Annotated in this window: 81 protein-coding genes, 4 tRNA genes and 2 pseudogenes; 34 read left to right on the forward strand and 53 right to left on the reverse strand. The window is 67.6% G+C overall.

Annotated features, from left to right (window positions below):
- From BN2503_RS07605 to BN2503_RS07630, 6 genes are all read right to left on the reverse strand, one after another.
- Window positions 1–564 (reverse strand): GTP-binding protein (locus BN2503_RS07605; RefSeq protein WP_148639738.1); only part of this gene is annotated, 564 nt, incomplete at its 3' end.
- Between the two features lie 76 nt (window positions 565–640).
- A tRNA-Thr gene (locus tag BN2503_RS07610) sits at window positions 641–715 on the reverse strand.
- Between the two features lie 46 nt (window positions 716–761).
- Window positions 762–835, reverse strand: a tRNA-Gly gene (locus BN2503_RS07615).
- A 51-nt stretch (window positions 836–886) separates the two neighbouring features.
- A tRNA-Tyr gene (locus BN2503_RS07620) sits at window positions 887–972 on the reverse strand.
- Between the two features lie 68 nt (window positions 973–1040).
- Window positions 1041–1116 (reverse strand) — tRNA-Arg (locus BN2503_RS07625).
- 56 nt (window positions 1117–1172) lie between these two features.
- On the reverse strand, window positions 1173–1805 hold the full coding sequence (locus BN2503_RS07630) for a TetR family transcriptional regulator (protein ID WP_054256059.1): 633 nt from the start codon (window positions 1803–1805) through the stop codon (window positions 1173–1175).
- 203 nt (window positions 1806–2008) lie between these two features.
- On the opposite strand from BN2503_RS07630, the gene BN2503_RS07635 reads away from it, so the two are divergent.
- The 4 genes and pseudogenes from BN2503_RS07635 to BN2503_RS07650 all read left to right on the forward strand — a co-directional run.
- On the forward strand, window positions 2009–3235 hold the full coding sequence (locus BN2503_RS07635; protein ID WP_054256131.1) for an efflux RND transporter periplasmic adaptor subunit: 1227 nt from the start codon (window positions 2009–2011) through the stop codon (window positions 3233–3235).
- A gap of 15 nt (window positions 3236–3250) precedes the next feature.
- Window positions 3251–6406, forward strand: a complete 3156-nt coding sequence (locus BN2503_RS07640; protein WP_054256060.1) for an efflux RND transporter permease subunit — start codon at window positions 3251–3253, stop codon at window positions 6404–6406.
- Window positions 6399–7811 (forward strand): efflux transporter outer membrane subunit, encoded by a 1413-nt coding sequence (locus tag BN2503_RS07645; protein WP_082366526.1) that lies wholly within the window; start codon window positions 6399–6401, stop codon window positions 7809–7811. The genes BN2503_RS07640 and BN2503_RS07645 overlap by 8 nt, the downstream gene beginning before the upstream one ends.
- A gap of 84 nt (window positions 7812–7895) precedes the next feature.
- A pseudogene (locus BN2503_RS07650) lies at window positions 7896–8411 on the forward strand (c-type cytochrome); the annotation flags it as partial.
- 54 nt (window positions 8412–8465) lie between these two features.
- Here the strand turns inward: BN2503_RS07650 and BN2503_RS07655 are convergent.
- The 10 genes from BN2503_RS07655 to BN2503_RS07700 all read right to left on the reverse strand — a co-directional run bounded on the left by BN2503_RS07655 (window position 8466) and on the right by BN2503_RS07700 (window position 16300).
- A complete protein-coding gene (locus tag BN2503_RS07655) occupies window positions 8466–8996 on the reverse strand; it encodes a DUF2946 family protein (RefSeq protein ID WP_054256063.1) in 531 nt (176 codons plus the stop codon).
- A gap of 155 nt (window positions 8997–9151) precedes the next feature.
- Window positions 9152–9568 carry a F0F1 ATP synthase subunit epsilon gene (locus tag BN2503_RS07660; protein ID WP_054256064.1) on the reverse strand — a complete coding sequence of 139 codons (417 nt, stop codon included), beginning with the start codon at window positions 9566–9568 and terminating at the stop codon, window positions 9152–9154.
- 72 nt (window positions 9569–9640) lie between these two features.
- Window positions 9641–11050, reverse strand: a complete 1410-nt coding sequence (gene atpD, locus BN2503_RS07665) for a F0F1 ATP synthase subunit beta (protein ID WP_054256065.1) — start codon at window positions 11048–11050, stop codon at window positions 9641–9643.
- A 41-nt stretch (window positions 11051–11091) separates the two neighbouring features.
- Complete coding sequence (gene atpG / locus BN2503_RS07670) at window positions 11092–11958, reverse strand: F0F1 ATP synthase subunit gamma (protein WP_054256066.1); 867 nt, start codon at window positions 11956–11958, stop codon at window positions 11092–11094.
- Between the two features lie 18 nt (window positions 11959–11976).
- Entirely contained in the window at window positions 11977–13536 is a 1560-nt protein-coding gene (atpA, locus tag BN2503_RS07675) for a F0F1 ATP synthase subunit alpha (protein WP_054256067.1), read from the reverse strand.
- A gap of 43 nt (window positions 13537–13579) precedes the next feature.
- A complete protein-coding gene (locus BN2503_RS07680) occupies window positions 13580–14122 on the reverse strand; it encodes a F0F1 ATP synthase subunit delta (protein ID WP_054256068.1) in 543 nt (180 codons plus the stop codon).
- Window positions 14123–14132: 10 nt separating this feature from the next.
- Window positions 14133–14603, reverse strand: coding sequence for a F0F1 ATP synthase subunit B (locus tag BN2503_RS07685; protein WP_054256069.1), 471 nt, complete (start codon window positions 14601–14603; stop codon window positions 14133–14135).
- A gap of 37 nt (window positions 14604–14640) precedes the next feature.
- The gene (atpE, locus tag BN2503_RS07690) at window positions 14641–14892 is read right to left on the reverse strand and encodes a F0F1 ATP synthase subunit C (RefSeq protein WP_054256070.1); all 252 of its coding nucleotides are present in this window, start codon (window positions 14890–14892) and stop codon (window positions 14641–14643) included.
- Between the two features lie 48 nt (window positions 14893–14940).
- On the reverse strand, window positions 14941–15804 hold the full coding sequence (atpB, locus tag BN2503_RS07695; RefSeq protein ID WP_054256071.1) for a F0F1 ATP synthase subunit A: 864 nt from the start codon (window positions 15802–15804) through the stop codon (window positions 14941–14943).
- Between the two features lie 22 nt (window positions 15805–15826).
- Window positions 15827–16300, reverse strand: coding sequence for an ATP synthase subunit I (locus BN2503_RS07700; protein ID WP_054256132.1), 474 nt, complete (start codon window positions 16298–16300; stop codon window positions 15827–15829).
- 239 nt (window positions 16301–16539) lie between these two features.
- On the opposite strand from BN2503_RS07700, the gene BN2503_RS07705 reads away from it, so the two are divergent.
- The 3 genes from BN2503_RS07705 to lipA are packed head-to-tail and all read left to right on the forward strand — an operon-like array spanning window position 16540 to window position 18532.
- Window positions 16540–16845 (forward strand): YbeD family protein, encoded by a 306-nt coding sequence (locus BN2503_RS07705; protein WP_054256072.1) that lies wholly within the window; start codon window positions 16540–16542, stop codon window positions 16843–16845.
- A gap of 1 nt (window position 16846) precedes the next feature.
- Window positions 16847–17539 carry a lipoyl(octanoyl) transferase LipB gene (gene lipB / locus BN2503_RS07710; RefSeq protein ID WP_054256073.1) on the forward strand — a complete coding sequence of 231 codons (693 nt, stop codon included), beginning with the start codon at window positions 16847–16849 and terminating at the stop codon, window positions 17537–17539.
- A gap of 12 nt (window positions 17540–17551) precedes the next feature.
- Complete coding sequence (gene lipA, locus BN2503_RS07715) at window positions 17552–18532, forward strand: lipoyl synthase (RefSeq protein ID WP_054256074.1); 981 nt, start codon at window positions 17552–17554, stop codon at window positions 18530–18532.
- Window positions 18533–18619: 87 nt separating this feature from the next.
- Here lipA and BN2503_RS07720 read toward each other — a convergent pair whose 3' ends face one another.
- The 4 genes from BN2503_RS07720 to BN2503_RS07735 all read right to left on the reverse strand — a co-directional run bounded on the left by BN2503_RS07720 (window position 18620) and on the right by BN2503_RS07735 (window position 22337).
- Window positions 18620–19282 (reverse strand): ABC-type transport auxiliary lipoprotein family protein, encoded by a 663-nt coding sequence (locus tag BN2503_RS07720; RefSeq protein WP_054256075.1) that lies wholly within the window; start codon window positions 19280–19282, stop codon window positions 18620–18622.
- Between the two features lie 163 nt (window positions 19283–19445).
- Window positions 19446–20405: an MlaD family protein gene (locus BN2503_RS07725; protein ID WP_054256076.1), complete on the reverse strand. Its 960-nt coding sequence runs from the start codon at window positions 20403–20405 to the stop codon at window positions 19446–19448.
- Between the two features lie 3 nt (window positions 20406–20408).
- Window positions 20409–21209, reverse strand: a complete 801-nt coding sequence (locus BN2503_RS07730) for an ABC transporter ATP-binding protein (RefSeq protein WP_054256077.1) — start codon at window positions 21207–21209, stop codon at window positions 20409–20411.
- Window positions 21210–22337, reverse strand: a complete 1128-nt coding sequence (locus tag BN2503_RS07735; protein ID WP_054256078.1) for an MlaE family ABC transporter permease — start codon at window positions 22335–22337, stop codon at window positions 21210–21212. It lies immediately after the preceding gene.
- A gap of 221 nt (window positions 22338–22558) precedes the next feature.
- On the opposite strand from BN2503_RS07735, the gene BN2503_RS07740 reads away from it, so the two are divergent.
- The gene (locus BN2503_RS07740; protein ID WP_054256079.1) at window positions 22559–24238 is read left to right on the forward strand and encodes a GMC family oxidoreductase; all 1680 of its coding nucleotides are present in this window, start codon (window positions 22559–22561) and stop codon (window positions 24236–24238) included.
- A gap of 19 nt (window positions 24239–24257) precedes the next feature.
- Here BN2503_RS07740 and BN2503_RS07745 read toward each other — a convergent pair whose 3' ends face one another.
- Both BN2503_RS07745 and BN2503_RS07750 read right to left on the reverse strand, forming a co-directional pair.
- On the reverse strand, window positions 24258–24575 hold the full coding sequence (locus BN2503_RS07745) for a hypothetical protein (protein WP_054256080.1): 318 nt from the start codon (window positions 24573–24575) through the stop codon (window positions 24258–24260).
- A gap of 19 nt (window positions 24576–24594) precedes the next feature.
- On the reverse strand, window positions 24595–25938 hold the full coding sequence (locus BN2503_RS07750; RefSeq protein ID WP_082366527.1) for an ammonium transporter: 1344 nt from the start codon (window positions 25936–25938) through the stop codon (window positions 24595–24597).
- A 342-nt stretch (window positions 25939–26280) separates the two neighbouring features.
- On the opposite strand from BN2503_RS07750, the gene BN2503_RS07755 reads away from it, so the two are divergent.
- Window positions 26281–27039 (forward strand): TSUP family transporter, encoded by a 759-nt coding sequence (locus tag BN2503_RS07755; RefSeq protein ID WP_054256082.1) that lies wholly within the window; start codon window positions 26281–26283, stop codon window positions 27037–27039.
- A 1-nt stretch (window position 27040) separates the two neighbouring features.
- Window positions 27041–27946 carry an arginase gene (rocF, locus tag BN2503_RS07760; protein ID WP_054256083.1) on the forward strand — a complete coding sequence of 302 codons (906 nt, stop codon included), beginning with the start codon at window positions 27041–27043 and terminating at the stop codon, window positions 27944–27946.
- Between the two features lie 62 nt (window positions 27947–28008).
- Here rocF and mrdA read toward each other — a convergent pair whose 3' ends face one another.
- The 4 genes from mrdA to BN2503_RS07780 are packed head-to-tail and all read right to left on the reverse strand — an operon-like array spanning window position 28009 to window position 32506.
- Window positions 28009–29973 (reverse strand): penicillin-binding protein 2, encoded by a 1965-nt coding sequence (gene mrdA, locus BN2503_RS07765; RefSeq protein ID WP_054256084.1) that lies wholly within the window; start codon window positions 29971–29973, stop codon window positions 28009–28011.
- 4 nt (window positions 29974–29977) lie between these two features.
- Complete coding sequence (gene mreD / locus BN2503_RS07770; protein ID WP_054256085.1) at window positions 29978–30496, reverse strand: rod shape-determining protein MreD; 519 nt, start codon at window positions 30494–30496, stop codon at window positions 29978–29980.
- Between the two features lie 22 nt (window positions 30497–30518).
- Window positions 30519–31442: a rod shape-determining protein MreC gene (mreC, locus tag BN2503_RS07775; protein ID WP_054256086.1), complete on the reverse strand. Its 924-nt coding sequence runs from the start codon at window positions 31440–31442 to the stop codon at window positions 30519–30521.
- A gap of 20 nt (window positions 31443–31462) precedes the next feature.
- Complete coding sequence (locus tag BN2503_RS07780) at window positions 31463–32506, reverse strand: rod shape-determining protein (protein ID WP_054256087.1); 1044 nt, start codon at window positions 32504–32506, stop codon at window positions 31463–31465.
- 214 nt (window positions 32507–32720) lie between these two features.
- Here BN2503_RS07780 and gatC point away from each other — a divergent pair, with 214 nt between their 5' ends.
- The 4 genes from gatC (at window position 32721) to pdxY (ending at window position 36983) form a co-directional block, all read left to right on the forward strand.
- Window positions 32721–33020 (forward strand): Asp-tRNA(Asn)/Glu-tRNA(Gln) amidotransferase subunit GatC, encoded by a 300-nt coding sequence (gene gatC, locus BN2503_RS07785; RefSeq protein WP_054256088.1) that lies wholly within the window; start codon window positions 32721–32723, stop codon window positions 33018–33020.
- Between the two features lie 2 nt (window positions 33021–33022).
- Window positions 33023–34507, forward strand: a complete 1485-nt coding sequence (gatA, locus tag BN2503_RS07790) for an Asp-tRNA(Asn)/Glu-tRNA(Gln) amidotransferase subunit GatA (protein ID WP_054256089.1) — start codon at window positions 33023–33025, stop codon at window positions 34505–34507.
- 110 nt (window positions 34508–34617) lie between these two features.
- Entirely contained in the window at window positions 34618–36063 is a 1446-nt protein-coding gene (gene gatB, locus BN2503_RS07795) for an Asp-tRNA(Asn)/Glu-tRNA(Gln) amidotransferase subunit GatB (protein ID WP_054256090.1), read from the forward strand.
- Between the two features lie 68 nt (window positions 36064–36131).
- Window positions 36132–36983, forward strand: a complete 852-nt coding sequence (pdxY, locus tag BN2503_RS07800) for a pyridoxal kinase PdxY (RefSeq protein ID WP_054256091.1) — start codon at window positions 36132–36134, stop codon at window positions 36981–36983.
- A gap of 12 nt (window positions 36984–36995) precedes the next feature.
- On the opposite strand, the gene BN2503_RS07805 is transcribed toward pdxY, so the two are convergent.
- Complete coding sequence (locus BN2503_RS07805; protein ID WP_054256092.1) at window positions 36996–37685, reverse strand: hypothetical protein; 690 nt, start codon at window positions 37683–37685, stop codon at window positions 36996–36998.
- A gap of 1 nt (window position 37686) precedes the next feature.
- Window positions 37687–38388: an orotate phosphoribosyltransferase gene (gene pyrE, locus BN2503_RS07810; RefSeq protein ID WP_054256133.1), complete on the reverse strand. Its 702-nt coding sequence runs from the start codon at window positions 38386–38388 to the stop codon at window positions 37687–37689.
- A 10-nt stretch (window positions 38389–38398) separates the two neighbouring features.
- Between pyrE and BN2503_RS07815 the strand changes: the two genes are divergently transcribed.
- The 3 genes from BN2503_RS07815 to BN2503_RS07825 all read left to right on the forward strand — a co-directional run bounded on the left by BN2503_RS07815 (window position 38399) and on the right by BN2503_RS07825 (window position 41902).
- Window positions 38399–39202 (forward strand): exodeoxyribonuclease III, encoded by an 804-nt coding sequence (locus tag BN2503_RS07815; RefSeq protein ID WP_054256093.1) that lies wholly within the window; start codon window positions 38399–38401, stop codon window positions 39200–39202.
- A 114-nt stretch (window positions 39203–39316) separates the two neighbouring features.
- Window positions 39317–41215: a GspE/PulE family protein gene (locus BN2503_RS07820; RefSeq protein ID WP_054256094.1), complete on the forward strand. Its 1899-nt coding sequence runs from the start codon at window positions 39317–39319 to the stop codon at window positions 41213–41215.
- A gap of 48 nt (window positions 41216–41263) precedes the next feature.
- The gene (locus BN2503_RS07825; protein ID WP_054256095.1) at window positions 41264–41902 is read left to right on the forward strand and encodes an MBL fold metallo-hydrolase; all 639 of its coding nucleotides are present in this window, start codon (window positions 41264–41266) and stop codon (window positions 41900–41902) included.
- A 72-nt stretch (window positions 41903–41974) separates the two neighbouring features.
- Here the strand turns inward: BN2503_RS07825 and thmT are convergent, their stop codons facing one another.
- Window positions 41975–42166, reverse strand: a complete 192-nt coding sequence (thmT, locus tag BN2503_RS07830; protein ID WP_054256096.1) for a 2-hydroxymuconate tautomerase — start codon at window positions 42164–42166, stop codon at window positions 41975–41977.
- 27 nt (window positions 42167–42193) lie between these two features.
- On the opposite strand from thmT, the gene BN2503_RS07835 reads away from it, so the two are divergent.
- Complete coding sequence (locus tag BN2503_RS07835; protein ID WP_267887045.1) at window positions 42194–42529, forward strand: FCD domain-containing protein; 336 nt, start codon at window positions 42194–42196, stop codon at window positions 42527–42529.
- Window positions 42530–42580: 51 nt separating this feature from the next.
- Here the strand turns inward: BN2503_RS07835 and BN2503_RS07840 are convergent, their stop codons facing one another.
- The 3 genes from BN2503_RS07840 to BN2503_RS07850 all read right to left on the reverse strand — a co-directional run bounded on the left by BN2503_RS07840 (window position 42581) and on the right by BN2503_RS07850 (window position 45263).
- Window positions 42581–43441: a M48 family metallopeptidase gene (locus BN2503_RS07840; protein ID WP_054256097.1), complete on the reverse strand. Its 861-nt coding sequence runs from the start codon at window positions 43439–43441 to the stop codon at window positions 42581–42583.
- A 65-nt stretch (window positions 43442–43506) separates the two neighbouring features.
- Window positions 43507–44445 (reverse strand): DMT family transporter, encoded by a 939-nt coding sequence (locus BN2503_RS07845; protein WP_233495027.1) that lies wholly within the window; start codon window positions 44443–44445, stop codon window positions 43507–43509.
- Between the two features lie 128 nt (window positions 44446–44573).
- Window positions 44574–45263 (reverse strand): helix-turn-helix domain-containing protein, encoded by a 690-nt coding sequence (locus tag BN2503_RS07850; RefSeq protein WP_054256099.1) that lies wholly within the window; start codon window positions 45261–45263, stop codon window positions 44574–44576.
- A 73-nt stretch (window positions 45264–45336) separates the two neighbouring features.
- On the opposite strand from BN2503_RS07850, the gene BN2503_RS07855 reads away from it, so the two are divergent.
- From BN2503_RS07855 to BN2503_RS07865, 3 genes are all read left to right on the forward strand, one after another.
- The gene (locus BN2503_RS07855; protein ID WP_082366528.1) at window positions 45337–46671 is read left to right on the forward strand and encodes an AmpG family muropeptide MFS transporter; all 1335 of its coding nucleotides are present in this window, start codon (window positions 45337–45339) and stop codon (window positions 46669–46671) included.
- A 96-nt stretch (window positions 46672–46767) separates the two neighbouring features.
- A complete protein-coding gene (locus BN2503_RS07860; protein WP_054256101.1) occupies window positions 46768–47487 on the forward strand; it encodes a response regulator in 720 nt (239 codons plus the stop codon).
- A gap of 14 nt (window positions 47488–47501) precedes the next feature.
- Window positions 47502–48749 (forward strand): HAMP domain-containing sensor histidine kinase, encoded by a 1248-nt coding sequence (locus tag BN2503_RS07865; protein WP_054256134.1) that lies wholly within the window; start codon window positions 47502–47504, stop codon window positions 48747–48749.
- Window positions 48750–48799: 50 nt separating this feature from the next.
- Here the strand turns inward: BN2503_RS07865 and BN2503_RS07870 are convergent, their stop codons facing one another.
- The gene (locus BN2503_RS07870) at window positions 48800–50047 is read right to left on the reverse strand and encodes a YbfB/YjiJ family MFS transporter (RefSeq protein ID WP_054256102.1); all 1248 of its coding nucleotides are present in this window, start codon (window positions 50045–50047) and stop codon (window positions 48800–48802) included.
- Between the two features lie 107 nt (window positions 50048–50154).
- Here BN2503_RS07870 and BN2503_RS07875 point away from each other — a divergent pair, with 107 nt between their 5' ends.
- Genes BN2503_RS07875 through BN2503_RS07885 form a run of 3 tightly spaced genes read left to right on the forward strand, consistent with a single transcriptional unit; the run spans window position 50155 to window position 53104 of the window.
- Window positions 50155–51003, forward strand: a complete 849-nt coding sequence (locus tag BN2503_RS07875; RefSeq protein ID WP_054256103.1) for a LysR substrate-binding domain-containing protein — start codon at window positions 50155–50157, stop codon at window positions 51001–51003.
- A gap of 27 nt (window positions 51004–51030) precedes the next feature.
- Window positions 51031–52104, forward strand: a complete 1074-nt coding sequence (locus tag BN2503_RS07880; RefSeq protein ID WP_054256104.1) for an NAD(P)H-dependent flavin oxidoreductase — start codon at window positions 51031–51033, stop codon at window positions 52102–52104.
- 40 nt (window positions 52105–52144) lie between these two features.
- Entirely contained in the window at window positions 52145–53104 is a 960-nt protein-coding gene (locus BN2503_RS07885; protein ID WP_054256105.1) for a WaaS/CpsH family glycosyltransferase, read from the forward strand.
- 7 nt (window positions 53105–53111) lie between these two features.
- On the opposite strand, the gene BN2503_RS07890 is transcribed toward BN2503_RS07885, so the two are convergent.
- Entirely contained in the window at window positions 53112–54341 is a 1230-nt protein-coding gene (locus BN2503_RS07890; protein WP_139235397.1) for an O-antigen ligase family protein, read from the reverse strand.
- Window positions 54342–54421: 80 nt separating this feature from the next.
- On the opposite strand from BN2503_RS07890, the gene BN2503_RS20880 reads away from it, so the two are divergent.
- Together BN2503_RS20880 and BN2503_RS07900 are read left to right on the forward strand one after the other, a co-directional pair.
- The gene (locus tag BN2503_RS20880) at window positions 54422–55126 is read left to right on the forward strand and encodes a hypothetical protein (RefSeq protein WP_233495028.1); all 705 of its coding nucleotides are present in this window, start codon (window positions 54422–54424) and stop codon (window positions 55124–55126) included.
- The gene (locus BN2503_RS07900; protein WP_054256107.1) at window positions 55127–55864 is read left to right on the forward strand and encodes a glycosyltransferase family 25 protein; all 738 of its coding nucleotides are present in this window, start codon (window positions 55127–55129) and stop codon (window positions 55862–55864) included.
- Window positions 55865–55969: 105 nt separating this feature from the next.
- On the opposite strand, the gene BN2503_RS07905 is transcribed toward BN2503_RS07900, so the two are convergent.
- The 9 genes from BN2503_RS07905 to alr form a co-directional block, all read right to left on the reverse strand.
- Window positions 55970–56176, reverse strand: a complete 207-nt coding sequence (locus tag BN2503_RS07905; RefSeq protein WP_054256108.1) for a zinc-finger domain-containing protein — start codon at window positions 56174–56176, stop codon at window positions 55970–55972.
- A 5-nt stretch (window positions 56177–56181) separates the two neighbouring features.
- Window positions 56182–57120: a branched-chain amino acid transaminase gene (locus BN2503_RS07910; protein WP_054256109.1), complete on the reverse strand. Its 939-nt coding sequence runs from the start codon at window positions 57118–57120 to the stop codon at window positions 56182–56184.
- 67 nt (window positions 57121–57187) lie between these two features.
- Entirely contained in the window at window positions 57188–57574 is a 387-nt protein-coding gene (locus BN2503_RS07915) for a hypothetical protein (protein ID WP_054256136.1), read from the reverse strand.
- Between the two features lie 13 nt (window positions 57575–57587).
- Entirely contained in the window at window positions 57588–58262 is a 675-nt protein-coding gene (locus BN2503_RS07920; RefSeq protein ID WP_054256110.1) for an amino acid ABC transporter permease, read from the reverse strand.
- Window positions 58262–58954 (reverse strand): amino acid ABC transporter permease, encoded by a 693-nt coding sequence (locus tag BN2503_RS07925; protein ID WP_054256137.1) that lies wholly within the window; start codon window positions 58952–58954, stop codon window positions 58262–58264. Before BN2503_RS07925 ends, BN2503_RS07920 begins: the two co-directional genes overlap by 1 nt.
- A gap of 101 nt (window positions 58955–59055) precedes the next feature.
- Entirely contained in the window at window positions 59056–59868 is an 813-nt protein-coding gene (locus BN2503_RS07930; protein WP_054256111.1) for an ABC transporter substrate-binding protein, read from the reverse strand.
- Between the two features lie 105 nt (window positions 59869–59973).
- Window positions 59974–61362, reverse strand: a complete 1389-nt coding sequence (gene radA, locus BN2503_RS07935; protein ID WP_054256112.1) for a DNA repair protein RadA — start codon at window positions 61360–61362, stop codon at window positions 59974–59976.
- A gap of 157 nt (window positions 61363–61519) precedes the next feature.
- Window positions 61520–62530 (reverse strand): cytochrome-c peroxidase, encoded by a 1011-nt coding sequence (locus tag BN2503_RS07940; protein WP_054256113.1) that lies wholly within the window; start codon window positions 62528–62530, stop codon window positions 61520–61522.
- Window positions 62531–62672: 142 nt separating this feature from the next.
- On the reverse strand, window positions 62673–63782 hold the full coding sequence (alr, locus tag BN2503_RS07945; protein ID WP_054256114.1) for an alanine racemase: 1110 nt from the start codon (window positions 63780–63782) through the stop codon (window positions 62673–62675).
- Window positions 63783–63940: 158 nt separating this feature from the next.
- Between alr and lplT the strand changes: the two genes are divergently transcribed.
- Genes lplT through BN2503_RS07960 form a run of 3 tightly spaced genes read left to right on the forward strand, consistent with a single transcriptional unit; the run spans window position 63941 to window position 66674 of the window.
- A complete protein-coding gene (gene lplT / locus BN2503_RS07950; RefSeq protein ID WP_054256115.1) occupies window positions 63941–65218 on the forward strand; it encodes a lysophospholipid transporter LplT in 1278 nt (425 codons plus the stop codon).
- A gap of 55 nt (window positions 65219–65273) precedes the next feature.
- A complete protein-coding gene (locus tag BN2503_RS07955) occupies window positions 65274–66146 on the forward strand; it encodes a DMT family transporter (protein ID WP_054256138.1) in 873 nt (290 codons plus the stop codon).
- A 42-nt stretch (window positions 66147–66188) separates the two neighbouring features.
- The gene (locus tag BN2503_RS07960) at window positions 66189–66674 is read left to right on the forward strand and encodes a glutathione peroxidase (protein ID WP_054256116.1); all 486 of its coding nucleotides are present in this window, start codon (window positions 66189–66191) and stop codon (window positions 66672–66674) included.
- An 81-nt stretch (window positions 66675–66755) separates the two neighbouring features.
- On the opposite strand, the gene BN2503_RS07965 is transcribed toward BN2503_RS07960, so the two are convergent.
- Window positions 66756–67523 (reverse strand): ProQ/FinO family protein, encoded by a 768-nt coding sequence (locus BN2503_RS07965; protein ID WP_054256117.1) that lies wholly within the window; start codon window positions 67521–67523, stop codon window positions 66756–66758.
- Between the two features lie 168 nt (window positions 67524–67691).
- On the opposite strand from BN2503_RS07965, the gene BN2503_RS07970 reads away from it, so the two are divergent.
- Together BN2503_RS07970 and BN2503_RS07975 are read left to right on the forward strand one after the other, a co-directional pair.
- Window positions 67692–68690, forward strand: coding sequence for an ABC transporter substrate-binding protein (locus BN2503_RS07970; RefSeq protein ID WP_054256118.1), 999 nt, complete (start codon window positions 67692–67694; stop codon window positions 68688–68690).
- Window positions 68687–71188 (forward strand): putative bifunctional diguanylate cyclase/phosphodiesterase, encoded by a 2502-nt coding sequence (locus tag BN2503_RS07975; protein ID WP_054256119.1) that lies wholly within the window; start codon window positions 68687–68689, stop codon window positions 71186–71188. The genes BN2503_RS07970 and BN2503_RS07975 overlap by 4 nt, the downstream gene beginning before the upstream one ends.
- Before the next feature lie 50 nt (window positions 71189–71238).
- Here the strand turns inward: BN2503_RS07975 and glcF are convergent, their stop codons facing one another.
- From glcF to glcE, 3 genes are read right to left on the reverse strand one after another with little or no spacing between them, the layout of a single operon-like run.
- Window positions 71239–72480: a glycolate oxidase subunit GlcF gene (gene glcF / locus BN2503_RS07980; protein WP_054256120.1), complete on the reverse strand. Its 1242-nt coding sequence runs from the start codon at window positions 72478–72480 to the stop codon at window positions 71239–71241.
- A gap of 10 nt (window positions 72481–72490) precedes the next feature.
- Window positions 72491–73303: a YoaK family protein gene (locus tag BN2503_RS07985; RefSeq protein WP_054256121.1), complete on the reverse strand. Its 813-nt coding sequence runs from the start codon at window positions 73301–73303 to the stop codon at window positions 72491–72493.
- A gap of 1 nt (window position 73304) precedes the next feature.
- Entirely contained in the window at window positions 73305–74390 is a 1086-nt protein-coding gene (gene glcE, locus BN2503_RS07990; RefSeq protein WP_054256122.1) for a glycolate oxidase subunit GlcE, read from the reverse strand.
- Window positions 74391–74611: 221 nt separating this feature from the next.
- Between glcE and BN2503_RS07995 the strand changes: the two genes are divergently transcribed.
- Window positions 74612–75736 (forward strand): GGDEF domain-containing protein, encoded by a 1125-nt coding sequence (locus BN2503_RS07995; RefSeq protein WP_074930210.1) that lies wholly within the window; start codon window positions 74612–74614, stop codon window positions 75734–75736.
- Between the two features lie 138 nt (window positions 75737–75874).
- Here BN2503_RS07995 and BN2503_RS08000 read toward each other — a convergent pair whose 3' ends face one another.
- From BN2503_RS08000 to BN2503_RS08010, 3 genes are read right to left on the reverse strand one after another with little or no spacing between them, the layout of a single operon-like run.
- Window positions 75875–77308, reverse strand: a complete 1434-nt coding sequence (locus tag BN2503_RS08000) for an ammonium transporter (protein WP_054256124.1) — start codon at window positions 77306–77308, stop codon at window positions 75875–75877.
- Between the two features lie 40 nt (window positions 77309–77348).
- Window positions 77349–77687 carry a P-II family nitrogen regulator gene (locus BN2503_RS08005; RefSeq protein WP_054256125.1) on the reverse strand — a complete coding sequence of 113 codons (339 nt, stop codon included), beginning with the start codon at window positions 77685–77687 and terminating at the stop codon, window positions 77349–77351.
- Window positions 77688–77700: 13 nt separating this feature from the next.
- Window positions 77701–78420: a TorF family putative porin gene (locus BN2503_RS08010; RefSeq protein ID WP_054256126.1), complete on the reverse strand. Its 720-nt coding sequence runs from the start codon at window positions 78418–78420 to the stop codon at window positions 77701–77703.
- 269 nt (window positions 78421–78689) lie between these two features.
- Between BN2503_RS08010 and BN2503_RS08015 the strand changes: the two genes are divergently transcribed.
- Both BN2503_RS08015 and BN2503_RS08020 read left to right on the forward strand, forming a co-directional pair.
- The gene (locus tag BN2503_RS08015; protein WP_054256127.1) at window positions 78690–80231 is read left to right on the forward strand and encodes a YifB family Mg chelatase-like AAA ATPase; all 1542 of its coding nucleotides are present in this window, start codon (window positions 78690–78692) and stop codon (window positions 80229–80231) included.
- Between the two features lie 52 nt (window positions 80232–80283).
- Window positions 80284–82013 (forward strand): annotated as a pseudogene (locus BN2503_RS08020) (methyl-accepting chemotaxis protein).
- 169 nt (window positions 82014–82182) lie between these two features.
- Here the strand turns inward: BN2503_RS08020 and BN2503_RS08025 are convergent.
- The 3 genes from BN2503_RS08025 to BN2503_RS08035 all read right to left on the reverse strand — a co-directional run.
- On the reverse strand, window positions 82183–82962 hold the full coding sequence (locus BN2503_RS08025; protein WP_054256128.1) for an ABC transporter ATP-binding protein: 780 nt from the start codon (window positions 82960–82962) through the stop codon (window positions 82183–82185).
- A complete protein-coding gene (locus BN2503_RS08030; RefSeq protein WP_054256129.1) occupies window positions 82959–83717 on the reverse strand; it encodes an ABC transporter ATP-binding protein in 759 nt (252 codons plus the stop codon). Before BN2503_RS08030 ends, BN2503_RS08025 begins: the two co-directional genes overlap by 4 nt.
- A partial coding sequence (locus tag BN2503_RS08035; RefSeq protein WP_054256130.1) for an ABC transporter permease occupies window positions 83714–85430 on the reverse strand: 1717 nt, incomplete at its 5' end. The genes BN2503_RS08030 and BN2503_RS08035, both read right to left, overlap by 4 nt.

Genomic DNA, 85430 nt, shown 5'->3' on the forward strand with positions numbered 1-85430 from the left:
CTCGCCCAGGGGGCCCTTGTCGCCTTCCAGGGCCAGCTTGGCCGAACCACGGATGATGGGGGTGTCGTCGCCAGGGAAGCTGTACTTGGACAGCAGCTCGCGCACTTCCATTTCGACGAGTTCCAGCAGTTCTTCGTCGTCCACCATGTCGCACTTGTTCAGGAACACGATGATGTAGGGCACGCCCACTTGGCGGGCCAGCAGGATGTGCTCACGGGTCTGGGGCATCGGGCCGTCAGCGGCCGAGCACACCAGGATAGCGCCGTCCATCTGGGCAGCGCCGGTGATCATGTTCTTCACGTAGTCAGCGTGGCCGGGGCAGTCCACGTGGGCGTAGTGGCGGTTGGCCGTTTCGTATTCGACGTGGGCGGTGTTGATGGTGATGCCGCGGGCCTTTTCTTCGGGCGCCGCATCGATTTCGTCGTACTTCTTGGCTTCGCCGCCGAACTTAGCGGACAGCACGGTGGCGATTGCCGCCGTCAGGGTGGTCTTGCCATGGTCCACGTGGCCGATAGTGCCAACGTTGACGTGCGGCTTGGTCCGCTCGAACTTACCTTTTGCCATTTTTTCGACTCCGAAAAAAACTACTAACCCAACTCGACAATATGGGCGCACTCCAACATGGAGTGCGCCCAAATTCTGGTGCCCTTGGCGGGAATCGGACCCGCGACCTCTCCCTTACCAAGGGAGTGCTCTACCACTGAGCCACAAGGGCATACCCAACCCACATATGCAGACTGGAAAATTTACTCAAGCAAACCTGGAGCGGGAGACGGGAATCGAACCCGCGTCATCAGCTTGGAAGGCTGGGGTTCTACCATTGAACTACTCCCGCACAGATTGTGCTCACCTCAAGAAAACCCTGAGAACTTCTCCACACCATTTCTGGTGGAGGGAGCTGGATTCGAACCAGCGTAGGCGTAAGCCAACAGATTTACAGTCTGCCCCCTTTAGCCACTCGGGCATCCCTCCGGAGAAACTCTGAGTATAGCAGGTTTTTTACCCTGCACAAGCTTGCAGCCTCTAGCAGGAACCACATGTGGCGCGGCTGGCGGGGATCGAACCCACGACCCTTGGCTTCGGAGGCCAATACTCTATCCACTGAGCTACAGCCGCAAACCCCAATATGGAGTAAACCGATCGATTATCGCATGGACCAAGGCGCCCAAGGATCAGTCCGCACCCAACTCAAAGCCCAGCCCCTTGAGGTAGGCATCCACCGTAGCCCGCCCCACCTCCAGCAGATTGAACCCGCCACGATTGAGCATCCAGCCCTGCAACAGCCCATCAAAAAGCGCCCAGAGCCCCATCGCAGCAACATCCGCAGACATAGGCAAAACCAAGCCTTGCGCCTTGACAGCCGAAACAACATCCTCACGAAGCTTCGCGCGAAACCCCTCACAAGCCATCACATGGCGATCACGCACCGCATCCAACTCCTGCACATACTCAACTTTATACATCGCGATCTCAAACACACGACGAACCCACTCATCCGTCGCCACCGCGTGCAGGGCCGCACGCATCGCCCCCCGCAAGCGCCACAGCGACGCCTCCTCCTCCGCACCCGCGCCGCGAAACCCACAAGCGAACTCCAACGGCAGCGTGACACGATCCATCATGGCGTTGAACAAGTCCGCCTTGTCCTTGAAGTGCCAGTAGATCGCCCCCCTGGTCGCACCAGCCGCCTGCGCAATATCACCAAGCGACGCACGGGAAACCCCCTTGTCATAAAAGACACGCTCCGCGGCATCCAGTAGGCTATTGCGCGTAGCCACCGCATCCTCCTTGGTTCTACGCACCATCAATCACCCCCTTGCCACACTTAGAACACACCACAAACCCCGAGCACCCTCGTATTATACATTCATGAATGTATGTATAATGCCAGACTTTTTTGCGGCACCATTTCTCGTCAGGCGAAGGCCGCATCTTGGCCCACCTGTCGACACCCCGCCTTATAGAAGGACCCTCTATGCACCGCACGCGCACCCCTTCAGACAAAGACATGACGCAAGCCCACCATCTGAGGCACACCCTTCTTGCGCTGGCGTGCACCATCGCCCTGGGGGCGTGTGGTGACAAGAGCGCCGCCCCCACGGGTGGGAGTGCGCCTAAGATGCCCCCCGTTCAGGTTGGCGTCGTCAAAGCCACGCCAGGTGATGTGGGATTGGTGACGGAACTGCCCGGCCGCGTCGAGGCCGTGCGGACAGCGCAAATCCGCGCAAGAAGCGCAGGCATCCTGCAAGAGCGCCTCTTTCGCGAGGGCAGCGAAGTCAAAGCGGGCCAGCTGCTGTTCAAGATAGATGGCGCCCCTTATGCCGCAGCGCTGGAAAGTGCTCGCGCTACCCTGGCACGTGCCGAGGCCAATTGGACCCAGGCCTCAGCCCAGCTCGAACGCCTGCGCCCTCTGGTAGCGGCGAATGCCGTCAGCAAACAAGATTTTGTCAACGCCGAAGCGTCGCAGAAAGCCGCCTTGGCCGACGTAGCGGCAGGCAAGGCGGCCGTGCGGCAAGCGGAGATCAATCTCAGCTACACCACAGTAACGTCCCCGATCAGCGGGCGCATTGGTCGCGCGATGGTGACGGAGGGTGCTTTGGTAGGACAGGGCGAAGCTACCCAGTTGGCGCTGGTGCAGCAGATCAACCCGGTATACGTGAATTTCACCCAGTCCTCCACCGACGTTTTGAACCTGCGGCGCGCCATGGAATCGGGACAGCTCAAGCGTGCCGCAGGCGCCCAGGCTGCCAGCGTGCGTGTGATGCTCGCCGACGGCAGCGAATACCCGCTGCCTGGCAAGCTGCTGTTCACCGACCTGTCCGTGGATCCGAGCACGGGCCAGGTGACGCTGCGCGCCGAGGTCCCCAACCCGAAGGGCGAATTGCTGCCTGGCTTGTATGTGCGTGTACGCGTTGAGCAAGCTCAGGCGTCGAATGCCATCACCTTGCCACAGCAGGCCGTGACACGCACGCAGCAAGGCGACAGCGTCAACGTGGTCGGCGACGACGGCAAAGTCACGCCACGCAAGGTGAAGGTCACCATGGCCCAAAACAACCGCTGGCTCGTCCAGGAAGGGCTGCAGGCTGGCGAGCAGGTGATGGTTGATGGTTTCCAGAAGCTGATGATGCTGCCACCAGGTACCCCGGTACAAGCCGTGCCTTGGCAGCCACCGGGCGCTGCCGCACCAGCCACTGCAGCATCCCCCGCCGCAGCCGCGTCGGCTGCAGCCCAATAAGCAGAGGCCCACTCCATGGCCAAGTTCTTTATTGACCGCCCCATCTTTGCATGGGTGATTGCATTGTTCGTCATCGTGCTCGGCGTTGTGTCCATCAAACAGCTGCCAATCGCACAGTACCCTCCAGTCGCCCCGCCAACCATCGTCGTCAGCGCCGCCTACCCGGGTGCTTCGGCCCAGACGCTGGAAGACAGCGTGCTGTCCGTCATTGAGCGCGAGATGAATGGCTCGCCCGGGCTCATTTACATGGAATCGGTCGCCCAGGCCGACGGCTCCGGCAGCATCACCTTGAGCTTCCAGCCCGGCACCAACGCCGACTTGGCGCAGGTGGATGTGCAGAACCGGCTCTCGCGGGCCACACCGCGCCTGCCGTCGGTGGTTACGCAGCAAGGGGTCCGCGTAGACAAGTCACGCTCGAACTTTCTGCTGTTTGCCATGTTGTCCTCGAAGGACCCGGCGTTTGATACCGTCGCACTGGGCGACTACGGTGCGCGCAACGTCGTGCCCGAGCTCCAGCGCTTGCCGGGCATCGGGCAAGCACAGCTGTTCGGCGCCGAACGTGCCATGCGCATCTGGATTGAGCCCACACGGCTGACGGGTTACCAGCTCACGCCAGCAGATGTCACGGCCGCCATCCGCGCTCAGAACGCGCAGGTCGCCAGCGGCACCATTGGCGATCTGCCCAACGTGGCGGGGCAAGGCATCTCCGCCACCGTGGTGGTCAATGGCCAACTCACCTCCGTGGAGCAGTTTGGTGACATCGTGCTGCGAGCCAACCCCGATGGCTCCACCGTCCGTCTGAAAGACGTGGCGCGCATCGAACTGGGTGGCCAGGCCTATGCCACATCGGCCCGCCTGAATGGCGAACCTGCCGTGGGTATTGGCGTCCAGCTCTCCCCTACCGGCAACGCTTTGCAAGCCGCGAAGGATGTGCGCGCCAAGATGAAAGAGCTGGAGCGCTATTTCCCCAAGGGCGTGGAATGGTCCATCCCCTACGACAGCTCCAACTTCGTTGACATCTCCATCACACAAGTGGTGCACACCCTGCTGGAAGCCGTGGTTTTGGTGTTCCTCGTGATGTTCCTCTTCCTGCAGAACTGGCGCTACACGGTCATTCCCACCATCGTCGTGCCGATTGCGCTGCTCGGAACCTTTGCTGTTCTGCTGGCACTCGGTTTCTCGATCAACGTGCTGACCATGTTTGGCATGGTGCTGGTAATCGGCATCGTCGTGGACGATGCCATTGTGGTGGTCGAAAACGTGGAACGGATCATGAGCGAGGAAGGCCTCCCTCCGCTGGAAGCCACACGCAAGGCCATGCGCCAGATCTCCGGTGCCATCGTCGGCGTGACCGTGGTGCTGATCTCCGTATTCGTTCCACTGGCCTTCTTCGCCGGCTCCACCGGCAACATTTACCGCCAGTTTTCGACGGTGATGGTGGCCTCCATCGGCTTCTCGGCGTTCATGGCGCTATCACTCACACCGGCGCTGTGCGCAACCCTGCTGAAGCCCGTAGAGGCAGGGCACCACCATGAGAAGAAAGGGTTTTTCGGCTGGTTCAACCGAGGCTTCAGCCGTACCGCAAAAACCTACGAGGGCATGGTCAGCCGCATCCTGCAAAAAGCCATGCGCTACCTCGTGATCTACGCTGCCATCGTGGGCGCGGTGGCTGTGGTGTACACGCGCCTGCCGACTTCGTTCCTGCCCAATGAAGACCAAGGCTACATCATCGTCAACGTGCAGCTGCCACCCGGCGCCACTCAGGAGCGCACGCTCGCCGTAATGCAGCAAGTCGAAGGCTTCATCCTCAAGCAGCCGGAAGTTAAGAGCATGGTGGGCGTGCTGGGCTTCAGTTTTTCTGGCCAAGGCCAGAATGCCGCCCTGGCATTCGTGACACTCAAGGACTGGGCCGACCGCAAAGGCCCCGGGCAATCGGCCGAAGCGGTGGCGGGCCGCGCCATGGGTGCCTTGATGGGGGTGCGGGATGCCTTCATCTTCGCGTTGAGCCCGCCTCCCATTCCGGAACTGGGCGCGGCTTCGGGCTTCACCTTCCGCCTGCAGGACCGCAGCGGTGCCGGACACGAGGCCTTGGTTAACGCGCGCAACCAGCTCCTTGGCATGGCCTCCCAGAGCAAGATCCTCGCCCAAGTCCGCCCGGATGGACTGGAGGACGCGCCGCAGCTGCAGATCGACGTCGACCGTGACAAAGCCAATGCCTTGGGCGTGCCTTTCGACTCCATCAATTCGGCGCTCTCCACGGCATTGGGTTCGAGCTACGTGAACGACTTCCCGAACCAGGGACGCCTGCAACGCGTCGTGGTACAGGCCGACGCCCCCGCACGCATGCAAGAGGGGGATCTGCTGCAGATCAACGTGCGCAACAGCCAAGGCCAGCTCGTACCGCTGTCCTCGTTCGCCAGCGTCCGCTGGATCAAGGGCGCGCAGCAGACCGTGCGCTACAACGGCTATCCGGCAATGCGCATTGCTGGCGCCCCCGCTCCCGGCTACAGCACCGGCGCCGCCATGGCGGAAATGGAAAAGCTGGCGTCCCAGCTCCCTGCCGGTTTTGGTTTCGAGTGGTCCGGGCAGTCGCGTGAGGAAAAGCTCGCCGGCGCGCAAGCACTGATTCTGTATGGTTTCGCCGTGCTCGCCGTATTCCTGTGCCTGGCAGCGCTCTACGAGAGCTGGTCGATTCCGCTCGCCGTGATCCTGGTCGTGCCCCTGGGCGTGCTCGGGGTGCTGCTGGCAACGCTGCTGCGTGGCTATTCGAACGACGTGTACTTCCAGGTGGGGCTGATCACCGTGATTGGTCTCTCCGCGAAGAACGCCATTCTGATCATTGAGTTCGCCAAAGATCTGCAAGCGCAAGGCAAGAGCGTCATCGCCTCGGCGCTCGAAGCGGCGCATTTGCGGTTCCGGCCCATCATCATGACCTCGCTGGCCTTCGGCCTGGGCGTGCTCCCGCTGGTGCTTGCCTCCGGCGCCGGCTCGGCAAGCCAGCGCGCGATCGGCACTGGGGTGCTGGGTGGCGTGTTCACGGGGACGGTGCTGGCCGTTGCTTTCGTGCCTGTGTTCTTCGTCGTCGTGCGCTCGCTCTTCAGGGGCAGCAAACGCCAGCAGGAACTGAACCGGCGTCATGCCGAAGAAGTGGGGATTTCCGCCCATGAATAAAACCGTCATTTCCCCGATCGCCTTGGCAGTTCTCCTGCTGGGTGGCTGCTCCTTTATTCCGACGTACGAACGCCCGGAAGCCCCGGTGCCGGCGTCCTACGCCCAGGGTGGCACGGCCAGCGCCGCTGCCGCCAGCGCGGATTGGCAGGACTACTTCACCGACCCGCGCCTGCAGCGGCTGATTGAAACCGCCTTGGCCAACAACCGCGACCTGCGCGTGGCCGCACTGGCCATTGAGCAGGCGCGCGCGCAGTTCCAGATTCAGCGGGCTGCGCAGTGGCCATCGGTGGGCGTGGGCGCCACGGCTTCCCGGGCGCCCAGTGCCAGCACAGGCTCGCTCACCAATACCTACAGCGTTGGAGGGGTCCTGTCGGCTTGGGAGCTGGACTTTTTCGGCCGCCTGGGCAGTCTCAAGGAGCAGGCCCTTGCGCAGTACCTCGCCAGCGAAGAGGGGCGCAAGGCCGTGCAGGTCAGCCTCGTCGCCGGGGTGGCAAATGGCTGGCTCACGCTGCAGGCAGACGAAGAACTGCTCGACATCTCGCGGCGCACGCTGGCGACACGCGAGGACTCCCTGGCGCTGGCCAAGATGCGCCGCGAAGTCGGTCTGGCCTCGGACCTCGACTACCGCCAGGCCGAGTCGTTGGCCGAAGCTGCGCGTGCCACGCTGGCGCAGCAGCAGCGGCAGCGCGCACTGGACGAAAACGCCCTGGCTCTGTTGCTGGGGCAGCCGTTGCCCGACGACATTCGTGCCAGCCTCGCTGGCAGCCGCCTGGCCTCCGTGCCCGCCATGGCCGACTTGCCTGCGGGCTTGCCGTCGGACTTGCTGACCCAGCGGCCAGACATCCGGCAGGCCGAGCAACAGTTGATCGCGGCCAATGCCAGCATCGGCGCAGCGCGCGCGGCCTTCTTCCCCAGCATCACACTCACCGCGCAAGCAGGCACGGCCAGTACTGAGCTATCGGATCTGTTCAAGAGCGGAAGCTGGGCGTTCACGCCGACGGTGTCGGCATTGCTTCCCGTGTTCAATGCCGGACGCAACCAAGCTGCACTGGATGCTGCGAAGGCGGGCCGCGCGATCGCGGTCGCCCAGTACGAAAAAGCGATCCAGAGCGCCTTCCGTGAAGTGTCCGATGCCTTGGCCAGTCAAAGCCTGCTGGCCGAGCAATCGCGCGCCCAGCAAGCCCAGGCCGCGGCCGAGGCAGAGCGGTTGCGCCTGTCGGACCTGCGCTACCAGAATGGCGTCGCCAGCTACCTCGATCTGCTTGATGCGCAGCGTTCTCTGTTCGCCCTGGAACAAGCCGTGGTTCAGGTCCGGCTGGCACAGCTGCAGAACCAAGTGCAACTCTACAAAGCCCTGGGGGGCGGCTGGCGCGAGGTCTCGCCCAGCGGTAAAGACGCGTCGTGATCCCACGCGGCCCCAGCGGGGCTGCGTGAGGCAAAGATATAATTTAAGGTTGTTACAAAACGCCCCCGATCACCAGAGTAAACCATGACAAACCCACAGCAAGAAGGTGCGCACACAGGCCCCATCAAGTCGCCACAACAAGTCCTGCTGGCAGGTTTCTTCTCTTTCGTGGTACCTATCTTCGTCATCATCGCCTTGGTGACGTTCGTCGTCTCCGGTGACAAGCCCGCGCCGAGCGGTGCAAATGCAGAAAAGGCCAAAGCAGAGCGCCTGCAAAAAGTCGGCATGGTAGAAATCCGCAACGCCAACCGGCCCCTGCGCACGGGCGAAGAAGTATTCAAGGGCCAGTGCGCCGCATGCCACGCAACTGGCGCAGCCGGTGCCCCGAAGTTTGGCGACGCCGCTGCCTGGGCACCGCGCATCGCCACCGGATTCGACGCGCTGGTGCACTCGGCGCTCAAGGGCAAGGGCGCCATGGCCCCTCAGGGTGGTGGTGACTTCAACGACACCGAAATTGCCCGGGGCGTAGCCTATATGGCGAACGCCGCAGGAGGCAACTTCACGGAGCCAGCCCCTCCCGCCGCGGGTGATGCGGCTGCGAAATAATCGCTGCCACGCGCGAAGAGCTCCCAAGCCGGCCAAGCGCCGGCTTTTTTACATTCGCTGTAACGCCTCGGGACTTAGCACAAAGCCGTAATGGCCCGGTAAATCTGCTGCATTCACATCAATGGGGTCTGGCCAGCGCCCTTGCTCCAGCGCCTGCGCGAAGACAGGTACGTCCAGGGAGTGCACCAAGCCGACCCCCAGTGGTGAAACCAGGTAGACCCGCCCTTCTTCATCCAGCAAACAGCGCTCTGACACCACCTCTTGGCCAGTCTGGGTACGCACCGCGCCGTCGCAACCGATGCGGTAGATAAAGGGGGTCGCCTCCAGCTCGACATACACGCGCTGCGGGCCGTTCTGAAAGAACCAGCAGCCGCGTCCATCGACTGCGTAGTTGCGTCCAATGAAAGCGATCAGTTTCTCATGCGCCAGCTTCTGGCCTTTGGCCTGGGCAAATGGGCCGCTGGCTTGGGTCGCTGTATCGCGCAAGTACCAATGCCCGCGCGCATCCAGTCCGAGCCAGCCATAGCAATCTGGCACATTCGGCCACTTGGCCAGCGCTTGTTTCACGATGTCATCCATGGATGCTATTGTGCACAAGGCTGCATTACGCTTCTCATTTGATAGCTGCTAGCGCTTGCCCACATTGGCTCAGAAGCTGATTTGGCATAAAAAAACCCAGCCTAGGCTGGGTTCCTTTTCTGACGACGGTGCACCTGCGCGGCGCAACAGCCGTTTCAGCGCTTCTGGCGGAATTTGCGCAGGGCAGCAATCTGGGCGGCCATGATCGCAAGCTCGGACTGGGCACGCGCCAGATCGATTTCGCTCTTGGCGTTCTTGAGTGCTTCCTCGGCTGCGGCCTTGGCTTCACGGGCTTTCTGGTCGTCCAGATCCTTGCCGCGGATGGCGGTGTCGGACAGCACGGTCACGCAGTCAGGCTGCACTTCCAGAATGCCACCGGCCACAAAGACGAATTCTTCGCTGCCGTCGGCCATCTCGATGCGCACCGAGCCGGGCTTGATGCGCGTGATCAGGGGCGTGTGCTTGGGCAAAATGCCCAACTCGCCAGCTTCACCCGGCAGGGCGACAAAGCGCGCCTGGCCGGAGAAGATGGACTCTTCCGCGCTGACCACATCGACGTGGAGGGTATTCATCGTTGCTCCTCAGAAAAAGCGGGGACTGGGTTCGATGCCAGCCGCCAGGAACCAACCCGGCGGCCTGCTGCATCAGGACGCCAGCTTCTTGGCCTTTTCGAAGGCTTCGTCGATGGTGCCGACCATGTAGAAGGCCTGCTCGGGCAGGTGGTCGCACTCGCCGTTGACGATCATCTTGAAGCCACGGATGGTTTCCGACAGCGGCACGTACTTGCCAGGCGAACCCGTAAACACTTCGGCCACGTGGAACGGCTGCGACAGGAAACGCTGGATCTTACGGGCGCGGGCCACCACGAGCTTGTCCTCAGGTGCCAGTTCGTCCATACCCAGAATGGCGATGATGTCGCGCAGTTCCTTGTAGCGCTGCAGCGTGCCTTGCACGTCGCGTGCCACCTTGTAGTGCTCTTCGCCAACGACTTGCGGGTCGAGCTGGCGGCTGGTGGAGTCCAGCGGGTCCACGGCGGGGTAGATACCCAGTGCAGCGATGTCACGCGACAGCACCACGGTGGAGTCCAAGTGGGCGAACGTCGTGGCTGGCGAGGGGTCGGTCAAGTCGTCCGCTGGCACGTACACGGCCTGGATGGAGGTGATCGAGCCCACCTTGGTGGAGGTAATACGCTCTTGCAGACGGCCCATTTCCTCGGCCAGCGTCGGCTGGTAGCCCACGGCGGAAGGCATACGGCCCAGCAGAGCGGACACTTCGGTACCGGCCAGCGTGTAACGGTAGATGTTGTCCACGAAGAACAGCACGTCACGGCCTTCGTCGCGGAACGACTCGGCGATGGTCAGGCCGGTCAGGGCCACGCGCAGACGGTTGCCCGGGGGCTCGTTCATCTGACCGTAGACCATGGACACCTTGGACTCGCCCAGGTTCTCCAGGTTCACCACGCCGGAATCGGCCATTTCGTGATAAAAGTCATTCCCTTCACGGGTACGCTCACCCACGCCAGCGAACACGGACAGACCCGAGTGCGCCTTGGCGATGTTGTTGATGAGTTCCATCATGTTCACGGTCTTGCCCACACCGGCGCCACCGAACAGACCCACCTTACCGCCCTTGGCGAACGGGCAGACCAAGTCAATCACCTTGATGCCGGTTTCGAGCAGCTCTTGCGAGGGCGACAGCTCGTCATAAGCGGGTGCCTTGCGGTGGATGGAAGCCGTGAGGGCCTGGTCCACGGGGCCGCGTTCATCGATAGGGTTGCCCAGCACGTCCATGATGCGGCCCAGGGTGGCCTTGCCCACGGGCACGGTGATGGGGTTAGCGGTGTTGGTCACCATCAGACCACGCTTCAAGCCGTCAGACGACCCCAGGGCGATGGTACGCACCACGCCGTCGCCGAGCTGCTGCTGCACTTCCAGCGTCAGGGCCGAGCCTTCGAGCTTGAGGGCGTCATACACCTTGGGCATCTGGTCGCGCGGGAACTCGACGTCCACCACGGCGCCGATACATTGAACAATCTTGCCTTGCACTTGAGCCATGTGATTTGCTCCAAAAATTTAAACCGAGACCGCGAGGCGGCCTAGACGGCTGCGGCACCCGCGACGATCTCCGAAAGTTCTTTCGTGATCGCGGCCTGGCGCGTCTTGTTGTAGACCAGCTTGAGCTCGTTGATGACGTTGCCAGCATTGTCGGTGGCAGCCTTCATGGCCACCATGCGGGCAGACTGCTCAGAGGCCATGTTCTCCGCCACTGCCTGGTAGATCAGTGACTCGACATAACGCACCAGCAACTCGTCGATCACGGCCTGCGCATCGGGCTCGTAGATGTAGTCCCAGCTCGGGCCAGACTTGTCGGCCTGCATCTGCTCGGAGGACAGCGGCAGCAGTTGCTCCACCACCGACTCCTGCTTCATGGTGTTGATGAACTTGGTGTAGCTCAGGTACACCGCGTTGATCTTGCCTTCAGCGTAAGCATCGAGCAGCACCTTGACAGGGCCGATGAGCTTTTCCAGATGCGGCGTATCGCCCAGGTTGGTGACGTGGGCCACCACCTTCGCGCCAACCCGGTTCAGGAAGCCCAGGCCCTTGTTGCCAATGGCAACGGCCTGCGTTTCGACGCCCTGGGACTGCAGTTCGCGCAGCTTGGTTGTCACCGCGCGCAGCACGTTGGTGTTCATGCCACCGCACAGCCCCTTGTCGGTCGTCACCACGATGACGCCCGCCACCTTGGCGTCGTTCGTCTTCATGAAGGGATGCACGTACTCGGGGTTGGCTTCACCGAGATGGGCGGCAATGTTGCGCACCTTCTCGGCAAAGGGACGAGCAGCGCGCATGCGGTCTTGCGCTTTGCGCATTTTGGACGCGGCCACCATTTCCATGGCCTTGGTGATCTTCTTGGTGTTTTCCACCGATTTGATCTTGCCGCGTATTTCCTTGCCTGCTGCCATGAGGGCTCCTCGTCCGGTTTAAGCGAACGTCTTCTTGAACGCCGTGATGGCTTGCGTCAGCTCGGCCTCGTCCTTGCCTTCCTTGTCGAAGGCGCGGTTGCTTTCCAGGCGCTCCAGCAGACCGGCATGGCTGGTCTTCAGGAACTGGTGCAGGCCGGATTCGAAGGCAAGCACCTTCTTCACGTCCACATCGTCCAGGAAGCCCTTGTTCACGGCGAACAGCGTGGCCCCCATCAGGCTGATGGGCAGCGGGCTGTACTGCGGCTGCTTGAGCAGTTCGGTCACGCGGGCACCACGGTCCAGCTGCTTGCGCGTCGCATCGTCCAGATCGGAAGCGAACTGCGCGAACGCAGCCAGCTCACGGTACTGCGCCAAGTCGGTACGGATACCGCCGGACAGGCCCTTGATCAGCTTGGTCTGTGCTGCACCACCAACGCGGGACACCGAGATACCGGCGTTGATAGCGGGGCGGATACCGGCATTGAACAGGCTGGTTTCCAGGAAGATCTGGCCGTCAGTGATCGAGATCACGTTGGTCGGCACGAATGCGGACACGTCGCCGGCCTGCGTTTCGATCACGGGCAGTGCGGTCAGCGAGCCGGTCTTGCCCTTGACTTCACCCTTGGTGAAGGCTTCCACGTAATCAGCGTTCACACGGGCAGCACGCTCCAGCAGACGGCTGTGGAGATAGAACACGTCGCCAGGGTAGGCTTCGCGGCCCGGGGGACGGCGCAGCAGCAGCGAAACCTGACGGTAGGCCACAGCCTGCTTGGACAGATCGTCATAAACAATCAGTGCGTCCTGGCCACGGTCACGGAAGTATTCGCCCATCGTGCAGCCGGAGTAAGCCGACACATACTGCATTGCGGCAGATTCCGATGCCGAAGCGGCGACGACGATGGTGTAGTCCATGGCACCTGCCTGCTCCAGGGCACGCACCACGTTCTTGATCGACGACGCCTTCTGGCCGATGGCGACGTAGATACACGTCACGCCCTGGCCCTTCTGGTTGATGATGGCGTCGATGGCCACGGCGGTCTTGCCGGTCTGGCGGTCACCGATGATCAGTTCGCGCTGACCGCGGCCGATCGGCACCATGGAGTCGATCGACTTCAAGCCAGTGGCCAGCGGCTGGTCCACGGACTGGCGCGCGATCACGCCAGGAGCGACCTTCTCGATCACGTCCGTCATCTTGGCGTTGATCGGGCCCTTGCCGTCGATCGGCTGACCCAGGGCGTTCACCACGCGGCCCACCAGTTCGGGGCCCACGGGCACTTCCAGAATACGGCCCGTGCACTTCACGGTGTCGCCTTCGGAGATGTGCTCGTACTCGCCCAAAATCACCGCACCCACGGAGTCGCGCTCCAGGTTCAGCGCCAGACCGAAGCTCGGCTGACCGTCGCTGCCGGCGGGGAATTCGAGCATTTCGCCCTGCATCACGTCCGACAGGCCATGCACGCGCACGATACCGTCCGTCACGGACACCACGGTGCCCTGGTTACGGATGTCGCTGCTGGCTGCCAGCCCTTCGATGCGGCTCTTGATGAGTTCAGAAATTTCTGCGGGATTGAGTTGCATGACTCTTTCCTTCTTTCTTTAATTAGCCCAGACCTCCAGCCGCTCAGGCCGTGAGGGCCGCTTTCATTTGTTCCAGACGGGCCTTGACCGAAGTGTCGAGCACCTCGTCGCCCACCACCACGCGGACACCGCCGATCAGCGCCTCATCCGTTTGAACAGTGAGGTTGAGCTTGCGGCCAAAACGCTTGTCCAGCGTGGCGCCCAGCTCGGCCAGGGCATTGGCATCCAGCGGGAAAGCGCTGTAGACCACGGCATCGGAACTGCCATTGCTCTGGTTCACCAGCGCGCGGAATTGGGCTGCGATTTCAGGCAGCGCCTGCACGCGGCCGTTGTCGACCACGGTGCGCAGGAAATTTTTGGCCATCTCCGGCAGAGCCGTGCGGGCCACGCCCGTGATGACACCGAGCACCTGCTCGGGAGTCACCTTGGGGTTGTCTGCCAGTTGGCGCAATTGAGGGTTGGCGGCAATCGCCGCCAGCTCGTCCACCCAGGCGGCGGCGCCGTTCAGGTCGGCACCGGCGGCGCCAGTGCAAGCCTTGTACAGCGCCTCGGCGTAAGGGCGTGCAATGGTGGCGAGTTCAGCCATGTTGCGTTCCTTACAGCTCGGTCTTGAGGCGGTTCAGCAGATCGGCGTGGACACCCGCGTTGATTTCCTTGCGGAGAATCTGCTCGGCGCCCTTGACAGCCAGCACCGCCACCTGCTCGCGCAGGGCTTCGCGGGCGGCAATCGCTTGCTGCTCAGCTTCGGCGCGGGCCGCGGCGACAATCTTGTTGCCTTCGTCGGTGGCGCGGGCCTTGGCCTCTTCGATGATGGCCTGTGCGCGGCGCTCGGCATCGGCCAGGCGCGTTGCGGTTTCGTTGCTGGCGGCCGCCAGTTCCTTCTTCACACGCTGGTCGGCAGCGGCGAGTTCGGACTTGGCCTTGTCGGCAGCAGCGAGACCATCGGCGATTTTCTGGGCTCGCTCATCCAGCGCCTTCGCGATCGGGGGCCACACGAAGCTCATCGTGAACCACACCAGGATCAGGAAAACGATGGCCTGAACGAACAGGGTCGCGTTGATACTCACGGCAACACCTTTCTATCGTTGGCGTTGATCGGAGTGCTTAGGCAGCCAGTTGGAAGGGGTTGGCAAACGCGAACAGCAGGGCGATGGCCACGCCGATCAGGAAAGCAGCGTCGATCAGACCGGCCAAGATGAACATCTTGGTTTGCAGTTCGTTGATCAGCTCGGGTTGGCGAGCAGAGGACTCGAGGAACTTGCCGCCCATCAGAGCGATACCGATCGAAGCGCCGATAGCGCCCAGACCCACGATCAGACCACAAGCCAGAGCGACGAGACCGAGAATGTTTTCCATGATGACTCCTAGGGATGAAAAGAAAGGTTGAAAAAAGGAAAGGAAGGATCAGTGAGCTTCATGCGCCTGGCCGAGGTAAATCAGCGCAAGCATCATGAAAATGAAGGCTTGGAGGGTGATCACCAGAATGTGGAAGATCGCCCAGATCGAGCCCGCAATGATGTGCCCCACAGGGAGCAACACACCGGAAAGCGACATGGCAGCCGCGCCACCCATCAGGGCGATCAGCATGAACACCAACTCACCAGCGTACATGTTGCCAAACAGTCGCATGCCATGCGATACGGTCTTGGCAACGTATTCAATGATCTGCATGAGCAGATTGACCACACCCAGAATCAGGGCGAAGACAGGATTCTTGCTGGTGCCGAACGGCGCGGTCACCAGTTCGTGCGCCCAGCCACCCACGCCCTTGATCTTCAGGCTGTAGTAGAAGCACAGAATCAGCACGGCAAAGGACAGGCCCAACGTGGTCGAAAGGTCGGCCGTGGGCACCACACGCAGGTAGGCGTGGTGGTCACCCTGCACGCCTTGCCACAGCACGGGCAGCAGATCGACGGGCAACATGTCCATGGCATTCATCAAAAAGATCCAGACGAACACCGTCAAAGCCAGGGGCGCAATGAACTTGCGGCTCTCGGCGTTGTGGATATTGGCCTTGGCCTGGTTGTCCACCATTTCGACGAGGATTTCGACGGCAGCCTGGAAGCGCCCCGGCACACCGGAAGTAGCGCTCTTGGCGGCACGCCAGAATACAAACAAGGCCAGCACACCAAGAATCAAGCCAACGACGATGGAGTCGTAATTAATGACCGAGAAATCCACGATGGACTTCTGCTTGATGTTCTGGAGGTGCTGCAAGTGGTGAACGATGTATTCACTGGCAGTCGGTCCGTGCGCTTCTGCGGCCATTGCTTACTCTTCTCTCAAAAAATCAATCGGTTTTTCGGACACCGGGCTGCACCTTCAATGCCACCCAGTAAGTTTTCATCGTCACGACCATGCCGACCAGCAAGGCCAGCCAACTCAAATCCTTCACCAGCCGGGCTGCCGCCGCCAGCATGGCGATGGTGAGCACGAGCTTGGCCAGCTCCCACACGAAGAACCTTGCCATGGCGCCCCCCGCGTTGGCGGAGCCGCTTGGGCGCGCAACACCACGCGCAAAAAGGGCAGCGGGAACCACCACCGAGAGTGCGCCATAGCCAGCGGACCATGCCACAGAAGGCTTGCCAGAGAACAACCACGCCAAGACGGCGACGACCATCCCCACCAGCGCCTGACCTGCAACGATGCGCCAAACGGAGACCGGCGGGTTGCGGCGGCGCCATTCCTGTGCCTCTTGGGCCGTCAGGGGCTTGAAGTCAGGTTCTTCGTCCTCAGCTTCAGTCTCATGGGCAAGGTTGTTCATCTTCTTGGTGCCCACGCTTGTATCAGACCGAAACGACAAAACCGCGCGATTATAAGTAAAAACCCGAGACGCTCGGCAAGGTTTTGCCTTCCCCGCACAACGCCGGTGCGCAGCTTGCCTGCGCATGAGGCCTGCGGAGCCTGCGACCGCACACCTGCGCAGTACCGCACCACATGCAGCCCAATCGCCTGTTAGCGCACAATCCACGGGCGCCAGCAGCTATTGATTTGAAAGCACGTATGACCTCCTCCACCTCCACCGCCAATGGCTCCACCCCCGATCCGCGCAAGGATTCGCTGATCGAATATCCCTCGCAGTTCCCGATCAAGGTGATGGGCCTAAAGCAGGACGGCTTCGTGCACGCCGTGACCGACATCGCCCACCGCTTCGATCCCGCGTTCGACGCCAGCCGCATTGAGCTGCGCCCCAGCAGCGGCGGCAAGTACCTGGGCGTCACCATCACGGTGACCGCCACCAGCCGCGAGCAGCTCGACGACCTGTACCGCGCGCTCACCGCGCATCCGCTGGTCAAGGTCGTCCTCTGACATGGACATCCGCATCCTGGGCCGCACCGACTACCGTGCCACGGTGCAGGCCATGCAAGACTTCACCGCGGAACGCACCGACAGCACGCCCGATGCGCTCTGGATTTGCGAGCACGCACCGCACTACACACAAGGCCTTGCCGGCAAAAGCGACCACATCCTGAACCCGGGCACCATTCCCGTCGTGCCCACCAACCGTGGCGGCCAGGTCACCTTCCACGGCCCGGGCCAGGTGGTGGCCTACCCACTCGTTGACCTGCGCCGTGCCGGCTACTACGTGAAGGAATACGTCTACCGCATCGAGGAAGCCGTGATTCGCACCCTGGCCGCCTACGGCGTCACCGGCCACCGCGTGGCGGGCGCACCTGGCATCTACGTGCGCCTGGACGACCCGGGCAGCCACGCCCTGCTGCCCCAGCGCCCGCAGCACAGGGATGCGGCTGGCGCGGCGCCGTCCCCCGACTTCACCGGCCTGGGCAAGATCGCCGCGCTGGGCATCAAGGTCAGCCAGCACTGCACTTACCACGGCGTGGCCCTGAACGTCGCCATGGACCTGGAGCCCTATGCCCGCATCAACCCTTGCGGCTACGCGGGTCTGGCGACGGTCGATCTTTCTACAATCGGCGTCCACACCACCTGGGATGAAGTCGCCGCACGGCTGGGCCACCAGCTCGCCACGCGCCTGTCCCCCTGAACCGCCAAGGCCATGAGCACCTCCGACGTCGTGCGCGAAGCGCAATCCACCGCTGACTACAACCCGCTGGCCAAGCAAAAAGCCGCCGCCAAGCTCTCACGCATTCCGATCAAAGTCGAACCCGGCGAGGTACTCAAGAAGCCCGAGTGGATCCGCGTCAAAGCCGGCTCGCCCACCACGCGCTTCTACGAGATCAAGGACATCCTGCGCGCCAACAAGCTGCACACCGTCTGCGAAGAAGCCTCGTGCCCCAACATTGGCGAATGTTTCGGCAGCGGCACCGCCACCTTCATGATCATGGGCGACAAGTGCACGCGCCGCTGCCCGTTCTGCGATGTGGGCCACGGCCGCCCTGACCCGCTGGACCAGGACGAGCCCGCCAACCTGGCGCGCACCATTGCCCAGATGCGGCTGAAGTACGCCGTCATTACCAGCGTGGACCGCGACGACCTGCGCGACGGCGGCGCAGGCCACTTTGCCGCCTGCATCCAGCAGATTCGTGAGCAATCGCCACGCACGCAGATCGAGGTGCTGGTGCCCGACTTCCGCGGCCGCGACGACCGCGCGCTGGCCATCCTCAAGGACACCCCGCCCGACGTGATGAACCACAACCTGGAAACCGTGCCGCGCCTGTACAAGGAAGCACGCCCGGGCGCCGACTACCAGTTCTCGCTCAGCCTGTTGCAGAAGTTCAAGGCCCTGGTGCCGCAGGTGCCGACCAAGAGCGGTTTGATGGTCGGCCTGGGCGAGACGGACGAAGAAATCCTGCAGGTGATGCGCGACATGCGCGCGCACGGCATCGAGATGCTGACCATCGGCCAGTACCTTGCGCCCAGCAACAGCCACCTGCCGGTGCGCCGCTACGTGCACCCCGACACCTTCAAGATGTTCGAGGCCGAGGCCCTGAAGATGGGCTTCTCGCACGCCGCCGTAGGCGCCATGGTGCGCTCCAGCTACCACGCTGACCAGCAGGCGCACGCCGCCGGGGTGTAACCGCCCCGGGGGCCGTTCCCTCAGCGCACCACAAAAAAGGCCGCATCAGCGGCCTTTTTTATGCCCCACGGCCAGCACACAAGCGGCTCAGCGCCCCATGCCCTGCAGCCACTGCGCCAACTCCTCGGCCGCCTGGTCGGCCGCTTCGGCCAGCGCGCGCACGCCTCCGGCCGCATCGGCGCTGGGCGCGGGGCGCTGCACCACGAACACGCGCTGGCCCAGCAGGCGCTCGCCCCCAGGCAGCGGTTCAGCCAGCGTGGCACGCAGGCGCAGCAGGCCGCTGCTGCGCTCGGGGCTGGCGAACACTTGGCTGAACTCCTCCAGGTCCAGGCGCAGCACCACCGGCGGCTTGTCCGAGCCCGGGGCCAGCGGGCGGTCCAGCGGCTGCACGATGGCGCGCTGCTCTCCCAGGCGCTCGCGCAGGCGCTGCAGCACCAGGGCAGTGGGCGGCTGGCTCCAGCGGGCCAGTTGGTAGGGGCGCAGTTGCTGCGCGTCGGCATAGGCCAGGCGGTACACCACCGCGGTGCCGCTGCCTGCACCGCCGGGCGCGTCCATGTCGGCCAGGGCCAGCGCCGGCAAGGCCGTGGCAGGCGCTGCGGCCGCCGTGGCGGGGCCAGGCCCCAGGTCATACAGCTGGGGCCGCGCCGGCGGCTGAGGCAGCGCACCACAACCCGTCACAAAAATGGCACAAAAAATGGCCGTAGCGCTTATGCAGCAAGCGCGAGCAGCTATCAAAAAATGAGTTTTCATGGAGCGACTCCTTCGATGTCAGTGTTCCACGGCGCAGGAAACTAGCGCGTCCCAGGCCAGGGTAGCCGCGCAAGGGCTGCCCCGCCGCGCGGGCTGCGGCGCCCACCCAGAGCGCGAAGCGCGTAGAGAGAGGGGGAAGGCACGAAGCGCCTCAGGGGGTGCTTCATTTCCAGCCGGGTTCACCCGGTCCCGGCTGCGGCGCGCCGGCGCCGTAGAGGAGGGATTGCGGGTTCTCGGCCATCCCCTCGGCCACGCGCCCGAACTGGCGCGCGGCACGCGCGGCCTCGTCGCTGGCACGGTTCACGCGCGGCAGCGTGGCGTCGCTGAACTTGTCGGCCGCGCGCGCCAGGGCGCGGGTACTTTGCTCGATCTGTTCGAGCGAACCGCCAGGGGCGTACAGGCGGCGCGTGGTCTGGCCCAGGCCGTCCGCCGCGGCCGATGCACTGTGGCCCGCTTGCTGCAGCACCTGCAGTGTGGCGCGCGCGTCCTGCGCCAGCGCCGGCACGGCGGCCAAGGCCGGATCCAGGCGCAGGCGCACAGTGGCATCCAGCCGTTGGCCAAGCTGCGCGATCTGCCCGGCGGCGCTGCCGATGTTGTCCAGCGCCAGGCTGAAGCGCTCCTGGTTCTCGTCACCAAGCAGGCGGTTGATGCGTTCGGCGGCAGCCTGCATCTGCGCCACCACGCCCAGCCCCTGCTCGGCCAGCTTGGTCAGCGATGAAGCCTGCAACGGCAGGCGTGGCACGCCGCTGGGGCCGGTGGGCTGCACCGGCAGGGGCTGCCCGGCATCGTCGAGCAGCACGTGGGCCAGGCCCGTCACGCCCTGGTAACCAAGCACGGCGAAGGTGGTCGGGCGGATGGGCGCGTCGGCGTTGACGGCGATGCGGATCAGCACATTGCCGTGCACCAGTGGATCGAACCCGATGTCCACCACCTTGCCGACGGCCACGCCCTTGTAGCGCACGCTGGCCTGGGGCTGCAGGCCGCTGACGCTTTCCTTGCTCGACAGCTCGTACAGGGTGTAGCGCGTGTTGTCGCGCGTGAGCCAGAGGGCGAGCGCAGCGAGCAGCGCCGTGACCACGATGAGAAAGATGCCTGCGGCCAGGGCATGGGCCTTGTTTTCCATGGTTCAAGCCTCCGGCGGCACGGCGCCATGCACGGGCGCCATGGCCCGGCGGCCGCGCTCGCCCTGGAAAAAATGGTGGATGAAGGGGTGGTCGAACTGCGCCACGTCCAGCGGTGCGCCATCGACGATAACGCGCTTGTCGGCCAGCACGGCCACGCGCGTGGACAGGGCGAACAGCGTGTCCAGGTCGTGCGTGACCATGACCACGGTGAGGCCGAGCTGCGCGTGCAGCTCGCGCAACAGCGCACAGAAGTCGTCGGAGCTGTTGGGGTCGAGCCCCGCCGTGGGCTCGTCAAGCAGCAGCAGCGGCGGGTCCATGATGAGCGCGCGCGCCAGTGCCACGCGCTTGACCATGCCGCCCGACAGGTCGGCCGGCATGCGTGTGGCGTGCTCGGGCTTGAGGCCCACGAGCTGCAATTTCGCCATGGCAGCGTCGCGCACCAGCGCGTCGGGCAGGGTGCCCAGCTCGCGCAGCGCGAAGGCGATGTTGTCGAGCACGTTGAAGGCCGAGAACAGCGCGCCGTGCTGGAACAGCATGCCCACGCGGGCGGCAGCGCCCTCGCCGCTCATCTCGGCCGCCGGGCGGCCCAGCACCGTGACGCTGCCACGCGAGGGCTGCAGCAGGCCCAGCATCTGGCGCAGCAGCACCGTCTTGCCAGTGCCCGAGCCGCCCACGAGCGAGAGCATTTCGCCGCGTTGCACCGTGAGCATCAGGTCCTGGTGTACGGCGAAGGCCGATTCACCTTGGCCAAAGACGGACCACAGGCCGTCGATACGCACCACGGGTTCGGAGGACGCCTGCATTCAGACCCCCACGTTCTTGAAAAGAATGGCGAACAGCGCATCGACCAGGATGACCACGGTGATGGCGTTGACCACCGAGGCCGTCGTGCCCTCGCCCAGGCTCTGCGTGTTGGGCTTGACGCGCAGCCCCCAGTGGCAGCCGATGAGGGCAATCATGACGCCGAACACGGCCGACTTGCCCAGCGCCAGGTACAGGTTGGACACCTGCACCGCACGTGGCAGCGCCTGGGCGAAGTAGGCCGGGGTAATGCCCATGGTCAGGTCGGCCGCCAGCATGCCGCCGGCCAGTGCGGCCAGCGTGGTCCACACGCTGATGAGCGGCATGGCCAGCATCAGCGCCAGCGCGCGCGGCAGCACCAGGCGAAAGCCCTGCGGGATGCCCATGACGCGCATGGCGTCCAGCTCCTCGGTCACGCGCATCACGCCGATCTGCGCCGTGATGGCAGAGCCCGAGCGCCCCGCCACCAGGATGGCCGCAAGCATAGGCCCCAGCTCGCGGATCAGCGAGATGCCCAGGATGTTGACGATGAACGATTCGGCACCGAACTGGCGCAGCTGCAGCGCCATGAGGTAGGCCAGCACCACACCGATGAGGAAGCCCACCAGCGCGGTGATGGGCAGCGCCGTCGTCCCCATGCGGTACAGGTGGCCCGAAAGATCGCGCCAGGGCCCACGCCGCGGCGCGCGCGCCAGGCGCAGCACGTCGAGCCCCAGCTGGCCGACGAGCTGCACGAAAAAGCGCACGTGCTCCATGGCGTGCAGTACCAGCTCGCCCAGGCGGTGCACCTGGTTCATCAGGCGCCAGGGCGGCGGCGGCGGCGCGGGGGCCACGCTCAGGCGCGCTACGCGCTCGAGCATGGTGCGGTGCGCGTCACCGGCCACCAGGCGCGCAGGCCAGGCACGGCCCCAGTGGTTCCACAGCAGTTGCGCGCCCACGTGGTCCAGCCACTGCAGGCCGCTCAAGTCCCAGGCCAGGTCGGGCGCGGGTGGCAACGCGGCCAGTTGGCGGCGCAGCACGCGCCACTGCGCACGCTGGCCCAGGTCGGCCGCACCCCAGCGCCCCCGCAGCACAGCGCACGGCCCGTCGGGCGTGTCGGTGCGCAGCAGTTGGGGGGGGGAAATACTCATGCCGGTCAGGGTTCCAAAGTTACGCAGGATAACGCCCCGGCCGCCAGGCTGGCAAGCAAGACAGTGCACGCCGGGCATGAAATTAATATCAAAAAGGGCTGTAGCGCTTACCAATAAAGCGCTAGCAGCTATGCAAACAATAGCATCCTGGGATTACCCGCTCGACAGTCGCACGCTGCTTTGCACAATGGTGCAGCACTTCCATTCCCCTTTGGCACCCCATGAGCGACACCCACTTCGACTACATCATCATCGGCGGCGGCACCGCCGGCGCCCTGCTGGCCAACCGGCTCAGCGCCGACGCGCGCAACCGCGTGCTGCTCATCGAAGCCGGGCGCAAGGACGACTACCACTGGATCCACATCCCCGTGGGCTACCTGTATTGCATTGGCAACCCGCGCACCGATTGGCTCTACCAGACCGAGCCCGACGCCGGCCTGAACGGGCGGCGCCTGCGCTACCCGCGCGGCAAGGTGCTGGGCGGCTGCAGCAGCATCAACGGCATGATCTACATGCGCGGCCAGGCGCGCGACTACGACCAGTGGGCCCAGCTCACCGGCGACGACACCTGGCGCTGGGACAACGTGCTGCCCGCTTTTCGCCGCCACGAGGACCACTGGCGCCTGGACCAGCCCGGCACGGCGGACGAGGCTTTCAAGCGCCTGCACGGCAACCGCGCGACCGGCAGCACGGGCGAGTGGCGCGTGGAGCGCCAGCGCCTGCGCTGGGACGTGCTCGACGCCTTCGCCCTGGCGGCGCAGCAGGCGGGCATTCCGGCCACCCCAGACTTCAACAGCGGCACCAACGAAGGCGTGGGCTACTTCGAAGTCAACCAGAAAAGCGGCTGGCGCTGGAACAGCGCCAAGGCCTTCCTGCGCCCCGCCTGCTACGGCCGCCCCAACTTCGAGATGTGGACCACGGCGCAGGCCACGCGCCTGGTGGTCGAGACGCAGGCCGACGGCAGCCGCCGCTGCACCGGCGTGCATGTCTGGACCGGGCAGGAACTGGTGCATGCGCGGGCCGCGCGCGAGGTCATCCTGAGCGCGGGCGCGGTGAACTCGCCGCAGCTGCTGCAGCTCTCGGGCATCGGTCCGGCGGCGCTGCTGCGCCAGCACGGCATCGACGTCGTGCACGACCTGCCCGGCGTGGGCGCCAACCTGCAGGACCACCTGCAGATTCGCTCGGTCTACAAGGTCAGCGGCGTGCCCACACTCAACACCATGGCCAATTCGCTCTGGGGCAAGGCGCGCATCGGGCTGCAGTACCTGCTCTCGCGCAGCGGGCCCATGAGCATGGCGCCCTCGCAGCTCGGCGCGTTCACGCGCTCCGACCCGAGCCAGCCCTACCCCAACATCGAGTACCACGTGCAGCCACTGTCGCTGGACGCCTTCGGCGAGCCGCTGCACAGCTTCCCGGCCTTCACGGCCAGCGTGTGCAACCTCAACCCGACAAGCCGCGGCACGGTTCAAGTGCGCAGCCCGCGCTTCGAGGACGCGCCGGCCATCGCACCGCAGTACCTCTCCACCGAAGAAGACCGCAAGGTGGCCGCCGACAGCCTGCGCGTGACGCGCCGCATCGTCGCGCAAGGCGCCATGGCCAAATACCAGCCGGAGGAATGGAAGCCCGGCGTGCAGTACCAGAGCGACGAGGACCTGGCACGCCTGGCGGGCGACATCGCCACCACCATCTTCCACCCCGTGGGCACCACCAAGATGGGGCGTGACGACGACCCCATGGCCGTGCTCGACAGCCGCCTGCGCGTGCGCGGCATCGCCGGCCTGCGCGTGGTGGACGCGGGCGCCATGCCCACCATCACCAGTGGCAACACCAATTCCCCCACGCTGATGCTGGCGGAAAAAGCCGCCGAGTGGATCCGCACCGACCAGCAGGCGGGCGCCTAGCCGCCAGTGCCTCGGCGCCTCAGCGAAGGCCGCCCACGTAGCGCACGCCCGGGGACTCGGGGCGCGCAGGCCGCGAAGCCAGCGCAGGCTGGGGCTGCGGCTGCGCTGGCGCGGCCCCTTCGCCCATGGCGTGGGCCAGCTTGTCGGCCCACTCGACCAGCTCTGGCGCGCCGTCCGTATGCCCGCGCTGGCGCGCAAAGCGCACGATGGCCTGCGCGTATTCAGCGTTCGCCGCCATCCACTCGATATCGGTCACGCGCGCCGTCTTGCGGCGCAGCAGCACGTGCAGGTGGGCCGCAATGGCCAGCCTGCCTTCGCCCGGTGCCTGGTTGTCCATGGCAATCTACCTCCTTCGCTCAACTACCCAGATGCTCGCGGTGCTCAGCGATGTCCAGCCCCTCCAGCTCGCTGGTTTCATCCACCCGCAGCGGCACCACCTTCCCGGTCAGCCACAGCAACACCGCCGTGCCCACCAGGCTGAAAATCATCACCGTCCCCACGCCCACGGCCTGGGTCAGCACGCTGCCGTCCACGCCCGACACGGTGCGGCTGGCGAACACGCCCGTGAGCAGCGAGCCCACCACGCCGCCAATGCCGTGCACGCCGAACACATCGAGCGAGTCGTCGGTGTGCAGCCAGCGCTTGAGGCCGGTCGCCCCCCAGTAGCACACCAGCCCGGCCACCACGCCAATGGCCAGCGCGGCGCGCGGCGTCACGTAGCCGGCACCGGGCGTGATGGCCACCAGCCCCGCCACCAGGCCAGAGCACAACCCCAGCAGCGAGGCCCGGCCGCGCACCACCCATTCACCGGCCATCCACCCCAGCGCCCCCGCAGCTGCGGCGATGTGCGTCACGGCCAGCGCCAGGCCCGCGCGCCCGTCAGCGGCCAGCGCCGACCCCGCGTTGAAGCCAAACCAGCCGACCCAGAGCAGCGCTGCGCCCACCATGGTCCAGCCCAGGTTGTAGGGTGCGAAAGCCTCCTTGCCATAGCCACGCCGCTTGCCCAGCAGCCACGCACAGGCCAGCCCCGCCATGCCCGCATTCACGTGCACCACGGCGCCACCGGCGAAGTCCAGCGCCCCCAGGCGCGCCAGCCAGCCCCCAGGCTCCCACACCCAGTGCGCGACGGGCGCGTAGATACATAGCGTCCACAGGCTGATGAAAACCAGCATCGCGGAAAAGCGCATGCGCTCCACAAAGGCACCCACCACCAGCGCCGCCGTGATGACCGCGAAGCAGAGCTGAAACATGGCGTACACCGCCTCCGGCACGTGCGGTGCGATGTGGCTTACGGCCACCAGGCCCGCGCCCAGGTCGTAGTCCAAACCCGCGAGCCCCATGCGCTCGATGCCGCCAATCCAGGCCGTGCCGGGAGTGAAGGCCCAGGAGTAGCCGGCCACGAACCACCACACGCTCACCACAGCCGCGATGGCCAGCACGCTGGCCATGGTGTTGAGCACATTCTTGCGCCGCACCATGCCGGCATAAAACAGCGCCACGCCTGGCAGCGTCATCAACAGCACCAGCACGGTGGCCGTCATGAGCCAGGCCGTGTCGGCAGCGCTGATCGCATCGAACGGCACCAGCGCGGGCGCCGTGGGCACGGCCTTGGCGCCCTGTGGCGTCTGCGCCCACCCCGGCGCTAACACGCCCAGCCACATAGCCCCTGCTGTCCCAATCCTGCATGGCACCTCCCGCATGGTGCGTTCTCCTGTTCTGGTTGCTGACAGACGGGATTCCGCAAGAGGCATGCCAGCCGTTTCCAAGGCCCAGCGCCCCCATCCGGGGGGCGGGAAACCCCCAATGCACCAAGCAAGTGCGAACCGTTACAGTCACGCCACTCGATAGCGCACTACGGTGCGCATGAGAGGAGCCCGAGGAGACATCTCGACAACCACAACCAATCCATAAAAACAGCATCCGTCACGAGATGCCTCTTTGTACAAGGCGCCGGCACCCCCGGCGCCTTTTTGTTGTGCCGTCTTGTCTGGCATTGAGGCGGGGTGTCCCAAGGTTTTCGCGCACAGGCGAGAATCGCGCCAATGGAATGGATGCTCGTCTCGCTGGCCTCGCTGCTGGCCGGTTTCGTGGATGCGATCGTGGGCGGAGGCGGGCTGATCCTGCTGCCCGCGCTGTTCGCCACCTTCGCCCACGCCCCGCCCGCTACCCTGCTGGGCACCAACAAGAGCGCCTCGGTCTGGGGTACGGCCATGGCCACCTGGCAGTTCAGCCGCCGCGTGCGCATTCCTTGGCGCACCATGCTGCCGGCGGCGGGCGCCGGGTTCGCCGGGGCCTTTTTCGGCGCCTGGGCGGTCACGCTGGCCTCGCCCGACTTCCTGCGCAAGCTGCTGCCACTGGTCATGGTGGCCGTGCTGGCCTACACGCTGCTCAAGAAAGACCTGGGGCTGCACCACCAGCCGCGCTGGCGCGGCCGCACCGAAGCACTGGCGGCCTGCGCGATTGGCGCGGTGATCGGCTTCTACGACGGCTTTTTCGGCCCCGGCACCGGCAGCTTTTTCGTTTTCGCCTTCGTGCGCCTGCTGGGCTACGATTTCCTCAACGCCTCGGTTTCGGCCAAGCTGCTGAACCTGGCGACCAACCTGGCCGCGCTGATCCTGTTTGCCGCCAAGGGGCACATCTGGTGGCACTTCACCCTGCCGCTGGCTGCGGCCAACGTGGTCGGCAGCGTGCTGGGCACCTACATGGCCCTGCGCCATGGCACGGGCTTCGTGCGCGCCATCTTTATCCTGGTCGTCAGCGTGCTCATCCTCAAGACGGGCTATGACGCCTTTCTGAAGTGACATGGCCCTTTGGCACCTCACGCTGCTGGGAGCCCCGACCGACGCCGGTGCGGGCGTGGCCGGGGCCCACCTGGGGCCGGACGCGCTGCGTGGCGCGGGCCTGGCCCGGGCGCTGCGTGGGCAAGGCCACGACGTGCAGGACCTGGGCAACCTCGCCGGCCCGCCAACGCCCGCGCATGAGGCCCGCCATGGCCCACACCACCTGGCCTGCGTAAGCGCCTGGAACCAGGCCGTGCACGACGCCGTGGCCAGCATCCTGGCCGCACAGCGCGTGCCCGTGCTGCTGGGCGGTGACCACAGCCTGGCGGTGGGCTCCATCAGCGCCGTGGCCCGGCACTGTCGCCAGGCCGGCAAGGCACTGTGCGTGCTCTGGCTCGACGCCCATGCCGACGCCAACACCCCCGCCACCAGCCCCAGCGGCAACCTGCACGGCATGCCCGTGGCCTGTCTGCTGGGTGATGGGCCCGCGGCGCTCACGGCACTGGCCGGCGGGCCACCCGCGCTGCAGCCGGCACAGTTGCGCCTGGTCGGCCTGCGCAGCGTGGATGCAGGCGAGCAGTGCTACCTGCGCCAGCGCGGCCTGCCCGTGTGGCGTATGCCCGAGGTACGGGCGCTGGGCATGGCGCAGACCATGGCGCAGGTGCTGCGCGGCATCCAGGCTGGCACCCACCACCTGCACGTCAGCCTCGACCTTGACTGTATGGATCCAGCCCTGGCTCCGGGCGTGAGCACGCCCGCGCCCGGTGGCATCGGCCACCACGCCATGCAGCAGTGCATGGACCTGCTGGCCGCCAGCGGCGCGGTGGGCTCGGTCGATCTGGTGGAGCTGAACCCCTTGCGCGACCGGCAGGGGCAGACGGCGCAGCTGGCCGTCGATCTCCTGCAGCGCCTGGCAGGATCAGCATGAAAAATGCCTCTAGCCCTTTATCAGCAAGCGCCAGAAGCTACTAAAAGAGGAGCGTAAGCGACTCAGTTGGCGTCAGGCCCGGGCCGGTCGCGCATGCGCAACGGCACATCGGCAGCCTGGCGCATCGTGCCGATCGGTGCGGCGGTCTGGCCCTTGCTCGTGGCGGCGATGTCTTCCTCGCTCGGATACAGGCCTTGCAACCAGTAGTCGAACACGCGCCGCGCGATGGGGGCGGCACTGGCCGCGCCGAAGCCGGCGTTCTCCACGATCAGCGCCACTGCGATGCGCGGGTTCTCAGCCGGCGCGAACGCGGCGAACAACGAGTGATCGCGCTTGTGCTCCTCCAGCGCCTTGGCGTTGTACTTGACGTTCTGGCCCAGGCTCACGGCCTGCGCTGTACCAGTTTTGCCGCCCGAGGTGTAGGCCGCCCCGGCGAACACGCGCCGCCCGGTGCCCGCCTCGTTCACCGCCACCAGGGCGCGGCGCACCACGTCAACGTTCTTGGGCAGGTAGCCCAGTTTCTCGCCCGGCGGCTGCGCCAATTCGGTGACGGCGCCGGTGACCGCGTCGCGCACCGCCTTGGCCACGTGCGGGCGGTAGCGCGTGCCGCCATTGGCCAGCGTGGCCTCGGCCAGTGCCAGCTGCAGCATGGTGAAGTTGTTGTAGCCCTGGCCGATGCCCAGCGACACAGTTTCGCCCGGGAACCAGCGCTTGGCCTCGGGGCGCTTGTTGACCTGGCGCTTCCACTGCGTGCTGGGCAGCACGCCGCGCAGCTCGCCGCCCAGGTCGATGCCGGTGATCTGGCCAAAGCCCAGCGGCGCCATGAAGTCGTGGATGGTGTCCACGCCCATCTCCACGCCCAGCGAGTAGAAATAGGTGTTGCTGGAGAACTGGATGGCACGCACCATGTCCACCCCACCCAGGCCGCCCTCGTGGCTGCGGAAGGTGCGCCCACCGAAGTTGTAGTAGCCCGGGTCGTTCACCACCAGGGTGGGCGAGCGCTTGTTCAACTGCAGCGCCGCCAGCGCCATGAAGGGCTTGTAGGTGGAGCCCGGCGGATAGGTGCCGCGCAGCGCGCGGTTGAGCAGCGGCTTGTTGATGGATTCGTTGAGCACCTGCCAGTTTTCCTGGTCGATGCCCTCGACAAACAGGTTCGGATCGAAGGTCGGCTTGGACACGAGCGCCAAAATTTCGCCGTTGCGCGGGTCGATGGCCACCAGCGCGCCGCGCCGCTCGCCGTACAGGTCTTCGACCAACTTCTGCAGCTTGATGTCGATCGACAGCATGACGCTGTGCCCCGGTGTGGCCGGGCGGCTGTGCAGCTTGCGCACCACGCGGCCGCCGGCCGAGGTCTCCATCAGCTCCACGCCGGTGGTGCCGTGCAGCTGCTGCTCGTAGGACTGTTCCACGCCAAGCTTGCCGATGTATTCGGTGCCACGGTAGTTGGCCGCGTCGTCGGAGTCGTCGATGCGCTCCTTCTCGCGCTGGTTGATACGGCCGATGTAGCCGATGGCGTGCCCCCCCACCTCGCCCAGCGGGTAGGTGCGAAACAGCCGCGCCTTGATGTCCACGCCCGGAAAGCGATAGCGCTGGGCCGCGAAGCGTGCCACCTCCTCGTCGGTCAGGCGCGTGCGGATGGGCAGCGACTCGAAGCTGCGCGCATCCTCCATCAGCCGCTTGAAGCGGCGCTTGTCGCGCGGCTGGATGTCCACCACCTTGGACAGCTCCTCGATGGTTTCGTCCAGGTCACCCAGCTTGGAGCGCGTGATCTCCAGCGTGTAGGCCGAATAGTTGGTGGCCAGTACCACGCCGTTGCGGTCAAGGATCTGCCCGCGGTTGGGCACGATCGGCACAACCGCCGTGCGGTTGCTCTCCGCCTGGTCGGCCAAGTCCTCATGGCGCTGCACCTGCAGCACCAGCAGGCGCGCCACGATCAGGGCGAAGGCCAGGAACACCACCAGCCCCATGGCCAGCACGCGCACACGAAAGCGCCAGGCGTCCCGCTCGCTGTTGCGCAGTTCGGTCATGGCTTCACAAGGGACGGTTCTCGTCGCGGTCAGGCGGGCGGCGCTGTGGCGCCAGCAGAATCCAGCTGGCCAGCGGCCACAGCAGTGTCTCGATCAGCGGCGCGGCCAGCAGCGCCAGCCCCGGAAAGATGCCGCCCGAGGCCATACGCACCAGCAGCTCCACAGCATGGGCCGCCGCCAGCAGCGGCAACATCTGCAGCGCTTGCTCCCACAGGCCCAGCCAAGGCAGGCGACGGTGAATCATGCTGGTGCCGAGCATGAGCGTGGCATAGGCCAGCGCATGCTGGCCCAGCAGGGCCGACTGGTGCACATCCATGCACAGCCCGAGCACGAAGGCGATGCCCATGCCCACACGCAGCGGCTGGTGCACACCCCAGAAGGCGAGCAGCAGCAACACCATGTCGGGCAGCCACACCACGCGCCCCAGCGGCAGCAGGTTGATGGCCAGCGCCACCACCAGGCTGACGACGATGAACGCCGGGTTGACCGGCTGCAGCAGCTCCTGGCCGCGCGGCATCATCATGCGGACCGCTCCTTCATGGCCTTCATTTGCGCGCGCCCTTGCGCGTGGGTGCCGGCGCTGGCGCGGGCTCGGGGCGCTCGGGCAGTTGCCCCGCCAGAGGCTGCAGCAGCAGCACGTGGCGCGCACCATGCACCTGTGCCACGGGGTCGCAATAGATGCGGGTGAATGCCGAGTCAGCGCGCCGTTCCACACGGCGCACGCGCGCCACGGGTAGCCCCGGCGGGTACACGCCATCGACGCCGCTGGTGGTGAGCAGATCGCCCTCCTGCACGTCGGCGTTGCTGGGCATGAAGCGCAGCTCCATGCTGCCGCCATGGCCCGCCACCGGGTCGCCATAGGCCACGCTGCGCGCGCCGGTGCGCGGGTTGAGCACGGGGATGGCCTGGTCGCGGTCCACCAGCAACGTGACCTCGCTCACGAAGGGCAGGACGCGCGTGACCTGGCCCAGCACACCGAGCTCGTCGAGCACCGGCGAACCCAGCTCGACGCCCGCCACCTGGCCCTTATCAACCACCACGCGGCGCGTGTACGGGTCGGTGGCGTCGTACAGCACCTGCGCGGCCTGCGAGGGCGGTGACAGGCGCTCGCGCAGCGCCAACAGCTGGCGCAGCTGGGTGTTCTCCTGCAGCAGATCCGCAGCCTGGTTGGCGCGCTGTGCCAGCTGCACCATGTGCTCACGCGCCTGCTGGGCCTCCTGCTGGGCACGCTGCAGCGCTTCGAAGTAGCCCGCGCCCTGGCCCAGCAGCTCCACGGGCTGCAGCATCAGCCACTGCACTGGATAGAGCACCGCACCAACGGCTTTGCGCAGCGGGTCGGTCAGGTGAAAGCGCGCATCCGCCACCATGAGGAACAACGCCAGCGCGCCGTACACGGCCCAGCGCGACAGCGCCGACGGGCCCTGCCTGAAGAACGAGGGCGCACTGCGCTCCAAGGTGCCAAGGGCCATGGGCGAACGCGCTCAGAGACTCAGTCGCTGGTGAAGATGCTGCCCTGGCGGTCCAGGCTGTCCAGCGCCATGCCGCAGCCGCGCACCACGCAGGTCAGCGGCTCCTCGGCCACCAGCACCGGCAGGCCGGTTTCCTCGGCCAGCAGGCGGTCCAGGTCGCGCAAGAGCGCGCCGCCGCCCGTGAGCATCATGCCGCGCTCGGCAATGTCGGCGCCCAGCTCGGGGGGGGTCTGCTCCAGCGCGTTCTTCACGGCGGAAACGATCTGGTTCAGCGGCTCGGTCAGCGCCTCCAGCACTTCGTTGCTGGAAATGGTGAAGCTGCGCGGCACGCCTTCGGACAGGTTGCGGCCCTTGACTTCCATCTCCTTGACCTCGGAGCCGGGAAAGGCCGAGCCGATGTTCTTCTTGATGGATTCGGCCGTGGGCTCGCCGATCAGCATGCCGTAGTTGCGGCGGATGTAATTGATGATGCTTTCGTCGAACTTGTCGCCGCCCACGCGCACGCTGCCCTTGTAGACCATGCCGCCCAGCGAGATCACGCCGACCTCGGTGGTGCCGCCGCCAATGTCCACCACCATCGAGCCCGAGGCCTCGCTCACTGGCAGGCCGGCACCGATGCCGGCGGCCATGGGTTCCTCGATCAGGTACACAGCGGTGGCGCCCGCGGCCTCGGCCGCGTCCTTGATGGCGCGGCGCTCGACCTGGGTGGAGCCGCAGGGCACGCAGATGATGATGCGCGGGCTGGGCGTGAGCAGCGAACGCGGGTGCACCATCTTGATGAACTGCTTGATCATCTGCTCGGTGATGACGAAGTCGGCGATCACGCCGTCCTTCATCGGGCGGATGGCCTCGATGTTGCCCGGCACCTTGCCAAGCATGGCTTTGGCCTCGTGGCCCACGGCCTGGATGACCTTCTTGCCGTGCGGGCCGCCCTCGTGGCGGATGGCGACGACCGATGGCTCGTCGAGCACGATGCCCTTGTCGCGGGCGAAGATCAGGGTGTTGGCGGTGCCAAGGTCAATGGCGAGGTCGGTAGAGAAGTACCGACGAAAGGAACCGAACATGCAAAAAGTCCTCTGGGGCACGGCTCGCGCACCGGCTGGCCGTCGCCGGGGTTAGGAATAGGGGGTGTTTTGGGGGCTTCTTCCGCGCAAATGCCGACGCATGCAGGGGCAATGCGGCAAAGCCGGGATAATACCGCATCCCCTGTGAATAACTCCCGCTCCCCCAGGCCGGAACACAGCTTTTACATCTAGACTTTCTCCCCCATTTCATCCTATGGCACTGACTCCCCAGGACATCGCGCGCATCGCCCACCTGGCGCGGCTGGAGCTGTCCGAGGCTGAAGGTGAGCGCATGCTCACGCAGCTCAACGGCTTTTTTGGCATCGTGGAAAAAATGCGGGCTGTCGACACCACCGGCATCAAGCCCCTGCCGCACCCCGTGGCGGCCATCGAGCCCGTGCAGCTGCGCCTGCGCGACGATGTGGCCAGCGAGCCCAACCAGCGCGAAGCCAACCAGCAAAGCGCCCCCGCCGTCGAGCGCGGGCTGTTCCTTGTGCCCAAGGTGATTGAATGAGCATGACATCTCCCGCATTGCATGACCTGGGCGTGGCCCAGCTCGCGGCCGCGCTGCGCGCCAAGCAGGTAAGCGCCGTCGAGGCCGCCCAGCACTTTCTGGCCCGCGCCCGCGACCACCAAAACCTTGGCGCTTATGTAGCTATTGACGAAGCCGCCACGCTGGCCCAGGCCCGCGCCCAAGACGAAAAAATTGCCGCGGGCAGCGCCGCGCCGCTGGCGGGCGTGCCGATTGCGCACAAAGACATCTTCGTCACGCGCGACTTTCCCACCACCGCCGCCAGCCGCATGTTGGCGGGCTACCGCTCGCCGTTTGACGCCACCGTGGTGAGCAAGCTGGCCGACGCGGGCTGCGTGACGCTGGGCAAGCTCAACTGCGACGAATTCGCCATGGGCGGCACCAACGAAAACTCCGCCATCCCCGCCGTGGGCTGCGACAGCGTGCAGCCCGTGCGCAACCCCTGGGACACCACGCGCGTGCCCGGCGGCTCCTCGGGCGGCTCGGCCGTGGCCGTGGCCGCGCGCCTGGCGCCCGCCGTCACCGGCACCGACACCGGCGGCTCCATCCGCCAGCCCGCCAGCTTCTGCGGCATCACCGGCATCAAGCCCACCTACGGGCGCGCCAGCCGCTACGGCATGATCGCCTTCGCCTCGTCGCTCGACCAGGCAGGCCCCATGGCGCGCAGCGCCGAAGACTGCGCGCTGCTGCTCTCGGCCATGTGCGGCCCCGACCCGGACCGCGACTCCACCAGCCTCGACCGCCCAGCCGAAGACTTCAGCCGCAACCTCACCGACAGCCTGGACGGCCTGCGCATTGGCGTGCCCGCTGAATTTTTTGGCGAGGGCCTGGCCGACGACGTGCGCGCCGCCGTTGATGCCGCGCTGAAGGAATACGAAAAGCTCGGCGCCACGCTGGTGCCGATTGCGCTGCCGCGCACCGAACTGTCGGTGCCGGTGTACTACATCCTGGCGCCTGCCGAGGCCTCGTCCAACCTGTCGCGCTTTGATGGCGTGCGCTACGGCCACCGCGCCCAGCAGTATTCCGACCTGCTCGACATGTACAAAAAGACCCGCGCCGAAGGCTTTGGCGACGAGGTCAAACGCCGCATCATGATCGGCACCTACGTGCTGAGCGAGGGCTACTACGACGCCTACTACCTGCAGGCGCAAAAAATCCGCCGCATGATTGCCGACGACTTCCAGGCCGCCTTCCAGCAATGCGACCTGATTGCCGGCCCCGTGGCCCCCACCACCGCCTGGCCACTGGGCAGCCAGACCGACCCGGTGAGCAGCTACCTGGCCGACATCTACACCCTGCCCGCCTCGCTCGCTGGCCTGCCCGGCATGAGCGTGCCCGTGGGCTTTGGCAACGGCAACCTGCCCGTGGGCCTGCAGCTGATTGGCAACTACTTCAGCGAAGCGCGGTTGCTCAATGCCGCCCACCGCCTGCAGCAAGCCACGGACTGGCACCAGCGCAGCCCGCTCTAAAACTTATAGCTGCTTGCGCTTGATGTGCAATGCTTTCAGCATCAAATCAAGCTGAAATCCTTTATTAGCAAGCGCAAGCAGCTCACAAATTGATAGTCAAGGACTGCCCCATGTCTGCGAAACTGATCCAGGGCTACGAAGTCGTCATCGGCTTTGAAACACACGCCCAGCTCGCCACCCAGAGCAAAATTTTCAGCCGCGCCAGCACCGCCTTTGGCGCCGAGCCCAACACCCAGGCCTGCGCCGTCGATCTGGCCCTGCCCGGCGCGCTGCCGGTGATGAACCGCGAGGCCGTGGCCTGCGCCATCAAGCTCGGACTGGCGCTGGGCAGCCACATTGCGCCCGAGAGCATCTTTGCGCGCAAAAACTACTTCTACCCCGACCTGCCCAAGGGTTACCAGATCAGCCAGTTTGAAATCCCCGTGGTGCAAGGCGGCGAAGTGTCGTTCTACCTGGGCGACGAGAAGAAAACCGTGCGCTTGGTGCGCGCCCACCTGGAAGAAGACGCGGGCAAAAGCCTGCACGACGAGTTCCACGGCATGAGCGGCATCGACCTGAACCGCGCGGGCACGCCGCTGCTGGAAATCGTCACCGAGCCCGACATCCGCTCCAGCGAAGAAGCCGTGGCCTACGCCAAGGCGCTGCACCAGATCGTCACCTGGATTGGCATTTGCGACGGCAACATGCAAGAGGGGTCATTTCGCTGCGACGCCAACGTCTCGGTGCGCAAGCCCGGCCAGCCGCTGGGCACGCGGCGCGAAATCAAGAACCTGAACTCGTTCAGGAACATGCAAATTGCCATCGACTACGAAATCCGCTGGCAAATCGAGCAAATTGAAGACGGCCACGCCATCCAGCAGGCCACCGTACTGTTCGACCCCGACACGGGCGAAACCCGCGCCATGCGTACCAAGGAAGACGCGGCCGACTACCGCTACTTCCCCGACCCCGACCTGCCGCCGCTGGTGATTGGCGCCGACTGGGTGGAACGCGTGAAAGCCGAGATGCCCGAGCTGCCGCGCGCCATGGCCGCGCGCTTCGTGGCGCAATACGGCCTGCCCGAGTACGACGCCACCACGCTGACGCAAAGCCAGGCCATGGCGGCCTACTTTGAAGACACCGCCAAAGCCTGCGGCCAGCCCAAACTGGCAAGCAACTGGGTGATGGGCGAAATCTCGCGCCGCCTGAACAACGAAGAAATCGGCATGGACGCCGTGAAGGTCAGCAGCCAGCAACTGGCCGCGCTGATTGGCCGAATCCAAGATGCCACCATCAGCAACAACGCCGCCAAGCAGGTGTTTGAGGCGCTGTGGACGGGCGAAGGCCAGGACGTGGACGCCGTAATTGAAGCCAAGGGCCTCAAGCAGATGAACGACACCGGCGCGCTGGAAAAAATCATCGACGAGGTGATTGCCGCCAACCCCGCCAACGTGGAGCAATACAAAGCCGGGAAAGACAAGGCGTTTAACGCGCTGGTCGGGCAGGTGATGAAGGCCTCTAAGGGCAAGGCCAATCCTGGCCAAGTCAACGAGCTGCTCAAGGCAAAACTGGGCTGATCGCTTTCCCCTCCAGCGCCAGCAGCTACGCATTCAATAGCAAACCCTCCCCCAAGCAAGGCCCCGGCGTGAACATCCTCTCGATTCAATCCCACGTGTCCTATGGACACGTCGGCAACTCGGCCGCCGTGTTTCCGCTGCAGCGCCTGGGGCACGAGGTGTGGCCGGTGCACACCGTCAACTTCTCCAACCACACGGGCTACGGCGCATGGGGCGGCTCCGCCATTGCAGCCAGCGAGGTGACGGCGATCATCGATGCTATGCAAGCGCGTGGCGCGCTGGCGCAGGTCGACGTGGTGCTCAGCGGCTACCAGGGCGGCACCGACATTGCTGGCGCCATCCTCGACGCGGTGGCGCGCGTCAAGGCGCTGAACCCGCGCGCCAGCTACACCTGCGACCCGGTGATGGGCAACGCCCGGTCCGGCTGCTTCGTCAACCCGGCCATTCCGGCGCTGCTGCGTGAGCGCGTGGTGCCCGCTGCCGACCTGGTGACGCCGAACCAGTTCGAGCTGGGCACCCTGGCCGGGTGCGAGGCCACCACACTCGCCTCCACCCTGCAGGCCGTGGATGCCGTGATGGCCATGGGCCCGCAGACCGTGCTGGTGACCAGTGTGGAGCGGCCAGAACGTGCGCCCGGCACGCTGGAGATGCTGGCGGCCGATGCCAACGGCGCCTGGCTGGTGGCCACGCCCCACCTGCCGTTCAAGGCCAATGGCTCGGGCGACGTGACGGCGGCGCTGTTCACCGCACACTACCGCAGCAGCGGCAGTGCCGCCGCGGCGCTGGCACGCACCACCGCCAGCGTGTTCGAGCTTCTACAGATGACGCTGCAGTCGGGCGCGCGCGAGCTGCAACTCGTTCAGGCGCAAGAGGCCTACGTACACCCGCGCCAAACCTTCGAGGTACGGCAGGTACGCTGAAAAATCCAGGGGTCAGGGCTTGCCGGTGCTGTCCGCCGACTCCGGCAGTGGCGCCGCGTGTGCCGCGCGCGCTGCCCACAGTTTGCGCAACTGCGCCAGCTCGGCGTCGAAGCGCTGGTGCACGTTGCGCTTCTCCTGCGCCTGCCCGGCCACGAAGCGCTGCTGCTCGGCCATGGCGTCGTCGTTCTCGGCGATGGCGCGGCGCAGGTGCATGGGCGCCTTGTTCGGCTCGCGCGCGTAGAACTCCATCTCGGTGTCAAACTTCTTGCGCTGCACCTGCAGCTCAACCATGCGCTTCTCGGCCACGGCCGTGAGCTGGTCCACCTGCTCCAGCGCGGCGGCACGCTCGGCATCGTGCGCGGCCTGGTTCGGGTAGCGCGCCACCAGGGCACGCTCGCGGCGGCGCTCCTCGTTCGCGCGGGCCTGTTCCTCGACCTCCTTGCGGCGCTGGGCCTCACGCGCGGCGCGCTCCTGGTCGGTCAGTACCGGTCCAAGGCGCTCACGCACCATGCCCGAGGGGCTGAGCACGCGCTGCTCGCGGTCGGCACACTCGGGAATCGGGCGATCCGCCGTAATGCGGCGGCCGCTGGCATCAATGCAGCTGTAAATGCTGGAAGGGCCCGCCGCTTTCTGCGCCTGCGCCCCCACGCCCAGGCTGGCCAGCCAGAGCCCCACTGCGATGATGCGCGCCGCTTGTGTCAAGTCATGTCCCTTCGTCTACTCCGTAGCGCTGGCGGTAGGCTAGCACACGCCCATGGTGGGCCTGCATGGCATCGCCCCCGCTGGCTTGCAAGTAAAGCAATAAATCAGCCAGCTTGGCAATCGCACAAACCTGCATGCCGAGCTGGCCGCGCACGTACTGCACTGCACTGTATGCCACGTCCTGGCCATTCTCGGTGGCCATCTCCTGGCGGTCCAGCGCGATGGCCACGGCATGCGGCGTGGCCCCTGCGGCGCGGATCAGCGCGATCGACTCGCGCGCTGCGGTGCCTGCGCTCATCACGTCGTCCACGATCAGCACACGTCCGCGCAGCGGTGCGCCCACCAGCGTGCCACCCTCCCCGTGGTCCTTGGCCTCCTTGCGGTTGTAGGCGAAAGGCACGTTGCGCCCCAGCCGCGCCAGTTCCACGGCCACCGTAGCGGCCAGCGGAATGCCCTTGTACGCCGGGCCGAAAACCATGTCGAACTCGATGCCACTGGCCACAATGGCTTGTGCATAGAATTGCGCCAAACGGCCCATCTTGGCGCCGTCGTCGAAGAGTCCTGCGTTAAAGAAGTACGGGCTCATACGCCCGGCCTTGGTCTTGAACTCCCCAAACCGCAGCACGCCGGACTCCACCGCGAACCGCACGAACTCCTGCGCCAGACGGGCCTGCTCCGGGCTCTGCGCACCAACATCCACCATGGGAAATTCCTTGTTCAAGTTAACCAGCCTCAATCTCAACGGCATCCGTTCCGCCACCAGCAAAGGCCTGCACGACTGGGTGGCTGCCGAGCGGCCCGATTGTATTTGCGTGCAGGAAATCAAGGCCCAGGCCGCCGACATGGCGGGCCGCTTCGAGGAGCTCGCGGGCATGCACGGGCACTTTCACTTTGCCGAAAAGAAAGGCTACTCCGGCGTCGGCATCTACACGCGCCACCAGCCCAGCGACGTCATCACCGGCTTCGGCCCCGCCGAATTCGACGCCGAGGGCCGCTACGTGGAGCTGCGCTTTGACACCCCCGCGCGCAAGCTCTCGCTCATCAGCGCTTACTTTCCCAGCGGCAGCTCAGGGGAGGAGCGCCAGCAGGCCAAGTACCGCTTCCTCGGCGCCATCCACCCGCACCTGATGCGCCTGAAGGCCGAGCGTGAGTTCATCCTGTGCGGCGACATCAACATCGCACACCAGGCCATCGACCTGAAAAACTGGCGCGGCAACCAGAAAAACAGCGGCTTCCTGCCCGAGGAGCGCGCCTGGATGACAAAGTTGTTAGACAACAATGCGCCCGACGGCGGCATGGTGGACGTCTACCGCCAGCTCCAGCCCACCGCGACCGACGCCTGCTACACATGGTGGAGCAACCGCGGCCAGGCCTATGTCAACAACGTGGGGTGGCGCCTGGACTACCACCTGGCCACCCCGGCACTGGCCCAGCTGGCGCGCACCGAGGCCATCTACAAAGGCCAGAAGTTCAGCGACCACGCACCCATCACCATCGGCTACGAGTTGGCGCTGTAGCGCCCAACGGACAAACGGGCCGCGCAGCAATCGCCCGTGGGCCCACCGATAGCCAAGCGTGGCCACGGCAAGCACAATGCAGCGCTGAGCCCCCCATAAGCCGCTGCCGCGCCCATGACCACCAACACCCCCCTGCCCATCGAACGCCCCACCAACCCGCAGGCGCTGTGGGATCTGGTGAGCGCCAACGACGCAGCGCCGCGCCATACGCTGCGCCACCTGGGCCAGGCGCTGGTGAGCCACGGGCTGGTGACGCAGGAACAATTGCAGGCCGCGCTGCAAACCCAGCAAGCGCAGGAGCAAAGTGGCCAGCGGCACTTGCTGGGGCGATTGCTGGTGGAATCCGGCGTGCTAAACGAGGAGCAGCTGCGCGGCGTCATCAGTGCGTGGCTGGGCCAGCATACGGTCGATCCGGCGCTGCTGCCCGCTGACTCGGGTGCGCTGGTGCTGGTGCCGCGCGCCACGGCAGAGCAGGCGCAGGTGCTGCCGCTGATGCTGCGCGACGATGCCGTGGTGGTGCTGATGAACGACCCCTGGGACAAGCGGGTGCTGGACCAGCTGCGCTTCATGACGCAGCGGCGCGTGATCCCGGCACTGGCGGCGCCGGGCACGCTGATGCCCGCCATCCAGCGCGCTTACCGGGCACTGCAAGGCAACGGCCAGGGCGGCCAGCGCGCCTCGGCACGCGATCTGGCCGTCGATCTGGGCAGCTCCAGCGACGCCCCGCAGGCCGAGCGCAACGACATCGTCAGCGAGTCCGACAACACGCTGGTGCGCCTGGTCAACTCGGTGATCGAGGAGGCCATTGCCCAGGGCGCATCGGACATCCACATCGAAACCGAACCCGCGCCGCGCAACGTGCGCATTCGCCTGCGCGTCGATGGCGACCTGCGCCCCTACCTGGATTTGCAGGCGCGCTTTCGCTTCGCACTGGTGGCGCGCATCAAGATCATGGCCGGGCTGGACATTTCGGAGCACCGCAAACCGCAGGACGGCAAGATCGACTTCAGCCGCTTCGGCGGCTCGAAGGTGGAGCTGCGCGTGGTCACCGTGCCCACGCACCAGGGGCTGGAAGACGTGGTGCTGCGCGTGCTGGCCAGCCACAAGCCGCTGCCGCTGGAGCAGATCGGGCTGAGCACGGACAACCTGGCCCAGTTGCGCGCGGCGGTGCACAAAAGCTACGGCCTGATCCTGGTCTGCGGCCCTACCGGCAGCGGCAAAACGACCACGCTGCACTCGGTGGTCCGTGAGATCAACACGCCCGAACGCAAGATCTGGACAGCGGAAAACCCCATCGAAATTACCCAGGAGGGCCTGCGCCAGGTGGAGGTGAACCCACGCATCGGCTGGACCTTCGCGGCGGCGATGCGCTCGTTCCTGCGTGCCGACCCCGACGTGGTCATGATCGGCGAGATGCGCGACGAAGAGACGGCTGGCATTGCCATCGAGGCCTCATTGACCGGCCACCTGGTGCTCTCCACGCTGCACACCAACTCCGCCCCCGAAAGCGTGGCGCGGCTGCTGGAGATCGGCATGGACCCGTTCACCTTCTCCGACGCGCTCGTCGCCATCCTGGCCCAGCGCCTGGTGCGCAAGCTGTGCACCCACTGCCGCGAGCGCGCGCCGCTGACCGCCGACGCCCTGAACCAACTGGCCGAGCAGTACCTGGAGAGCGGCACCACGGTCAGCGCCGAGGATGCCGCGCACGCCCGCGCGGCACTGGTCAGCACCTGGGTGCGCGGGCTGCAGGCGCAGGGCACGCCACCCGCGCTGTGGCGGCGCGTGGGCTGTGCGCAGTGCGACGGCACGGGCTACAAAGGGCGCATGGGCATCCATGAACTGATGTGCAGCGACGACGCCATCCGCGGCCATATCCGCCGGCGCGAGTCGGCCCACGACATTCGCCGCTCGGCGCTGCGCGCGGGCATGAAGACGCTGCGCCAGGACGGCATCGACAAGGTGCTGCAGGGCCTGACCGACATACAGGAAGTGCTCGCCGCGTCAAACCAGTGACGCGCGCCTTCGGCCCGCCCTGCGCTGGTGGGCCCACAATCGGGGGCCATGCTGCACTACCACACCATCCCCGTCACGGCCTTCCAGCAGAACTGCTCGCTCGTCTGGTGCGACCAGACCCTGGAGGCGGCCGTCATCGACCCGGGCGGCGACCTCGACCACATCCTGGCGCAGGCGCAGCACCTGGGCGTCACGCTCAAGGCCATCTGGCTCACCCACGCGCACATCGACCACGCGGGTGGCACGGGTGAACTGGCGCGCCGGCTCGATCTGCCCATCGTCGGCCCCCAAGAGGGCGACCAGTTCTGGATCGACGGCCTGCCGCAGCAAAGCACGATGTTCGGCTTTCCGCCCGCCCTGCCCTTCACGCCCACGCGCTGGCTGCAGGACGGCGACACGGTGACCATCGGCCAGGAGACCGTGCACGTGCGCCACTGCCCCGGGCACACGCCAGGCCACGTGGTGTTCCACGCGCCGCAGATCCAGCGCTGCTTCGTCGGCGACGTGCTGTTCGCGGGCAGCATCGGGCGCACCGACTTCCCGCAGGGCAACCACATGCAGCTGATCGACAGCATCACGCAGCGCCTGTGGCCCATGGGCGATGAGACCGTGTTCATCCCCGGCCACGGCCCGGAAAGCACCTTCGGGCGCGAGCGCCGCAGCAACCCCTACGTGGGCGGGACCTGAAACCCACCAAATTGCTGCATTATTTATAGCTGCCAGCGCTTACCCAGTAAGCGCTGGCAGCCCTTTTGATGCCTAACGCCCGAGTTCCTTGGCGCTGACCCCGGCGATCCCCCAGTTCTCCTTGGGCACCTCCTGAATCCACACGCGCACGTTGGCGATGGGCGCACCGGTGGCATCGACCAGGGCCTGGCTGACTTTTTCGATCACGGCCTTCTTCTGCTCTTCGGTGCGGCCTTCAATGAGGTAAATCTGTGCGAATGGCATGGCGCTTGGCTCCTTTCACGCCGGGGCATCGCGCCCGGGCGCCGCAGCCATTGGGAGCGGCTCAACACGCGCTTTCATGAAGCGCTGCTGTCCGGCCACGACTCGCCCTGGACGCTGCGCGTGCTGCGCCAGCTCTCGCGCCACACCGAGCGCTACCGCAGCTTCGCCATGGCACTGCCCGGCGCCGTGCGCGACGTGCACGCCGAGCACACCGAAATCTTCCACTACGCCCTGGCCGGGCAAGACGCGCGCGCCGCGCTGGCGCTGGAGGCGCACATCCGCACCACGCCCGACCTGCTCATCCAGGCGCTGCGCGCCGGGCGCGTGTCGCTACCCGGCAGCGGTGAACGGGCAAGCTCCTGAATCAATAGCTGTTAGCGCTTGACTGGAAAGGGCTAGCAGCCAATTTGGCGCTCAATGCCGCGACTGCTGGTACAGCCCCTGCACCTTGGGCACGTTCTGCTGCAGCTCGCGGATGCGCTCCGGCCCCGACGGGTGGGTGGACAAGAAGGCGATGCCACCGCTGCCCCCGGTGGCCTGGCCCATCTTCTGCCACAGGCGCACCGCGGCCTGCGGGTCGAAGCCGGCGCGCGCGGCCAGTTCCAGGCCGACGAGGTCGGCCTCGGTTTCATCGGATCGGCTGAACTTCAGCGACAGCAGCTGCGTACCCAGGTTGGCCGCCGTGTTCCCCAGCTCTCCCAGGCCCAGCAGCTTGGCCCCCAGCGACAGGCCGATGCCCGTGGCCTGTGTCTTGGCCAGGCGCTCGCGCGCGTGCTCGCGCAGCGCGTGGGCCATCTCGTGGCCCATGACCATGGCGGTTTCGTCATCGGTCAAGCGGAGCTGGTCCAGGATGCCGGTGAAGAACGCAATCTTGCCGCCAGGCATGCAGAAGGCATTGATCTGCTTGCTGCCAATCAGGTTGACCTCCCAGCGCCACGCGCGCGCACGCTCGTTCCACGGCGCAGCGAACGGAATGAGGCGCTTTGCAATGGCGCGTAACCGCGTCAGCTGTGGGTTGCCGTCGGCCGCCAGCGCCCCCTGGGCGCGCGCCTGCGCCAGCATCTGACCGTACTGCTGCACGGCAGAGCGCTCCAGCGACTCGGCCGGCACCAGGCGGCGCATACTGGAGGCGCTGCCCACCTCCACCTGCGCCAGCGCGGGGCCGGCCACGGCCGCGCCCGCGGCCAGCAGAAAGCCGCGCCGCGCGTTCCAGGGCGACGCCTTGGCCGCGCACAGCGCGCAGCCGCTATGGGAGGGAAAGGAGAGCTCGTGCATGGCAGGCCAGATGGGGGCAAAAGCGCATTCTTACAGGCCCCGCGCCGGCGCGCCCTGCAGGCGGCTCAGGCAGCGGCGCTTTCACGCGGCGCACGAAACGCCGTGGGCCGCAGCTCCGCGCGAATCACCCCCATCAGCCCCAGCATGACCAGGCCCAGGCCGCACCAGGCCACCAGCGGCTGCTGCTCACCCACGATCAACACCGCCAACACGAACGCCGCCACCGGCTCGATGAGGGTCAGCGTCACCCCGGTGGCGCCCGAGATGCTGCGCAGCCCATGCGAGAAAGCGACGTAGGCCAGCCCCGACACGACGATGCCCAGGTACACCACCACGGCCAGCGCCGCCGGGCTCCACTGCGGCGCCCCGGCCAGCGCCCACGCCAGCGGACAGGCCAGCAGCGCCGCCCCGGTGAACACGCGCTGGTTCACCTGGCCGGGTGCGTAGGCGGCCACCAGGCGCTTGTTCACCAGCGCGTAGCTGGCGTACCACAGCCCGGCGGCCAGGCACAGGGCCAGCCCGGTCCATGAAAGCGCCACGGCCGCGCCTTTGCTCAGCACCATGGCCACGCCCCCTGCCACGCTCACCGCCGTGCCCAGCCACCACAGGGGCGACGGCGCCGCACGCAGCAGCAGCGCCTGGATGAGCCCGGCCCAGATCGGGCTGCTGCCAATGGCCACGGCCGTGCCCACGCCCACGCCCGTCAGGCGCACCCCGGCATAGAACGTGATGCTGTAGCCCGCCACGCCCGCCGAGGCCAGCAGCCACAGCCCCGGCGGCACATGCGGCCGGGGCGTTGCGGCGGGCTGGGGCGCGGCCGCGCCGCGCGCCACGGCCTGCACCAGGGCGAAGAACAGGCTGGCCACGGCCAGCTGGGCCGCCCCGACCCAGAAGGGCGACAGGGCACCAGCGCCCAGGCTCTGGGCCGTGCCGGTGGTGCCCCACAAAATGGACGCGAGGGCCACCAGGGCCACGCCGCGACCGGAGTGCGATGCGAATGTCATGGCGCCCATGGTGCCTGCCAACGCGCGCAGAAATGTCGAGCAACGCGCAAAGTCATCGCCCGGATATTTGGTGTGGAAAATGCCTCTAGCGCTTATCCAGCAAGCGCTGGCAGCTCTCATAAAAGGAGCTACTCAGCGCGCTGTTTGCGCAGCGCCCGTGCGCCCACACCGCGCTCGCGCCTGAGCGCATAGGCCAGGGCGCTGGCGCTGGCGTAGCCGCACTGCAGCGCCGCGGTCTCCAGCGGCAGGCCGCGCGCCAGCAGGGCCTCGGCCCGGTCCAGGCGCAGGCCGCGCAACCATTCCTGGGGCGTGCGCCCGGCCAGCTCACGCAGCCGCGCGTGAAAGCGCTGCGGGCTCAGGTGGCATAGCGCTGCCAGCCGCGCCGTGGGCCAGTCCTCGTGCAGCGCTGCCTGCACCGCCTGTGCCAGCCGGGCCACGTCCACACCCCGGCGAGCAATCACCCCGGGGGCCTGCAGCACCTGGGCCACGCGCGCGGCGGCATCCGGCGCCAGCGCCGCGCCCGCACGCCAGCCCGGCGGCACGGCAAAGCGGCGCACCCGCGCCAGACCGGCCTGGTCGGGCGCGTCAATGACGAACAGGCGCGAGGCCGGGGCGGCCAGGTAGCCATGCGCGGCCCCGGCCGGAATGACGATGCCGCAGGCCGTGTCGACGAAGGCCGCGCGCCCGGCAATCTCCAGCTCCATGCGCCCGTGCAGCGCGTACAGGATCTGCGCATAGCCATGCGCGTGCGCGGCATGCTCGCCGCTGTAGCGGCGCACCGAGCAACTGGGCTCCAGGAGCGAACGAACCTCTGACATAGGCCAAATAGTAGTAGGAGTGGCCCGGGCCCGACGGGATAATGCCCCGGCCTTCTCTGCCCTGCCCCGCCCCATGCCCGAACAAGCCACCGCATCCCCTACACCGCGCCGCAGCTGGCTGGACACGCTGCGCGTCTACACCGAACCGGCCAGCCTGCGCATGCTGGCGCTGGGCTTTTCCGCCGGGCTGCCGCTGCTGCTGGTGCTGGGCACGCTGTCGTTCTGGCTGCGCGAGGCGGGCATTGACCGCACCACCATCGGCTACCTGAGCTGGGTGGGGCTGGCCTACGCCTTCAAGTGGGTGTGGTCCCCGCTGGTGGACCGCATGCCGCTGCCGCTGCTCACGCGCTGGCTGGGGCGGCGGCGCAGCTGGCTGCTGCTGGCGCAGGGCATGGTGGTGGCCGGGCTGGTGGGCATGGCCTTCAACGACCCGCAGCAGGCGCTGAGCCCGCTGGTGTGGTGCGCGCTGGCGGTGGCCTTTGGCTCGGCCACGCAGGACATTGCCCTCGACGCCTTCCGCATCGAGTCGGCCGACGCCGACCGCCAGGCGGCCCTGGCCGCCACCTACCAAACGGGCTACCGCCTGGCCATGATCTGGGCCGGCGCGGGCGTGCTGTGGCTGGCCGCGCGCTCCGAAGCCAGTGGCGTGACCGGCTACCAGGCCGGCGCCTGGCACATGGCCTACCTGGCCATGGCGGCATCGATGGCGGTGGGCGTGCTCACCGTGCTGCTCTCGCCCGAGCCCAAGGCGCGCCCGCTGCCGCCTGCACGCGGCCTGGCCGAGTGGCTGCGCGGCGCGCTGGTCGATCCGTTTGCCGACTTCATTGGCCGCTACCGCTGGCACGCGCTGCTGGTGCTGGGGCTGATCGCGGTGTACCGCATCGCCGACGTGGTGATGGGCATCATGGCCAACCCGTTCTACGTGGACATGGGCTTCACCAAGGACGAAGTGGCCGCCGTGACCAAGGTCTACGGCGTGGTGATGACGCTGGGCGGCGCCTTCGTGGGTGGTGCCATGGCCATGCGCTGGGGCGTGATGCGCGTGCTCATGCTCGGCGCACTGCTGTCGGCGGGCAGCAACCTGCTGTTCGCCTGGCTGGCCACACGCGGGCACGACCTGTACGGGCTGATCTTCGTCGTCAGCGCCGACAACCTGGCCGGCGGCATTGCCTCGGCGGCGTTCATCGCCTACCTGTCGAGCCTGACCAACGTGCAGTACTCGGCCACGCAGTACGCGCTGTTCAGCTCCATGATGCTGCTGTTTCCGAAATGGCTGGCGGGCTTTTCCGGGCGCTTCGTCGATGCGCACGGCTATGCCGACTTCTTCACGGCCACGGCCTTCCTGGGCCTGCCGGTGCTGGTGCTGGTGGCACTGGCATCACGGGTCAAAAGCACCTCTAGCCCTTGATGGACAAGCGCTAGCAGCTATCGAAACGAAAGCATCTTTACCCGCGCTTTACACCCGCTTCAACACCGCGAGATACCGACCTTGCAGGATGGCCGCATGAACACACACCTGTTGATGATCGAAGACGACCATCGCCTGGCGCAGATGGTTGCCGAATACCTGGGGCACAACGGGCTGCAGGTGGCGCACCAGGCCGATGGCACCAGCGGGCTGGCGCAACTGCAAAGCCCCGACACGGGCAGCCTGCCGGACCTGGTGATCCTCGACCTGATGCTGCCCGACATGGACGGACTGGAAGTGTGCCGCCGTATCCGCGCCCTGCCCGGCCCGGCGGCGCAGGTGCCGGTGCTGATGCTCACCGCCAAGGGCGACCCGATGGACCGCATCATCGGCCTGGAACTGGGCGCCGACGACTACCTGCCCAAGCCCTTCGAGCCGCGCGAGCTGCTGGCGCGCATCCGCGCCATCCTGCGCCGGCGCGGCGATGGCGGCACGCCGGCTGCGGGCCAGTCGCTGCGCTTCGGCTCGCTGGAGATCGACCGCGACGCGCGCACCGTCACCGTGGGCGGGCAGGTGGCCGACCTGACCTCGTACCAGTTCGACCTGCTCGTGACCCTGGCCGAACGCGCCGGCCGCGTGCTGACACGCGACCAGATCATGGAAGCCGTGCGCGGGCGCGAGCTGGAGGCGTTCGACCGCTCCATCGACGTGCACATGGGCCGCATCCGCGCGGCCATCGAGGCCGACCCGAAAAGCCCCAAACGCATCCTGACCGTGCGCGGCGTGGGCTACGTCTTCGCCAAGCAGCAAGAGTGAGCCCCGGCAGCAACATGTCGTTGTTCCGCGCCTTCTCCCAGCGCCTGTACCTGCGCATCTGGCTCGCCGTGGTGGGTGGCGTGGCCGTGCTCACGCTGCTCGTGGGCTGGGCCTGGCGCATCGCGGCGGAGCAGAACAGCCAGGCCATGGCGCCACCGCCGCGCGAGATCGTGCTGCGCAACGCCACCGGTGAGCCGCTGCTGGCGGGCCAGGCCATGCGCCTGCCCGGGCCGCCGGAAGAAGGCATCACCATGCGCATCGAGGCGGCGGACGGCAACGTCTACCACCTGCAGATGTCGCCGCGCCGCGAGCGCGGCGGCCCGGGCGGCCCGCACCGCAGCCCCGAGGCCGCTTTCTGGCTGCGCCCGCCGTTCGGGTTCCTGTGGATGCTCGGACTGGTGAGTCTGGCCGTGGTGGTGGGCGTGTTCCCCATCATCCGCCGCCTGCTGCAGCGCCTGGAAATGCTGCAGCGCAGCGTGCAGCGCTTTGGCGAGGGCGACCTCTCCGTGCGCGTGCCCGAGGGCGGGCAGGACGAAGTGGCCGACCTGGCGCGCCAGTTCAACGCCTCGGCCGCGCGCATCGAGGCGCTGATGACGGCCCACAAATCCCTGCTGGCCAACGCCTCGCACGAACTGCGCTCACCGCTCACGCGCATCCGCATGGGGCTGGAGCTGATGGGGGCGGGCAACGCCCCCTCGCCCGCATTCCGCGAGGAGATCGAGCGCAACATCACCGAGCTGGACCAGCTCATCGACGAAATCCTGCTCGCCAGCCGCCTGGACGCGCGCGAGGCCGACATGGGCACGCTCGAAGCCATCGACCTGGTCGGCCTGGCCGCCGAGGAATGCGCGCGCGTGGGCGCCGAGCTGGACATCGCCCCCGATGCCGTCACGCTGGAAGCGCGGGGCGTGGCCAAACTGCTGCGCCGCGCCGTGCGCAACCTGCTGGAGAACGCGCGCCGCTACAGCCAGGGCGCCATCGAACTGCAGCTGTCGCGCGAAGGCCAGGGCCCCGACGCACGCGCCGTGCTGCGCGTGTGCGACCACGGCCCCGGCGTGCCGCCAGCGCAGCGCGAACGCATCTTCGAGCCCTTCTACCGCCTGCCCGGCGCCAGCGAGCGCGAAGGCGGCGTGGGCCTGGGCCTGGCCCTGGTGCGCTCCATCGCCCAGCGCCACGGCGGCAGCGCGCACTGCACCCACCGGACGGACGGCCAGCCGGGGGCGTGCTTCGTGCTGGCGCTGCCGCTCACACTCTCAAAGTAGGAGCTGCTGGCGCTTTCCCAGCAAGCGATAAGGCCCGATTTGGCTACGTTTCAGCGCACGGGGCGCCAGCGCCAGACCATGAGCCCATACAGCACCGCCCCCAGCACCAAGGCCCCCGCCGCCACGCTCAGCGCCCAGTTAAAGCCCTGCGCCTGCGATGGCGCGCGCACCAGCAGCCAGGCCACCAGGGGCGGCCCCACGATCTGGCCGATGCCGTAGAGCGCGGTGAGCAGCCCGGTGAACCCGGCGCCGGCCTGCGGCCACTGGTGGCGCGCCTCTTGCAGCGCAAAGAAAGTGATGGCCGTGAACGGCAGGCCCAGCAGCAGGCTGCCCAGCGCAAACCCCGCGCGCCCCGGCCACAGCAGCCCCAGGGCAATCGCCGCAGCCTGCACAACATAGGCCCAGGCCAGCAGCACGCGCCGGTCGCGCGCCGGTGAGATGCGCGTGGACAACAGCGCCCCCAGGGCCACGCCCGCGCCAAAAATCGGCCAGAACAGATCCGGCCAGGCCGAGCCTGCGGGCAGCACAGCGCGGGCGATCACCGGCAGGAAAGTCGCCGTCACGATGTAGCCAAAGCCCGCCAGGCCATAGGCCACGGCCAGCAGTGCGCGCTCGGGTGCGCTGCGGGGCGGCGGCACCGCGGCCTGCGCAGCCACCGTCGGCCCCGCGCCGTGCAGCCCCGGCTGCGGTGAGAACGTGCGCCACACACCGGCGCAGAGCATGCACGCCAACAGCGCAAACACGGCCCACCCTTGCGCTGCGGTCCACTGCGCCGCCACCATGGCACTGGCCGACAGGCCGGTGAGCGCAATGCCCAGCCCGGGGCCACAGAACACCATCCCCCCGACGGCAGGTGCATGCAGCTGCGCCAGACGCGCCATGCACCAGTTGACGGTACCTAAAAACACCAGCGCGCTGGTGATGCCCGCCAGCAGCCGCAGCGCAGGCCAGCTGGCGGGCCAGGGCAGCGCCAGGCCCGCTGTGAGCAGCGCCGTGGCGACCAGGCCGGCACGCACCAGCCAGGCGTTCAACGTGGTGATATCGAGCCGGCTGCCCAAGCGACGCAGCAGCCACGGCAAGGCCATGTAGAGCAGCGCACCGGCCAGGTAGCCCGCGTAATTGGCCGTAGCCAGCCAACTGCCCTGGGGAATGTCCACCACGCCATCGTGCAGCATCATGGGCAGCAGCGGGGTGAAGGCAAAGCGGCCGATGCCCATGGCCGAGGCCAGGGCCGCCATGCCGGCGAATGCGATGGTCAGCGGCGTGACGCCGCGGGAAGAAGAAGGGGCGAAGGCCATTGAAAGGACGTGGCGCCGAGCTTGCCAGGCGGTATGGAGAGAGTTAGCATCTTAACAAGAGATTGAATTTCAAATATTCATATTTTAAAAAGATGAATTCCCTTCCGATGGACCTGACCGCGCTGGACATCTTCCGCACCGTGGCGGCCGAGGGCAGCGTCACACGGGCGGCCGAGCGGCTGCAGCGCGCGCAATCCAATGTGACGACGCGCGTGCGCCAGCTCGAAGCCGAGCTGGGCGTGGCGCTGTTCCTGCGCGAAGGCAAGCGCATGGCGCTGACCCCCGAGGGCCTGGTGCTGCTGGACTACGCCCAGCGCCTGCTGGCCTTGGCCGAAGAAGCACGCCAAGCACTGCACCCGGGCCAACCCGCAGGGCGACTGCGCCTGGGCTCGATGGAGAGCACAGCGGCCAGCCGCCTGCCCGCCCCCCTGGCGCGCCTGCATGGGCAGTGGCCTGACATTGCGCTGGAGCTGTGCACGGGCGCCAGCCAGGTGCTGCTGGACAAACTGCGCGCCCACGCACTCGACGCCGTCCTGGTGGCCTGGGCGCCCGGGCAGCCGCCCGATGCGGCGCTGGACAGCGTACCCGTCTTCACCGAAGAGTTGCTGCTGGTGCTACCGGCAGGCCACCCGCCAGTGCAGGGGCCGCAAGACGTGCAGCCCGGCACGCTCGCCGCCTTTGAGCCCGGCTGCACCTACCGGCGCATGGCCGAGGAATGGCTGGCCCCCCGCGCTCAGCCGCTGCGCTTGCTGGAGCTGGGTTCGTACCACGCCATCCTGGCATGCGTGGCGGCGGGCACCTGCGTGGGCGTGGTGCCGCGCTCGGTGCTGGCGCTCGCGCCGCTGCCGCAGCCCCTGGGCCAGCACCTGCTGGCACGTATCGACACGCTGCTGGTCTGGCGCCGCGGCTACCGTTCGGCGGCACTCGATGCACTGCGCCAAGCCCTTGTTTCCTGACCTTTCTTCTCCCCTGTAGGCCCTGCCATGTCTGAATCCTCTGTGCTCGCGGCGCGCGGTGTGCGCCTGCCCCTCGTCCAAGGCCCCATGGCGGGTGCCGACACGGCGCGCCTGGCCGCCGCTGTCTCCCAGGCTGGCGGCCTGGGCATGCTGGGCTGCGGCATGCGCTCGCCCAGCGCCATGCGCGAGGCGGCGGCCGAGGTGCGGCGCCTCACGGCGCAGCCGTTCGGCATCAACCTGTTCGTGCAGGAAACGCCCACGCCCGACCCGGCCACCGTGGCCCAGGCGCTGGAGCAGCTGGTACCGCTGTACGCGCAATGGGGACTGCAACCCAGCGTGCCTGCCCGCTGGTGTGAGGATTTCGGCGCGCAGTTCGAGACGCTGCTGGAACTGCGTCCGGCCTTCGCCAGCTTCACCTTCGGCATCCTGGATGCTGCGCAGGTGCAGCGCCTGCACTCGGCGGGCTGTACCGTGATCGGCACCGCCACCACGGTGCAGGAGGCCCTGGCCTGGGCCGAGGTGGGCGCCGATGCGGTGTGCGCCTCGGGCCTGGAGGCCGGCGGACACCGGGGCACCTTCCTGGGCGACTTCACGGCCGCGCAGGTGGGCACCCTGGCGCTGGTGCCGCAGTGCGTCGATGCACTGGCGCCCCAGGGCGTGGCGGTGATCGCGGCGGGCGGCATCATGGATGGGCGCGGCATGGCCGCCGCGCAGGCCCTGGGCGCCCAGGCGGTACAGATGGGCACGGCCTTCCTGGCCTGCCCCGAGTCGGGCATCGGCCCGGCCTACCGCGCCGCCCTGGCACGGGCCGACGCCACGCAAACACGCATCACCCGTTCCTTCTCGGGCCGCCCGGCGCGGGGCATCACCAACGCGATGATGGCGCGGCTGCAGCCGCTGGAGCACACCTGGCCCGCCTACCCAGTGCACAACGCGCTGATGGGCCCGGTGCGCCGCGCCGCCGCCGAAGCGGACGACAGTGATTACCTGGCCCTGTGGGCGGGCCAGGGCGTGGCAGCCGCACGCGCCCTGCCGGCAGCCGCGCTGGTGCAGGAACTGGTCCGCGAATGGCACGCGGCACGCAAGCAAATGCAGAGCTGAGACACACGAGGCACATGCGCAGGCCCTATAGTTGGCGCCCATGCTGCATGTGATAGCAAACACCCGCTTCTTTCTCACGGCCTTCGTGATGGAGCGCCTACGGGGCGTCGAGGGCGTGCGGGTGCTGCCGCATGGCAACCACGACCGGGGGCTGACCCATTCGCTGGCCAAGTTTGCCGAAGCCAGCCTGCCCTGGGTGGGGCTGGGCTCCCGCGCGTTCTCCGCGGGCTACCTGGCCCAGTTGCGCGCCATTGAGCCGTCGGACAGCGTGCTGGTCTTCGGCGTAGAGAACGTCAAGGAACTGCGCATCCTGCGCCGCCACATCCGGGCACAGCGGCGCACCCTGTTCACCTGGAACCCCGTGCGGGACTACCAGCAGAACCCGCTGCTGCGCCTGGTGCACATCCGCGCCTTGAAAGGGCTCGGCATGGAGGTCGTCACCTTCGACCCGGAGGACGCGCAGCGCCACGGGCTGCGCCTGGTGGATCAGGTGTACCGGGACGTTTCACCATACCTGGAGGGCGACGTGGCGCAGGATATCGACCTGTACTTCGTTGGCCAGGACAAGGGGCGCCTGCCCACGCTGGCGCGCCTGCACGCAGCAGCGCGCCAGGCCGGACTGCGGGTGCACTTTCATATCACGCCGGACCGGCACCGCGCCTACACAGCGCAGGAAAGGGCGCTGCTAACCCCGACACCGCTGCCCTACGCCGAGAACCTGGCGTGGGTGCGCCGCGCGCGCTGCCTGCTGGAGGTGGTGCAGCCCCACCAAAGCGGGCCCACGGTGCGCAGCCTGGAAGCCGCCTTTTTCGGCACGAAACTGCTGACCACCCGCGCCGCCGCGGTGCAGGACGACCTTTACACCCCTGGGCGCGTTTTCGTCGATGGCCATGATGCACCGGACAGCCTCGGCGCCTTCATACGCGCCCCGCACCCGCCCATCGACCCCGCGCTGCTGGCGCGGCATGACATGCTGCACTGGCACCGGCAGTTCATCTGAACCGCCATCAAGGGGCAGCCGCAGCGGGCTGTGCGGCGCGGCCGCCGAAGTACGCCTGCGCGCACAGCCACAGCAGCAGCATGGTGAAGAAATGGCTCTCGCGCCCACTGAACAAGGGGGAGTTGATCAGGCTGTCCACAGCGAAAATCAGGGAGAACGCCCACAGCAAGGGACGATCCTGCGCCGCAGCATGCGCACTGGCGCGCGCGGGCGCGCTCACCAGGAGCAGAAACAGCAGCACGGCCAGCACGCCGTTTTCCATCCAGAAAAACAGGTACTGGTTGTGCGGATGCCAGCCGCCGAACCAGCACCAGCCCTCTTGGGTGACACGCTGGCACCAGACGCTGTGGTAACTGCCTGTGCCCCAGCCCTGCAAGGGCTTCTCCTGGATCAGCAGCGCCGTGTGCTTCCAGAAGTTGACGCGCCCACCGATGCTGGTGATTTCCATGCTGCTGCTTTGCGCCGCCTCGGCCAGCCCCAGGGCGATGCGGTCGCGCACGGTTTGCGAAGTCGCCAGCACGCCGCCGATGGCCAGCGCCAGACTGCCCAGCACCACCCAGCGCGACAGACCCCGCAGCGCCAGAAAGACATAGCCCGCCACCGCCACGCAGAGCAGCAGGTAGCCCGTGCGCCCCTGGGAAAGCTGGGTGACCGCCACCGCTGCCAGCGCAGCCACCAGCCACCAGGCCCAGCGGTACCCACCCCGGGCCGCCTGCCCGCGCGCGAGAGCCGCCGTGGCGAAGAAGACCATCATGATGTTCTGTGTGATGTAGTCCCCCACCACGGTATGGTCCCCACCCCACCCCTGGTTTTGGGTCACCGACCAGGGCAGTTGCCAGAACACATTGGCGTAGACCGACGCCAGAATGAACCCCATGGCCGCCATGAAGGCGTTCAGGCACCGCGTGCGCCATACCGTCTGCGCCAGCAGGGGCAGCAAGGCGGGCAGCAGCAGGAGCTTGGCGTACTTGCTCAGGTGCATGCCAATATCCGCGCCGGGCGCCGGACTGTAGAGCGCGCCCACGAGCACCACCGCGTACAGGCCCAGCGCCCACCAGACCACGGGCATGCCGCGCACCGCCTGCCAGCGCGCGCGGTAGTCCCCCGCCGCCAGAGACAGCAGGAAAGCCAGCGCGATGGCCACGTTGCCGGGCGCGAAAGCCACGGGGAACAACAGGAACGCGGCGACCAGGCTCCATTGGGCCGCCAGCAGAAGGCGCGGCTGAATCCGCTTCAAGAACAAATCGATCCCCTTTTTCTGTCCATACAATGGCGCGCACCGCCACGGCCCACGCCCTTGTCCTTCGCTCCCGTCCCATGCACCCACTGCCCGTGATCCACACCATGTACTGGGACAACATCCCGGCGGATATTCTGGAACAGCAACGGGCGGTCTTCGCCCACCTGGATCTGCCGCTGCAGCAGGAGCGCGCGCACCAGCAGCCGCATGGCCGCTGGATGACCGAGGTGCTGGAGCGCCACAGCAGCGACGATGTGGTCATTTTCTGCGATATCGATGCCTTCCCCCTGCACCGCCAGGCCTGCCTCGGGGCCATTGCCCAGGCGCAGGCCGGCGCCCTGTTCGGGCTGGCGCAGTTTTCCAACCACAAGCCTGGCACCCAGGTCTACGCCGGTCCCATGTTCATGGCCTTGCGCAAGGGGCTGTGGGAAGCACTGGGCAAACCCGACCTGCAAACGAGCAAGCAGCATGACGCGGCCGAGGTGCTGAGCGCACTGGCGCGTGAGCGCGGCATTGCCCTGGCCATGCCGGCCCCCACGGCGACCCTGATACCCAAGTGGGCCCTGGGCCACGAAGGTGTGTTCGGCATCGGCACGTTCTATGGCCAGCGCGACTTTTTCCATCTGTTCGAGTCACGCAAGCCGGCCTACGGGGCCCTGCTCGCCGCCGTGGCGGCCGACGTGACGCAGGACCGCCCGCTGAACTTCGCACACTACCTCGCGCTGGCACAGCGCCTGGGCGACGATCCCCCCGCGCCCCGGCGCCGCTGGTGGAGGCTGTAAATGCTGCCCCTGGTTTTCATCAACCTCGACAAGGACAGCGAACGCCGCACCCGCATCGAGGCCCAGCTCGCCCACCTGGGCTTGCCGGGCGAGCGCCTGCCCGCCGTATGGTGGAAGCGCCTGCCACCCGCTGAACAGTCGTTGCTCTACAGCGCCGAGCGCAACCACAGCCAGTACTACCAGCCGCTGGTCGATGGCGAGAAAGGCTGCTACGCCAGCCACATCCAGGCCTGGCGCCAGCTGCTGGCCAGTGACGCCCCGGCCATGGTCGTGCTGGAGGACGACGTGGTGCTCGAAAATGCCTTTGCGCCGGTGATGCAGGCCATTGCGGCGCTGGGGGACGATTGGGACATGGTCAAACTCATGGGCCGCCCTGCAGGCGAGAAGATTCGCACCACCCGCCCCCTGACCGCCTCGCACCGCTTGATCCAGTACCGGCGCGTGCCGAGCTTCACCGCGGGCTACGTGGTCAGCCGCGCGGGCGCGCGCAAGCTGCTCGACAGCCGGGTGCCCTTTGGCCGCCCGATCGACATCGACCTGCGCTTCTGGTGGGAAAACGACTTGCGCATCCTCGGGGTGCAGCCCCCCGTGGTGCGCCTTGACGTGACCAGCCAGGACAGCACCATTGCCGGGCGCGGCACCCGCGCCAGCTGGACCACGCGCTGGCGCAAGCTAGCCATGAAGGCACGCCTGACCTGGGGCAACGCACGCCACCTGCGCACGCAAAAAGGCCTGTAGCCAAGGCTACAGGCCAAAATTGGCGCCAAGGCTTGTGCAGCAAGCGCTAGCAGCTATCAAAACAGGAATGGCCTGGATCCTATCCCCGGGCCATTTGCTGGGCCCTCAATGGCCGCCCTTGACCACCTCGCCCGCCTTGAGGCGGTACACGGTGCCACAGTACGGGCATTTGCCCTCGCCGTGGTGCGCCACGTCGATATAGACCTTCGGGTGGGTATTCCACAGCTTCATGTCGGCCTTGGGGCTGGGGCAATAGACACCGCCATTGCCGTTGAGGTCCTTGGCGAGCAATTCGACGACAGCTTGCGTCATGGTGGTCAAACCTTGGTGAGCCAATGGGCGTATTGGGGATTGCGTCCGTTGACGATGTCAAAGAACGCGTTCTGGATTTTCTCGGTGATCGGGCCACGGCTGCCCGCGCCGATTTCGATGCGATCCAGTTCGCGGATCGGCGTGACTTCAGCGGCCGTGCCGGTGAAGAAGGCCTCGTCAGCGATGTACACCTCGTCGCGCGTGATGCGCTTTTGCACGATCTCCAGACCCAGGTCCTTGGCGATGTGGAAGACGGTGTTGCGCGTGATGCCGTTGAGCGCACCGGCCGACAGGTCGGGCGTGTAGATGACGCCGTTCTTCACGACGAAGATGTTCTCGCCCGCGCCTTCGGAGACGAAGCCGGCGCTGTCGAGCAGCAGGGCCTCGTCGTAGCCGTCGTCGGTGGCTTCCATGTTGGCCAGGATGGAGTTGCTGTAGTTGCTCACCGCCTTGGCCTGCGTCATGGTGATGTTGACGTGGTGGCGCGTGTAGCTGCTGGTCTTGACGCGGATGCCGCGCTTCAGACCCTCTTCACCCAGGTACGCGCCCCAGGCCCAGGCTGCCACCATGGCGTGGATGGTGTTGCCCTTGGGCGAGACGCCCAGCTTCTTGTCGCCAATCCACACCAGCGGGCGCAGGTAGCAGCTCTCGAGCTTGTTGGCCTTGACCACGTCGATTTGCGCCTGGTTGAGCTGCTCGGCGGTAAAGGGCAGCTTCATGCGCAAAATCTTGGCGCTGTTCATCAGGCGCTCGGTGTGCTCTTGCAGGCGGAAAATGGCGGTGCCGTTGACGGTGTTGTACGCGCGCACGCCTTCGAAGGCGCCGCAGCCATAGTGCAGCGTATGGGTCAGCACATGGATCTTGGCATCGCGCCAATCGACCATCTGGCCATCCATCCAGATCTTGCCGTCACGATCGGCCATCGAGGGAACTACGGGGCTCATGGGAATCCTTTGAAGGGTTTGCGGCACGCTACCGCAAAGACAGCGATTTTAGAGCGCGCGCACGCACCTACGGGCGGTGCAGCTGCCAGCGCAGCAGCCGCCCATCCTGAAACTCGCACTCCACCCACGACTGGCCGGCATCGGTCCAGCGGTAGCGCTCGGGTTGTGCGTCGGGCGCGGTGCGCTGCTCGCCCAGAGCGCGCGCCAGCGCCAGCACGTGCAGCAGGCGCTGGCCGGTGCGCAACTGGGCATGCAGCATCACGGCACTGGCCACCGTGCCCACGGGCTGCTGCGCGGCGCGCTGCATCACCCGCATCACCTGGGTGATGTGCAGCAGCAGCCACATGACCACGCCGCCACCCACCGCCAGCACACCCGGCCAGCGCATGGACTGCCAGGCCAGCACGAACAGCACCGCGATACCCAGCGGCACGATGAATTTGCGCAATCTCATGCGGGCCATTTTCCTATGCGCTGGCCCGCGCCAGCCGCCGCGCCACGCCGTCCAGCGCGCTGCACAGCAGCCAGTACACGGCGCCGACGCACAGAAACACCTCAGCCGGGTGCACCATGACGCGCGCGTTCACCTGGGTGGCGAGGAACGACAGCTCTGGCACGCCCACGATGTACGCCAGCGACGAGTCCTTGACCAGCGTGACCCACTGGTTGATGAACGACGGCAGCATCATGCGCAGCGCCTGCGGCAGCACCACATGGCGCAGCGCACCCCAGCGCGTGAAGCCCAGCGCCATGGCTGCGGCCCACTGCCCCGCAGGCACCCCGCGAATGCCCGCCGCCACCCCATGCGCCAGGTAGGCGCCGCCCACCAGCGCCAGCGCCGCCATGACGGAGAACACGCCCGGCACCTCGATGCCGAAAAGCATGGGCAACAGGAAATAGGTCCAGAAGATCAGCATCAGCACCGGGATGGCACGCAGAAAGCCCAGCACCACCGACAGCACCGCCAGCGCCGGGCCCTGCAGCCACACCAGGAGCACGCCAAAGACCAGCCCCAGCCCTGCGGAAGCCAGCCCGGCGCCTGCCGACAGCAGCAGCGTGAGCAGCGCGCCGCCCGGCGGACCCTCGGGGAAGGTGCCCCACAGCAGGTAGTGCCAGTCGTCCGCCAGGAAGGAGAAATCCATCATGCCCCCGGCAGCATGTACGCCCGGCGCCGCTGCAGCCGCTGCGCCAGCAGCTCCAGCACGGCGATGGCGGCGATGTACAGCAGCGTGGCCACGGCATAGACCTGGAACGTCTTCCAGGTCTCGGCCTCGGCCTGGCGGGCGCGGTACGACAGCTCCAGCAGCCCCACGGCCATGCCCAGCGAGGTGTTCTTGAGGATGTTCATGTACTGCCCGAACAGCGGCGGCAGCGCGATGCGCAGCGCCTGCGGCAGCACCACGTGGCGCAGCGCCTGCGTAGGCGTGAGGCCCAAGGCCAGCGCGGCGGTGCGCTGGCTGGCGGGCACGCCGCGCAGGCCCGAGCGAATGTCCTCGCCCACGTAGGCGGTGGAATAGGCCACCAGGCCGACGAGCGCGGCCAGGAACTCAAACGACGGCCAGCGCACCAGCACCACGCCGCCCAGCGCCAGCGCGTGCACGCCGTTGAGCCATTGCACCCACGCCTCGGGCAGCAGGGCCGGGATGCCGAAGTACCAGAACAGCAGCTGCACCAGCAGCGGCGTGTTGCGGAACACCGAAAGATAGACACCGCTGGCGCGCACCAGCGCGGGCCGCGCGCTCTCGCGTGCGGCAGCGAAGGCGATGCCCAGCAGCGTCGAGGCGGCCACCACCAGCAGCGTGGCCCACAGCGTCATGCCCCAGCCCTGCAGCATCCAGCCGAGGTACTTGGGCGCCAGAAAGCCGTCAGGCAACAAAGAATGCAGAGTCAAGACAGCGGGGCGCGCGCCACGACAGGTGGCGCACGCGTACGGGGTTAGGTCTTGTCGCCGATCTTGAAGATGCGCTGCAGCGGTGTCTTCGACTTCGGGCCAAACCAGGTGTCGTAAATCTTCTGCGCCTGGCCGCTGGCCTCCAGCTCGCGCAGCGTGGTGTTGACGTAGTCGGTCAACGCCGCTTCATCCTTGGGGATGCCCACGCCGATGTAATCCTGCGAGATGGCGAACGGCGGGATCTCGTACTTGTCGCGGTCGGGCACGTTGGCCAGCAGGCCGATGAGTTTGGGGCCGTCCTGCGAGATGGCCTGCACCTGGCCGTTGCGCAGCGCGGTGAAGGCAAACGGCGTGTCGTCGTACGCCACCAGCGTGGCCGTGGGGTACTTCTCGCGCAGCTGGATTTCGTTGGTCGTGCCCTTGTCAACGCCAATGCGCAGGCTGGCGAGCTGCTCGGGCGCGGTCAGCGTGCCCTTCTTGGCGATGAACTGCGTGCCCGAAGAAAAGTAGGGAATGCTGAAGTTCACCACCTTGGCGCGCTCCTCGGTGATGGTGAAGTTGGCGAACACCAGGTCCACCTTGTTCGCGGTCAGCAGCGGAATGCGGTTGGCCGGGTTGGTGGGCACGATCTCCAGCCGGACGCCGAGCTTCTTGGCAAACGCCTGGGCGTAATCGACGTCGAGCCCGTGGATCTTGCGCGTCTTGGCATCGACGAAGCCGAACGGCGGGTTGGCGTCGAACGCGGCCACGCGCAGCACGCCGGCCTTCTTGATGTCGTCCAGCCGGTCCGCCCAGGTGGCGGACGAAGCCAGGGCCAGGGCCGCCAGCAGGGCAAAGTGGCGATAGCGTGGTGTCATGTAGTGATCTCCCTGAGGTGAATGAAAAGTGCTTTCATCCTAGGCAGGGAGGAATACCGCAGGAACGACGGAATTCGCGCTTGCTTATGCGCCCAAGCGCACACCTCAGCCCATGCCGCGCACCACGTTCATGGCCTCGTCCACGCGCTCCACGGCATGGATCGTGAGCCCCTCGATGGGCTTTTTCGGCGCGTTGGCCTTGGGCACCACGGCCACGGTGAAGCCCAGTTTGGCCGCTTCCTTCAAGCGCTCCTGCCCGCGCGGCGCGGGGCGCACCTCGCCCGCCAGGCCCACCTCGCCAAAGGCAATGAAGCCCTTGGGCAGGGCGCGCCCGCGCAGGCTGCTGGTGATGGCCAGCATCACCGCCAGGTCGGCCGCGGGCTCGCTGATGCGCACACCGCCCACAGCGTTGACGAACACGTCCTGGTCGGCGCAGGCCACACCGGCGTGGCGGTGCAGCACAGCCAGCAGCATGGCCAGGCGGTCGCGCTCCAGGCCCACCGACAGGCGGCGCGGGCTGGGCCCACCGCCATCGACCAGCGCCTGGATTTCCACCAGCAGCGGGCGTGTGCCCTCCAGCGTGACCAGCACGCAGGCGCCGGGCACGGGCTCGCTGTGCTGCGAGAGAAAGATGGCGCTCGGGTTGGAGACACCGCGCAGGCCGCGCTCGGTCATGGCGAACACACCGATCTCGTTCACCGCGCCAAAGCGGTTTTTGATGGCGCGCACCAGGCGGTAGCTGCTGTGCGTGTCGCCCTCGAAGTACAGCACCGTGTCCACCATGTGCTCCAGCACGCGCGGGCCGGCCAGTGCGCCCTCCTTGGTCACGTGGCCCACCAGGATGACGGCGATGCCCGTGGCCTTGGCCATGCGCGTGAGGTGCGCCGCGCACTCGCGCACCTGGGCCACGCTGCCGGGGGCGCTGGTGAGCTGGTCCGAATAGATGGTCTGAATCGAGTCGATCACGCACACCGCGGGCTGCGTGGCCTCGACGGTGGCGAGGATTTTCTCCAGCTGGATCTCGGCCAGTACGTTCACCTGGCTGGCCTCCAGCCCGAGGCGGCGCGAGCGCAGCGCCACCTGCGCGCCACTTTCTTCGCCCGTCACGTACAGCGTGGGCAGGCCCACGCGGTGCAGCGCGTCCATGGCCTGCAGCAGCAGCGTGGATTTGCCGATGCCCGGGTCGCCGCCGATGAGCACCACGCCGCCTTCCACCACGCCGCCGCCAAGCACGCGGTCGAGCTCCTCGATGCCACTGGGTGTGCGCGCCACGTCGGTGGCCTCGATGGCGGCCAGCGGCATCACCGCCTGGGCCTGCGCCAGCCCGGCGTACTGGCCGCCGGCGGCGCTCATGCGGTTCTTGCCGCCGCCGCTGGCCTCGGCCACGGTTTCCAGCAGCGTGTTCCAGGCGCCGCAGCCCGGGCATTTGCCCAGCCAGCGCGGGCTGGTGGCGCCGCATTCGGTGCAGGTGTAAAGGGTCTTGTCTTTGGCCATGGCGGCCGATCCTACCCGCTGCCAGGCGCTCATAAAAAAGGAGCTGCCAGCGCTTGCCTGGTGGGTATTTCAATACGAAATCGATTGAAACTCCGTACCAGACAAGCGCCAGCAGCTCTCATTCAAATAGCACCCCGGCGCCGGGGTGCGCCCTGAATCACTCGAAAGGCTGGGGCCGCTTGGTCTTGTCGCTCGAGGGCGGCAGGATGGGCAGCGTGAACTTGGGCTGGTCGCCCGTCAGCGTCTTCAGGAAGGCGACGATGTCGGCGTTCTCCTCGGGCGTGAACTTCTTGCCCAGCTGCAAGCGGCCCATGGTGTCCACGGCCTGGGTCAGCGTGTCGGCCGCGCCGTCGTGGAAGTAGGGGTAGGTCAGCTCGACGTTACGCAGCGTCGGCACCTTGAAGTTGAAGCGCTCGGCGTCGTTGCCAGTGACGGCGGAGCGGCCTTCGGCCGGGTTGTCCGTCTTGTAGGCCTCGACCAGGCCCATCTTCTGGAACGAGGTGCCGCCCAGGTTCGGGCCGTTGTGGCAGGCCACGCAGCCGCTGCTCTTGAACAGCTGGTAGCCGCGCAGTTCCTGCGCGTTGATGGCCTTCTTGTCGCCCTTGAGCCACTTGTCAAAGCGCGCGTTGGGCGTCACCAGCGTCTCTTCGAACGCGGCAATGGCCTGGGTCACTTCGTCAATCGTCAGCTTGTCGTGGCCGAACACCTTCTTGAACTCGGCCACGTACTGCGGAATCGAGGTCAGCAGATCGACAGCCAGATCGTGCGTGAAGGCCATTTCACCGGGGTTGGCGATCGGGCCGCCCGCCTGCTCCTTCAGGTCCTTGGCGCGGCCGTCCCAGAACTGGGCCACGTTGAGGCTGGAGTTGAGCACCGTGGGCGAGTTGATCGGGCCTTTTTGCCACTTGTCGCCGATGGAGGTCTTGAGGTTGTCCGAGCCGCCCATGCTCAGGTTGTGGCACGAGTTGCACGAGATGAAGCCGGATCGCGACAGGCGCGGGTCAAAGAACAGCTTCTTGCCCAACTCCACCTTGCCCGGGTTGGTGACCTTGGCAGCGGGGATGGGGGAAACGGGCTCGGCGTCCTTGGCCTGCACGGCGCCGGTGGCCAGCAGCGCAGCAACGCTGAGCGCACCCAGAACAAGGCGAGGAGCGGTGAAGCGGGACATCGTGGTTTCCTTTCTAGGTGGGAGAGATGTCCCATTGTTCTTGCCGCGCGTCAAAGGCCTCTTGAGATATCTCAAGCAAAGGGCACGAAGCAAGTAGGGGCATTCACACCGCGCGCGGCAGGCCGCCAGGCGGCCTGGCGTGTCAGTCGGCCACCACCACGTTCACGCGCGGCGCCACGGCGCACATCAGCTCGTAGCCCACGGTGCCTGCGGCCTGCGCCACCTCGTCGATGGACAGCTGCGCGCCGCTGCTGGCGCGGCCCCACAGCGTGACCTCGCTGCCCATACCCACGGGCAGCCCGGCCTGCACCACGGGCGTGAGGTCCACGGTCAGCATGTCCATGCTCACGCGCCCCACCAGGCGGGTGCGCACGCCGCTCACCAGCACCGGCGTGCCGGTATCGGCATGGCGCGGGTAGCCATCGGCGTAGCCGCAGGCTGCCACGCCGATCAGCATCGGGGCATCGGCACGAAAACGCGAGCCGTAGCCCACGGTGTCACCGGGCTGCAGCTGCTGGGTGGCGAGCAGACGGGTGGAAAGCGTCATGGCGGGCTGCAGCGCCCAGTCGCTGGCCTGGTGCTGCGGGTGGTCGGGCGCGCTGCCGTAGAGCATGATGCCGGCGCGCACCCAGTCACAGCGCACCTGCGCGTCACTGCCCTGGCGCAGCGTGGCAGCGCTGTTGCTGATGCTGCGCTCGCCCGGCAGGTCCTGCGTGGTGGCATGGAACACCGCGAGCTGGTGCCCGATGCCGCGCGGGCCGTCGGCGTCGGAGAAATGCGTCATGTGCGAGATTTCATCGACCTGCGGCAGCGCCGACAGCCGCGCCCAGGCGCCACGGTAGCGTGCGGGGGTGAAACCCAGCCGGTTCATGCCCGTGTTCATCTTGAGGAATACCCGGTGCGGCACCTGCGTCTTGTGCGCGGCCAGCCAGTCGATCTGCTCATCGCAATGCACGGCATGCCAGATGCCAAGGCGCGAGCACAGCTCCAGGTCGCGCGGCTCGAACACACCCTCCAGCAGCAGCAGCGGCCCGCGCCAGCCCAGGGCACGCAAACGCTCGGCCTCGGCCAGGTCGAGCATGGCGAAGCCGTCGGCGCCGCGCAGCCCCTCATACACGCGCTCAATGCCATGCCCGTAGGCGTTGGCCTTGACCACGGCCCAGACCTTGGCGTCGGGCGCCGCGGCGCGCGTGCGTGAAAGGTTGTGGTGCAAGGCCGGGGGGTGAATGGTGGCAAGAATCGGGCGCGGCATGGCTTAAGGGAGCGAAAACCGTGGCAACGGCGGAAGGCGCATTCTGGCACCGCGCCATGGCAGGCGTGCGCCGGGCGCGTGATATAACCGCCCATCTCCTGCCAGGGCCCCCTTTCACGCCGGGCATTAGCGCCGCTGATGCCCCTCCCACTCTCTCGATGAAGCGCGGTTTCTACACCATCATGTCGGCGCAGTTCTTCAGCTCGCTGGCCGACAATGCCCTCTTCGTCGCCGCCGTCGAACTGCTGCGCTCCAATGGTGCACCAGAGTGGGAGCGCGCCGCCCTGGTGCCCATGTTCGCGCTGTTCTATGTGCTGCTGGCGCCCTTTGTTGGCGCCTTTGCCGACGCCCTGCCCAAAGGGCGGGTGATGCTCATCAGCAACGCCATCAAGGTGCTGGGCTGTCTCATGATGCTGTGGGGTTCGCACCCGCTGCTGGCCTACGCCGTGGTGGGCCTGGGCGCAGCGGCGTATTCGCCGGCCAAGTACGGCATCCTCACCGAGCTGCTGCCGGCCTCGCAGCTGGTCAAGGCCAACGGCTGGATCGAAGGGCTGACCATCACCTCCATCATCCTCGGCGTGCTGCTGGGCGGGCAACTGGTGGCGCCGCACATTTCGGGCGTGCTGCTGGACTTCGACCTGCCCGGGGTCGATCTGGGCATCGGGCTGCCCGCAGAGGCCGCCATCCTGACGCTCATTCCGGTGTACGCGCTGGCTGCGGCGTTCAACCTGCGCATTCCGCACACCGGCGTGACCATGCGCCCCATGCCGCGCCACGTCGTGGCGCTGCTGCGCGACTTCTGGAGCTGCAACCAGCGCCTGTGGCGCGACAAGCTGGGCCAGATCTCGCTGGCCACCACCACGCTGTTCTGGGGTGTTTCGGGCAACCTGCGCTACATCGTGCTGGCCTGGGCCGCCGCCGCGCTGGGCTATGGCACGACGCAGGCCTCGGCGCTGGTCGGCGTGGTTGCCATTGGCACGGCAGCGGGGGCGGTATGGGCCTCGCTGCGCATGCGGCTGAACAAGGCCACGCGGGTGATTCCGCTGGGCATCGCCATGGGCATCCTGCTGGTGGGCATGATCTTCATCCACCAGCTGGCGCTGGCCGTGCCCTTTCTCATCCTGCTGGGCGGGCTGGGCGGCTTCCTGGTGGTGCCCATGAACGCGCTGCTGCAGCACCGTGGCCACAACCTCATGGGCGCCGGGCGCTCCATCGCGGTGCAGAACTTCAACGAACAGGCTGCCATCCTCGGCATGGGGGCGTTCTACAGCCTCTCCAGCAGCCTGGGGCTGTCGGCTTTTGGCGCCATCACCGCCTTTGGCCTGCTGGTGGCCGGCACCATGTGGCTCATTGGCCGCTGGATGGCCCACAACACGCGCTGCCACCGCAAGGAAATGGCGCGCCTGCTGGGCATCGCCCGGCGCGACGACCACTGAACTTCTTTTTTGATAGCTGCTAGCGCTTGCCTGGCAAGCGCTGGTGGCATTTTTCATGCCTTATTTACTGCCAATTCTCGCCCTCTTGTGCAATGCCTTCTTCTGGGGGGTGTCGTGGTGGCCGTTTCGCGCCATGCACGGCGCGGGGTTGCACCCGCTGTGGGCGACGGCACTGATGTACAGCCTGGTCTCAGCCGGCCTGCTGGCACTGCGCCCCGCCACGCTGGGCCAGTTGCTGCGCCACCCCGGGCTGTGGCTGCTGGCGCTGTGCTCGGGCGTGACCAACGTGGCCTTCAACTGGGCCGTGACCGTGGGCGACGTGGTGCGCGTGGTGCTGCTGTTCTACCTCATGCCCGCCTGGGCCGTGCTGCTGGCCTGGCGCGTGCTGGGCGAGCGCCCCACGCCGACCGCGCTGCTGCGGCTGGCACTGGCCTTTGCCGGGGTGCTGCTGGTGCTGTGGCCCGCCGAGGGCGGCGCACGCCGCCTGGCCTCGGGGCTGGGCCTGGCCGATGCCCTGGCACTGCTGGGGGGCTTCACCTTCGCGCTGACCAACGTGCAGCTGCGCCGCCTGCGCGAGGCGCCGGGCCCGGCGCGCATGCTCGCCATGTTCACCGGCTGCATGGCCATGGGCGTGGCCAGTGCGGCCGCAGGCCTCACCCTGGGCCTGGTGCCAGCGTTCCCGGCATGGCACCCGCTGTGGGCCGGCGTGGCGCTGGCGATGGCGGTGGTGCTCATGTTCGGCAACTGGGCGCTGCAGTACGGCGCGGCGCGCCTGCCCACCAGCACCACGTCGGTGGTGATGCAGTCGGAAGTGCTGTTCGCCAGCCTGTCGTCGTGGCTGCTGGCCTCGGCCGACCTGGCGCCGCGCACGCTGGCGGGCGGGGCACTGATCATGCTGGCTTCGCTGCTGGCGGCGCTGCGCCGTTGAGCCATCCGGCGTACCATGGGCGCCCCTTCCTGCCGCGATGCCATGACCCCCCTGTACGACTTCGAAGCCCAGCCCATGAGCGGCCCGCCCGTGCCCCTGTCGCAGTACCGCGGCAAGGTGCTGCTCATCGTCAACACCGCCAGCGCCTGCGGCTTCACGCCACAGTTCGCGGGGCTGGAGGAACTGCACCAACGGTACGCCGACCAAGGTCTGGCCGTGCTGGGCTTTCCGTGCAACCAGTTCGGCCGCCAGGACCCGGGCTCGAACGAGGAAATCGCCCGCTTCTGCCAGCGCAACTACGGCGTGAGCTTTCCGATGATGGCCAAGATCGACGTGAACGGCCCCGAGGCCACGCCGCTGTACCGCTGGCTCACGGCCGAAGCGCCGGGGCTGCTCGGCAGCAAGGCCATCAAATGGAATTTCACCAAGTTCCTCGTCGGGCGCGATGGGCAGGTGATCCGCCGCTACGCACCGCAGGACGCGCCGCAAAAGCTCGCCAGCGACATTGAGGCCGCGCTGGCCCGCTGACCGGCGCCCGCGCCGCACCCGGGACTGCGCCTACCGCGTCCCGGTTGGCCCGGCCCCACGCCGGGCGTGGCTTACACCACCTCAGGCGCCGCCGGCTGCACGGCGCTGGCGCGCACGCGCCAGCGTGTCGGCCGCCTGGCGCACGGGCAGTCCGTACATGTCGGCGAAGGCCGCCTCGGGCTGGCCACTGGCCTCAAAGGCGCGCAGCAGCGCCTCGTCGCGCGCCGCGCGGGCGGCAGCTTCGGCCAGCGCCTCGTCGAGCAAGGCGTTGGCCTTGTCGTCGCGGCCACGCACGCGCTCGGCGTACTCTTCGCGCGTCAAGCCCGACGCCTCGAACGCCTTCACGATGCGCTGGCGCAGCTTGGGCGTCAGGTCTTCCTGCACGCGCTGCTGGCGGCGGCGGAACACCTCAAGCAGCGCATGGTGCACATGCTCCGGTGCCAGCGCCTCCACGGGCACGCCTTGCAGATCATGGCGCTGCTGCCCGCCGGCAACCACCGTCAGGTAGCGTGTGGAGCGCGCATGCAGGGCCAGCGCCTGCTTGAGCTGGTCACGCTCCAGTGCCTCGGGATGCGCGGCGAGCAGATCCTCGAAGATGCCGCGCTTGAGCGGCAACGGCTCGGCGCCGAACAGGCGCGGATACCAGGCGGCCAGCTGCTCCAGCAGCGGATGCGTGCGCGGGCCTTTGACGGCGGCCAGGGCAGACGCTGGAGCGGCAGCGCCGGGCGCGCTGGCCTGCTGCGAACGGCGGCGTTGGCCGCCACGGCGGTTGCGGCCAGGGAGGGCCGGCTCCTGCGCAGCGGGCGCGGTAGCGGGAGTGGGGGTGGCGGGCGCAGAATCGGTTGTCATGGCAAATCGCAGGGAGCCGGCGGCAAGGCCTGACGGCTCGGCAAGGAGGGAAGCCCGCCATCATCCCAGATTTCGGCGCGCCCGCCCCATGTCAGTTCCGCGCGAAGGTCAGGCCTGAAAATCCCTACTGCTCATAATGTTGCAGCCAGACTCCCGAAAGCCCCGTCCATGGAACGTGCACGCGCATCTTCAACCCGAAGCAGCCGCTTCCTCCGCCTGCTGCAGCTCGCCCTGCTGGCGTGCGTGGGGCTGCTCGCGGGCTGCGGCCCGCACTACACACCGCCGCTCATGGTGGGCACAAACACCTGGATCGGCTACGAACCCCTGTACCTGGCACGCAGCCTGGGCTACCACGACAGGTTGCCGCTGCGCCTGGTAGAGCTGGGCTCGACCACGCAAGCCATGGACGCGCTGCGCGTGGGCAAGCTGGATCTCGCGGGCGTGACGCTCGACGAAGCCCTGACCCTGGTACAGGAGGGCTTGCCGCTGCGCATCATCTGGGTGATGAACGTCTCGGCGGGTGCCGACGCCATCATCGCGCGCCCGGGCATCAGGCGCCTGGCGGACTTGCGCGGGCAGCGCATCGGCGTGGAGCAAACCGCCGTCGGGGCCTACATGCTCCAGGCCGCACTGGAGCAAGCCGGCATGCAGGCCAGCGATGTCAGCGTGGTGCCGCTGCCGCTGGACGAGCACCTGAGCGCCTGGCACGGCCGCCGCGTGGACGCGGTGGTGACTTTCGACCCTGTACGCCAGACGCTGCTCAACGAGGGCGGCGTCACGGTCTTTGACAGCCGCGCGCTGCCTGGCGAGATTGTCGATGTGCTGGTGGCGCGCGACGAGGCCCTGCAGTGCTGCGCCCGGCGCATCGCCCAGTTGCTCGACGGCCAGCGGCGCGCCCTGGCCTACCTGGCCGAGCACCGTGACGATGCCCTGGCGCGCATGGCACAGCGCCCCGGCGTTGCCAGCGCCGACATGGCCGCCGCGCTCAACGGCATGGTGCTGCCCAATGCCACCGGCAACCGGGCCCTGCTCGACGGCGCATCCCCAGGCCTGGTGCGCACCGCGCAGCAGTTGGCGCAGACCATGCACCAGCACGGCCTGCTGGCGCGCATCCCTGACACCACAGGCCTGGTGGATGCTCGCTTCGTGCGGGAGATGCAACCATGACGCAACCCACCCTGCGCGCCTTCCGCCTGCGGCTGTGGCTGCCCCTGGTGCTGGTCGCGGCCAGCACGCTGATCTTCCTGATCCTGCTCGGGTTGGAGCAGCACAACCACACGCAGGCCCTGCAGCGTTTCGCTGACCAGACGGCCCACGAAGAGTTGTTGCGCACCCAGCGCAGCCTGGAGGCCGTGCTGCGGCGCGGTGACGGCAGCGGCCTCGACGGCACGCTGTCCGAGCTGGGGCTGAACCCCGCCATCACGCACGCCGCGCTGGTCGACGATGCCGGCGTGGTGCTGGCCGCCACGCGCTTCGCCTGGCGCGGGCAAGACGCGGCGGCCGTGCTGCCCGGCTATTCCGCCGAGGAAGCTGCGCAGATGCGCCAGGCACGGCGCGAGACCCTGCGCCTGGACACAAAGCAACACACGCTCTCTGCCATGGCGCCGGTGGCCCTGGCACTGCGCCCCGGGGAGATCCGCACCAGCCGCCAGGGCGTACTCGCCATCGACTACGACCTGCGGCCCATCGACGCCCGGGCCTGGGCGCGGGTGCGCCAGCAGGCCCTGGTGTTCGCCATCGTGGTGGCGCTGGCGGCGCTCGGGCTGATAGGGATGGCGCAATGGGGCATCCTGCGGCCCGTGGCAGCCCTGCGCGCGGGCATGGCCCGCATCGGCGCGGGCGACTTCTCGGCCCTGCCGCAATGGCGCGGGCGGGGCGAATTCGAGGAACTGGGCACCGCCCTGGCGCGCATGGCCCAAGAGCTGCAGGCCAGCACGCAGGCGCTGGGCGAGAGCGAAGCACGCTACCGCCAGCTCTCGGATGCGGCCTTCGAGGCCATCATCCTGCACGAGAACGGGCAGATTCTTGACGCCAACGCCGCCGCCGACCGGCTGATGGGCGTGGCGCCGGGCGGGCTGGTGGGCAGCACCATGCTGTCATGGGTCGCCCCGCATGCGCTGGAAATCACACGCCAGCGCACCGAGCGCGGTATCCAGGGCATCTGGGAAGTGGATCTGGTGAACGCGCAGGGCACGCAGATTCCCTGCGAGTGCAGCGTGCAACAGCGCAGCATGAACGGGCGCACGGTGCGCGCCGTGGCCGTACGCGACATCCGTGAACGCCTGGCGGCCGAGGCCGAGATCCGCCAGCTCGCGCACTTCGACGCGCTCACCGGCCTGTGCAACCGCCGCCTGCTGCTGGAGCAGGTGGCGCAGGAGCTGGCCGAGGTGGAGCGCCACCCGCGCCGCGCCGCGCTGGCGGCGCTGAACCTCAACGCCTTCCAGGCGGTGAATGACTCCCTGGGCATGGCTGCGGGCGATGCGGTGCTGCGCGCCATGGCACGGCGCCTGAGCGCGCTCCTGGAGCAGGGCCAGACGCTGGCGCGCGTGGATGGCGACACCTTCGCGCTGCTGCTCACGAACCTGGAGGGCAGCCTGGAAGCGGCCTCCACGCAGGCGGCGCGCAGCGTCGAGCGGCTGATTGCGGCCATCGGCGAGCCGGTCGAGGTCAGCGACCAGGTGCTGCACCTGAGCGCCGGCGCGGGCCTGGTGATGATTCCCAACGACAGCCGCGATCCGCCCGAGCTGCTGCGCGAAGCAGAAACCGCCATGCACCTGGCCAAGCAGGCAGGCGACAGCCGCGTGCGCTTCTTCGCCCACGCGCTGCAGGAGGCCGCCAGCGCCCGCCTGGGGCTGCGCAATGACCTGCGCCGCGCGCTGCAGACGCCGCGCGACGCGGCGCAGCAGCAACTGCTGCTGCACTACCAGCCGCAGGTGGATGCGCAGGGCCAGCTCCTGGGCGTGGAAGCACTGGTGCGCTGGCAGCACCCGGCACGCGGCCTGATACCGCCCGGCGCCTTCATCGCCGAGGCCGAGGCCAGCGGCCTGATCGTGCCGCTGGGCAACTGGGTGCTGGAAGAAGCCGCGAGCTGCCTGGAGCGCTGGCAGAGAGATCCCGCGCTGCAGCCCTGGGCCAGCACCCTGTCCATGGCCGTGAACGTCAGCCCGCGCCAATTCCGCGAGCCGGACTTCATCGCCCGCATCGAGGACGTGCTGGCGCGCACCGGCATCGACGCCCTGTCGCTGGAGCTGGAATTGACCGAAAGCGTGGTGGCCGACGACCTGGAGGCCACGCTGGAAAAAATGGAGCTGCTGCGCCGCCACGGCGTGCGCTTCGCGCTGGACGACTTTGGCACGGGCTACTCCAGCCTGGCCTACCTCAAGCGCCTGCCCATCGACACGCTGAAGATCGACCGCTCTTTCGTCATGGACATCGACGCACCCGATCAGTCGGGCCCCGGCAAGCGCCCGGCGGTGCTGATCGACGCCATCGTGGCCATGGCGCACCAGCTCGACCTGCGCGTGCTGGCCGAAGGGGTGGAGACCGAGACCCAGCTCACGCGCCTGGCGCACGCCGGCTGCGACATCTTCCAGGGCTACTACTTCAGCCGCCCGCTGCCCGAGGCCGCGCTGTGCGCCTGGGCCCAGGAAATTCAAGCCAAATAGGGCTCTAAGCCTTACGGGGAAAGCGCCAGCAGCTTCTTTTTACATAGCACTCAAACGGCCTGCAGCGCCTCGTCGAGCAGTTCGACCCAGTGGCGCACCGGCACCGGCGTGCCGCCCTGCAGGTGCGTGATGCAGCCGACGTTGGCGCTGGCGATCACAACGGGCGCAAGTGCGTCGAGGTGGCCGAGCTTGCGCGTGCGCAGCTGCTGCGACAGCGGCGCCTGCAGCACCGAGTAGGTGCCAGCCGAGCCACAGCACAGGTGCGACTCCTGCGGTAGCTGCACATCGAAGCCGAGCGCACGCAGGTGCTGCTCCACACCGCCGCGCAGCTTCTGGCCATGCTGCAGCGTGCACGGCGGGTGGTAGGCCACGGGGCCACGGGGCAGGTTCGCCAGGCGGCCACGCAGCGCGGGCACCAGCGCGGGCAGCAGCTCCGAGAGGTCGCGCGTGAGCGCGCTGATGCGTGCGGCCTTGGCGGCGTACGCGGCGTCGTGGCGCAACAGGTGGCCGTAGTCCTTGACCGTGGCACCGCAGCCCGAGGCGTTCATCACAAGGGCCTCGACCGCCCCCTCCTTCGCGCTGCCGTCGACCAGCGGCCACCAGGCGTCGATGTTGGCGCGCATTTGCGCCAGCCCACCCTCCTGGTCGTTCAGGTGAAAGCGCACCGCGCCGCAGCACCCGGCCTCGGGCGCCACCACGCCGGTTATGCCCGCAGCGTCCAGCACGCGCAGCGTGGCGTCGTGGATCTGGGGCGCCATCGATGGCTGCACGCAGCCGGCCAGCAGCAGCACCCGGCGCGCGTGCGCGCGCTGCGGCAGCGCGCGGCGTGGGCGCTGCGCAGGCACCTTGGCGCGCACGGCATCGGGCAAAGCACCGCGTACAGCCTGGCCCAGCCGCATGGCCGGAGCGAACAACGGGGAGTTGATGCCCTCCTGCAGCGCCCAGCGCGCGGCGCGCTCGCCGAGCGGGCGCGGCACCCGGGCATCCACGAGCTTGCGGCCGATGTCCACCAGATGGCCGTACTGCACGCCGCTGGGGCAGGTGCTCTCGCAGTTGCGGCAGGTCAGGCAGCGGTCCAGGTGCAGCTGCGTCTTGCGCGTGGGCGCCTGGCCCTCCAGCACCTGCTTGATGAGGTAAATGCGGCCGCGCGGCCCGTCCAGCTCGTCGCCCAGGAGCTGGTAGGTGGGGCAAGTGGCGGTGCAGAAGCCGCAGTGCACGCATTTGCGCAGGATGGCTTCGGCCTCCTGGCCCTCGGGCGTGTCGCGGTAGGCGGGGGCAAGTTGGGTTTGCATGGGGTCGTTCTCAGTCCAAGTGCGGGGGCAGGCGGGGCGGCATGTCGTTGCGACCATGGCGCTGGCGCCACTGCTGCCAGGCCAGGCGCAGGTGCTGGCGGTCGGACCACAGCGGCGGCAACGCCAGCAGCAGCAGCGCCAGCGCCAGCGGCACCACGCAGATAAAGCCCAGGTATTTGAAGCCAGCCGCGCCCAGCAGCCCGCCCGCCAGAAACATGCCCAGCAGCCCGGCGTGCAGCGCCAAGCGCTGGCGGTTGGCATGCACCTGGCGCTCGGGCGGGGCGCCGCTGCGGTTCCAGTACAGCGCCTTGCCCATCTCGATGCCCAGGTCGGTGACGGTGCCGGTCACGTGCGTCGTGCGTATTTGCGCCGACGACATCTTGGCCACCACGGCGTTCTGCAGCCCCATCAGGAAAGCCAGCAGCAGCACGGCCAGCGGCACGGCGAACGGCGTGGGCCAGCTCAGCGTGATGGCGCCCACCAGGCCGAACAGAAGCAGCAGCACGGCCTCGACCAGCAGCGGCAGCGCGTAGGTGCTGCGCAGGCGCCGGTGGCGCGCCCAGTTGACCATGATGGCGGTGGTACCCGCGCCCGACATGAAGGCCCACAGCGCCCCCAGGGCGCCGAGCACCAGCTTCATGTTGCCGAGCACGAAGTTGTCGGCCAGCATGGCGACGATGCCCGTCATGTGCGAGGTGTAGATGTGCACCACGAGAAAGCCCCCCGCATTCACCGCCCCGGCGTTGAAGGCCAGGAGCAGGCCCAGGGTGCGGTTGCTGGCCACCGTGCGGCGGGAGCCCATGAGATGGCGCAACAGGCGCATATCAGCAGAAGATGCCGTGCGGATCGAACGCCTGAAGCACCCGCGCCTGGACGGCGGCAGCGGCAGGATCTTGCGGATCAAAATGGCCACCAGCGCCCTTTTCATCAGCGCCAGAAGCTCTGAAAAGCATAGCACTGCCCCCCATGGCAACCGCCGCTGCATGCAGCGCCGGGCCGTACGCGGGCGGCGCCTGCACCCAGCGCAGCGCGCCGTGCCACTCGACCAGCGGCGCACCCACGCCCTCCGGCAGCGCCAGCACGCCGGCGGTATCGGGCACCGACAGGCGCCACAGCGCCTGGCCCGGGGCGCGCTGCGCGAACCAGGGCAGGCGCTGGTCGCGGCAGGCCTGCCAGTCGGCGGCGGCTGTGCCGTCCTGCCGCTCGCCGCCCAGGGTGCGGCAGGCGGCCTGCACCGCCGCCTGGGCGCCGCGCAGGCGCAGGTACAGCGTGCCCTGCCCGCCCTCCTCGACCCAGCAGCTGGCATTGAGCGGCAGCGGCTGGCCACACCAGGCGTTCAGGCGTGCCAGCGCCTCGGCCTGCGTGCAGGCAAAGCGCAGCGTGGCCTCGGCCGGCGCCACGGGCAGGACCTTGAGGCTGACCTCGGTCAGCACCCCGAGCCGCCCCCAGCTGCCGGCCATAAGGCGCGAAACGTCGTAGCCCGCCACGTTCTTCATAACTTGGCCGCCGAAGCGCAGCAGCTCCGCCCGGCCATTGATGAGCTCCACGCCCAGCACGTAGTCGCGCACGGCGCCCACGCTGGCGCGCGCCGGGCCCGACAGCCCCGCTGCCACCATGCCCCCCACAGTGGCGCCGCTGACGTAATGCGGCGGCTCGAAAGGCAGGCACTGGCCGTGGGCGGCCAGCAGGGCCTCCAGCTCGGCCAACGGCGTGCCCGCGCGCGCCGTGACGACCAGCTCGCTCGGCTCGTAAGCCACGATGCCGGTGAGCGCGCGGGTATCGAGCGGCTGCCCCGCCAGGGGGCGCGCGCCGTGAAAATGCTTGGTGTCGCCACCGCGCACGCGCAGCGGGGTTTGGTCGGCAAGGGCAGCGCGCACGCGCTCCTGGGTCTGTGCAAGGGCGGAATCCATGGGCAGGATCGTAGCGCCTGCGCAGCGCACCTAGGACCAGGAGGGGCAGACACGACAGCTTGCGCCACGTCAACCCCGGGGCAAGCCGGGTACGGGCCGCCGCAGCGGCCTCCCATAATGCGCCGCAGCGCTGATGGGGCAAGCGCGGACAGCCATCAAAACGACCACCCCTTGGAGACTGGAAACCAGTGGACGACACCCCGCCCGAGCAAGCCCCCGGCATGCGGCAGCTGCGATTTGCCGATGGGCTGGAGCACATGTTCCGGCGCTACCACGCCGATGCGTTCCTGGCGCGCATGCGCTGGTCGCTGCTGGTGGCGGCAGCGGTGTTCTTGCTTTTTGCACTGCTTGACGCCATCAGCCTGCCCGAGCCCGTGCGCACCCAGGTGCTGGCGCTGCGCCTGGGCTTGATCATGCCCACGCTGGCCCTGGCCGGATTCGCCACCTACCTGCCCCGGCTGCGCCCCTGGCTGCAGTGGACCGCCAGCGCGGCGTCGCTGGTTTGCGGGCTGGGGGTGGTCGGCATCATCGGGGTGGCGCGCGCACACGCCTTTCCCTTGCCCTACGAAGGCATCATCCTCGTCATCTTCGCGGTCTACTTCCTCACCGGCCTGCGCTTCATGCCGGCCATGCTCTGCGGCTGGGTCACGTTCGTAGCCTACCTGGGCATGGAGATGCTTGCCGGCACGCCTGGCCATGTGCTGCTGTACAACGCCTTCTTCGTGGGCTCGGCCAACCTCATCGGCACTGCGGGCTGCTACTTCCTGGAGTACGCCGTGCGCCAGCACTTCCTGTCGCAAAGGCGGCTGCAGGAGATGGCGGAGAAGGACTTCCTGACCGGACTGCTCAACCGCCGCGCCTTCAGCGCCCGGGCCGCAAGCACCTGGCGGCAGGCCCAGCGCGAAAAACATGCGGTGGGCGTGGCGATGATGGATGTCGATTACTTCAAGCGCTACAACGACCATTACGGCCACGCCGCGGGCGACGAAACGCTGCGCCAGGTGGCCCAGGTACTGGGCCAGCACGCACGCCGTCCGCTGGACATCGTGGCCCGCTATGGCGGCGAGGAGTTCGTGGGCCTGTGGTACGACCTGAGCGCGCAGGACATGCAAGCGCTCCTGGAACGGGTGCGCGCCGGCGTCGCGGCGCTGGATCTGCCACATGCGGCCTCGGATGCCTCGCCGCGCGTCAGCATCAGCATCGGGCTGGCCTACCTGCAGCCCCAGCCCGGCGAAGGCATCGAGGATGCGCTGCGACTGGCTGACATGGCGCTTTACCAGGCCAAGGAGCAAGGGCGCGACCGCGTGGTGTGCAAGCAGCCGCAGGGGCCAGGCTCCACGGGCTAGAAGAGCCCCCACGCTTGCCCCCACGCGCCTGGCCGCTGCCCCCAGAGGGGGCGTTATTGCCTGGGGGCGGCCCGGGGGCCATAAAAAAACGCGCCGGGATGGAAACCATCGCGGCGCGTTAACCGAGGAGCAACCGTGTCAGCGGGTGTAGGCCGTCTCGCCGTGCGAGGAGATATCCAGGCCCTCGCGCTCGGCCTCTTCGGAGACGCGCAGGCCCACGAGCAGGTCAGCCGCCTTGTAGGCAATGAATGCCACCACGCCCGACCAGACCACCGTGACCAGCACGCTCTTGACCTGCACCCAGACCTGCGCACCCATGGCGAAGGTGTCGGGCGTCAAGCCACCGGTGCCACCCAGGCTGGGGGCGGCGAACACGCCCGTCAGGATGGCGCCGACGATGCCGCCCACGCCATGCACGCCAAACACGTCGAACGCATCATCGGCACCCAGCATGCGCTTGAGTCCGCTCACGCCCCACAGGCACAGCGGGCCAACGACCAGGCCCATGACGATGGCGCCCATCGGGCCGACGAAGCCCGCAGCCGGTGTCACGGCCACCAGGCCCGCCACTGCGCCGGAAGCTGCGCCCAGCATCGAGGCCTTGCCCTTGTGCAGCACCTCACCCGCCAGCCACGACAGGGTGGCCGCCGCCGTGGCCAGCACGGTGTTGATGAAGGCCAGGCCAGCGGCGCCGTTGGCCGCGCCAGCGGAGCCGGCGTTGAAGCCGAACCAGCCCACCCACAGCAGCGATGCGCCCACCATGGTCAGCGTCAGGCTGTGCGGCGTCATGGCTTCCTTGCCGTAGCCGATGCGCTTGCCCACCATGTACGCGCCGACCAGGGCGGCGATACCGGCGTTGATGTGCACCACGGTGCCACCCGCGAAGTCGAGTGCACCATCCTTGCCCAGCAGGCCACCGCCCCACACCATGTGCGCCATGGGGATGTAGCTGAAGGCGAACCACAGCACCGAGAAGATCAGCACAGCGGAGAAGCGGATGCGCTCGGCGAACGCGCCCACAATCAGCGCCACGGTGATGGCCGCGAACGTGCCCTGGAAGGCCACGAACACGTACTCGGGAATCGTCGGCAGCACGGCTGAGAGCGTGTCTGGCGCAATGCCCTTGAGGAACAGCTTGTCGGCGCCACCGATGAACAGCCCCTCGCCGCCGAACGTGAAGCTGTAGCCGAACAGGGCCCACAGCACGCTGATGAGCGAGAAGACCACAAACACCTGCACCAGCACGGACAGCATGTTCTTGGAGCGCGCCAGGCCGCCGTAGAACAGTGCCAGGCCAGGAATGGTCATGAGAATGACCAGCAGCGTGGAGGTGAGCATCCAGGCGGTGTCGCCCGAGTCGAGCTTAGGCGCGGGCGCCGCAGCCGGTGCCGCCTCGGCGGGCACGGCATCGGCCGCCTGCAGGGGGGCTGCGGCAGGGGCGGGGGCGGCCGTTTCGGCCGGTGCGGCCACGGCGCTGGGCGCGGCGGCGGACTCAGGCGCCTGGGCCAGGGCCAGCGGCACCGAAGCCATCAGCCCAAGCCCCAGCAACAGGGAGGCAAGCAGTTTTTTCATGGCAAATCCTCGTGTTCTAGCGTTCTGGAATGGGCGGCGATCACAGCGCGTCCTGGCCGGTTTCGCCGGTGCGGATGCGGATGACCTGCTCCAGCGCGGAGACGAAAATCTTGCCGTCGCCGATCTTGCCGGTGCGCGCGGCGCCCTCGATGGCTTCGATGACGCGCTCGACCAGCGCGTCGTCCACCGCGGCCTCGACCTTCACCTTCGGCAGGAAATCGACCACGTACTCGGCGCCACGGTACAGCTCGGTGTGGCCCTTCTGGCGGCCGAAACCCTTGACCTCGGTCACCGTGATGCCCTGCACGCCGATGTCGGAGAGCGCTTCGCGCACTTCGTCGAGCTTGAAGGGCTTGATGATGGCAGTCACCATTTTCATGACGGGATCCTCCTTACAGGGTCTTGCTCAGGGTGACGATCAGGCGCGCCTTGTTGCCGTCACCGAAGAAGTCCTTCTTGGTGGCACCCGCCACCGCCGCGCCCAGCGACACGCCGTCGCCGAAGTCGTAGCCTACGCCCACGCTGTAGTCCACGTAGTTGGGCACGCCCTGGTCGCGGATGCCGCTGGCAAATCGCGTGTAGCCCACCGCCGCCTTCAGCGTGGTTTTGGGCAGCACCTCGTGGGCAAAGGCCAGGTTCAGGTAGCCCGTGTTGCGGCCCTTGGCGCCCGTGCCAGCCCAGCCGAAGTAATCCTCCGACACGGTGTGCGAATACTTGGCCGTGAACGGGCCGTAGGTGGCCGCGCCGTACAGCTCGGTGGTGTTGCCCGTGCTGTTGCCAGGGTAGACATAGGTGAGCGCGCCCAGATCGAGGTCGAAATCGCCGGCCTTGAATTTGTAGCCGCCGTAGAAATCCACCTCCAGCGAATTGCCGCTGAGCCAGTCGACGCTGGAGTTCCAGTTGCCCACGTACCAGCCCGAGTCGCCGAAGGCGTAGTCAAAGCCGCCCTGCAGCGCAGGCTTGACCGCCTTGGTGCGGCTGGCGTCCTGGTCCTGCCCACGAAACTTGTAGTTCGTCGTGAGGCTGACGTTGGCGCTCAGTTGTGCGCTGGCCAGCAGCGGGGCGGCAGCCACCAGGGCGACGCCCAGGGCCTTGAGGGATACGTGGTTCATGGTCACTCCTGTAGTAAAAACTTGTTGCGCAAGCTCTTCAGCACAGACCATGCCAAGCATGCTGAATGGAGCACGTTTTTGGCATTAAAGGCTTATGCAGAAAGCGCTGGCAGCTATCGTTTTTGCACTCCTGCAAGCACCAATTGGCGCCGGGCCCGTGCACCGCGCAAAATGCGAGGCACCAGGGCGCACCATGACGAACGGCCCCGCCCTGGCCCTACACTCCGACAACGCACCGCTTTGGTGCAGCCCTACAGGGAGAAGCCTTCATGAGTCTCGCTTTGGTGCAAAGCCGTGCCTTGCTGGGACTGGCCGCACCCGCGGTCACCGTCGAAGTGCACCTGGCCAACGGCCTGCCCAGCTTCACGCTGGTCGGCCTGGCCGAGGTCGAAGTGAAGGAGGCACGCGAGCGCGTGCGCTCGGCGCTGCTCAACGCCGGGCTGGAGTTCCCGTCGAACAAGAAAATCACCGTCAACCTCGCCCCTGCAGACCTGCCCAAGGACTCGGGCCGCTTCGATCTGCCGATCGCACTCGGCATCCTTGCGGCCAGCGGGCAGATCGATGCGGCCCGGCTCGAGGGCTGGGAGTTCGCGGGCGAGCTGTCGCTGTCCGGCCAGTTGCGCCCCGTGCGCGGTGCGCTGGCCACGGCCCTGGCGCTGCGCCGCCAGCAGGAAGGCGCCCGCCTGGTGCTGCCACCGCAAAGCGCGCAGGAGGCCGCGCTGGTGCCTGGCACAGCCATCTACGGCGCCGCGCACCTGCTGGACGTGGTGCGCCAGTTCCTGCCCCCAGGCAGCACGCCGCCCGACGCTGGTGAGAATGGCGGCTGGCAAGCCCAGCAGCCCGCCCCGCCGGCGCCCGAGGCCACAGGCCCCGACCTGGCCGACGTGAAGGGCCAGGCCGCCGCCCGGCGTGCGCTGGAAATCGCCGCCGCCGGCGGCCATGGGCTGCTGCTGGTGGGGCCACCCGGTGCGGGCAAGTCGATGCTGGCGCAGCGCTTTGCCGGGCTGCTGCCGCCCATGCAGGTGGAGCAGGCGCTGGAGAGTGCGGCCATCGCGAGTTTGGCGGGGCGCTTTACGCCGGCGCAGTGGATGCGGCGCATCACCGCCAGCCCGCACCACAGCTGCAGCGCCGTGGCCCTGGTCGGCGGGGGATCGCCCCCGCGGCCCGGCGAGATCTCGCTGGCACACGAAGGCGTTTTGTTTCTGGACGAGTTCCCTGAATTCGCCCGCAGCGCCCTGGAGGCCCTGCGCGAACCGCTGGAGAGCGGGCGCATCACCATCGCGCGCGCGGCGCAGCGCGCCGAGTTCCCCGCACGCTTCCAGCTCGTGGCTGCCATGAACCCCTGCCCCTGCGGCTTTGCGGGGTCCTCCCAGCGCGCCTGCCGCTGCACGCCCGACCAGATCGCGCGCTACCAGGGCAAGCTCAGCGGGCCGCTGCTGGACCGCATCGACCTGCATGTGGAAGTGCCCGCGCTGCCGCCCGAAGAACTGCTGGGCACCCCGCCCGGCGAGCCCAGCAGCGCCGTGCGCGAACGCGTAGCCCGCGCGCACGAGCGCGCGCAACGGCGCCAGGGCAAGGCCAACCAGGCGCTGCAAGGCCAGGAGCTGGAGCACATGGCCGCCCTGGATGACGCGGCCGCGCGCTTCCTGCAGGCGGCCGCGGCACGCCTGGCGTGGTCGGCGCGCAGCACGCACCGCGCCCTCAAGGTCGCCCGCACCATCGCCGATCTGTCAGGGAGCGAGACCGTGGGCGCAGCCCATGTGGCCGAGGCCGTGCAGTACCGGCGCGCACTGCGCAATGCGCCAGCGTGATGCCCGCCATCGCCCCTTTCCCCCTCTTGTCTGACTCCTTCCAGGAACCCTTATGAAAAACCTCAGCATCGGTACCCGCCTCGGTGGTGGCTTTGCCCTCGTCCTGCTGCTGATGGCCCTGATGACGGCCTTCGGCGTATGGCGCCTGCAGACGGTGGCGCTGGCCACCAACGACATGACGCAACAGCCTCTGGCGGTGGAGCGCATGATCAGCGACTGGTACCGCTACGTGTACAGCGCGGCGCGGCGCACCTCGGCCATCGTCAAGAGCACGGACCCGTCGCTCGGCCAGTTCTTCGCGGCGGACACGGCCACTTCCACGCGCGAGTCGGCCGAGCTGCAAAAGCGCATCGAGGCATTGCTCACCAGCGACGAGGAAAAGGCCCTGTGGGCCGACATCCAGAAGGCGCGCGTGACCTACCTGTCCTCGCGCGACCAGGCCGTGAAGGCCAAGGCCGCGGGCCAGGCGGAAGAAGCCGAGCGCCTGCTCACCCAGGTGTACCTGCCCGCCACGGACAAATACGTGGCGCTGATCCAGCAGCTGCTGGACATGCAGCGCGCCAGCATCGACGCCACGGCGCAAGGCATCAACGCCACCTACGTGCAAAGCCGGCTCTGGCTGATCGTGCTGGGCGTCCTCGGTGTCGCAGCGGGCACGCTCTGCGCCTGGTGGCTCACGCGCGGCATCACACAGCCGCTGGCGCAGGCCGTGCAGGTGGCGCGCGCCGTGGCCGCCAACGACCTGACCAGCCGCGTGCAGGTCGACACGCACGACGAGACCGGCCAGCTCCTGCAGGCGCTGCAGGAGATGAATGCCAGCCTGTCGCAGGTGGTGGCGCGCGTGCGCTCGGGCACCGACGGCATCGCCACGGCGTCCAGCCAGCTCGACGCAGGCAACCAGGACCTGTCTTCGCGCACCGAGCAGCAGGCCAGTTCGCTGCAGGAAACCGCCGCCTCGATGGAGCAACTGACCAGCACCGTGCGCCAGAACGCCGAGAACGCACGCCAGGCCAACCAGCTGGCCTCTTCCGCGGCGCAAACGGCCACGCAGGGCGGCCAGGTGGTGGCCGGCGTGGTGCAGACCATGGGCGCCATCAACGCCAGCAGCCACAAGATCGCCGACATCATCGGCGTGATCGACTCGATCGCTTTCCAGACCAACATCCTGGCGCTGAACGCGGCCGTGGAGGCGGCGCGCGCAGGCGAGCAAGGCCGGGGCTTTGCCGTGGTGGCTGGCGAAGTGCGCGCGCTGGCGCAGCGCAGCGCGGCCGCCGCCAAGGACATCAAGGGCCTGATCGGCGACTCGGTCGCCAAGGTGGCGGAAGGCTCGCACCAGGTCGAGGCAGCCGGCCGCACCATGGACGCCATCGTGCAGAGCGTGCAGCGCGTGAGCGACCTGGTGGCCGAGATCACCGCCGCCAGCCAGGAGCAGAGCGCGGGCATCGAGCAGGTGCACCAGGCCATCACGCAGATGGACCAGGTCACGCAGCAAAACGCCGCGCTGGTGGAGCAAGCCACTGCGGCCACAGGCTCGCTCAAGGCGCAGGCCGGCCAACTGGCCCAGGCGGTGAGCGTGTTCCGCATTGATGGCGTGCAGGCCACGTCCGCCGCCGCGCCCGCGCCCATGCGCCGGCCGGTACCGGCCGCAAAGGCCGCAGCGGCCAAGCCCCCAGCCGCCGCCGCAGCGCGCCCCCTGGCGGCACCCGCCCGGCGGCCACACCAGCGCCTACGGTGGCCCCGGCGACCGCACGCCGCGACGACGACGCCTGGGAAACCTTCTGAGCACCCGGCGCTGGCGGGCCTGCTCACCCCGCCCGATTTGCTGCGTTATTGATAGCTTGCAGCGCTTACTCAGCAAGGGCTGGCGCCCTAAATGCCGTTAAATAGCGGCGCGCGAGCCGCGCCGGACTGAACGCCCGGCCCGGCGCCCAGCGCCGTGCCCCCTGGGCCGCTACACGCCCAGGTACTGCCGCCGCGCCGCGGCGTCGCCCGCCAGCTGCGCCATGCCAGCGCTGTACACGATGCGACCCTGCTCCAGCACGCAGGCGCGGTCGGCCACGGCCTCGGCGAAGGGCAGGTTCTGCTCGCTCAGCAAGATGCCGATGCCCTGGGCCTTCAGCGCGCGGATGGTGCGCGCCATTTGCTGCACGATGACCGGCGCCACGCCCTCCGAGGGCTCGTCCAGCAGCACCAGCAGCGGCTGGCCCATGAGGGTGCGCGCCACGGTCAGCATCTGCTGCTCGCCGCCGCTCATGCGCCCGCCGGGGCGGTCGGGCATTTCACCCAGGTTGGGAAACAGCGTGAACAGCCGCTCGGGCGTCCACAGCGGCGCGGGCGTGCCGTCGGGCCAGTGGCGGGGCTTCTGGCGGCCGACCTCCAGGTTCTCCAGCACCGTGAGGTCGGTGAAGATGCGCCGGTCCTCGGGCACGTAGCCCAGGCCGCGCCGCGCGATGGCGTGCGGCGGCTGCCGGTCGATGCGCTGGCCCAGGAATTCGATGCGCCCGCTGCGCCGCTCCAGCAGGCCGGCAATGCCCTTGAGCGTGGTGGATTTGCCCGCGCCGTTGCGCCCCATCAGGGCCACCACTTCGCCGGGCCCCACGCTCAGCGATACGCCGTGCAGGATGTGGGCCGCGCCGTACCAGGCGTGCAGGTCCGTCACCTCCAGCAAGGGTGTTTTTTCTGCCAAAGCCTTGCTGGACAAGCGCAAGGCGCTATCGTTTTGATTCGTCATGCCGACTCCAGCGCCAGCCCCGTACCCAGGTAGGCGGCCTGCACCCGCGCGTCGTCCTGGATCTGCTGCGGCGTGCCCTCGGCCAGCAGCTGGCCGCGCACCAGCACGGCCACGCGGTCGGCCAGGCCGAAGACCACGTCCATGCTGTGCTCGGTGAACAGCACGCCCATGTGCCGTTCGCGCGCGATGCGCTGCACCAGCTGCATGAGCGCCAGGCGCTCGGCCGGTGCCATGCCGGCGGTGGGCTCGTCCATCAGCAGCAGCGCCGGGGCGTGCGCCAGCGCCATGGCCAGCTCCACGCGCTTGACGTCGCCGTAGGCCAGCGCGCTGCACGGGCGCTGCGCCTGGGCAGCCATGCCCACCTGCTCCAGCAGCGCCAGGGCATCCTGCGGGCGGTGCGCGTCGGCACGACGCCACCAGCGCCAGGCGTGCCGGTCGTGCGACAGCAGCGCCATCTGCACGTTCTGCAGCACGGTGAAGCTGGCAAAAGTCTGCGCGATCTGGAAGGTGCGCCCCACGCCGCGCCGCCAGACGGCGCGCGGCGCCAGGCCGGTGATGTCCTGCCCCTGCAGCAGCACGCGCCCCGCATCGGGCAGGATCTGCCCGCCCACCAGGTTGAAGGTGGTGCTCTTGCCCGCGCCGTTGGGGCCGATCAGCGCCAGCAACTCGCCGGCCTGCAGTGCGAACGACACGCCCTGCACGGCCTGCACGCCGCCGAAGGACTTGCGCAGCCCCTGGACCTGCAGCAGGCTCATGGCGCGCCCTCCTGCGCTTTGTTTTTGATAGCTACTCGCGCTTGCCACATCTGCGCAAACCCCGAAATTCCTTGAGGAAACAGCAGCACCAGCAGCAGCATGATGCCGCCCAGCAGCGCGCGCCAGTAGTCGGTACTGCGCGCCACGGTGTCGTGCAGCCAGGTGAACACGCCCGCACCCACCACCGGCCCGGCCAGCTGCTGCATGCCACCCAGCAGCACCATCACCAGCCCGTCCACCGAGCGCGACACGCCCAGGGCATCGGGCGCCACGCTGCCCTTGGAGAACACGTACAGCGCCCCCGCCAGACCGGCCAGCAGCCCCGCCACCACAAAGGCGGCCCACTGCACGCCGCGCACGTCGATGCCAATGGCGTCGGCCCGCAGCGCCGAGTCGCGCGCCGCGCGCAGCGCCCAGCCCAACGGCGCAAACAGCATGCGCCGCAGCAGGTAAATGCCCGCCACGGCCAGCGCCAGCACCAACCAATAGAAGCCCGCGCCCTGCGCGGCCCACTGCGGCGGCCATACGCCGGTGATGCCGTTGCTGCCGCCGGTGAACCCGTCCCACTGGTAGGCAATGGCCCAGGTGATCTGTGCGAACGCCAGCGTGAGCATGGTGAGCGACACGCCCGACAGGCGCACGCAGAACCAGCCGTACACCAGCGCGCCCGCCGCCGCCACCAGCGGCCCCAGCAGCAGCGCCGTGCCCATGGGCCAGTCCAGCCAACGCACCAGCAGCGCCGCGCCGTACGCGCCCATGCCGAAGTACGCCGCATGGCCAAACGAATGCAGCCCGCCCGGCCCCAGGATGCAATGCAGGCTGGCGGCGAACAGCGCGGCAATCGCGATGTCGGTCAGCAACACGGTGGCGTAGCTGCCCGGCTCCACCGCCAGCGGCAGCAGCGCCAGGGCCAGCACCAACGCGCACCAGGCGGCCGAGGCACCCTGCCCCGCCCGGCGCAGCGGCGCCTCGGGCGCGCCCACGCCGCGCGCCACGGCCTGCGGGCGGCCCATGAGGCCCCAGGGCCGCCAGATGAGCACGGCCGCCATCACCAGGAACTCCACCACCAGCGTGAGCCGGGGAAAGGCCACCTCCACCCCAGCGACCTCGACCACACCCAGCCAGATGCACACGGCCTTGAGCTCGGCAATCACCAGCGCCGCAACGAAGGCGCCGGGCAGCGAGCCCATGCCGCCCACCACCACCACCACGAAGGCGGCGCCGATGGTGAGCATGTCCAGCTCCAGGCTGGCAGGCTCGCGCGGCAGCTGCAGCGCGCCGCCCAGGCCTGCCAGCAGGGCCCCCAGCGCGAACACGCTGGTGAACAGCCAGGCCTGGTTCACACCCAGCGCACCGACCATCTCACGGTCCTGCGTGGCGGCGCGCACCAGCGTGCCCCAGCGCGTGCGCGTGAGCAGCAGCGTGAGCAGCACCAGCACCAGCGGCCCCACGGCGATGAGGAACAGGTCGTAGGCCGGAAAGCGCCGGCCCAGCAGGTCCACCGCGCCCTCCAGGCCCGGCGCGCGCGGGCCGAACAGCTCCTCCGGCCCCCAGAGCCACAGCGCCGCGTCCTTGATCACCAGCACCAAGGCGAAGGTGGCCAGCAGCTGCAGCAGTTCGGGTGCGCGGTAGATGCGGCGCAGCAGCAGCACCTCCACCGCCGCGCCCAGCAGGCCCACGGCCAGCGGCGCCAGCAGCAGCGCCGGCCAGAAG

It is taken from the genome of Paenacidovorax caeni (assembly GCF_001298675.1).
Lineage (GTDB): Bacteria > Pseudomonadota > Gammaproteobacteria > Burkholderiales > Burkholderiaceae_C > Paenacidovorax > Paenacidovorax caeni.

Bases quoted from the DNA above. Each gene is read 5' to 3' on its own strand.
- BN2503_RS07630 (WP_054256059.1), bottom strand. From the start codon at position 1,805: ATGGTGCGTAGAACCAAGGAGGATGCGGTGGCTACGCGCAATAGCCTA.
- BN2503_RS07635 (WP_054256131.1), top strand. From the start codon at position 2,009: ATGACGCAAGCCCACCATCTGAGGCACACCCTTCTTGCGCTGGCGTGC.
- BN2503_RS07640 (WP_054256060.1), top strand. From the start codon at position 3,251: ATGGCCAAGTTCTTTATTGACCGCCCCATCTTTGCATGGGTGATTGCA.
- BN2503_RS07645 (WP_082366526.1), top strand. From the start codon at position 6,399: ATGAATAAAACCGTCATTTCCCCGATCGCCTTGGCAGTTCTCCTGCTG.
- BN2503_RS07655 (WP_054256063.1), bottom strand. From the start codon at position 8,996: ATGGATGACATCGTGAAACAAGCGCTGGCCAAGTGGCCGAATGTGCCA.
- BN2503_RS07660 (WP_054256064.1), bottom strand. From the start codon at position 9,568: ATGAATACCCTCCACGTCGATGTGGTCAGCGCGGAAGAGTCCATCTTC.
- atpD (WP_054256065.1), bottom strand. From the start codon at position 11,050: ATGGCTCAAGTGCAAGGCAAGATTGTTCAATGTATCGGCGCCGTGGTG.
- atpG (WP_054256066.1), bottom strand. From the start codon at position 11,958: ATGGCAGCAGGCAAGGAAATACGCGGCAAGATCAAATCGGTGGAAAAC.
- atpA (WP_054256067.1), bottom strand. From the start codon at position 13,536: ATGCAACTCAATCCCGCAGAAATTTCTGAACTCATCAAGAGCCGCATC.
- BN2503_RS07680 (WP_054256068.1), bottom strand. From the start codon at position 14,122: ATGGCTGAACTCGCCACCATTGCACGCCCTTACGCCGAGGCGCTGTAC.
- atpE (WP_054256070.1), bottom strand. From the start codon at position 14,892: ATGGAAAACATTCTCGGTCTCGTCGCTCTGGCTTGTGGTCTGATCGTG.
- atpB (WP_054256071.1), bottom strand. From the start codon at position 15,804: ATGGCCGCAGAAGCGCACGGACCGACTGCCAGTGAATACATCGTTCAC.
- BN2503_RS07700 (WP_054256132.1), bottom strand. From the start codon at position 16,300: ATGAACAACCTTGCCCATGAGACTGAAGCTGAGGACGAAGAACCTGAC.
- BN2503_RS07705 (WP_054256072.1), top strand. From the start codon at position 16,540: ATGACCTCCTCCACCTCCACCGCCAATGGCTCCACCCCCGATCCGCGC.
- lipB (WP_054256073.1), top strand. From the start codon at position 16,847: ATGGACATCCGCATCCTGGGCCGCACCGACTACCGTGCCACGGTGCAG.
- lipA (WP_054256074.1), top strand. From the start codon at position 17,552: ATGAGCACCTCCGACGTCGTGCGCGAAGCGCAATCCACCGCTGACTAC.
- BN2503_RS07720 (WP_054256075.1), bottom strand. From the start codon at position 19,282: ATGAAAACTCATTTTTTGATAGCTGCTCGCGCTTGCTGCATAAGCGCT.
- BN2503_RS07725 (WP_054256076.1), bottom strand. From the start codon at position 20,405: ATGGAAAACAAGGCCCATGCCCTGGCCGCAGGCATCTTTCTCATCGTG.
- BN2503_RS07730 (WP_054256077.1), bottom strand. From the start codon at position 21,209: ATGCAGGCGTCCTCCGAACCCGTGGTGCGTATCGACGGCCTGTGGTCC.
- BN2503_RS07735 (WP_054256078.1), bottom strand. From the start codon at position 22,337: ATGAGTATTTCCCCCCCCCAACTGCTGCGCACCGACACGCCCGACGGG.
- BN2503_RS07740 (WP_054256079.1), top strand. From the start codon at position 22,559: ATGAGCGACACCCACTTCGACTACATCATCATCGGCGGCGGCACCGCC.
- BN2503_RS07745 (WP_054256080.1), bottom strand. From the start codon at position 24,575: ATGGACAACCAGGCACCGGGCGAAGGCAGGCTGGCCATTGCGGCCCAC.
- BN2503_RS07750 (WP_082366527.1), bottom strand. From the start codon at position 25,938: ATGCGGGAGGTGCCATGCAGGATTGGGACAGCAGGGGCTATGTGGCTG.
- BN2503_RS07755 (WP_054256082.1), top strand. From the start codon at position 26,281: ATGGAATGGATGCTCGTCTCGCTGGCCTCGCTGCTGGCCGGTTTCGTG.
- rocF (WP_054256083.1), top strand. From the start codon at position 27,041: ATGGCCCTTTGGCACCTCACGCTGCTGGGAGCCCCGACCGACGCCGGT.
- mrdA (WP_054256084.1), bottom strand. From the start codon at position 29,973: ATGACCGAACTGCGCAACAGCGAGCGGGACGCCTGGCGCTTTCGTGTG.
- mreD (WP_054256085.1), bottom strand. From the start codon at position 30,496: ATGATGATGCCGCGCGGCCAGGAGCTGCTGCAGCCGGTCAACCCGGCG.
- mreC (WP_054256086.1), bottom strand. From the start codon at position 31,442: ATGGCCCTTGGCACCTTGGAGCGCAGTGCGCCCTCGTTCTTCAGGCAG.
- BN2503_RS07780 (WP_054256087.1), bottom strand. From the start codon at position 32,506: ATGTTCGGTTCCTTTCGTCGGTACTTCTCTACCGACCTCGCCATTGAC.
- gatC (WP_054256088.1), top strand. From the start codon at position 32,721: ATGGCACTGACTCCCCAGGACATCGCGCGCATCGCCCACCTGGCGCGG.
- gatA (WP_054256089.1), top strand. From the start codon at position 33,023: ATGACATCTCCCGCATTGCATGACCTGGGCGTGGCCCAGCTCGCGGCC.
- gatB (WP_054256090.1), top strand. From the start codon at position 34,618: ATGTCTGCGAAACTGATCCAGGGCTACGAAGTCGTCATCGGCTTTGAA.
- pyrE (WP_054256133.1), bottom strand. From the start codon at position 38,388: ATGGTGGATGTTGGTGCGCAGAGCCCGGAGCAGGCCCGTCTGGCGCAG.
- BN2503_RS07820 (WP_054256094.1), top strand. From the start codon at position 39,317: ATGACCACCAACACCCCCCTGCCCATCGAACGCCCCACCAACCCGCAG.
- BN2503_RS07825 (WP_054256095.1), top strand. From the start codon at position 41,264: ATGCTGCACTACCACACCATCCCCGTCACGGCCTTCCAGCAGAACTGC.
- thmT (WP_054256096.1), bottom strand. From the start codon at position 42,166: ATGCCATTCGCACAGATTTACCTCATTGAAGGCCGCACCGAAGAGCAG.
- BN2503_RS07840 (WP_054256097.1), bottom strand. From the start codon at position 43,441: ATGCACGAGCTCTCCTTTCCCTCCCATAGCGGCTGCGCGCTGTGCGCG.
- BN2503_RS07845 (WP_233495027.1), bottom strand. From the start codon at position 44,445: ATGACATTCGCATCGCACTCCGGTCGCGGCGTGGCCCTGGTGGCCCTC.
- BN2503_RS07850 (WP_054256099.1), bottom strand. From the start codon at position 45,263: ATGTCAGAGGTTCGTTCGCTCCTGGAGCCCAGTTGCTCGGTGCGCCGC.
- BN2503_RS07855 (WP_082366528.1), top strand. From the start codon at position 45,337: ATGCCCGAACAAGCCACCGCATCCCCTACACCGCGCCGCAGCTGGCTG.
- BN2503_RS07860 (WP_054256101.1), top strand. From the start codon at position 46,768: ATGAACACACACCTGTTGATGATCGAAGACGACCATCGCCTGGCGCAG.
- BN2503_RS07865 (WP_054256134.1), top strand. From the start codon at position 47,502: ATGTCGTTGTTCCGCGCCTTCTCCCAGCGCCTGTACCTGCGCATCTGG.
- BN2503_RS07870 (WP_054256102.1), bottom strand. From the start codon at position 50,047: ATGGCCTTCGCCCCTTCTTCTTCCCGCGGCGTCACGCCGCTGACCATC.
- BN2503_RS07875 (WP_054256103.1), top strand. From the start codon at position 50,155: ATGGACCTGACCGCGCTGGACATCTTCCGCACCGTGGCGGCCGAGGGC.
- BN2503_RS07880 (WP_054256104.1), top strand. From the start codon at position 51,031: ATGTCTGAATCCTCTGTGCTCGCGGCGCGCGGTGTGCGCCTGCCCCTC.
- BN2503_RS07885 (WP_054256105.1), top strand. From the start codon at position 52,145: ATGCTGCATGTGATAGCAAACACCCGCTTCTTTCTCACGGCCTTCGTG.
- BN2503_RS20880 (WP_233495028.1), top strand. From the start codon at position 54,422: ATGCACCCACTGCCCGTGATCCACACCATGTACTGGGACAACATCCCG.
- BN2503_RS07900 (WP_054256107.1), top strand. From the start codon at position 55,127: ATGCTGCCCCTGGTTTTCATCAACCTCGACAAGGACAGCGAACGCCGC.
- BN2503_RS07905 (WP_054256108.1), bottom strand. From the start codon at position 56,176: ATGACGCAAGCTGTCGTCGAATTGCTCGCCAAGGACCTCAACGGCAAT.
- BN2503_RS07910 (WP_054256109.1), bottom strand. From the start codon at position 57,120: ATGAGCCCCGTAGTTCCCTCGATGGCCGATCGTGACGGCAAGATCTGG.
- BN2503_RS07915 (WP_054256136.1), bottom strand. From the start codon at position 57,574: ATGAGATTGCGCAAATTCATCGTGCCGCTGGGTATCGCGGTGCTGTTC.
- BN2503_RS07920 (WP_054256110.1), bottom strand. From the start codon at position 58,262: ATGGATTTCTCCTTCCTGGCGGACGACTGGCACTACCTGCTGTGGGGC.
- BN2503_RS07925 (WP_054256137.1), bottom strand. From the start codon at position 58,954: ATGCTGCAGGGCTGGGGCATGACGCTGTGGGCCACGCTGCTGGTGGTG.
- BN2503_RS07930 (WP_054256111.1), bottom strand. From the start codon at position 59,868: ATGACACCACGCTATCGCCACTTTGCCCTGCTGGCGGCCCTGGCCCTG.
- radA (WP_054256112.1), bottom strand. From the start codon at position 61,362: ATGGCCAAAGACAAGACCCTTTACACCTGCACCGAATGCGGCGCCACC.
- BN2503_RS07940 (WP_054256113.1), bottom strand. From the start codon at position 62,530: ATGTCCCGCTTCACCGCTCCTCGCCTTGTTCTGGGTGCGCTCAGCGTT.
- alr (WP_054256114.1), bottom strand. From the start codon at position 63,782: ATGCCGCGCCCGATTCTTGCCACCATTCACCCCCCGGCCTTGCACCAC.
- lplT (WP_054256115.1), top strand. From the start codon at position 63,941: ATGAAGCGCGGTTTCTACACCATCATGTCGGCGCAGTTCTTCAGCTCG.
- BN2503_RS07955 (WP_054256138.1), top strand. From the start codon at position 65,274: ATGCCTTATTTACTGCCAATTCTCGCCCTCTTGTGCAATGCCTTCTTC.
- BN2503_RS07960 (WP_054256116.1), top strand. From the start codon at position 66,189: ATGACCCCCCTGTACGACTTCGAAGCCCAGCCCATGAGCGGCCCGCCC.
- BN2503_RS07965 (WP_054256117.1), bottom strand. From the start codon at position 67,523: ATGACAACCGATTCTGCGCCCGCCACCCCCACTCCCGCTACCGCGCCC.
- BN2503_RS07970 (WP_054256118.1), top strand. From the start codon at position 67,692: ATGGAACGTGCACGCGCATCTTCAACCCGAAGCAGCCGCTTCCTCCGC.
- BN2503_RS07975 (WP_054256119.1), top strand. From the start codon at position 68,687: ATGACGCAACCCACCCTGCGCGCCTTCCGCCTGCGGCTGTGGCTGCCC.
- glcF (WP_054256120.1), bottom strand. From the start codon at position 72,480: ATGCAAACCCAACTTGCCCCCGCCTACCGCGACACGCCCGAGGGCCAG.
- BN2503_RS07985 (WP_054256121.1), bottom strand. From the start codon at position 73,303: ATGCGCCTGTTGCGCCATCTCATGGGCTCCCGCCGCACGGTGGCCAGC.
- glcE (WP_054256122.1), bottom strand. From the start codon at position 74,390: ATGGATTCCGCCCTTGCACAGACCCAGGAGCGCGTGCGCGCTGCCCTT.
- BN2503_RS07995 (WP_074930210.1), top strand. From the start codon at position 74,612: ATGCGGCAGCTGCGATTTGCCGATGGGCTGGAGCACATGTTCCGGCGC.
- BN2503_RS08000 (WP_054256124.1), bottom strand. From the start codon at position 77,308: ATGAAAAAACTGCTTGCCTCCCTGTTGCTGGGGCTTGGGCTGATGGCT.
- BN2503_RS08005 (WP_054256125.1), bottom strand. From the start codon at position 77,687: ATGAAAATGGTGACTGCCATCATCAAGCCCTTCAAGCTCGACGAAGTG.
- BN2503_RS08010 (WP_054256126.1), bottom strand. From the start codon at position 78,420: ATGAACCACGTATCCCTCAAGGCCCTGGGCGTCGCCCTGGTGGCTGCC.
- BN2503_RS08015 (WP_054256127.1), top strand. From the start codon at position 78,690: ATGAGTCTCGCTTTGGTGCAAAGCCGTGCCTTGCTGGGACTGGCCGCA.
- BN2503_RS08025 (WP_054256128.1), bottom strand. From the start codon at position 82,962: ATGACGAATCAAAACGATAGCGCCTTGCGCTTGTCCAGCAAGGCTTTG.
- BN2503_RS08030 (WP_054256129.1), bottom strand. From the start codon at position 83,717: ATGAGCCTGCTGCAGGTCCAGGGGCTGCGCAAGTCCTTCGGCGGCGTG.